This window comes from Streptomyces luomodiensis, from assembly GCF_031679605.1.
Taxonomy (GTDB): domain Bacteria; phylum Actinomycetota; class Actinomycetes; order Streptomycetales; family Streptomycetaceae; genus Streptomyces; species Streptomyces luomodiensis.
In genome coordinates, this window is sequence record NZ_CP117522.1 from 574,114 (window position 1) to 689,456 (window position 115,343).

Below are 115,343 nucleotides of genomic sequence, written 5' to 3' on the forward strand. Positions count from 1 at the left end.
TCCAGGAGTTCAGCTCCGCGTGGTGCGAGTCGACATCGCAGATGAAGACCTTGTCGAGCCCGTAGCGATCGGTGTCGCGGCGGGCGTTGGCCAGGATGTCCGCCGTGTGCGTGCGGGTGGTGATTTCCTGCGTGGGAAGTGGCTTGGGCTGGTGGGTCGTGGTCATGGTCTGCTCCTTTTCCATAGAGCGGCTCAGCGGGAGCGGGAGAACCACAGGGCGAGGTCGAACGGGTTCAGGTCCCGGGCCCGCAGCAGCGCGCACGCCAGCTCGACGGCCTCGGTGGGGTTCACATCGGAGCGGAGCGGCTCATCGACTCGGGCGCCGGTCGCCTCGGCGTGCGCCGTGAAGAGACGGGCGGCGGCGGTGACCAGACTGCGGACGGCGTCGGCCGGCACCTCGGCCGGCTCCTGCGGCGTCCGGCCGTTCAGCAGGGCATCGACCTGGGCTTCCAGTTCGGTTGCCTGACGGGCGAGCTCGGCGCCCTTGGTGAGCTCAGAGAGCGACATGGATGTCGCCCCCTTCCTCACGGACGCCGAAGCCGCGCAGGCGGATGGACGGCACGCCGGCGTGTTCGCCGGTCGTGAGCCGGTATTCGAAGCCGTGCCACGGACAGACGATGTGGGGGTCGTCCTTGTCGAAGGCCAGACCGGCGCTGCGGCCTCCTTCTTCGATGCGCTCCCGCACTCCGTCGACCATGCGCCCCTGACAGGCGGGTCCACTCTGGTGCGGGCAGAGGTTCTCGTATGCGTAGAGCTTTCCTTTGAAGCGGAACAGGCCGATCTGCACGTCGTTGCCGAGCTCGATCACCTGCCGTCCGCCCTCCGCGACATCGTCGCTGCGGGCGACCAGGGTCCACGCTTCCCTGGACTTCTCGGTGTTCACGGTCATGCGCTCTCCTGACGATGAGGGGAAGGGACAGCTCCGGGCCGCGGTGAACGCCCGAGCGCCGATGACGAGCGGCGCACCTCGGGCGGGTCCAGACAGGAACGGGCAGGTAGCGGTGCGACGGGAGCGGCCCGTGCCGTCCGCTTGGCACTCCCGAGAGCCTCCGTGTTATCGCAGAGTGATTTCGGTGCTCTCGCTATGCGATTTCGAACAGTAGGGTGGGACCCGGCCAAAGTCAACGGGTCGAGCAGGCCGAAATACCGTCACCATGAGCACGAAGGACAACAGTCCGCCCACTTCACATCGCTCTGAGATAATGAAATTATCGCTATGCGATCGGGTTACAGTAGGGCGTGACGTGGAAGTCGATGGGGAAGGAAGAGCGCATTGGCAGCCTCCAAGGCGGGCGCGGACAGTGGGCGCAGGGCACTTGAGCTCCTGTTCGCCTTCACGGAACAGCGCCCGGTGGCCTCGGTCCGGCAACTCGCCGAGGACCTGGGGATCCCCGTCCCCACGGCGCACCGCTACGTGGCATTGCTGCGCGACATGGGTCTGATCGAAGAACGCGAACGCGGCCAATACCACCTGACCATGCGCGTGGCCGCGCTCAGCCGGGCCGCTCGCCAGGCCACCCCTCTGGTCCACATCGCCGAGCCGTACATGCGTGAACTGTCCGAGCAGATCGAAGAGACCGTGCTGCTCGTCCGCATGGTCCACGGCCTGCCGGTGTGCATTCACCGGGTGGAGACCCTGCGGCCGTTCCGTCTGTCCTTCGAAACCGGACAGAACATGCCCCCGCTCCGCGGCGCCAGCGTCCGCCTCCTGATCGGCAGCCTCCCGGAGACGGAACGCGAGCGCTACGTCGACCAGGCCCTCGCCACCGGAACCCCACCGCCGGTGCACGGTCGCGAGACGTTCCTCGACGAGATCCGGCGCGCCGTCGAACAGGGCTGGGACGTCAGCCAGGAAGAAATCGACGAGGGCGTATGGGCCGCCTCCGCCCCGATCAAGGAAGGCACGCTCACCAGGGCCGCACTCTCCGCACCGTGCCCGGCCTTCCGCCTCGACGACGCCCGCCGCGCGGCCGTTCTCGACCAGGTCCGTAAAGCAGCCGATCGCATCTCTCAGGCCCTCACCAGCTGATCCGCCGGTGTCCCCACGCCGGGTCAGACCGCGAGAACCGGGTGCGCGTACCCCCGCGGGACGCGCACCCGGCCCTTCTGCGCCCGCACCGGCCGACGCGCACTCCTCGTTGCCGGCCGCCGAAAGGCGACTCGTCCTCGTCGGCGCCGGACGCGGCCTGCTCAGCTCCGGCTCCCCGCCCAGGTGCGCCCGGTCGATGCCCAGGGTCTCCAGCAGTCCGAGCAGGTGCTCCAGGTACGTGGGCAGATGTCACGCGCCTCGGACCCATCCGGGAGTACATCGCGGGCTTCGGCATCATGGCGGCCCATTCGCTCCGGTGAGGACGAGCGGTGGCCAGGCCCGGAGCCCGCGCTGCTCCGGGCCACGTCCGTGCGGCCCGTTCCGGGCGCGGGTCCCGCCTGACGGGACCGCCGGCTGTCAGGCGGTCACCTTGGCGAGGAAGGCGGCGACGTTCGCCGCCGTCCGCTGGATCTTCTCCTCCAGGGTGAGCGACTCCTGGGGGCGGGCGCCGACGCCCGCGTCCTTCTTGCCGCGCACATACAGCGAACAGGCGAGGTCGCTACAGATGTAGGCGCCGACCGAGTTGCCCTGCTGCCGGGCCTTCCCCGCCTTCGGCGCGACCATCAAGGAGACGCCGCCCGTGTGCGCGGTCAGGCACATCGAGCACATGCTGCGCCGTGCCTGCCAGGAGGCGGGACCGGGGCAGCGCAGCGTGAGGGCGACCGGGCGGCCGTCCAGTGCGGTGACGAGGTAGGCGCGGTCGTGGGCCTGAGGGTCCCGCCAGCCGAGGTAGTCCAGGTCGTCCCAGGGCCGGTCGGCCAGGTCACGCGGGACGGACAGGCGCTTCGCCTCACCCTTGGTGCAGTTCACGAACGCGGCACGGATCTCTTGTTCGGTCAGCGGCTTCATAAACGGCAGGCTAATTTGCCTAAAGGTATTAGGCAAATGCATAATGGGCTCCACCGAACGAGAGGAAGGGTATGGCACGGGTGGGACTGACCGCGGAACGCCTGACCCGGGCGGGTGCGGAACTGGCCGACGAGGTCGGCTTCGACCAGGTGACCGTCTCGGCGCTGGCCAGGCGGTTCGACGTCAAGGTCGCGAGCCTCTACTCGCATCTGAAGAACTCCCAGGACCTCAAGACCAGGATCGCCCTGCTCGCCCTGGAGGAGCTCGCCGACCGGGCCGCCGACGCCCTGGCCGGGCGGGCCGGCAAGGACGCTCTGATCGCCTTCGGATGCGTCTACCGGGACTACGCCCGGGAGCATCCCGGCCGCTACGCCGCGGCCCAGTTCAGGCTCGACCCGGAAACGGCGGCGGCCAGTGCCGGTGGCCGGCACTCCCAGATGACGCGGGCGATCCTGCGCGGCTACGACCTGACGGAGCCGGACCAGACGCATGCGGTCCGGCTGCTGGGCAGCGTCTTCCACGGCTACGTCAGCCTGGAGATGGCCGGCGGGTTCAGCCACAGCGCCCCCGACAGCGAGGAAAGCTGGTCGCGGACCCTGGACGCACTCGACGCCCTGCTGCGGAACTGGCCCGCACCCTGACCCTGGCCCACCGGCTCCAGGCCGTCGGCCCCGCGCCGCGTCCGGACCATCCCCGCGTATCCCTCATCTCCCATCTCTCTACAGGCGGGACCATGCACACCACCGAGCACCACTGGATCACCACCCCCATCACCGCCGACATCCTGCGCGGCGCCCTCGACCTGGAGCGCACCGCGCACGGACTGCTGCCGCACCGGCTGCCCGCATGGGCGCGCGCCCAGTGCGCCGACGGCCAGCTCGCCATGGCGGAGGCCCAGCCGTCCGGCGTACGGCTGGTCTTCCGGACCCGGGCCACCGTCGTCGAACTGGACACGCTGCCCACCAAGCGGGTCTACGTGGGCGCCCCGCCCCGCCCGGACGGCGTCTACGACCTGCTGATCGATGGCCGTCTGACCGCCCAGTCCACGGTGACCGGCGGCAACGCCGTGACCATCGACCTGGCCACCGGCAGCGCCGAGCACCACTCCGGCCCGGCCGGCACCCTCCGCTTCGCCGACCTGCCCGAGGGCGTCAAGGACGTCGAGATCTGGCTGCCGCACAACGAGACCACCGAACTCCTCGCCCTGCGCACCGACGCTCCGGTCGAGCCCGTACCGGACCGGGGCCGCAAGGTGTGGCTGCACCACGGCAGTTCGATCAGCCATGGCTCCGACGCCGCGAGCCCCACCGCCATCTGGCCCGCGCTCGCCGCCTCCCTCGGCGGCGTCGAACTGATCAACCTCGGCCTGGGCGGCAGCGCCCTGCTCGACCCGTTCACCGCACGGACGATGCGGGACACCCCCGCCGACCTGATCAGCATCAAGATCGGCATCAATCTGGTCAACGCCGACCTGATGCGGCTGCGCGCCTTCGGCCCGGCGGTACACGGCTTCCTCGACACGATCCGCGAGGGGCATCCCACCACACCGCTGCTGGTCGTCTCCCCCATCCTGTGCCCCATCCATGAGGACACACCCGGCCCCGCGGCCTTCGACGTCAGCGCGCTCGGCGCCGGAAAGCTGCGGTTCCTGGCCACCGGCGCCCCCGCCGAGCGCGCCGCCGGAAAGCTGACGCTGGGCGTCATCCGGGATGAGCTGTCCCGGATCGTCAAGCAGCGGGCGGCGGCCGACCCCCACCTCCACTACCTCGACGGCCGCGACCTCTACGGCGAGGCCGACGCCGCCGAGCTGCCGCTGCCCGACGACATCCACCCGGACGCGGCCACCCACCGCCGTATCGGGGAACGCTTCGCCACGCTGGCCTTCGCCGCCGATGGCCCGTTCGCGGACCACAGCGCCTGACGCGGGCTCCGTCCGGTACAGCCGGGCTCCGTCCGGTACAACGGGAAGGAACGAGGAGGAGCATCGACACCCGTGCGAGGGAGGGCCGCGATGACGCCCGATGTGTGGGTGCGGGTCAACAGCGCGACGTTCGGCGGCCGCATGGTGCGCGCCGACACCATCGAGCAGGTCAGATGGGACAGGAAGACACCCCAGCACCTGATCCTGACCCTCCACAGCGGTGAAGAGGTCCGCCAGGACGTACGGGCCGGCGCGCCGGTCGACGACATGGACGACACCGAGGGCCCCGATCTCGCCGAGCGGCTGGTGAGCGCGATCGCGCGGGCCTCGGACCGGCCCGGTGGCCACATGCTGGAGCTGAGGCCCGATGAGAGCGCCGAAGGCGTGGGGTGGCTCCGGACCCCGCTGGCGGACAAGCCGTGGGCGGGGTGAGCCGGGGTCTTCCCCGGGCGGACCGCCCCCGGCGTCACCGCGCCGTCAGGCCCTACGCTGGTGGCCGTGCACATCTGCTTTGTCTGTAGCGGGAACATCTGCCGGTCGCCGTCCGCCGCCCTGGTCTTCGCCGAGCGTCTGCGCGGGGCGGGGCTCGCCGGTGCGGTACGGGTCAGCAGCGCCGGCATCGGCCCCTGGCACGTCGGCGAACCCATCGACGAACGGGCCGGCGAGCTGCTGGCGCGGCACGGCTACCCCATCGAGCACATCGCGGCCCAGATCGGTGCCGAGCACGGGGACGCCGATCTGTTCCTGGCGATGGACCGCGGCCACGAGAAGGCGCTGCGCCGGCTGGTCGAGGACCCGTCCCGGGTCAGAATGCTGCGGTCCTTCGACCCGGACGCCACCGGCGACCTGGACGTCCCCGACCCGTACTACGGCGGTCCGGAGGGGTTCGACGAGGTGCTGGCCATGATCGAGGCCTCCGTGCCCGGCCTGCTGGCCTGGGTGCGCGAGCGCCTGGGCGCATGACGGCCCGTTCCGTGGCCGGGACCGGTGAGGACCCGGGCGCCGCGGCGGCCCGCCTCACCGGCCGTCGGGTGACCGGCCGGCGTCCACGGTCCGGGCTGCTCACCGAGGTCACGCTGGACGGCGGGCAGACGGTGATGGTCAAGCGCGGTGACGACCCGGACGCGGTGCGGGCCGAAGCGGCGGGCCTGCGCTGGCTGGCCGACGCCGGCACGGTCCGCGTTCCGGCGGTGCACGGCCACGACCGGCACTGGCTGGTCACCGACCAGGTCCCGGCCGGCCGGCCAAACGCCCGGACGGCGGCCCGGTTCGGCCGCGACCTGGCCGCACTGCACGCCGTCGGCGCGCCCGCGTTCGGCGCACCGCCGCCCGACGGCCCCACGGACGCGTACATCGGGCTCGCTCCGATGCGCAATGTCACGGGCACCGACTGGCCGCGCTGGTACGCCGACCACCGGGTGCTGCCCTATCTGCGCCGCGCCGTCGACGACGGCACGGTGCGCCACGGCGAGGCCGAGGTGATCGAGCGTGCGTGCGAGCGGCTGCCCGAGCTGGCCGGTCCCGCCGAGCCGCCCGCCCGGCTGCACGGCGACCTGTGGAACGGCAACGTCCTGTGGGGTGCCGACGGGCAGGCCTGGCTGATCGACCCGGCCGCGCACGGTGGCCACCGGGAGACCGATCTGGCGATGCTCCACCTGTTCGGCTGCCCCCATCTGGAACTGGTGCTGGCCGGCTACCAGGAGGTGGCGCCGCTCGCCGGGGGCTGGGCCGACCGCGTCGGGCTGCATCAGCTCTTCCCCCTGCTGGTGCACACCGTGCTGTTCGGCCGCGGCTACGCCGAGCAGGCGCTCACGGTGGCCCGGGAGGCCCTGGGGAAGTGACCCGGCGCCCGGCTGCGGTCAGGCCGGGGCTTGCGACAGTTCCTCGTACAGCCCCTCCAGGGCGGTGTGGTCGTCGTCCGTGCCGGTGTGCGGGGCGGCGAACCAGCGCGCGTACGCGGCGATCTCGGAGAGACGCCAGTCGAGGGCGAACAACTCGACCATGGCCGGGTCGGGGCGCAGGCGATCGGCCGCGCCGGCCGCGAGCAGGTCGGCGTAGTCCCGCTCAGGTGGCGCGAGGGCCAGCGATTCCCAGTCGACCAGCTTCAGTCCGTACGCGCCCACGACCTGGTTGGCGTGGTGCGGCTCGCCGTGGGTCGGCACCCACAGCTCCCGGCGGGTGCGGGCGAGGTCCGCGAGCCGGAGGTAGCGGTCCGTCCAGCGCGTGATCGCGGCGTCGTGTGCGGCGATCGCGGTCCGCGCCCGCTCCGCCAGCGGGCCCGAGGTCCAGGGCCGGGCGGTGCGGGCCCGCAGCTGCCCGGCGAATCCGGGGCCGACCTGGGGAGTCCAGTGCCGCAGCCCGGGTGGTGGTGTGGCGCGGTGCAGGGCGGCCAGGGCGGCTTCGACCGCGCGCAGGTGCCGGGGCTCGCCCGCCTCCGCCTCGGTGGGGCTCCGTCCCTCCAGCCATGGCGTCACGCTGAGCGCACCGGTCCCGACGCCGACGGTGAACCGGCCGGAGGACCGGGCGGGCAACGGCGCGCACACCGTCTCCATCCCGGCGGCCGCCAGTGCCGCCGCCCCCGCGTAGGCGGCCTCCAGCGTCGCCTCGGTGTGCCGGGGCCGCAGCTGGTCCAGCGTCACGAACAAGGTGGTGCCGCCACCGGTCACCCGCCAGTGGTGCGCGCCGAAGCCCCAGGGCAGGTAGTCGGCCTCGGTGGCGTCCAGCAGCCAATGCGTGGCGACGGCATGCGCGATCGCTTCGTCACCGATGAAAGAGGGTCGGGAGAGCACGGGGCCCGATCGTAGGCAGCACGGGGGCCGCCGTCACCTGGATTTCGCTCCGGTACGGCCGCGCAGGGCGAAGTCCGCGCTGATGACCGCACCGGACCGCAGCAGCCGCTGGTGGACCACCGGCTCCCGGGCGGAGGACGAGGCCACGATGGTGAGGTATCCCTCGGGCAGACCGGTCACGGCGTATTCGCCCCGCTCGTTCGTCGTGGTGCGGACCAGCTGCCGGCCGCCGGTGTCCATGACGGTCACCGCGGCGTGGCGGACGGGCCGCCGCTCGGCGTCGTGGACGGTGCCCCTCAGCATCGGCACGGGCTCGCCGAAGTGGTGGCGGTGGATCGGAAGCGCGGTGGGCGTCGGCACCTCAAGGGAGGGGTCGTCCAACGGGGGCTCCGCCACGTCGTCCGGCTCGACCTCCGCGTCCCCTCGCGCGGCCCGGCGGGACCGCAGCCACGCGTCCAGGCCCAGCAGGGCGACACCTGCCGCGATCCACGCGCACAGCACGAGGACCGGTCCCAGCACCCCCGCCCCGTCGAAGTACAGGATGCCGCGCAGGGCGTCCACCGCGTTGGCGAGGGGCATCACGGCGTGCACCCACTGGAAGGGGGTGGGCAGCAGCGGGGCGGGTGCCACACCGCCGCTGGTGGGGATGGACACCACGATGAACAGGCCCATGCCCAGGGCGGGGAAGAACTGCTTGGCGAACGGCGCCAGACCGGAGGCGAACGTGGCCACCGCGGTGGTGAGCAGGAAGGCGACGCCCAAGGCCCCGGGGGTGAAGGGGAGGTAGCCCAGCCCCACGCCGACGAGGAAGCCGACGACGCTGAGCAGAGCGGCGGCGCCCGCGATCGTCAGCAGCTTCCTGCGCCGGTTGAAGGTCACCGCACGCAGCAGGGTGGTCGCGAGGAGGTAACCGGGGACGCTCCAGGCGATGCCGAAGTAGACCACGGTCGTGCCCATCAGGTCCTTGCCGACCGTGGGGGCCACGTCCTCGACCTCGAGCCGCCGGCCGCCGTCGGCGTCGAGTGCGGTGAACGCCTTGACCAGCGCCTGTTCGAGGGACATGCCGTTGGCCTTGGCCACGTACAGCACGGGGTGCCCGCCGCCACCGGCGAAGCCGGCCACGGCCTCCCGGCCCAGTACCGACCGCCGTGCTTCCTGGCCGTCGGCCACGGCGGTGACGTCGAACCCGCCGGGGTGCTGCCGCCGCAAGGCGGCGTCGACCCGTGCCGCCGACGCCGGGCCGGCCACCACCACCTTCGCGTGGTGCGGCTGGGGCGCGTGCAGAGCCGGGGCGAAACAGAACAGGAAGCCGAGGAAGAGGGCCACGGGGAACCACAGGGTCTCGGCCAGGGTCCGGACCACGGGGGTGCCACGGGGGCGCTCGATCCGTGTCGTCGCGGGTCCACCCGGTACGGCCGTCCGCGTGGCCTGTGCCACCGTTTCTCGCACTGGTCCCCTTCCCTTGGCCACGCTCCGGGCGCATGACAATATCCATGTAATTTACATGCATCTGGATCGCGGCCCGCCACCCCGTTCCACCAGCGCAAAGAGGCGGATGCGAACGGTCACAGGTGCCGGAGCAGGGAGTGCAGCACCGGGTTGTCGTTGTTCTTGCGCCAGACCAGGTGGAGCTCGACCGGGGCCGGGTCGGGCAGCTCCAGCGACCGGAAGGTGATCCCCGGGAAGCGCATCTGGGCGGCCGACTCGGGGACGAAGGCGATGCCCCACCCCGCGTTGACCATGGCCAGCAGGCTGTGGACCTGGCTGAGGTACTGGGTGAAGCGGGGGGTGACCTGGGCGGCCCGGAAGACGCTCACCAGCAGCTCGTGGAAGTAGCGCGCCTCGACCGGTGAGTACATGAGCACTTCCTGCTCGTCGAAGACGTGGACCGGCAGCACCTCGTCCCCCTCCGCCAGCGGATGCTCCCGGGGCACGGCGGCGAGCAGTCCCTCCCTGATGGCGGGGCGCGTCGCGAGGTCGGGCCCGGTGCTCGAAGGACGGATCATCCCCAGATCGAGCGACCCACCCGTGATCGCCTCCAGCTGGTCCCGGGTCACCATCTCACGCAGAACGATCTCGGTGCCGGGCATCGCCGAGCGGGCCACGTCCAGGAGCGGGCCCAGCGAGGAGTGGGCACTGGCCCCGGTGAACCCGATCGCGATCGCACCGGCCTCCCCCGCGGAGACCTGCCGGGCGGACAGTGCGGCCGCTTCCGCCTGGCGGAGGATGGTGCGCGCCTCGTTGAGGAAGGACCGGCCGGCCGGGGTGAGGCGCACCGTGCGGTTGGTGCGGTCCAGCAGCTGCACCCCGAGATCGTGTTCCAGGAGCTGGATCTGCCGGCTCAGTGGTGGCTGCGTCATCCGCAGACGCTCCGCGGCCCGGGTGAAGTGAAGCTCCTCGGCGACGGCGACAAAGCTCACCAGTTGCGTCAATGTGAACATCGATGCTCTCCAGGCATTGAATCATCTAAAAATCGTGTTGGACGTGGATCAATCGCCGACCTTAACGTCAGTCCGAACCAACGGCGAGCAGCCTGCCCCTCAGCGGGGTCCGGCCAGATCGATCACATCCGCCTCACACACCAGGGACACGCAGTAGTGACGATGACGCACACAGCCGCCTCCGCCGCCGGCCAGCACGGCGACGCCACCCTCGACACCATCGCCTGGGTCAAGCTCTCCTCGGTCACCCTGCCGCTGGCCACGCCGATCAGCGATGCCAAGGTCCTGACCGGGCGGCAGAAGCCGATGACCGAAGTGGCCTTCCTGTTCGCGGAGATCGAGACCGAGCAGGGGCACCAGGGCATCGGCTTCAGCTACTCCAAGCGCGCCGGCGGACCCGCCCAGTTCGCGCACGCCAAGGAGATCGTCGACAACCTGATCGGCGCGGACCCCAGCGACATCGGCAAGCTGTGGACCAAGCTGGTCTGGGCCGGGGCGTCGGTGGGGCGCAGCGGTGTGGCCACCCAGGCCATCGCCGCCATCGATGTGGCGCTGTGGGATCTGAAGGCGAAGCGGGCCGGGCTGCCGCTGGCCAAACTGCTGGGCGCGCACCGGGACTCGGTGCGCTGTTACAACACCTCCGGCGGCTTTCTGCACACCCCGACCGAGGAGCTTCTCGACAACGCCACCGCGTCGCTGTCGAACGGCATCGGCGGCATCAAGATCAAGGTGGGCCACCCGGACTCCAAGGAGGACCTGCGCCGGCTGACCGCCGTGCGCGAGCGCATCGGGGACGACGTCCCGCTGATGGTCGACGCCAACCAGCAGTGGGACCGGCCCACCGCACAGCGCATGGGCCGCGCCATGGAGGACTTCGGCCTGGTCTGGATCGAGGAGCCGCTCGACGCCTATGACGCGCAGGGCCACGCGGCCCTCGCCGCCTCCCTGGACACCCCCGTCGCCACCGGCGAGATGCTGGCCAGTGTCGCCGAGCACTACGAGCTGATCCGCCACGGCGCCGCCGACGTCATCCAGCCCGACGCCCCGCGCATCGGCGGCATCACCCAGTTCCTCAAGCTCGCCACGCTCGCCGAGCACAACAACCTCCAGCTGGCCCCGCACTTCGCCATGGAGATCCACGTCCACCTGGCCGCGGCCTACCCCATCGAGCCGTGGGTGGAGCACTTCGACTGGCTGGAGCCGCTGTTCAACGAGCGTCTGACGATCAGCGACGGACGCATGCACCTCTCCGGCCGGCCCGGCCTGGGCATCACCCTGAGCGAGCAGGCGCGCGCCTGGACCCAGGACACCCACGAGGTCGGCAAGCGCCCCTGACCACCCCCTGACCACCGAGGTCCCCCGCATTCCCCTCCCCGCACGGCGGGGAGGGCGCCCGCCTGGCGCGGGCTCCGCCGACGGACGGCGCGGAGCCCGCGCCAGACCCATGTCCGGACCCGCGCCACCCTCATGATGCCAAGTGGGTATTGGAGGATGCCTTTTGAGTGTTGGACACGCATCAGTGGGGGCTCGTAGCGTCTGTCCCGGAACCACGCAGCGCATGCGACGGCGGCCACCGCCGTGTCGCACCACCTCTCAACCGCCTCCCAGGAGCAGAACCACCATGACGTCCTTCACCCCCGCGGAGCTCGGCCGGCGCATCGGAGCGGGCCTGCTCTCCTTCCCGGTCACACACTTCCGCGCGGACGACCTCTCCTTCGACGAGAGCGCCTACCGCGCCAACATCGAGCGCCTCGGCGCGTTCGAGGTCGGCGGTCTGTTCGCCGCGGGCGGCACCGGTGAGTTCTTCTCCCTGACCGCCGCGGAGACCGAAGAGGTGGTCACCGCCGCCGTACAGGCCGCGCCCGAGGGCACCCCGATCCTGGCGCCGTCCGGGTACGGCACCCGCACCGCCATCGAGTACGCCCAGGCCGCCGAGCGGGCCGGCGCCGACGGCATCCTGCTGTTCCCGCCCTACCTCACCGAGGCCGGGCAGGCCGGGCTCGCCCAGCACGTCGAGGCCGTCTGCGCGTCGACGAGCCTCGGTGTCATCGTCTACGGCCGCGCCAACGCCCGCTACAGCGCGGACACCCTCGCCCGCGTCGCCGACTCCTGCCCCAACCTCATCGGATACAAGGACGGCATCGGCGACATCGACGCCATGACCCGCATCCACACCCGGCTCGGCGAGCGCCTCACCTACGTCGGCGGTCTGCCCACCGCCGAGACGTACGCCCTGCCCTACCTCGAACTCGGCGTCACCACCTACTCCTCCGCCATCTTCAACTTCCTGCCCGAGTTCTCCCTCGAGTTCTACGGCGCCGTCCGCGAGCGCCGCCGCGACACCGTCGCCAAGCTGCTGGGCGACTTCGTGCTGCCCTATACCGAGATCCGCAACCGGCAACACGGCTACGCGGTCAGCATCGTCAAGGCCGGGATGACCGCCACCGGGCACAGCGCCGGACCCGTGCGCCCGCCACTGACCGACCTGACCGAGTCCGAGCTCGCCGAACTCACCGCCCTCATCAAGGGCGTGTCCGCGCCGACTGCCTGACCCCTTCCCCTTCCCGCCCGCCGGCCTCCGGCTCGATGCGCAGGACCTGGACGCAGGGCGCCGGCGGGCGGGGAGTGCCACCTCCAGGGCGTCGGCGCGCGGGGTCCACCGCGGGGGGCGCGGACGCCGCCGCTGGTGTCGTACCGCCAGGGCACGGGGGGGGTGTCGCCGAGCTGGTGGCGCTCGACGTGCGGAGGGCCTGAGTCGTACTCCCTTGGGGTGGAAGAACACCTGGGGCACGGCGCCAAGGTGCGGCGCGAACGCAAGGGGCGTTACGGCGTATTGACACTGGCCGCAGCAGCTGGAAGTCTCCATGAGATCCATCTGTGACATCGTTGTCAGCACCCTAGTGTGCGCCTGCGGGGGCCTCATGCCGACACCACCTTCGTCCGCCGAGGCACCGCCCGACGGAACGCCGCGCGAACGGCATCGGGGCGACCCGGATGTGACGGCCCGCCCGCTTTCCCCGTGCTCCGTCCCCTTCCCGAAAGGCAGTACGTTGGTTCGCAGAACTCGCAGTACTCGCAGCACTCGCGGAATACGCACCTTCTCTCTCGCGCTGTCCGCCGCCCTGCTGCTCGGCTTCCCGCCCGCCTCCGTGGCAGCCGGCGCCGCGAGCGCGCCGAAGGCTCCCGCCGCCGTACCCGACTACAGCACGGCCGAGTCCGGCAATCCGATCGTCGACGGCTGGTACGCCGATCCCGACGTCGCGGTCTACGACGGCCGGTACTGGATCTACCCGACCACGTCCCAGGAGTACGACCAGCAGACGTATCTCAACGCGTTCTCCTCGACCGACATGGTGCACTGGACCGAACACCCCAAGGTCCTCGACATCGCCGACATCCCCTGGGCCAAACGCGCCCTCTGGGCGCCCGCACCGGTCGAGCGGAACGGCAAGTACTACCTGTACTTCGCGGCCAACGACATCCAGAACAACTCCGAGCTCGGCGGCATCGGGGTGGCTGTCGCCGACCGTCCCGAAGGCCCTTACCGGGACGCCCTCGGCAAGCCCCTCATCTCGCAGTTCCACAATGGCGCCCAGCCCATCGACCAGGACGTCTTCATCGACGACGACGGCCAGGCATACATGTACTACGGCGGCTGGCACCACGCCAACGTCGTCAAGCTCAACCCGGACATGACCAGCCTCGGCACCTTCGCCGACGGCACCACCTACAAGGAGATCACCCCGGAGAACTACACCGAGGGCTCCTTCATGTTCAAACGGAACGGCAAGTACTACTTGATGTGGTCCGAGGGAGGCTGGACCGGCCCGGACTACTCCGTCTCCTACGCCATGTCCGACTCGCCCACCGGCCCCTTCAAGAAGATCGACAAGGTGCTCGGGCAGGACCCCGCCGTCGCCCGCGGCTCGGGCCACAACTCGGTCGTCAACGTGCCCGGCACCGACATCTGGTACATCCTCTACCACCGCCGCCCGCTCAGCGACACCGAAGGCAACCACCGCCAACTCGCCTACGACCGGATGTACTTCAACGAGGACGGCACCATCCGGCCGGTCACCATGAAGGTCCAGGACGACTTCGGCGACGACAACGCCGTGGGATGGCACACCTACGGCGACGCCCAGTGGTCGGCGACCCGCGGGGCGTACTCCGTCGCCGGAGCCGGCGGGCTGGCGTTGCAGGACACGAACTTCTCGGACCTCGTCTACGAAGCCGACGTCACGCTCACGCACGGCCGCGGCGCGTCCGGACTCGCCTTCCGCGTCACCGGACCCGGCACCGGAGGTGAGGGCTTCCGCGGCTACTACGCCGACCTCACCACCAACGGCCTGGTCCTGGGCAAATCCACGGGCGAGCAGCGAACGGAACTGGCCCGCGCTCGGTTCCGCGTGGCGGTCGGCAGGACCCACCATGTGAAGATCGAGGCCATCGGCTCGTCGATCAAGGTGTACGTCGACGGCACGGCGAAGCCCAGGCTCAGCGTGACGGACGGAAGCTTCGCCTCGGGAGCCAACGGCGTGCGGGCGGGCCTGCGCGGCGCCGGGAACGCGGCGGGCGGCGCGGCAGCCGGCCGGTCCCTCGCCCGCTTCGACAACGTCGCGATCCGGTCGAACGTCTACAGCTTCGAGGCGGCCGGCGCGCCGAACCGCTTCATCCGGCACTACGAGAGCCGCGGCCGGGTCGACCCGAACGTCACGCCCTACGCCGACATGCAGTGGAAGCTGGTTCCGGGTCTGGCGGACCCGGCCGCGGTGTCCCTGGAGTCGGTCAACTACCCCGGCCACTACCTGCGGCGGAAGGGCAACGGCGTGTGGAGCGACGCGCTCACCGACGACGACGCGTTCCGCGCCGACGCGACCTGGCGGCGGGTGCCGGGACTGTCCGACAAGTCTCTGACATCCTTCGAGTCCTACGCCGCCCCGGGGCAGTACCTGAGCCACCGCGCATCGCTCCTGCGCGTCGGGCGCGTCACCGCCGGGAACCGGTCGGACGCCACGTTCCGGGCCTGGTGAACCGCGCCCTGGTCCTGCGCCGAGTCCCCACCACCTGCCGCGCGTGGCGCGGGGCGGTCACCGCCCCGCGCCGTCGCCTTCCGGGGGCGGTCCGCTGGTGCCCCGTACCGTCAAGCAACCGCCGTGGGCAGCGGCCGGCCCTGGTCGCGCTCGGCCAGGAGCAGGCGGCCGGTGTCGACGCCCGACTGCTCGGTGTGATCGCCGCGGATCACCCGCAGTTCCGGCTCCAGGCCATGACGGCGCATGGCGGTCCGGTAGGCCCGCCGCCGCTCCGCGGAGCCCGGTCCGCGACCGCCGTCGATGTGCACGATCCGGCGGTGTCCCAGTTCCACGAGGTGGACCGAGCGGCAGGCCGCCGTCCGCTCCTGGAAGCGGATGATCCAGATCACCGCCGACCTCGAATGTCCGCTGATGAACTCGGAGTTCAACGGCCGCCCCGAGCGGGCCGCGGAGAGCGAGGCCGCCTTCTGGCGCTCGATGGAGGAACTGCTGCCGGTCTTCGAGCGCGAGGGCATCGCCCTCAACCTCGAAGCCCACCCGGACGACTTCTGCGAGGAGAACACCCCCGCCGTCGACCTGGTGCGCGCCATCAACAAGCCCTGGGTGAACTACCTCTACTGCGCCCCGCACACCTTCCACCTGTCCGGCGCCGACCCGACGGCGGACATCGCGGAGATGATGGCTTACGCGGGCGACAAGCTCCAGCATGTGCACATCGCGGACTCCTTCCACCACAAGGGTTCCTCGGGCCTGCGCTACATCCTCAACCCGCCCGGCACCCCCGCCCGCATCCACCAGCACCTCGACATCGGCCAGGGCGAAGTCGACTGGGACACCTTCTTCGGCACCCTCCGGGAGCTGAACTTCGACGGCGTCGCCACGGCGTGCGTCTTCGCCTGGGAAGAACGGGCCCGGGACTCCTCGGCGTTCCTGCTGGACCGGATCGTCAAGGAGCTCGCCGCGTAGGGCCTCGCGGCACATCGGCCACCCGTGCGCCACTGCCCGCCCTCCGCGCGGGCGGGCAGTGGCTCGGGGCCGCGCGCCGTCCGCGCGGCTCAGGGCATCTCGAAGTCCGCGAAGTCGAAGCCGGGGGCCACCACGCAGGTCACCAGCACCGGTTCGGCACCGGCGGGCTCGGCGCTCTGCCAGACGCCGCCGGGGATGACGGACTGCGGCACCTCGCCGCGCTCGATCCCGTTGCCCAGGACGACGACATCGGCACCCGCCTCGTCGGGAGCCGCGCCGCTCCCGCCCAGGCGCAGCCGCAGCGGCCCGCCCCGGTGCCACAGCCACACCTCGTCCGACCGGACACGGTGCCAGCGGGAGACCTCCCCGGGGTGCAGCAGGAAGTAGATACCGGTGGCGAAGGCCCGCTCGCCGTCGTAGCCGCCGGGGACGGCGCCGGCGGACGTCCGCCAGGTCTCGCGGAACCATCCGCCCTCGACATGTGGCTGGAGTCCGAGGTGTGATACGAGGTCAGAGACGTCAGTCATGGCCGTATCCTCCCCCACCCGGCACGGTCGTCGACGCCCTGGGCTTCGACGGGTGGGTCGGCTGTGCGTACACCCCCCGCGCCGGGACGAGCGGAGGTCTCGGCCGGCGCCCCGACCAGCGAGGAGCGAACGCATGAGGATCGTCATCACGGGCGCCTTCGGCTTCCTGGGCCGGCAGGTCACCGACGCCTTGCTCGGCACGCGGACGTTCCGTGGTGCGCCGGTCGACCGGCTGGTGCTCGCCGACCGCGTCGTGCCGTCCGGCGCGGCGGTGGCCGCCGACCCGCTCGTGGACATCGTGCGGGGCGACGTGGCCGACCGGCTCGGCGAGCTGTTCGCCGAGCCGGTGGATGTGCTGATCCACCTCGCCGCCGCGGTATCGGCCGCGTGCGAGGCCGACTTCGACCTCGGGATGAGCGCGAATGTGGACACCACGCGCGCACTGCTGGAGGCCGCGCGAGCCCAGTCGGCGGCGGGCGGGCCGATGCCCCGGGTGGTGTTCTCCAGCAGTGTCGCGGTCTACGGTGCCGACCCCGCGCTGCCGCTGCCGCCGGTCGTCAGCGAGTCGACCCTGCCCACGCCGCGGTCGAGCTACGGGACGCAGAAACTCGTCTGCGAGCAGCTGATCGCGGACTACACCCGCCGCGGTTTCCTCGACGGACGGGTCGCGCGCCTGATGACCGTGTCGGTACGGCCGGGCAAGCCGAACGCGGCCGCCTCCGGCTTCCTGTCCGGCATCATCCGCGAGCCGCTCGCCGGCTCCCCGGCGATCTGCCCGGTCCGCCCCGGCCTGAGGGTGGCCCTGGCCTCGCCGCGCCGCACCGTCGCGGGCATCCTGCGTGTCGCGGAGGTCGAGCGCGGCGCCGGGCCGGGCCGGCTCGACGGCGGGGTGCCGGTCAACCTCCCGGCGCTCACCGTCTCGGTCGCCGACATGCTGACCACACTGCGGCGGGTGGCCGGCGACGCCACCGCCGACCTGGTGACGATCGCCCCCGACCCGGACATCGAGGCCATCGTGGGCTCGTGGCCCGCCGACTTCGACAACGCACGCGCCGCGGCGCTCGGACTGGACCGCGACCCGAGTTTCGAAGCGCTGGTGCGCGACTACCTCGAAGACCACGCCGACGCGGTCGGGGACGGTGCGCGCCCCTAGGGCGTTTCTCAGCCCGCTCTCATCATGTCCTCACCCTCCCATCACGCCCCGCCCTTACCGTCACGCCATGTTTTTCACCTACCTCCGGCGCGAGTTGCGCCGCCGTAGAAAGGCGGCGCTCGTCGTCGCCTCGGGCCTGGCGCTCGGCATCGCACTCGTCATCGTCGTCACCTCCGTCTCCTCGGGCATGGAACGCGCGCAGGGCAAGGTGCTGGAGTCGCTGTACGGGCTGGGCACCGACATGACCGTCACCAAGGCCCGCGAGGCACCCTCCGGTGATGACCAGAACTCCCGTCCCCGCTTCCAGTTCGACGCGCGCGACAACGACGACGACGAGGAACAGAGCAGCGACCGGGTGATGGTGCAGGGCTTCCAGACCCTGTCCGCGTCGACCGTGACCAAGATCGGGCGGCAGGGCGGGGTCGCCGACGCGGTCGGCGGGCTGAGCCTCCAGGTCATGAAGGTCAGCGGCCAGTTCCAGCGGGGTGAGTTCAAGCAGGACCAGAGCGGCGGCGGCGCCCGGCAGGGCGGTCCCGGCGGCGGGGGCGGCCAGAACGGCCAGCCGCAGGGCGAGGTCCAGGGCGGCGGCGCCCAGTTCGACGTCAACTCCTTCTCCGTCTACGGGATCGACGTCACCCACCTCGACCTCGGCCCGCTGACCTCCTCCAAGATCACCAAGGGCAAGACCTTCACCAGCGCGCAGACCAACGCCAAGGTCGCGGTCGTCGACAGCGCGTACGCCAAGGAGAAGGAGCTGGCGGTGGGTGACGACGTCACCGTCTCCGGCACCAAGTTCGAGATCATCGGGATCGCGACGGCCGACAGCGGCTCGGCCGCCGCCAACGTCTACCTCCCGCTCAAGCAGGCGCAGACCCTGTCCGACGCCAAGGACAAGGTCACCACCGTCTACGTCAAGGCGTCGGACTCGCAGCGGATCGACAGCGTCAAGTCGGCCATCCAGAAGAACGTCTCCGGCACCACGGTCACCACCTCCGCCGACCTGGCCGACACCGTCTCCGGCTCCCTGTCCACCGCCTCCGACCTCGCGTCGAACGTCGGCAAGTGGCTGTCCATCGCGGTGCTGGCGGCCGCCTTCCTGGTCGCCGGGCTGCTCACCTCCTCCGCCGTCAGCCGCCGGGTGCGGGAGTTCGGCACGCTCAAGGCGCTGGGCTGGAAGAGCGGCCGGGTGACCCGTCAGGTCGTGGGCGAGGCCCTGGTGAACGGCCTGCTGGGCGGTGCGCTCGGGATCGCGCTCGGGCTCGCCGGCGCCTACGCGGTGACCGCGATCAGCCCCGGCCTCACCGCCCAGCTGGGCTCGTCCGGCGGCGGTCAGGGCATGGGCGGGCCGGGCGGCGGCGGACCCGGCGGGGGCATGGGCGGCGGGATGCGCCAGGCCGCGGCCAAGACCCTGGACGTGGCGCTCACCGCGCCGGTCAGCGCGGCCACCATCGTCCTCGCGGTGGGGCTGGCCGTGGCGGGCGGACTGGTGGCGGGGGGCTTCGGCGGCTGGCGCGCCTCCCGGCTGCGTCCGGCCGACGCGCTGCGCCGCGTCGAGTAGCCGCGGTCCGCACCGCGGCAACACCCCTCCCCCGCCCGACACGAAGTCAAGGAGTCACCCATGTACCAGCTCAGCGGCGTCATCAAGCGCTACCGGCGCGGCAAGGACACCGTCGACGCCCTCGCCGGCGTCGATCTGACCATCGAGGACGGCGGCCGTCTGGTGATCCAGGGCCCCACCGGCGGCGGCAAGTCCACCCTGCTCCAGATGCTCGGCGGCCTGGACCGCCCCACCTCGGGCACGGTCGAGTTCGACGGCGTCGACCTGGCCTCGCTGAGCGAGGCCAGGCTCACCAAGGTCAGATCCGAGAACATCGGTTTCGTCTTCCAGAGCTTCAACCTGATCCCCACGCTCACCGCGCAGGAGAACGTGGAGACCGCGCTCGTCCCGCTCGGCGTCAAGGCCGCCGCGCGGCGCGAACGGGCCGCCGAGGCGCTGACGTCGGTGGGGCTCGGCGAACGGCTGGGGCATCTGCCGGGCGAGATGTCCGGGGGCCAGCAGCAGCGCGTGGCGATCGCCCGCGCGCTGGTCAAGCGCCCCAAGGTCCTGCTCGCGGATGAGCCGACCGGCAACCTGGACGAGTCGATGCGCGACGAGATCATGACGCTGCTGGAGGGGCTGTGGGAGGAGCACGGCCTGACCTTCGTCATGGTCACCCACGACAGCTCCATCGCCCGCCGGGCTCCGCGCCTGGCCACGATCGAGAAGGGCACGGTGCGGGTCACCGAGCGGGCGGCCTGAGCCGCCCGCCCGGCCCGGCACACCGGCCGGCGCCCCGCCCTCCCGGCGGGGCGCCGGCCGGGCAAGTCCGGTCCCGGGCCGTGACCGGTCAGCCGCCGGACACCACCGCCCGTCCGTAGGGCACCAGGCGGACCGGCCCGATCAGGCCGTACCGCTGCCGCTGCGCGGCGCCGAACTCCGCGGGGCGGACGGTCCGCAGCCGGTTCAGCAGCGTGGTGGCCACCTCGACCTCCAGGGTGTTCTCGCCGCGCCGCAGCAGATCCCCCACGTCCACCACGCCCGTCACCTGATCGACGGGGCCCACCGCGGTGCCGTTGACGGTGACCCGGCAGGTGTCGAAGACCTCCCCCAGCTCCAGCCGGGCGCCGGTGCCGGCTCCGGTCCAGCCGCGCCCCAGCCGCACGGTGGCGCGGTAGCGGCCGACGCCGGAGACGTCCTCCAGGCCGGGGATGTCCGGCCACGCCGCGAGGGCGTCGAGGCTCAGCCGGTGATCCACCGTGACATGGCGGTCGGGTGTGCGCCCCGGCCGCCAGTCCGCCACCCGCAGCGACCAGCGGTCCAGGGTGAGCGGCGCGGGCAACGCGCCGATGTGTGTGACGACCGTCCGGCCGTCGCTGAGCACGGTCTCGCGGGCGCCGGGGCGGGCGTCCACCACTTCCAGGACGCCCTGGTCCGTGCGGCGCACGGACTCGGCGCCGGTGCTGACCGCGTGGACCGGCCCGGCGCCGCGCGCGAGCGCGACCAGGGTGGTGGCCCCGGGTGCGAGCGTGATCCGCAGCGTGATCCGGTCCCCCTCGCGGCGGTGGACGGCGATGGGCGCCACCGCACCGGTCCAGGCGTCGAGCGCGTACGGGGTGGCCTTCGCCCACGGCGCGACGATGGCGACCTCGTGGTCCACCGTCTCGGACGCCGAGCCGTTGGCGAAGAAGTGGTAGGCCACGTCCGGCGCCGACCGGTGGGAGTGCAGCAGCGGCGAGCGCGCCGCGTACGCCACCTCGGGCCGGATGTTCAAGGCCGCCAGGGCCGCCGGGATGTCGGGCCGGTCGGCGACGGCGCGCACCCCGGGGACGGCGAGCAGCCGGGTGATCAGCGCGCGCAGCCGCTCGTTGTCGCCGTCGTGCGGCAGTCCGGGCACATGCCCGTCCGACCAGTCCCCCACCACGATCATCGGCAGACCGTCCTCGGCCAGCTCGATCAGCCTGCGGGCCGTCGCCGGCTCCAGGGTGTGCTCACGCCCGATCATGACGTCGCCCTCGAGTACCAGGACCTGGTAGGCGGGCCCGTCGGGCGCCAGCCGTCCGTCCCGCACCACGGCGCCGGGCAGGCCGAGCGAGCGCGGGCCGAGGAAGGTGTGTGTCCAGCCCAGCGGCACTCCGTCGGAGGTGAACCAGGGCGCGCCGAGCCCGGAGCCCGCATAGCCCTTCTGACGCAGCACGGCCACGTCGACGCGGTGGGTGCCGGTCTGGAGCACGCCCTGGATCCGGCCGAGGTACCCGGCCACGTCGGGCACATGGCGCCAGGCCGGGGCGCGCGGCCCCCACGCCTCGCCGTAGCCGGGGCCGCCGTGGTACGGGGAGAAGGCGGCGAAGCCCGGCCAGGCGGCGCCGGGCGCGGTAGCGTAGCCGAAGCCGTGCAGCACCGCCTGGTTGACGCCCGCGCAGTACTGGGTGACCAGCTTGCGCAGCGTGGCGTCCCACGTGGTGGCGTAGGCGCCGCCCGCCGTGGCGCCCGCCTCGTTGGACAGTACGCGTCCGCCGCCGATGTCCCGGCCGCCGGCCAGACAGCGGAAGTCGTCGAGGTTCTTGAAGCCGAGCGACTCCCCTTCGGGGATGTCCAGGAGCGAGGCGCTGTGGATCGCGTCGGTCTCCAGTCCGTACGGCTGGACGCGCAGCACCAGGCCCAGCGAGTGGGCCCACGCGCGCAGCGGCAGCAGGTGGTGTTCCAGGTACAGGTCGGTGACGACCTGCATGTAGTCGCGGCGCACCGCCTTGTCGGTGGCGGCGTCGAAGGTGAAGACGTACTTCTCGTCCTTCTCCACCACCGCCGCCAGATACGGCGGCAGCGCGTGGCCGATCCTGCGCTCGAACTCCCCGTCCAGTCCCGGGGTCCACAAGGTGGCGTCGGTCTCGATCTCCAGGGAGTCCTCGAAGAGCGCGCCCCCGGCCCGGCGCAGCAGTTCGCGGACCCGGCGGGTGAGGATGTGGCGCTCCCAGAAGTCGGTGACCGCGCGGGTGCCGGCGGCGCTGAAGTGGTCGACGACGTAGGCGAGCGGGGAGGTGTGGGCGGGTCCCTCGGGCCGCTGTCCGGAGCCGCGCTCCCAGTACGAGATCAGTGCCCACCGGCCGTCGTCGGGCGCGGTCCACCGGACGTTGCCGTCGCCGGCCCGCGGGGTCAGGTCGGTCACCGAGTCCCGGTCCAGCGGCAGCGGCACCTGGTCCGCCGTGGCGCCCTCCCGGATGCGGGCCGCCTGCACCCACAGCAGCCGACGGGCGGTCACGCCCTCGGCCGCGTCCACCACCGGCGGCGGCACCGGGCCCGCGTAGGAGCCCTGGAAGGTGGCCAGGCCGTGGGCGAGTTCCCGGGCCGCCGCGGCGTCGTCCGGGGTGAGCGTGGGGACGGCGGCGGGCCAGGCCGGGCCGATGGTCACATCGACGGTGAGGCCGCGCCGGTCGGCCTGGCGCAGCGCGCTCTCCAGGCCGGCGACCCAGGCGGCCGTCCCCCAGCCGTAGCGCTCGACGTCGATGGGCCGCGACGAACCGGCCAGGCTGTGGGTGACGGCGGCCACCTCCACCCCGCCGAATCCGGCGTCGGCGATCTGGTCGACCTCCCGGGCGAGCTCGGCCGGGTCCACCCGTCCGTCGGGCCACCACCAGCGGAACTTGGGCCGCACCGCGCGGTCCGGCGAGGCGAACGCGGCGGCGAAGCCGGGACGCGGGGCCGTGCCGGGCGCCGCGGTGGCGGGTGCCGCGGCCGCCGGGAGGAGCGCGGCCGCGCCGGCCGCCGCGCCCAGGCCCAGCAGCGTCCGGCGGCGCGGGCCGTCCGTGCTCATGTGGTGTGCGTCGGTCATGCGTCGCTCCCGGTCCGCGGCTGGTAGTGGGAGGTGAAGGTCCAGGTCCCGGATCCGACCGCGTATACCCGCGCGCCGTCCTCGGTGCGCAGCGGGCGGGCCTCGTCCGGCGCCCGCACCGCGCCGGAGGTGACGGGCACCCGCACCTCGGCGGTGGTCCCGGCGGGCACCGTCACGGTCAGCCGGTACGCGGAGCCGTCGCGCCGCCAGGTGCTGCGGGCGGGGCCGTACGGCGTGGTGTACGAGGCGGCCGCCGAGGTCAGGTCGCCGACGACGGCGGGCGCGAAGAGCAGTTCGCGGTAGCCGATCGAGTCGTCGGTCTGCTGGATCCCGGCGAGGGAGCCGGTGAACCAGGAGTCGATGGCGCCGAGCATGAAGTGGTTCTGGGACTGGCCGGAGCCGCCGTCCCAGCTCTCGCCGAGCGTGGTGTTGCCGTGCTCGACCTGGTAGCCGTAGCTGGGGCTGTCGGTGCGGGTGGCGATCTGGTAGATCACGTCGTCGCGTCCGGCCGCGGACAGCACGCGGAAGGCGGCGGGCAGGGAGATCTCGCCGAGCAGGAGGTGATGACCCGCCTGTTCGACACCGCGTACGAAGTGGTCGAGCAGCCGCTGCCGCTGGCCGTCGGGCACGGCTCCCATGTCCAGCGCGAGCGCCTCGGCCCCGTGTCCGCCGCCGCCGAAGGTGCCGGTCGTGGCGTCGTAGTAGGTGGCGGACAGGGCGGCTACGGAGGCGTCGGCGCGCTCCCGGTACGCGGCGGCGTCCGTGCGCTCGCCGAGCACGCCCGCGATCCGGCTGAGCGTGTCGGTGACCCGCCAGTAGCCGTAGGTGCCCGCGACGGCACGCGGGAAGGTGCGGTCGGGGGTGAACCAGTCGCCCAGGCCGTAGTCGAGGATGCCGTCGGTGACCTGCCGCTGAAGGAAGGCCGCGTACTCCTTCATCTTCGGGTAGTAGGCGCGCAGCGTCTCGGTGTCGCCGTAGGTGGTGTAGAGCTGCCAGGGGACGAGGACGAACGCGCCGCCCCAGTTGGCGTCGTTGCGGTAGGCCCCCGGCAGCTGGGTGTACTCCGGCACGGTGCTGGGGATCAGGCCGTCCGTGGTCTGTGCGTCGGCCATGTCCCGTACGATCTTGCGCAGCTGGGACCGCATGTCGTAGTTGGCGGCCAGGGCGGGGAAGACCAGCTGGTCCTGTTCCAGCCAGCCGAGTTTCTCCCGGCTGGGGCAGTCGGTGAGCACGCTCATCATGTTGCTCTCGATGGCGCGCCGGATGAGCCCGTGGATGCCGTCCAGGAGCTCGTTGGAGCTGGTGAACTCCCCGGCCGGGGCGTTGTCGGTGCGCAAGCCCAGGCCGCGCACCGACACCTCGGCGCCGGCCGGCAGCCCCTTCAGCTCCAGATAGCGGAAGCCGTGGTAGCTGAACCGCGGATGCCAGGTCCGGGCGGAGCCGCCGCCGGTGGTGTAGCTGTCCCACAGCGGCGCGCCGACGTTGCTGATGGACTGGTTGGCGTGGCCGTCCTTGAGGCTTTCCGCGGGGTAGACGCGCACGGTGGTGCCCTGGGGCGCGCGCACGGTGAGCTCGGGCCAGCCGGCGATGTTGCGCCCGAGGTCGAACATCCGGCTGCCCTGCGGGGAGTTCGCGACCTCGGTGCCCTTCAGGGTCTCGGTCACCCGGATGGGCTCGGTCTCACGGGCGCTGATCCGCGCCGGGGCCGCTGGGGTGCCGGGCGCGGCGACGGCGGTGGCGGCCCGCCAGCCGGCGCGGTCCCCGCCGGGCCGGTCCCAGCCCGGGATCTCCCGGCGGGCGTCGTAGTCCTCTCCCCCGTACCAGTTGGAGGAGGTGGTGGGGCCCAGTGTGGTGCGCCAGTCGGGGCCGCTGACGATGCGCCGGACGGTGCCGTCGGCGAGGGTGATCTCCAGCTGGGCGAGCAGCTTGGGGTCGCTGAGGTTGCCGTAGAGCTTGCGGTACCGGTCGGCGGTGCTCACCACGTTGGCCATACCGTTGCCCAGTGCCACGCCGAGGGTGTTGGCGCCGCGCCGCAGCCGCTTCGTCACGTCGTAGGTGGCGTACTGCACGCGGTCGGCGAAGTCGGTGTTGGCGGGCTCCAGTACGGCGTCGCCCACGGGGCGGCCGTTGATCCGGGCGTCGTAGATCCCGAGGCCGGTGAGGTAGAGGCGGGCGGAGCGGATGCCTTGCGGAAGGCTGAAGTCCTTGGCGAACAGGGGGAGTCCGGCCGGGAGGTACGGCTCCGGCGGGGTCTGCCCGGTGGCGCGGGCGGCCTCGGTGAACGGGCCGGTGGCCTCGCCGGAGGTGGAGACGGTGTAGTCGACGGGGAAGCCCGGCACCCGGCCGTCGTCGGTCAGGACGTCGGCGCGCGGATAGAGCAGCACCCGGTCGAAGTGGGCGGTCCGCTTCAGGTCCAGGGTGAGGGTGATCGGCGTGGCGGAGACATCGGCGTCCGGATGCGGCTCGCTCGCGTACCCGGCGGCGGTCTGCGCACCGCTGTTGGTGAGCCCGTCCACGGCGAGGGCCGGCTCCCAGACCTTGCGGACGGTGTCGCTCTCGGAGGCGGTGACCGTCGCCCCCTTGGCGAGGTCGGGGCCGTCGGGGTCGGCGGAGTCGCGCACCTCGATCTCGGCCAGTTGCAGCCGCCGGGTCAGGGCCGGGAAGTCGTCCTCGGCGAGCGGCAGTCCGAGCCGGGTGACGTCCAGCCGCACATAGCGGGCGGTGGTGGGCGGCAGCTCGACGGCCACGGGGGTGACCGTGCGGCCGCTCAGCTTCCAGTCCAGATGGCCGATCCACTGGGCGGACCAGTCCTTCGGCGAGGTCAGCCCGGTCTCGAAGACGGACGGCGCGCTCCAGCCGGAGGCCCGGCCCGCGCCGCCACCGGCCCACACCTTGACCCGCCAGTACACGCGGGTGCGCGGACCGAGCCGGTCGCCCGCATAGGTGGTGCGCGGCGCGGCGGAGCCGACCTTGCCCGAGTCCCACAGGTCGGGGCGGCCCGCGTCCAGCCGGGCCGCACTGGTGGCGGCCTGGACCCGGTAGGCGCGCTGCACGGTGTCCCGGCCGGGGACGGACGGCCGCCAGCTGAGCTCGGGCGTGGTGTCGTCGATGCCGAGGGCCTCTTCGAGGGCCTGGGTGCGCAGCGCGGTGGGGCGGCCGGTGGTGCTCGCCTCGGCGGGGGCCGCCGAGGGCACCGTGGTGGCCAGGGCGGCGAGGGCCGCGAGAGCGGTGGTGGCGCACCGGGCGAGACGTCGGCGGCGCGCGGGTGGCCGCGGGGGTCGGTCCATGGGGGCTCTCCGTGGGTGTCGTGCGGCCGTAAAGGGCCGGGGACGTCAGACGGGCGACAGGCGGTGGGCGCGGGTCAGGTACGGGTCAGACGCACCGTCACCGGGCGCAGCGGACGCAAGTCCACCGGCCCCAGCAGCCCGGACGGCAGTGGCTTGCCGCGCTCGTTGGCGAGGGTGTTGGCGACGCGGACGGCGACGGTGTTGACGCCGGGGCGCAGCGCGTCGGTGACGTCCACGACGTACGGCGCCCACAGCGCGGGCTCCAGCGCGGTGCCGCCCACCGTCACCCCGGCCACTTCGCGCACCTCGCCGAGGTCGAGGTGGAGACGGCGGCCGTCGAGGTCCGCCGGGGTGAGGGTGATGTCCTTGGTGTAGGTGGCGCTGCCGGAGAAGCCCGGGGCCAGGTCGGCCCAGCTGCCCAGTGGCCGTACGACGGGTTCGGCGCCGTCCCGCTCCAGGGTCAGGGTCCAGTCGCCGTCCAGCGGTATCGCCCGCAGGGGGTCGGTGACCCGCACCTCGCCGCGGTAGCCGTGGTGTCCGTCGGTGCCGGTGAACGCGTACCGGCCGGGGGCGTCGGCCACCGCCGCCACCCGCAGCCGGCCGTCCTCGGCGGTCACGGCGGTGACCGGGAGGTCAGCCCAGGTCAGATGGGCACCCGCGCGGGCGTCCGCGCGGAAGACCACGGCCAGCGTCTCGTACGGGCGCAGGCGCAGCGGCAGCCGGGTGGCCTCGGCGCCCGGTGCGCCGCTGTCCGCCGCGCCGTACACGGGGGCGGCGGTGACCGTGCCGGTGGTCGGCTCGCGCAGTTCGGGCACCCCGCCGGCCGGGAAGACGGCCTCGGTGGTCACGGTCTCGGCGCTCTCGTTGTTGAGCAGGAAGGCCGTGTCCCGGCCGGAGGTGGTGCGCAGGGCGAGTACCGAGGCGGCGGGGGGATCGAGCACGACGGCGGCGACGCCCGCGCTGCGGGCCGCCTCGCCCAGGCCGGCGGCGTCCGCGACCCGTTCGGCCCGGCCCCGGCCGATCCGGCGGCTGCCCGGGGCCCGGTCGGGGAACAGGGCCCGCAGGGCGCGGCGCAGCGCGGCGTCGTCGCCGTTCGCCTCCTGGCCGGGCAGGTCGCCGACGGCCAGGACGGTGCCGCCGCCGCGGGCGAAGTCGGCGAGGGCACGGGCGGTGGCGGCGTCCAGGACGGGGGTGTTCGGCAGGACGGCCACCTCGTAGCGGGCGTGGCCGACGGCCAGGGTGCCGCCGTCGGTCCGGGCGTGGTCCCGCAGGGCCCGGTCGCCGGACAGGGCGCCCTCGTGGACGAGGTCGAAGTCGGTCTGGGCGCTCTCCAGCGCACGGGCGGCCGCCGCGAACGCGGTGTCCAGCGCGGTGCCCCGGTCGGTGCCCCGCCACTGCTCGGCGGCGCGCTGCGGCTGGATCAGGGCGGTGCGGGCGCCGGAGGTGCCGCGGGCGCACTCCATCACCCGCCCGGTCCAGTCGGCCAGCGGGCGCATCGCCCACCACCAGGGGGCGCGCGGGCCGAAGGGCGGCGGGAAGAAGACCCGTGTCTCGTCGGTCCACAGCGCGTGCAGCACGGTCAGGTTGACGCCCCGGGCGGCGGCCGCGCCCAGCAGCGCGTGCGCGAAGGCGGGCGCGACCTGCCATCCCATGTTCCCGAACGCCTCCATCAGCACCCGCTCGCGGCCCGCCTGGTGGGCGGCGCTCGCCGGGTTGCGCGGGATCATGGTGGGCTCGCCCGCCACGTACTCGCCGGTGATCATGTCCCCGCCGGGTATCTGCGCCCACTGGTTGATCTTGTGCAGATCGCCGGTGGAGGCGATGCGCTTGGCGGGGGCGGTCTCGTCGTAGAGCGGATTGGTGATCAGGGCGACGCGCCGCTCGGCGTACCAGCGGGCCTGTTTGCGGAAGGAGAGCGCGAACCGGTCGGAGACCGCCTGCCAGAACCGCCCGCGCAGCACCTGGCCCGTCTGGCCGAGGCCGTCGTCGAAGAGCGCGGCGTACGCCCGGCCGGGCTCGGCGCCGACCGCCCGCAGGGCCGCCTCCAGCGTGGGTGACCAGGGCGCCCGCTTGAAGTGCGGTTCCGCGGAGGCGAAGAACGGCTCGTCGTCCCAGAAGCCGGGTACGACGGTGCCGAAGTGGCGGCCGAATCTGCGGTGGTACTCGCCCGGCACCATGTCCAGCATCAGCTCGATGGGTTCCTCGTCGAGCAGGTCCACGTAGGCGCGGCTGTAGCCCTGGCTGTCGTCGGCCAGGACGGTCCCGCCGAACACGTCGATCTGCCACCGCCCCGAGGGCACCTCCCAGCGGTGGGTGGTCCGCAGCCGCTCGGTGAGCTCGACGAGCCGTGCGGCGTCGTCGGCCCCGGCCGGGCGGGCGGCGGCCGCCACCGGTGTGGCGGCCGTGGGGCTTCGGCGGGTGGCGAACTCGCCGGGCGCGGCCGGGTCGGTGAAGTCCTCGCGGTAGAGGACCGTGCCGTCGGCCGCGGTGATGGTGAGGTCCTCCCACAGGGCGCGCTGGGTGCCGGTGGCGTACACGCCGACGCTGCCCGCCGGGTGGGCGTCATCGGTGACCGTGCCCTTGTCCTTGCCGTCCAGGCCGACGGTGAGCGTGGCGCCGCTGACGGTCACCCGCAGGGTGTGGAACTTGGTCCGGTTGAACCCGTCGGTGCGGGTGCTGCGGGCGAGTTCGGACCGCTCGCCGCCGTCCAGCCGGGAGACGGTGACCACCCCGGTCTGGTCGAATGCGACCAGATAGCCGTCGTCGCCGGTGGCGGAGGCGCGCAGCAGCAGACCGGCGGCGGCCGTCTCGGCCTTGACGCTGCCGGTGACCGTGCAGTCGCCCCAGCGGGCCCCGCCCCGGAGCACGGCCGCGCCGTCGAGCACCGCGGCGTCGGCCACCAGCCGGCCGCTCTCGACACCGACGCCCGTCGTCTCCCGCAGGTCGACGGTGGCCGGTCCCTCCACCACGGTGGTGGACCGCCACAGCGCCTTGAGCCGCAGCTCGGGGCGGGCGGGGTAGTGGCGGGTCCCGACCGTGCCGCCGTTCACGATCAGCCCGGCGGCGCGTCCACTGGGGAAGTGGTTGTCGTTGAACACCCACACCCGCATCCCGGTGCGCTCGGCGACGGCCAGGACGTGTCCGACCACGTCGAACCAGTCCTCGCTGAAGAACACCGGGCTCATCTCGGCGTTGTCGTACGGGAAGAGGACGACCTCGTACATCCCCTTGGCGCGCAGCTCGGCCAGCTGGCGGTCGATCAGCTCGTGGGTGACCGGCCCGTTCCAGTACCAGTACACCGTGGGGCGGCTGTCGCGGCGGGGGTCGGTGAACCGGGCGGCCGGAAAGCCCGCCCCGGCCACGGGCTCCGCGTGCGCCGGGGTCGCGCCTGGCAGGCCGGTGCCGAGGGCGGCGGCGACGGCTCCGGAGGCCAGCACGAAGTGGCGCCTGGTCGGCCGGATCGGTCTTTCGGGCTCTGCTGCGCCGGTTTCCGGCATGGGGGCACTCCTGGGGGGGGGAGGGACAGGGTAAGAGGGCGCGGGTCAGCCGTCGGCGCGGTACAGCTCGGCGGCGCTCAGGGCGCGCCCCAGGACCCGGAAGTCGGCGACGGCGCCGTGCAGATACGGATGGGCCGGGTTCTGCGAGCGGCCTAGGTAGTTGCGGCTGGTCGCGCCGAGCAGCAACGGCCCGGAGACCACCGCGTCATCGCGCCCCGCCTCCGCGCCGTCCACGTACAGGACGCCGGTGCCGTCGCCGATGGTGAGCGCCAGATGGATCCACCGGCCCGGTTCCAGGGCGGTGGAGGCGTCGACGTAGTCCTCCGCCTCCATGCCCGCGATCTTCCACGCGGCGCGGGCCTTCCCGGCGCCGGTACGGGGGGTGAGGAAGAGGTAGGTGTTCTTGTGGAAGCCGAGGTCGAAGACGCGGGCGGAGTTGGCCACGCTCTCCAGGAACACCCGTACGGACACGGTGAGTTCGGTGAGGCCGGTGAGCAGCCCGGGGGGCAGCGCCACATGGCCGTCCTTCCCGTCCAGCGCGACCGCCGCGCCGTCCGGCCCCGTCGGCCCTTCCCGCCAGGAGGCGCCGCCCACGAGCCGGGCGTCCGGGAAGCGGCGCAGCGCGTCCGCGCTGGTCGTCCCGTCCCCCTCGGCCAGCGGAAAGCGGGCGATCTCGCGCCGCCGCCGGCCGCTCGGCGGGACGGCGAAGTAGACGTTGTAGCTCTGGTGGTGCACCCGGTGGAAGGGCAGCAGCGGCACCTTCGCGCCCTCGGCGACGGCGGTGAACTCAAGCCCGCCGCGCCCGGCCACCGGCCGCACCGAGGTGGGCTCGATACCCGGGATGGTGCGCGGGCCGCTGTCGCCGTAGGCGCCCGCCAGCACCAGCGGGCCGTAGGAGACCGCCTTGATGTGCGGGTTGTCCGGGGCCGGGCGCCACACCAGCTCGCGCGGGAAGGTCAGCTCGACGGTGTCGCCGGTGCGCCAGTGGCGGTCCAGGGTCAGATAGCGGCCCGGTACCGGCTTGACGGCCACCGGGTGGCCGCCCACCAGCACCCGGGCCCGGGATCCGGCGTCCGCGAGCCAGCCGGGTATCCGCACCTTCAGCGCCAGCCGCCCGCCGCCTTCGGTGACGGTCAGCCGGACGGTGTCGGTGTCGGGGTAGCCGGTGTGCTGCCGCAGCCTCAGCCCGCGCTCCGCCCAGGCCACTTCGGAGGGGATGAAGAGGTTGACGTACAGGGCGCCGGCCTTCTCGTCGCGGAAGTAGATGGTGTCCGCGAACTTGGTGTGGGTCTCCATACCGGTGCCGTGGTCGCAGGAGAAGTTGTCGTAGTCGCCGCTGTAGCTGCCGGGCGCGGAGCCGAGGCCGCCCTTGGGCTGCCGGCGCGATCCGGCCCACAGCCCCGTGTAGTAGGTGACGAAGCCGTGGTCGGAGTCGGGGTCCTGCTCGCCGAGCATCTGGTTGTACAGCGTCCACTCGTAGTGGTCCATGTAGGCCGCGGTGCCCGGGTCGTGGCGGAACAGCCGACGGCCGATCTTGAGCATGTTGTAGCTGTTGCAGTTCTCGCAGGTGTCCTCGGACAGCCGGCTGACGATCTGTCCGGGCGGGCCGAAGAACTCCTGGTTGGAGTTGCCGCCGATGACGTACGAGTGGTCGCGCACGACGATGTGCCAGAAGTTCCGCGCGATCCGCAGATAGCGCGGGTCGCCGGTGGCCCGGTACTCCTCGGCCGCGCCCACGATCTTGGCCAGCTCGGTGTTGGCGTGGCGCCCGTCCAGTTCGTCGCGCCCCTCGGCCAGCGGACCGTAGAGCGACTCGTGGTCGAAGCGGCGCGCGGTGCGCAGATGGACGGGGTCGCCGGTGACCAGGTACAGGCCCGCCAGCACCTCGTTCATGCCGCCGAACTCCACGCCGAGGAGCCGCTGCATGGTGGCCTCGTCGAGCGGGGAGGTGCGGGAGTCGACCCAGGCCGCCATCCGCCGCACCACCGAAAGGGCCTGGTCGTTCCCGCTGAGCCGGTACTGGTCCAGCAGCCCGGCCATGATCTTGTGAAGGGTGTAGTACGGCGCCCACGGCTTGCCGCCCGCCTCGAGCTCGTCGAAGATCCGCTCGGGAAACGCGGACAGGTACCCGGCCCGGTAGCCCGCGCCGGGCGCGGCCGCCTGGCACTCGGCGAGCGCCGCGACGATCCGGCGCGCCTTGTCGGCGTAGGTCTGCTCACCGGTGTTGGCGTGGGCGAAGGCCAGGGCGGAGAGCAGATGGCCGGTGCTGTGACCGCGCAGCAGCACGTCCGGGGCCTCCCAGCCGCCGCACGGCTCGGCGGTGGAGGGCAGGCCGGCATTGAGCCGGAAGGTGTGCAGCAGCCGGTCCGGGTCGACGAAGCGCAGATAGGACAGGGTGCGCCGCATATTGGCGAGGAACGGGCTCTCCAGGAGCCGCACGGCGGAGAGCGGGAAGGCCGCCAGCCGCGCCGGGGCGGCCTCGGCGGAGGCGGCAACCGGAGCGGCCGTGGTGGGGGCTGCCGCGGGAGCGGCCTCGGCGGGGGTGGCGGCCGATGCGGGGGCGGGCGGCCCGGCGGCCCACGCGGCCGCGGCCGCACCACTCGCGGTCAGCACCCGTCTACGGCTCACCGGGGGCCCTGCGACTGATCCGGATTCGGTCATGGCGGTGCGTCTCCTTCGGGGGCAGGGCGGTTCCCGGGGACCGAAGTTGAAACGTTTCGTTGAAACGTTTCGATTGAGTTGCCAGGAAGTTATGGCCGCACTGCCGCGTGCGTCAAGAGTCGCGCCCGTCCTTCTCAATCACCCTGGTGGGGACGGTGCGCCGGGCCTCATGAGGAGGAGCCCCGGCGTGCGAGCTGGCCCCCTCGCACGGTCCGGCGGTCCGGCGCACCGCTGGATGACCCGGCCGTCAGGCGGCGCCGGGGACAGCCTCACGGCACGGCTGGCCGAGCACCCGGCAGTGCCGCCGAGCCATCGGGCCACCGGGCCGCCGGACTCCCCTCACGGGGCGGGGTCCTGCTGGCGCAGGGGCGCCGCCTGCCCGTCGGGCGCGGGGCGCGCGGATGGCACGGAACGGCCGCCGGGGCGGGCGAACCGGCGCATCATCGGCACCTCGACACCGCGCCACAGCAGCAGCGAGACCGCCACGCACAGCACCGACACCGCCACGGCCAGCGCCGTGGCGGTCACCGTGTCGAAGGTCCGCCGGTCCAGCATCGCCCGGATCGCGTACAGCACCGGGAAGTGGACCATGTACAGCGCGAACGACGCCTCGCCCAGCAACACCGGGCCCCGGCGTCCCAGCAGGCTCCCCCGCCCCTGGATGTCGCGGGTGGCGATGGCCGGGATCAGGGCGGCCACCGGCAGACAGGTCGCGGCTCCCCACACGTACTCCTCCGGCAGCTCCTGCCGCGCCGCGAAGACCCCCGTCAGGGCGAGCAGGGGCCAGCGCGGACGCAGCGCCGGCCAGCGCCCCAGCTGGACCGCGCGGGCGAGCACCAGCCCGAGGACGAACTCCAGCAGCCGCACCGGAGGGCAGAAATAGATCAGCCACCAGCGCTCCGTCGACAGCGGCGACCAACTCCCCGGGTCCGCCTCGTCGGTGACCGCCGTCGCCACCGCCGGCATGGCCACCACGAGCCCCGCCACCAGGGCGATCACCGGCCAGATCAGCCGGGCCGGCACGGCGCGCACCGGGCGGATCAGCAGGGGGAAGAGGAAATAGAAGAACGCCTCGCACGAGATGGACCAGGTCACCGGATTGACACTGCTGAAATCGGCCATGTCCGGAATCCAGGCGTGCACCAGCAGCAGATTCCGCACCGCCTCCCCCCATCCCGGATCCGGCACCGGAAGAGATGCGAGGGTGCCCGTCGCCATCAGCAGACCCAGCATCAATGTCCACGTCACCAGATGATTGGGGAAGATCTTCACCACTCGACGGCGCCAGAACCGGATGGCGGTGTCCGCCGGAGACGCGTTCCATGCCAGTACGAACCCGCTGAGCAGGAAGAACGAGGAGACCGCTGCCGCGCTGGCCATGGCCGAGACATCAGCGGCCTCATAAATATCCTGATCCTCATAAAATCTCCCCAGCGTCAGAACATGACCCGCCAATACCACCCCGGCCAGCAGAAAGCGAAAACCGGTCAGCGACGGGAGCCGATCGCCACGCGATAAAACAGCGGCCACGAATAACCCTCCGCATTGGGAAACAGGTACAGCACCCATGAGCCTGCCCTGTGTACCGCCCCCGCCCCAATACCGCCCCCACGGGAACATCCACGCGAACACGCACCGCTTTCCTCACGCCGCGGGCATCGGCGAGAGCCGGTAGGTGTCCTGGTGGGTGATCACATGGCCGGCGGTGGGCGGCGGGAAGTGGGTGCCCAGCAGGAGGGTGCCGGTATCCGCGAGGCCGCCGAGGAGCGCGCGGCGGGTGGCCTCGGACCGCTCGGGGTCGATGTCGACGCATGAGCCGATGGCGGGGTGGGCGAGCTGCACGGGGTGGTGGACGCAGTCGCCGGTGATCAGCGCCCTCGCGTCGCGGCTGTCGAGCTGGACGGCGATGTGGCCGGGGGTGTGCCCGGGGGTGGGGAGCAGACGCAGTCCGGGAGCGACCTCGACGCCCTCGGCCGGGACGTCCACCAGATCGAGCAGTCCCGCCTCCTCGATCGGCGTCACGGAGTCGCGGAACATCTGCGCGCGGGGTTCGTCCATGTCGTAGGCCGCCCAGAACTCCCGCTCGGTGCGGGAGGTGAGGTAGCGCGCATGGGGGAAGGTGGGCACCCATGCGCCGGCCACCTCGCGGGTGTTCCAGCCGACGTGGTCGGTGTGCAGATGGGTGAGGATCACCAGGTCGACGGAGTCCGGGGGGAACCCGGCGGCGGCCAGCCGCGCCAGGTAGTCGGTGCGCAGGTCGTGCCAGGCCGGGTTGGCCCGCGTCTTGCCGTTGCCGATGCCGGTGTCGACCAGGACCCGCGCCCCGCCCGTCTCGAAGGCGAAGCTGTGGCTGTCGATGCGCAGGACGCCCTCCTGGTCGGCGAAGTCCGGGCGCAGCCAGTCCTGTCGTGCGACCACGTCCGCGGTGGCGTCGGGCAGCAGCCACGACCCGGTCCCCGGCGGCAGGGGCACCTCGTCGACGCGGTGGACGGTGATGTCGCCCACGGTCCAGAAGGGGGTGGCGATGTCCTGTGGTGTGTCCATGGTCCGTTCCTTTCCTCGATCTCTGCGGAGAGTAAACGCAACGCGTTTGCGTTTAGCTCACGGTAGGCCCTACAGTCTCCTAACGCAAACGATTAGCTTTTGACCCGTCGAGGGAGACAGACCCCATGTCCGCCGCTGAACTCACTCCTCCGGAGGCGGCCCGCTGGGCCGACCGTGCCGGGCTCCCCCTGCCGGCCGACCGCCACACCGCGGCGGCGGCCACCGCCAACCACATCCACTCGGTCGTCGCCGTCCTGCGCGAACTCGACTTCGGCGACACCCCGCCCGCCGCCGCCTACCGCGCGGGAGAGGAGCGGCACGATGCGGCCGTATGAGCTGTCCCTGACCGCGGCCGCCGACGCGATCCGGACCCGGCGGCTGTCCCCCGTCGAGCTGGTGGACTCCGTCCTGGAGCGCATGGCGCGGGTGGAGCCGCACCTGAACGCCTATGTCACGGTGACGGCGGAGCGGGCCCGCCGGGCGGCGCGCGAGGCCGCGGACGACATCGCGGCCGGCCGCCTCCGCGGCCCTCTGCACGGCGTCCCGATGGGAGTGAAGGACCTGATCGACGTCGCCGGTGTGGCCACCACCGCGAGCTCCCGGGTCCGCGCCGACCACCGCGCCCAGGCGGACAGCACGGTCGCCGCCCGCCTGAGCGCGGCCGGCGCGGTCCTGGTCGGCAAGACCCACACCCATGAGTTCGCCTACGGGCTGACCACCCCGCAGACCCACAACGCCTGGGACACCGGCCGGGTCGCGGGCGGCTCCAGCGGCGGATCCGCCGTCGCCGTCGCCGCGGGCACCGCCACCTTCGCGCTGGGCACCGACACCGGCGGTTCCATCCGCGTGCCCGCCGCGCTCAACGGGGTCGTCGGCCTGAAGCCGACGTACGGCCTCGTCCCCCGCCACGGCGTCACCTCCCTGTCCTGGTCGCTGGACCACGTCGGCCCCGTCACCCGCACCGTCCAGGACCAGGCCCTGGTCCTGGCGGTCCTGGCCGGGCACGACCCCCGCGACCCCGCCTCGTCGGCCGTGCCCGCGCGGGACTACCGGCCCGGCCCGGGTGAGGACCTGTCAGGACTGCGCGTCGGCGTGCCGCGCAACTACTACGTCGACCACGTGGACGCCGAGGTGGCGGCCGCGGTCCGGGGCGCCGTCGACCGGCTCGAGGCCCTCGGCGCACGCCTCGTCGAGGTCGAGATCCCCATGACCCGCTACATCCAGGCGACGCAGTGGGGCCTGATGGTGCCGGAGGCGACCGCCTACCACGAACGCACACTGCGCTCGGCACCCGAGCTGTACCAGGCGGATGTGCGCACCCTGCTGGAAGCGGGTGAGCTGATGCCCGCCGGGGACTATCTGCGCGCCCAGCGCTCCCGGACGCTGATGCGGCGGGAGTGGGCGCGCATGATGGCGGAGGTCGACGTGATCGCCGCACCGACGGTCCCGGCGACCGCGGTGAAGGCCGGCGAGGAGACGATCACCTGGCCGGACGGCACCGTCGAGAGCGTCTCCGACGCCTATGTGCGCCTCTCGGCCCCCGCCAACCTCACCGGGGTGCCGTCGCTGTCCGTCCCGGTGGGCCACGACACGGCGGGCCTGCCGATCGGCATGCAGCTGCTCGGCCGGCCGTTCGGGGAGGACGTGCTGCTGCGGGTCGGCCACGCCTACGAGCGGACCCGGCCCGCCCGCGAGCTCGCGCCGGCGATCTGACGGCGCGAGTGGCACATCGCCCTCTGCGAAGCGGTGGCGCAGCACCCTCTGTGGAGCGGGTGGCGCATCACCCTCTAGAAGCAAGGATTTTGCTTTAAGGTGGGCGCCATGAGCAGGCAGATGGTGCGCCCCGGCGGGCGCAGTGCCCGGGTCCAGGCCGCGGTGCACACCGCCGTGCGCGAACTCGAGTCGGAGGTGGGCCGCGACGCCCTGACGGTGCCGCTGGTCGCCCAGCGCGCGGGCGTCACCCCCTCCACGATCTACCGTCGCTGGGGAGACCTCACGGAGCTGCTGTCGGACGTGGCGGTCGAGCGGCTGCGGCCCGACACCGCGCCCGGGGACCACGGCGGCCTGGCGTCCGACCTGACGGCCTGGGCCGAGCAGTTCCTCGACGAGATGGCCTCGCCCGCCGGGCGGGCCTATATCCGCGACGCCCTGCTCGGCGACCCGGACGGTGGCAACGCGGGCCGGTGCTCGGCCTACGCCGCCGATCAGATCGACGTCATCCTGACCCGCGCGGCCGGCCGCGGGGAGGGCACACCCGATGCCGAGACGGTCATCGACCGCGTCGTCGCGCCCTTGATGTACCGCATCCTCTTCCGCCCCGCCGGGCTCGACACCGCGTATGCCCGCGGTCTCGTGGCGGAGCTCCTGGGCGCGGTGGGCCCGGACGGCCGGTGACCGGGTGACCGCTTCGGCCCGCGCCGGCGTGGTTCAGCCGTGCGCGGCCGGCCCGCCCAGGAAGTCCGCGAGCGCCTCCAGCAACCGGTCCACGTCCTCGGCGCTGTTGTAGGGGGCCAGGCCGATCCGCAGCCCTCCGGTGTCCCCCAGGCCCAGCCTGCGGGACGCCTCCACCGCGTAGAAGGAGCCGGAGGGGGCGTCGACGCCGCGGCCGGCGAGGTGGCGGTAGGCGTCGGTGGTGTCGCGGCCGTCGATGGTCAGCAGCAGGGTCGGGGTGCGGTGCGCCGCCCGGGAGTGGACGGTGATCGGGCCGAGGGCGGCCAGGCCCTCGTCCAAGCGCCGGCGCAGGGTGTTCTCGTGCTGTTCCAGGGCCGCGTACGCCGACGCCAGCCGCTCCCGGCGGCTGCCCTCGGCATCGGGGGCCAGGGTGGCCAGGAAGTCGACGGCGGCACGGGTGCCGGCGAGGAGTTCATAGGGCAGGGTGCCGAGTTCGAAGCGCTCGGGCACGGCGTTCGTCGAGGGCAGCAGCTTGTCCGGGGTCAGGGTCTCCAGGAGCTCGGGCCGGCTCGCCAGGACGCCGAGGTGGGGGCCCAGGAACTTGTACGGGGAGCAGACGAAGAAGTCCGCGCCGAGCCGCCGGATGTCGACGTGGGCGTGGGCGGCGTAATGCACACCGTCGACGTGAAGCAGCGCCCCGGCCGCGTGGACCCGCCGGGAGATCTCCGGGATGGCCGGGCGGGTGCCGATCAGGTTCGAGGCGGCGGTGACCGCGACCAGCCGGGTGCGGTCGCCGAGCTGGGCGCTGATGTCGTCGGGGGTCAGTTCGCCGGTCGCGGGGTCGAAGTCGGCCCAGCGCACGGTGGCGCCGACCGCTTCGGCGGCCTGGATCCAGGGGCGGATGTTGGAGTCGTGGTCCAGCCGGGAGACCACCACCTCGTCGCCCGGCGACCATGTCTTGGCGAGGGTGCGGGCGACATCGTAGGTCAGGGCGGTGGCGCTGCGCCCGAAGACGATCGCGGCCGGGTCGGCACCGAGCAGATCGGCCATGGCCTGCCGGGCCGACCCGACCAGGGCCTCGGCGTTGCGCTCCCCCGCGGTGACGTGGCCGCGGTTGGCCAGGGGGTTGGCCAGTGCGTCGGAGACGGCCTCGATGACGGGGAGGGGGGTCTGGGTGCCACCGGGGCCGTCGAAGTGGGCCGACCCGGCCTTCAGGGCGGGGAACTGCGCGCGGACCGCGGTGATGTCGTATGTCACGAGCGACTCCTTGCCGAGGGGTGACCGCAGCGATCCTATGCGGGCGCCGGTGCCGGACGGCAGGGCCGGGGAAGGCCCGCCGCGCCGGGGAGAGGTGTTCCGGCACCCGGACAACCACCCTGATTGAATCTGACCATATGGGGATGAAGCACCATCCTTTTCCGCCGCGCAGGACCGGGACGCAGAAGGCGGTGGCGCCGACGTGAGCAGCGACTCTCCTCCCCCGCCGGAGCGGCCGAGAGGGCGGGGCGCACGCCCGCGGCGCGGCGTGCCCGGCGGTGTGCCCGGCGGACGGGCGTGGCGCGCGTGGCGGGCCTCGCGGGCGGTGGCGCGGGCCCGCCGCTCCGGCTCCGCGGCCCTGGCGGCGGCGGTGCGCCGGGCGGGGGGCGAGGGCGGGCGGGTCCCACCCGGGCTGCGGCTGGCCGCCGCGTACGCATGGCGGCTGCTGGTCATCGGGGTGGCCGTCTATCTGGCGTTCACGGTGCTGGGCCGGTTCGAGCTGGTCGCGGTCGCGGTGTTCCTGGCGCTGGTGGCCACCGCCTTGCTGCGGCCGCTGGCCGATCTGCTGGCGCGGGTGCTCCCCCGTCCGCCGGCGGTGGCGCTGGCGGTGTTCGGCACGCTGTTCGTGGTGCTGGGGTTACTGGCGCTGGTGGGGACCGCGGCGGCCGCGGAGGCGGGCCGGCTCGTGGGGGAGCTGCGCGGCGGCATCGGCCGGATCGAGCGGTGGCTGGAGGGGCCTCCGTTCCATGTCCGGCACGGTGTGCTGTCGGGGGCCCATGACAAGATCACCTCCTTTGTGACGCGGCATCGCGCGGCGCTGATCAGCAGGGCGCTCAGCAGTGCGGGGCGGGTCGTGGAGGCGCTCACGGCGGCGTTCCTGGCGCTGTTCTGCTCGGTCTTCTTCGTCCACTCCGGCGACCGGATGTGGCACTGGTTCCGGGACCAGCTCCCCGAGGGCGTCCGGCCTCCGCTGGACCGGGCGGCGCGGGCGGCGTGGAGCACCTTCGCCGGGTACACGCGGGGCATCATCGTCGTGGCGGCCTCCAACGCGGCCCTGGTCGGTGTCGCCCTGTTCGTGCTGCGGGTGCCGCTGGCCCTGCCGCTGACGCTGCTGGTCTTCTTCGCCACCTTCGTCCCGCTGATCGGCTCGCCGATCGCGCTGGCGGTGGCGACGGTGGTGGCCCTGGCCGGACGGGGACCGGCCGTCGCGGCCGTGGTGCTGTTGCTGATCGTGGCGGTCGGTCAGTTCGAGGGCCATGTGCTGCATCCGCTGGTGATGAGCTGGGCGGTGCGGCTCCATCCGGTGGTGGTAGCGATTTCGGTCATCGCCGGGAGCATCGTCGCCGGGGTGATCGGGGCGGTGGTGGCCGTGCCCATGGTGTCCGTCGCCTGGGCGGTGACCCGCGCCCTGCGCCACCGGCCGCGCGGCGGGGCCTGACCGCCACCCGAGGCCGGAACGCGTCCACATAAATTGCATCCAGGATTCGCATTAACGTACGCTGCCGCCATGCGGCTGACGAAGTCCACGGACCTGGCGCTCCGCACGATCATGCGGCTGGCGGTCACCGGAACCGAGCCCTGCACCGCCCGGCAGATCGCCGGGGAGGTCCAGGTGCCCTACAGCCACCTGGCCAAGGTGGCGGCCCGGCTCCAGCACCTGGGCCTGATCGAGACCCGGCGCGGACGGGGCGGCGGGCTGACGCTCACCGAGATGGGGCGCACCGCCTCGATCGGCCAGCTGGTCCGGGAGTTCGAGGGGGTCGGCGATGTCGTCGACTGCGAGGGGGACGTGCCGTGTCCGCTGCGGCAGGGCTGCCGGCTGCGCATGGCGCTGCGCCGGGCCCAGGAGGCGTTCCTCGCCTCGCTCGACCCCCTGACGGTGGACGACCTGGTCGCGTCCCCGACCGGCCCGGTACTGCTGGGGCTGGTCGGGCGCGCGCCCGGCCTGTCCCCGTGAGGCCACCGTCCGGGGTGCGGACCTCCGCGCCCCGTCCCGCCGAGCCGCGATGACGCGGAGGTCACCGTGCCCCGTACGCACACGCCTTCGGACGCACCGCCGGACACGCCTTTACGCACGCCTTCAGGCGCGCCGCATAATACGAATCTGAGATACCAGTTAGGTCCGCTTATGCTCTCCCAGAAGTCCGCCGAGACGGTCCGCGCCACGCTGCCCGCCGTCGGTGAGGCCATCGACACCATCACCGACCTCTTCTACCGGAAGCTCTTCACGGCCCACCCCGAGCTGCTGCGGAACATGTTCAACCGGGCCAACCAGAGCGCGGGCACCCAGCGGCAGGCTCTCGCGGGCGCGATCGCCGCGTTCGCCACCGCCCTGGTGGAGCAGCCGGGTGTGCGCCCCGACGCCCTGCTGAGACGGATCGCGCACAAGCACGCCTCGCTCGGGGTGAGCGCCGCCCAGTATCCGGTGGTGCACCGTCATCTGGCCGCCGCCATCGCGGAGGTGCTCGGCGACGCGGCCACCGAGGAGGTGACCGCCGCCTGGGACGAGGTCTACTGGCTGATGGCCAACTCCCTGATCGAGACCGAGCGGCGGCTGTACGCGGAGCAGGGCGTGCTGGCCGGCGGGACCTGGCGGCCGTGGGAGGTGGTCGAGAAGATCCGGGAGACGGCGGATGTGGTCACCTTCCGGATCCGGCCCGCCGACGGCCGCCCCGCCCCGGCGTTCAAGGCTGGCCAGTACGTCTCGGTGCAGGTGGAACTGACCGACGGGGCCCGGCAGAGCCGCCAGTACAGCCTGACCAACGCCCCCGGCGCCACGGTGCGCTCCTTCGCCGTCAAGCGCGTGGCCGGCGGCGCGGACCCGGCCGGTGAGGTCTCCGGGCATCTGCACGACCGGGTCCACGAGGGCGACCGGCTCACCGTCTCCGCGCCCTACGGCGATGTCGTGCTGGAGGCCACGGACGCGCCACTGCTGCTCGCCTCCGCGGGGATCGGCTGCACCCCGATGGTGGCCATGCTGGAGGACCTGGCCGACAGGGGCCACCAGGGCCCGGTCGTCGCCGTCCACGCCGACCGCTCGCCCGCGGACCACGCCCTGCGCGCCGACCAGGAGCGGCTGGTCGCCAAGCTGGCGCGGGGCACCGGCCAGGTGTGGTACGAGCGGCCCGAGGGCGACTGGCCGGCCGAGCGCACCGGCCGCGTGGACCTGTCCGGGATCGAGATCCCGGACGGCGTCCAGGCGTATCTGTGCGGTCCGCTGCCCTTCATGCGATCGGTGCGCACCCAGCTGCTGGAACGGGGCGTGCACCCCTCCGCGATCCACTACGAGGTCTTCGGGCCCGATCTGTGGCTGGCACAAGGCGACGGCGGGGACCGCTGACACCGATCCTCCGGATGTGGCCGGATGAACTCGAATGGCTCAGGGGTCAGTCGCTTTTGTCCGGGTGAACGTGGGACCGTAAACGATACGGGTCCTGTCCGTTCCGTTCCCAACCGTACGGAATGGGCCGTCCGGTACCCCCACATCGACGAGGAACCATGGATCGCGAAAAGATCACTCTCAGCGGCGCTCAGGAGACCTTGCTCGCCACGCTGTACGGCAGGGCGGTGGACAGCCGTTCCGCCCACTCCATCCTGCACGACCACGCGGCCCGGGAGGCCGTGGAGCGCGTGGACTACGACTTCGGCAAAACGGGGATGACGGACACGACGGCGGTCGGCATCGCCCTGAGGGCGAAACAGCTCGACGACTGGACCGTGGAGTTCCTGGCCGACCAGCAGAAGGCGACCGTGCTCCATCTCGCCTGCGGTCTCGACACCCGGGTGCAGCGCCTGGACCCGCCGTCGTCGGTGCGCTGGCTCGACGTCGACTACCCCGAGGTGATCGATCTGCGCCGGCGGCTGCTTCCCGAGCCGTCGGGACACTACGAGATGGTCGGCGCCTCCGTCACCGATGAGGCGTGGCTGCGCGAGGTGCCCGACGACCGGCCCACCGTGGTCGTCGCCGAGGGGCTGACGATGTATCTGCGCAAGGAGGAGGGCAAGCGGCTGATCCAGCGGATCACCGAGCGGTTCCCCAGCGGCCAGCTGCTCTTCGACGTCTACGGGCCCCTGGGCATCCGGCTCCAGAAGATGGTCCCCGCCGTGCGCAACGCGGGCGCCACCCTGCACTGGGGCCTGGACGACCCCCATGAGGTCGAGACCTGGCATCCGGGGCTGACCTGCCTCGATGCGGTGCGCAGCGTGGACATGCCGGGAATGGAGAGGATGCCCGCCGCCGGCCGGATGAGCATGCGGGTGATGGCCCATCTGCCCGGTTTCCGGGACGTCGGCCGGATCCTGCGCTACCGCTTCTAGCGCCCGCCGCGCGATGGCCACGGTCCCGGCGCCGGGCGGTCCCGGCGCCGGGCCGGGGGCTATTTGATGCCCACCAGCATGGAGTAACCGCCGGTCAGCGGTTCGATCTGGCTGCTGCTGAAGCCCGCCTCCGCCAGCCAGGCGTGTCCCTCGGCGGCGGTGTACTCGAAGCCGGACTGGCTCTCGATGAGCATGTTCAGGCTCGCCAGCAGACCGAACGCGTTCTCCCTGCGGTCGTCGTCGATGATGGCGTCGTAGACCAGGACCGCTCCCCCTTCGGGGAGGGCGGCGTAGGCCTTCTTCAGCAGCAGCCGCTTCTCCTCCAGGCCCCAGCCGTGCAGGATCTGACCCAGCACGATGACATCGGCGCCGGGCAGGTCATCGGTGAAGAAGTCGCCTCCGTGGAAGGTGAGCCGGTCCTGAAGGCCGAAGGACGCCACGTACTCCTCGAAGACGGGCCGCACCCGGGGCAGCTCGAAGACACCGCCGCTCATATGGGGGTGGCGCTGCGCCACCGCCACCGGAACGCAGCCCACCGCTCCCCCGACGTCCAGCACCGTCCGGTGGTCGGCCCAGGGGAACCGCTCGGCTATCAGCAGCGCCATGCCCATGCTGAGCCCGGTCATACCCTGCAGGAAGCGTTCGAGGCCCGCCTGGTCCCGGTAGATGGCGTCGAAGACCTCACCGCCGTGCTTCTGCTCGTTCTGTGGTCGCCCGGTTCTCAGTGCCTCGGTGAGCGACCCCCAGAAGGGGTAGAGACGACTGTTGGCCATCTCCAGGAGGCCGCCCGCGTAGGTGGCCTTCCCGCGGTCGAGAAAGGTGTCGGCGGACGGGCTGTTGCGGTACTCGCCCTCGGATCGCTCCAGGAACCCCATGGCGACCAGGGCGTCGAAGAAGTCGGTGGCGCCACGCGGGTGCAGTCCGAGCGCCTCGGCCAGGTCACCGCCCGTGCGGGGGCCGTCCGCGAGCCGGGAGAACAGATCCAGTTCCACCGCGGTGAGCAGTGCCTTCGACGCCATGAAGCCCAACCCGACGCGGAGAATGGACTCGGGGGTGGTCTCGTGCCGCATAAGGATCCCTCACTGTTCTCCCGAAGGTGCGCGCACCGCACCTGACGGTATGTCGGTCTCCTTACGCTACCGCCCCGTTGCTCCCCACAAAGGTGGCCGTCAGGCCGCCGGACCCTCGGACACGGCAAGCGGACCCCGGCCGGGCCGACCGCCCGGGGCGCGGGTCAGATGAGGCCGCGGATCGCCGCCTCGAACCCTTCCACGTGTCCCGCGGCAAGGGCCGCGGCCTTCTCCGCGTCGCCGTCGATGATGGCGCGCAGCAGGGGCCCGTGCTCATGCACGTGGCCCGCCAGGCCCGGCAGCCGGTCGATGAACAGGCACCAGATCCGCGTGGCCAGGTTGTCGTACCTGATCAGGGTGTCTTCCAGATAGGGGTTGCGGGTCGCGGCGTAGATGGCACGGTGCACGGCCATGTCGAGCCGGATCAGGTCCGTGCCGCCGTCGGACGCGTCCGCCAGCCGGGCCAGCAACCGGTCGAGGTCACCGCGGTCGCCCTGGCCGGCGCGCCGGGCCGCGAGGCTCGCGGCGAGCGGCTCGAGCCGCTGACGCACTTCCGAGATGTGTCCGAGATCGGCGATCTGCACCTCGGTGGCGAAGGTTCCACGCCGGGGGTAGGCGACGATGAGGCGCTCGTGCTCCAGCCGCTTGAGGGCCTCCCGGACCGGGGTGCGCCCGAAGCCGAGCTCGGCGGCGATCCGCTCGTCGTTGATGGGCTCTCCGGGGCGGATCCGGAGGGTCACCAGACGGTCCGAGATCGATCGATAGGCCTGATCGGCCAGCGTTCCATCGCCCTGACCAGCGACGGTCGACGCAGTCACCCGAAACCCTCCCTTGACGCGACCCGGTCCGTCCTCTTAGCTTATCGCAACAGCAGGTTGATATATCAGTCGTCCCTCAGTGCGTTCTCAGGGGATTCCAGGGTTCTCAGGGAGACCCCGTCGATCCGTAGCTCGCGGCCCAGGAGGCTGCTCAGTGATGCATCCGCGCGACACCCTTCCCGCCACGCCCGGGAACGTCCTGACCGACCACCCCGACTTCCTGTGGCGCAACCCCGACCCCAAGCCGTGCTACGACGTCGTCATCGTCGGCGGCGGCGGACACGGCCTGGCCACCGCCTACTACCTGGCCAGGAACCACGGCATCACCAATGTCGCCGTGCTGGAGAAGGGCTGGCTCGCGGGCGGCAACATGGCCCGCAACACCACCATCATCCGCTCCAACTACCTCTGGGACGAGAGCTCCGGCATCTACGAGCACTCGCTGAAGCTGTGGGAGACCCTCGAGGAAGACCTCGGCCACCCCATCCTCTTCAGTCAACGCGGCGTCCTCAACCTCGCCCACACCGTGCAGGACATCCGCGACAGCAAACGCCGCGTCTACGCCAACCGGCTCAACGGCATCGACGCCGAGTGGCTGGAGCCGGAGGAGGTCGCCGAGGTCTGTCCCATCGTCAACATCTCACCCGAGGTGCGCTATCCGGTGCTCGGCGCCACCTACCAGCCGCGCGCGGGCATCGCCAAGCACGACTACGTGGCCTGGGGCTTCGCCCGCAGGGCCGACACTTACGGCATCGACCTGATCCAGGACTGCGAGGTCACCGGCCTCGACATCCGGGGCGGCCGCGTGCGCGGCGTACAGACCACGCGTGGCCCCATCGCCGCCGGGAAGGTCGCGCTCGCGGCCGCGGGGCACTCCTCGGTGCTGGCCTCCATGGCCGGCCTGCGGCTGCCGCTCCAAAGCCATCCGCTCCAGGCCCTGGTCTCGGAGCTGCTGGAACCGGTGCACCCGACCGTGGTGATGTCGAACGCCGTGCATGTGTACGTCTCCCAGGCCCACAAGGGCGAGCTCGTCATGGGCGCCGGCATCGACGCTTACAACGGCTACGGGCAGCGCGGCGCGTTCCACATCCTGGAGCGCCAGATGGCCGCCGCGCTGGAGCTCTTCCCCGTCTTCGCGCGCGCCCACATGCTGCGCACCTGGGCCGGGATCGTCGATGTCACTCCGGACGCCTCGCCCATCGTCGGGACGACCCCCGTCGAGGACCTCTACCTCAACTGCGGCTGGGGCACCGGCGGTTTCAAGGCCACACCGGGCGTCGGCTGGGCTTACGCGCACACCATCGCCACCGGCCGACCGCACCCCCGCATCGCGCCCTTCACCCTCTCCCGCTTCACCACCGGTGCCCTGGTCGACGAGCACGGCGCGGCCGCCGTCGCCCACTGACCACCGCCCCGGCCAAGGAGGTCGACATGCAGCTCATAGCCTGCCCCTGGTGCGGTGAGCGCGAGGACATCGAATTCCACTACGGCGGGCAGGCGCATGTCGCCTATCCCGACGACCCCTACGCGCTCGATGACGAGCAGTGGGCCCAGTACGTCTTCTTCCGCGACAACCCCAAGGGCCCGTTCGCCGAGCGGTGGGTGCACACGGCCGGCTGCCGGCGCTGGTTCAACGCCCTGCGCGACACCGTCACCCACGAGTTCCTGGCGGTCTACGACATCCGCGCCACGCACCCCGCCACCACCGGCGCCGCACCCGCCGCGCACCGGCGAAAGGACCAGGAGGCCGGCTGATGAACAACCCGTTCCGTGCCCCCGGCCACGGTCGCATCGACCGCGCCACCACACTCTCCTTCACCTTCGACGGCACCGCCTACACCGGGCACCCCGGCGACACGCTCGCCTCGGCCCTGCTGGCGAACGGTGTGCACCACGTGGCACGCGGCATCACCTACGGACGGCCGCGCGGTGTCCTGGCCGCCGGAGCCGAAGAGCCCAACGCGCTCGTACAGATCGAGGTCCCCTTCCCCGAGCCCATGCTCACCGCCACCACCGTGGAGCTGTACGAGGGCCTCGTCGCCCGGGGCCTGTCCGGCCGGGGCCGGCTGAGCAGCCGGCCGGATCCGGCCCGCTACGACACCATGCACGCCCACTGCGACCTGCTGGTCGTCGGCGCGGGCCCGGCGGGGCTGGCCGCCACGCTGGCGGCTGCCCGGTCCGGAGCCCGCGTAATCCTCGTCGACGAACTCCCGCAGCCCGGCGGGTCGCTGCTCGGCAGCCAGGAGCTGCTCGACGGCGCACCGGCGACCGCATGGGCCGGCGAGGTGGCCGCGGAACTCGACACCCGCGACGACGTGCGGGTCCTGCGGCGCACCACCGCCTTCGGCCACTACGACGACGGGCTCGTCCTGGCCCTGGAGAAGCGCACGGACCACCTCGGTGCCGCGGCGCCCGCCCACATCTCGCGGCAGAGGGTCTGGCGCATCCGTGCCCGGCAGGTCGTGTACGCCACCGGAGCCTACGAGCGTCCGGTCGCCTTCGACGACAACGACCGCCCCGGGATCATGCTGGCCGGCGCGGCGCGCACCTACCTCAACCGCTTCGGTGTACGTCCCGGGCGGCAGGCCGTCGTCTTCACCACGAACGACAGCGCCTATCCGGCAGCGCTCGAACTGGCCGACGCGGGCGTGCGGGTCGCCGCGGTGATCGACGCCCGCGAGGAGGTGCCGGCGCACTGGCGCACCGCCTGCGACGAACGCGGCATCGGCGTCCGCGCCGGGCACGTCGTCACCGGCACCAGCGGCACCGACCACATCTCCCGTGCCCATGTCGCCGCCTTCCGCCGGGGACGCCTCGGCGACCGCCAGGGCATCGAGTGTGATCTGCTGCTGGTCTCCGGCGGCTGGAACCCCGCGGTGGCTCTGTTCAGCCAGGCCCGCGGCACCCTGCGGTACGACGCCGGAACCGGCGCCTTCGTCCCCGCGCACGCGCCGGACAGCGTCCGTACGGCGGGATCGGCCGGCGGTACGTTCACCCTGGCCGGCTGTCTCGCCGACGGCGTGGACGCCGCCCGGCGGGCCCTGTCGGCCATCGGCAGGGCCTGCGGGACGGTCGCCCTGCCGGCCGCCCCTGTGCTGCCGGAGGGGGCGCCCACCCGGGTGCTCTGGCGGGTGCCGAGCCCGCAGGACGGCCAGGACGGCTCGCGGCAGTTCGTCGACCTCCAGCGCGACGCCCTCGTCTCCGACGTGCTGAGGGCGACCGGGGCGGGGTTGCGGTCGGTGGAGCACGTCAAGCGCTACACCACCATCGGCACCGCCCATGACCAGGGCCGCACATCGGGCGTCATGACCTCGGGCATCCTCGCCGAGGCGCTGGGGGTGGACGTCGCCGACCTCGGCACCACCCGTTTCCGGCCGCCTGCCGTGCCGGTCGCCTTCGCCGCCCTCGCGGGCCGCGACCGCGGGGAACTGTTCGACCCGGTCCGGGTGACCGCGCTGCATCCGTGGCATGTCGCGCACGGCGCCCTGTTCGAGGACGTCGGCCAGTGGAAACGTCCCTGGTACTACCCCCAGCCGGGCGAGACCATGGAGGAGGCGGTGCTGCGCGAGTGCCGGGCCGCCCGCACCGGCGTCGCGATGATGGACGGCTCCACGCTCGGCACGATCGATGTGCAGGGCCCGGACGCCGGTGTACTGCTGGACCGGCTCTACACGAACATGATGAGCACCCTCGCGGTGGGCCGGATCCGCTACGGCGTGATGTGCGGCGTCGACGGCATGGTCATCGACGACGGCACCGTGATCCGCGTGGCCGAGCGGGAGTTCCTGCTGACCACGACCACCGGCAACGCGGCCAAGGTCCTGGCCTGGATGGAGGAGTGGCTCCAGACGGAGTGGCCCGGCCTGCGCGTGCACCTCACCTCGGTCACCGAGCACTGGGCGACCATCCCGCTGGTGGGCCCCCGCTCCCGCGACGTCCTGGCCCTGGTGGCGCCCGGCCTGGACGTCGGCAAGGCCGCGTTCCCGTTCATGTCATGGCGCGACGCCACCGTCGCCGGTGTCCCGGCGCGGGTGTGCCGCATCAGCTTCTCCGGTGAACTCGCCTACGAGATCAACGTCCCCGCCTGGGACGGCCTCACGGTGTGGCAGGCCCTCCTCACGGCCGGCGGCCCGTTCGGCATCACCCCGTACGGCACCGAGACCATGCACGTGCTGCGCGCCGAGAAGGCGTACCCGATCATCGGGCAGGACACCGACGGCACCATCACCCCGCAGGACCTGGGCATGTCGTGGGTCGTGTCCAAGAAGAAGCCGGACTTCATCGGCAAGCGGTCCTTCACCCGTGCGGAGAACCAGCGCGAGGACCGCAAGCAGCTGGTGGGCCTGCTGCCGGCCGACGAACGGGTCCTGCTGCCCGAAGGCGCCCAGATCATCGCCACCAGCAGCGTTCCCCAGCCGCCGGTGCCCATGCTGGGCCATGTCACCTCCAGCTACCGCAGCGACGCCCTCCGGCGCACGTTCGCCCTGGCCCTGGTGCGCTCGGGAACCCGGCGCATCGGCGAAACCCTCTACGTCCCGCTGGATGGCCGGACCGTCCCGGTGACCGTGACCGACCCCGTGCTCTTCGACAAGGAGGGAACTCGCCGTGACGGTTGAGACGTCCACGCGTGTCAGTCCCCTGTCCGCGTGGCAGGACCGCCTGGCGCGGCTGCCGGCCGGGCTGCGGGTGCGGGAACTGCCCTTCCTGACCCAGCTCACCCTGCGGGTGGAGCCGGGCGGTGCCGCGGCGAAGGCCGTCGAGGCCGCCCTGGACACCGCCCTGCCGGGCCCGGTGCGCGCCGAGTCGTCGGGCGACGTCACGGTGGTGTGGCTGGGCCCGGACGAATGGCTGCTGGTGGCCCCCGACGGCCGGCGGCACGAGCTGCTCACCCGGCTGCGTACGGCCATCGGGGAGGAGTTCGCCACCGTCACCGACGTCTCGGCGCAGCGCACCACGCTGGCCCTGTCCGGGCCTCTCGTCCGCACGGTGCTGGCCCACGGCTGTGCCATCGATCTGGATCCGCGGGTGACACCCGTCGGCGCCTGTCCGACCACACTGCTGGCGCGGGCCCCGGTCACCCTCGTGGTGCGCGCGGAGGGGGCGTCCGCCGTCTGGCTGCTGGTCCGCTCGTCCTTCGCCTCCTACCTGGCCACCTGGCTGCTCGACGCCTGCACGGAATACCGGGGAGGCGCTGGGTGAGCGGCCCGGTTCAGGTCGCGGTCGCGGCCGCCGCGGCCCGGCCGGCGGCGCGGCCCGAGAACAGGCAGCCGCACGAGGAAGGTGCCCTCCAGGGAGCGGTAGCCGTGCACTCCGCCGCCGCCGAAGCCCGACACCTCGCCGGCCGCGTACAGGCCGGTGACCGGCGGCTGATCCCGGCGGGGGAGGCGGAATTGTCTGTGGGGTTCTCCATGGGCTGCCTTCCGGAAGGGGGGTTCGAAAGGGTGCGGGAGACACGAGGGGGTTGCCGCGGCGGCAACGTGTTACCGACGGTAGCCCAGAGGGTGCGGGGCCGCCAGAGTCCTGTCCCAGGAGCGATGCGGTGTCCCGGAGCGCGGCCGGTCAGCCCCCGCCGCCCGGTGACGTCCCGGGCGAGGCGCGCCGCTGCCGCGGGGTGAAGGTGTACAGGTCGAGGATGTCGGGCAGCGGTGCGACACCGGGGCCGCCCGCCCGGATCCAGGCCGCGATGTCCTCGGTCGCGTCCGGGTCGTTGACCAGGCCGAGCCACACCGGCCTGGCGCCGGCGGCGCGCCCGGCGGCCGACGGCTGCACCACGATCACATTGGCCTGATCGCACACGTCCAGGCACCCGGAGACGCGCACGGGCGCCTCCTGCCCCAGGCGCGCGGTCTGCGCGGTGTGGTCGATCCCGGTCACCTTGGGGCTGCCGCAGCAGCAGTCCCGGCACATGGTCACCCGGCACGGCACCGGGTCGCTCGGCCCGTTGGGCATGGCGCATCGCCCTCCTCCGGGGAAGTCCGCCCCGGTTGCGTCGAGGAGGCGACCGCGTGAGTCTCCTGGCTCTCGGGTCGATGCTCGTCCCGGCCTTCCCACCCGCGTGCGGGCAGTGGCCTGTTCGGGATCCGCTCGCCGATCACAGTGGCGGTACCGCGCCGGATTCACACCGGCTTCCTCGTTCCGCCGTCGCCCATGTCGCCCGGCATCATCCCATCCCGGGCTCCGCCATGCCACGGGACCCCCGCCGCGGCCCCGGGCGAGGGCGATGGGCAGGTCAGTTCCGGCGGACCGGTGCGCCCGCGAGCAGTTCGGCCAGGCCCTGGCGGGTGGCCGCCAGCACCACGCGGTCCTGTGGCCGCAGGACGTAACCGGGGTGCAGGTCCCACACCAGGGCGGGTTCCTGGGCGACGCCGTCGTGCGAGGGTGCCGCGGCGAGGTCGCGCTGCCGGTCCGCGGGTTCCGCCGCGTCCAGTGCGATCACCCGCCAGGCGCCCGGCGCGAACGCCTCGGCGACGGTACGGCCCTCCAGCCGCGGATGTCCGGCCACATGCAGGGCGGCGAAGAGCAGCACCCTGCGCTCGATCGGTATGGCACCGAGGACCTGACGCCCCATCATCGCCCCGGCGAAGGCGGGCGCCGCCAGGGAGGAGACGCTGCGGCTGCGGGTCAGGGCCTGCGGATGGGCCGCGCGCAGGGTGCGGTAGACGGCGGTGGCGAAGCCGTCGTCGTACAGGCGCAGCGCCACCCGCAGACGGGGTTTGACCGAGCGGGCGTACAGCGTCGCCTCCAGGTTGGTGGTGTCCACGCTGGTCAGGGCCAGCAGGGCATGGGCTCGCTGGATCTTGGCGGCCTCCAGGACGCCCTCCTGGGTGACATCGCCGACCACGGTCGGCACCCCCAGCTCGCGGGCCAGCGGGATGCCACGCGCACCGGGGTCCTCTTCCACGCACACCACGGGGATGTCCATCTCCCGGAGTCTGGCCAGCACACGGGTGCCGATTTTGCCGAGTCCGAGCAGGACGACATGGCCGGAGAGGCCGCGTGGCGGGCGGCGCAGCGTGGAGGCGGTGCGGAAGGTGCCCAGCGCCTCGAGCGCGGCGGCCACCAGGACGGGCAGCAGGAGCAGTCCGGCCAGCCCGGACAGCAATTGGACGATCTTGCGTGCGGTCGGCTCGTCGAGCGCCGGATCGTCGATGGCCAGCACGTCCAGCACCGTCAGGTAGGCCGCGCGGAGCAGACCGACCCCGGTGACCTGCCAGGAGACGAGGGTGAGCGCGAGCACGGCGGCCGCCATTCCGGCGACGGACCAGCGCAGCCGGCGGGAGAACAGCGAGGCGAGCGGAAGTCTGCGGCTGCCCAGCCGGCGTGGCGGCAGTGGCGGGCCGATGGCGGAGATGGCCTCGAGCACCACCGTGTCGCGGCCGGTGGCGGCGGCGACCTCCGCGTCGCCGGGCAGCAGCATGGGCCGCTCGTCCCCGCTGCTGTCCGAGCCCTCACTGCCGCCGGGGTCGCTGGTGGTGGACGACAGCAGGGCGAGGGTGCACAGTCCGGGGCGGGCGACCTCGTCCGGGCCGGACGGGCTGCGCTCGGCCGCGCGCAGCAGCAGCCCGTCGGCCTGGAGCACCTTGCTGGTGCCCGCGACGGCGGTGGCCGCCAGGGCGGGGGCCACGGTGTCGGCGTCCGACAGCACGGTGGTGGTGGCGTCCAGCTCCGCGGCGTCGATGCCGGGGTCGGCGACCCGTGCCGCCTCGTCGAGGAGTTCCTCCAGGTGCTGGCCGAGTTTGCGGTTGTAGAGCCGGATGACCAGCCGCAGCCGGGGGTTGAGGCGGCGGGCCCGCAGCGCCGCGTGGATGTTGGTCTCGTCGTCCTCGTGGACCAGGGCGAGCGCCGTCGCCTGTGCCGCGCCCGCCTCGGTCAGCACCTCGTCGTCCAGGTCGGGGGCCTCCATGACCCGCACTCCCCCGTCCGAGGCGGTGTGGTCGGTGGTCTGCCGGGGCACCGGGACCCGGCCGACCGCCGCGGTGAACCGGCCGAAGAACGCGGAGGTGCGGCCGCCGGACCGCCATCCCACCGTCCCCCGCCCGGTGGGGTCGGCCAGGGGGACACCGCCCGGGATGACGACCGTCACCCGCGCCCGGTAGACGTCGTGGAGCTCGGCGGCCAGGCGGTGGGCGAGCGCGTCGTCACCGCAGACGACCATGTGTGCCGCCCCCGAGGGGGACGGCGGGGTGGAGGTGGAGAACACGACGGCGAAGCCCCCCGTTGGTCCATGGTGTTCGTTGATCAGCTCCGGGCGGGGTACGACGGCCACAGGCGTCCGGCGGCCGGCGCGTCCGTCCCGGCGGTCATGATCAGACCGTACCTGGTGGACGGTTGCGGGGAGTTGGCCACGGGCGCGGGACGGTCCGGGCACCCCGGCCCCTCACTCCCTGGCGGCTCCGCAACGCGCGCAGCGGTCGAAGGGGGCGGTGTCCTGGATCGCGCCACATGCGGCGCAGACCTTGTCCAGCCAGCAGGCGGACTCCCCGCCCTCGGGCTCCGCGGGCGCCGGGCGTGCCGCCTCCGGGTCCGGGCCGTCGGGCCGAGCCGTACCGCTCATCGTGTGCGCCTCCCCTGCGGACCGTGTGTGCGGCAGATCCTACCGACGCCCCCGCGCGGTGGCTCGTCGCGGACCTCAGCTCGTGCGGCTCGGCCGGCGCGGGGGCCGCCGGGTACGGGTCCACTCCACCAGCTGCCGGGCCGTCCAGGTGGTGATGACGCGCTCCTTCGGCACCCCGCAGGCGGTGGCCCGGTCGCATCCGTAGGGCTGCCAGTCGAGCTGGCCGGGCGCGTGCGCGTCGGTGTCGATGGAGAAATACGTCCCCGCCCGCACGGCCTCCCGGAGCAGCCGGCGCGGTGGATCCAGCCGCTCCGGACGGCAGTTGATCTCCACGGCGGTGCCCTTCGCCGCGCAGGCGCCGAAGACCTCCTCGTGGTCGAAGGCCGACTCCGGGCGTTTCCCGCCGACCAGCCGTCCGGTGCAGTGGCCCAGCACATCGACCAGCGGATCGCTGACGGCGGTGACCATCCGGCGGGTCATCTGGCGGGCCTCCATCCGCAGCTTGGAGTGGACCGAGGCCACCACCACATCCAGCCGGTCCAGCAACTCCGGCTCCTGGTCCAGGGAGCCGTCGGGCAGGATGTCCACCTCGATCCCGGTGAGCAGCCGGAAGGGGGCGAGCTTGTCGCGCAGCTCCGCCACCACCTCCAGCTGAGCGCGCAGCCGGTCCGCCGAGAGGCCGCGGGCCACCGTCAGCCGCGGGGAGTGGTCGGTGAGCACCGCCCACTGGTGGCCCAGCCGCGCCGCCGTACGGGCCATCAGCTCGATCGGGGAACCGCCGTCGGACCAGTCCGAGTGCATATGGCAGTCGCCGCGCAGCGCGGCGCGCAGCCGCGCCGCGTCCCGGTCGAGCTCACACCCGGTCCCGGCGGCCTCGGCCTCCAGCTTCGCCAGGTAGCCGGGCACCTCTCCGGTCAGCGCCTCCTGGACCACCTGGGAGGTCTTCGGGCCGAGCCCCTTCAGCGACCGGAGGGTGCCGTTCGCGGCACGCCGCTCCACCTCCTGGGGGTCCAGTGCGGCGAGCACCTCCTGGGCCGTGCGGAAGGCGCGCACCCGGTAGGTCGGCGACTGGGCGCGCTCCAGCAGGAACCCGATGCGGTCCAGGGCCTCCAGCGGGTCCATCGCGCACTCCTCGCTCGGTGGGCGTCCGCGTCTCAGGCGCGGCGGTTCGGGCGTCGGCCGGGTGGCTGACGGGGTTCGGGGCGGGCCGTCAGCTCGGGGATGTCGCGGGTCTGGGGGTTCTTGTCGGAGACGGTGAGGCGCTCACCGTAGTGCCGGATCTCCAGGGGGGCGCCCTCGGTCAGGGAGTAGGTGACCCTGCGGTCGGTGATCTCCACGCGCAGCCGCCGGCGCAGCACCTGCATGGTGAAAGCGAGCCGGGCCAGCTTCTCGGGCAGCTTGGGCGAGAACTCCAGCCAGCCGTCGCGGTGCCGCATCCCGCCGAATCCGGCGACCAGGGCGATCCAGGTGCCGGCGAGCGAGGCGATGTGCAGACCGTCGCGGGTGTTGTGCTCCAGGTCCCGCAGGTCCATCAGGGCCGCCTCGCCCAGGTAGTCGTAGGCGAGCCGCAGATGGCCGACCTCGGCGGCCATGACGGCCTGGGAGGACGCGGACAGGGAGGAGTCCCGGACCGTCAGCCGCTCGTAGTAGTCGAAGTTGCGGGCCTTCTGCTCCTCGGTGAAGCACTCGCCGCGCAGATACATCGCCAGCACCAGGTCGGCCTGTTTGACCACCTGCTTGCGGTACAGGTCGAAGTAGGGGAAGTGGAGCATCAGCGGGTACTGGTCGGGGCGGGTGCCCTGGAAGTCCCACTCCTGGTGGCCGGTGAAGTCCGCGGACTGCTCGTGGACCCCCATGGACTTGTTGTACGGGACCGACATGGACTCGGCGGCGTCCCGCCACGCGGCTGCCTCCTCGTCGTCGACGCCCAGTTCGGCGCCCTTGTCCGGGTGGCGTTCGACGATGTCCGCGGCGGCCCGCAGGTTCGACTGGGCCATCAGGTTGGTGTAGACGTTGTCGTCGGCGATGGCGCTGTACTCGTCCGGGCCGGTCACCCCGTCGATGTGGAAGCGGCCGTGGTGGTCGTGGTGGCCCAGCGAACGCCACAGCCGGGCAGTCTCCACCAGCAGCTCCACGGCGGAATCGCGCTCGAACTCGTCGTCCCCGCTGGCCGCCACATAGCGCACCACCGCGTCCGCCACATCGGCGTTGACGTGGAAGGCCGCGGTGCCGGCCGGCCAGTAGCCGGAGCATTCGGAGCCGTCGATGGTGCGCCAGGGGAAGGCGGCGCCCTCGTGGTTCAGCTGCCGGGCCCGCTCCCGGGCGGCGGGCAGGATGGACTGGCGCCAGCGCAGCGCCTCGGCCACGGACTCGGGGAAGGTGTAGGTGAGCAGGGGCAGCACGAAGGTGTCGGTGTCCCAGAAGGAGTGGCCGTCGTAGCCGGAGCCGGTGAGGCCCTTGGCGGGGATGGCCCGTTCCTCGGCACGGGCACCGGCCTGAAGGACGTGGAAGAGGGCGAAGCGCACGGCCTGCTGGATCTCGGCGTCGCCGTCGACCTCCACATCGGACCGGGACCAGAAGTCCTCCAGCCAATCGCGCTGCTGGTCCACCAGGCCCCGCCAGCCGGTGCTGGCGGCCCCGGCCAGCGCGGCCTCGACCTGGTCCCGTACGGCCGGCAGCGAGCGGGCGCCGGACCAGCCGTAGGCGACCAGTTTCTCCAGCCGCAGGACCTGGCCCGGCTCCAGTACCGAGGTGACGGTCAGACGGGCGACGTCGTCGGTGCTCTCGCTGGCGTGGCGGGTCGGCGGCGGCCCCGTGATCAGGTGGTCCGCGGCGGCCGCGACCCGCAGACAGCTGGCCTCGGTGCAGTGGATCAGCCGCAGCCGCTTGTCGTCGGCGGCGTTCTCCTCGGGGTTCAGCGGGGACTCCAGGGCCTCGGCCACCCGGGGGTCGCCCCCGCGCTCGGGCAGCTGCTCGTTGGCGACCAGTTCGGACTGGACGACGACGCGGACGCGGGCGTCCAGGGCCTCGACCTCGTAGGCGATGGCGCCGATGGCCCGCTGGGTGAGGGAGACCAGCCGGGTGGAGCGGACCCGGACGCTGGTGCCGGACGGCGAGGTCCACTCGCAGGTGCGGTGCAGCACTCCCCCGCGCAGATCGAGCACGCGTTCATGGGAGCGCAGCCGTCCGTAGCGCAGATCGAAGGGCTCGTCGTCCACCAGCAGCCGGATGATCTTGCCGTTGGTGACGTTGATCATCGTCTGGCCGGCCTCGGGATAGCCGTACCCGGCCTCGGCGTAGGGCAGGGGACGCCGTTCGTACACCCCGTTGAGGTACGAGCCGGGGAGGCCGTGGGGCTCTCCCTCGTCGAGATTGGCGCGCCAGCCGATATGGCCGTTGGAGAGCGCGAAGACCGATTCGCTCTGGGGCAGCAGATCCAGCCGGAGATCGGTCTCCCGCAGCAGCCAGGGGTCGACGGCGTACGAGGAATCGGTGATCACGAGTCGCCCTCCGCGTTCTGTGCGTTCCCCAGCAGCTCGGCGAGGTCCTGGACCACGGTGTCGGCGCCGTGTGCGCGCAGCGCGTCGGCCTGGCCGACCCGGTCCACGCCGATGACCTGGCCGAAGTGCCCGGCGCGCCCGGCCTCCATGCCCGCCAGGGCGTCCTCGAAGACGGCGGCCGCCCCGGGGGCGACCTCCAGCTCCCGGGCGGCCTCCAGGAAGGTGTCGGGGCGCGGTTTGCCGGGCAGCTTGCGCTCGGCGGCGACCACACCGTCGATCCGCACCTCGAAGAGGGGCTCGATACCGGCGGCGATCAGCACATCGCGGCAGTTGGCGCTGGAGGAGACGACCGCGGTGCGCAGCCCCGCGGCGCGCGTGGCCCGCACGAAGCGCACCGAGCCGGGATACGCCTCCACCCCCTCCTGCCGGATCTTCTCCAGGACCAGGATGTTCTTGCGGTTGCCCAGGCCGTGCACGGTGTCCTTGTCCGGCGGATCGTCCGGGTCTCCCTCGGGGAGGTCGATGCCCCGGGAGGCCAGGAAGGTGCGCACCCCGTCGGCGCGTGGCCTGCCGTCCACGTATTCGTCGTAGTCGCGGGTCGAGTCGAAGGGGCGGAAGGAGGGGCCGTCGCGCCGCCGCAGATACTCGTCGAACGTCTGCTTCCACGCCGCCGCGTGCACCACCGCCGTCCGGGTCAGCACGCCGTCGAGATCGAACAGGCAGGCCCGGATGGAATCGGGCAGGCAGAGGTCGGTCATGGCCCCCGATTCCCCCGGAACGGCCGGAGTATGCCCGGGAACCGGCCGACCGGGCGGGGAACCGGCCGGACCGGACCGGGTACCGACCAGACCGGGAACCGGCCGGACCGGGAGCCGGCTGCGGCTCAGCGCGGTACGGCGGTGCGTCCCTCGCGGCGGGAGCGGTCGGCGGCCTCCAGGACGGCGACGACCTCACGGCCGAACCGTACGTCACAGGGGTCGGCCGCCCCGCCGTCGCGCGCGCCGCTCAGCAGCCGGTCGACGGCCGTGGTGAAGGCCGCCACCGCGGTGGTGTCCGCGTCGGGGATCGTGACGGTCCCCCGCTCACCGTAGAAGTCGCCGGAGAATCCCTGGGCGGCGGGCCGGGCGTCCAGGGTGAGCGCGAGCGTGCCGATCGCGCCGCGGTGGTGGCGCAGCAGCACATGCGCGGCCCCGCGCGGCCCGCCGAGTGCGGTGACCTCGGCCACCGGGCCGAGGACCGGCAGCAGGACGGACAGGGCGTGCGGGCCGACGTCCCACAGCCCGCCCCGCTCCCGCCGCCAGTGGGAGTCGCGGTAGCGGCCGTCGGGCTGGAATATCGAGGCGAAGTGGGTGACACGGCCGCCGTCCCAGCCGCCGGCCGCCGCGGCCTCCTGGAGGAAGGTCTCGACGGGTGCCGCGAAGCGCTTGGTGAAGAACACGACCGAGGCCAGTGAGCGCTCGTCCACGGCGCGCACGATCCGGTCGGCCGCCTCGGTGGTGAAGGCCAGCGGCTTGTCCAGGAGCAGATGGCGCCCGGCCAGCGCGGCCCGCTCGGCGAGGTCGCTCTGGATGTCCGGCGGCAGCGCGATGGCGACGGCGTCCACATCGGCGATCAGCGCGTCGGCGTGCGGGTAGGCACGGGTGCCCCAGCGGTCCGCCAGCGCCTGTGCCTTCGCCGGATCGCGCCCCCAGATCCCGGCGAGTTCGGCCACGGGGTGCGCGGTGAGCGCCGCCGCGTGGGTCTCGGCCGCCCAGTGTCCGGTGCCCAGCAGTCCGAACCGCACTGTCCGTCCCCCTCCGTACGAAGCCCCACCGGTGCCTCCGGCGTCGGCCGCGATCCTACGGGGGCCGGGGAGCGTCCTCCCAGGGGGTGTCCCCGCGTCCATCACGCGCCGCCGGCTTCGGGGTGGAGCCGCGCACCGCACCCCGGAACCGCGCCGGAGAGGCGTCTCCCGGCGGCCGGCCGCACGTCCGGGACCAGTGGTTGGCCCCCGCCCCGGCGGACCGGGGACCGGCACACCGGGAAGCGGGTGCGTACCACCAGCCCTGACACCACGGGACGGAGGGCCGGCGGCCGCACCGCCCAGCCCGCGCGTCGGCCAGGCAACCTCGGGCGAGGCGATGCGAGGCGAGGCTCCCGGCGGGGCCCGCTCGGAGGTACCCCGGCGACGCGGCCGGGCCCCGGGCCGGGGGTCGCGGGCTCACGGCGGCCCGGGCCGGACGTGCCCCGGCCGCTTCGGCCGGGGGCGGGACGTCCCTCCCCCGCTCGGCCGCGGGCGGATGCCGGTGGGCGGGGGCGGTGCCAGGGTGAGGCCATGGCCGGCCGCGGTGCGGGTGACGGCCGAAGCCCACCCTCACCGCCGGAGGCACCCGTGGTCCGTGGCTCGTCCCGCTCCCTCTCCCCCGCGTACCGGCACCGCGCCACGGTCCGGGCCGCGGTGGCCCTGCTGCTGTGCGGGGCCGCGGTCCCCTCCTGTGCCTCCGGCGAGCACAAGCCCGACCGGGCGAGGTCGGCGTCGGCACGGGCGAGCGCGGCGGCGGCGTCCGCGGCCGCGTCGGCGGCGGCGAAGAGGAGAGCCGCGCGCGCCCGGCTGCTGCCGGGGATGCCACCGCCGCTGGACCCCCAGGACCTGTACGCGGCCGACCGGCCGGGGAAGCTGTCCCGGGTGGTGGAGGACTTTCCGTCGCGGGTGTACGTGCCCAATACGCTCTCGGACACGGTGAGCGTCATCGATCCGGAGAAGTTCAAGGTCATCCGCACAATTCCGGTGGGCCGTCAGCCGCAGCACGTGGTGCCGTCGTGGGATCTGAAGACGCTGTGGGTCAACAACGACCTGGGCAACACCCTCACCCCCATCAATCCCGCCAACGGCCGGGCCGGCCGCCCGGTGGACGTCCATGACCCGTACAACCTCTACTTCACCCCGGACGGCAAGTACGCCGTGGTGATGGCCTCCAAGGACCGGGCCCTGGTCTTCCGGGACGCGCACAGCATGAAGGTGGTGAAGTCGGTGCCGGTGGACTGCTACGGCGTCAACCACGCCGACTTCTCCCCCGACGGGCGCTACTTCATCGTCTCGTGCGAGTTCTCCGGTGAGCTGCTGAAGGTGGACACGGCGAAGCGGAAGGTGATCGCCAAGCAGCGGCTGCCGATCGCCGGGGCCATGCCGCAGGACGTCAAGATCTCACCGAACGGCAAGACCTGGTATATCGCCGACATGGTGGCGAACGGCCTGTGGGTGCTCAACGGCGACACCTTCGGCACGCCACGGCTGCTGCCCACCGGGAAGGGCACCCACGGCCTCTACGTCAGCCGCGACTCCCGCTCCATGTACATCTCCAACCGCGGCGAGGGCACCATCTCGGTGCTGTCCTTCAAGACCGGCAAGCTCGTCCAGCGCTGGCGGCTCCCCGGCGGCGGCAGCCCCGACATGGGCGGGGTGTCCAGCGACGGCAAGGTGCTGTGGCTGTCGGGGCGGTACAACGGCGAGGTGTACGCGATCGACACCCGCAACGGCCGGCTGCGCGCCCGGATCCCGGTCGGCGGCGGCCCGCACGGGCTCGCGGTCTACCCCCAGCCCGGCCGCTACTCCCTCGGCCACACCGGGATCTTCCGCTGAGAAGGCACTTGCATAGCCTGCCTATATAGAGGCGTGATATAAAATCTGGATGTGGAGTACACACAGCAGTCCGGTCCCCGGGAAACCGACGCCCCCGTGACCCGTGAGGAGGTCGCGGAGGCGCTGGAGCAGCTGGCGTTCCTCGCGGTGCGCCATCTGACCAACCGGGACATCAGTTTCACCGCCGCCTCGACCCTTGGCCGGCTCAGCCGGGAGGGCCCGTCCCGGCTGACGGCCCTCGCCTCCGACGAGGGTGTCACCCAGCCCTCGATGACCCAGCTGATCCAGCGACTGGAGCGGCAGGGCCTGGTGACCCGGGTCGACGATCCCCACGACGGCCGGGTGGTGCTGGTGGCGATCTCCGACGCCGGCCGGGAGCTGCTCGCCGAGCGGCGCCGCGACCGTACGGAACGTCTCGCCGAACTGCTGGCCACTCTCTCCCCCGAGGACCAACAGGCACTCGCCACCGCCGTCCGCGCCGCCACCCCCGCCTTCCAGCGGCTGGTCGAGAGCGCGGCACGGACACGGAAGGCCCCGGGGGGCACCGCTTCCTGATCACTCGGCACCCTGCCGCGCCACGGCTTGCCATGTCGTCACGGCTCGGGCCCTGACCGACGGAGCCCTTCTTGTCCGCTCATCCCGCTCATCCCCGCACCACCAACCCCTTCAAGCAGCCGAAGGCCGTATGGGCGGTCGCCTTCGCCTGCGTGATCTCCTTCATGGGCATCGGCCTGGTGGATCCGATCCTGCCCTCCCTCTCCGCTCAGCTGCACGCCACGCCGAGCCAGGTGTCGCTGCTGTTCACCAGCTATCTGGTGGTCACCGCCGTCGCCATGCTGATCACCGGTTTCGTCTCCAGCCGGATCGGCGCCAAGCGCACTCTGGTGGCCGGTCTGGTGCTCATCGTGGTCTTCGCCGCGGCGGCCGGGGCGTCCGGCAGCATCGACGGCATCGTCGGCTTCCGCGCCGGCTGGGGCCTGGGCAACGCGCTGTTCATCGCCACCTCGCTCGCCGTCATCGTCGGCTCGGCCAGCGGTGGCTTCGCCGGCGCGATCATCCTCTACGAGACCGCCCTGGGCATCGGCATCGCGGTCGGGCCGCTGCTCGGCGGTGAGCTCGGCGGGATCAGCTGGCGCGGGCCGTTCTTCGGCGTGGCGGTCCTGATGGCCATCGCGTTGATCGCGACCATCGTGCTGGTCCAGCCCACCCCGACCCCGGCACGCCGGGCCTCGGTCGCCGATCCGATCAAGGCGCTGCGCCACCGCGGACTGCTCACCATGGGGCTGACCGCGCTCTGCTACAACTGGGGCTTCTTCACGGTGCTGGGCTATGCGCCGTTCCCGATGGACCTGGGCACCCATGAGCTCGGCTATGTCTTCACCGGCTGGGGTCTGCTCGTCGCCTTCTTCTCGGTCTTCGGCGCCCCCTGGCTCCAGGCGCGGCTCGGCATAGCCCGTTCGCTGTATCTGAATCTGGCGCTGTTCGCGCTCGACATCCTCGTCATCGGCCTCTTCACCGACTCCAAGACGACGCTGATCGTGGCGGTGATCGTGGCCGGTGCCTTCATCGGGATCAACAACACGATCACCACCCAGGCGGTGATGACCGTCGCCCCGGTCGAACGGCCCGTGGCCTCCGCCTCCTACGGTTTCGTCCGCTTCATCGGCGGCGGTCTGGCCCCGTACGCCGCGGGCAAGATCGCCGAGCACAACGGTGTGCATCTGCCGTTCTACATCGGTGCCGCCGCGGTCGCGCTGGGCATCGGCGTCCTGGCCACCGGGCACTCGCTGCTCGCCGAGGCCGAGCGGGTCCAGGCGGCGGAGGCGGCCGGTCACACCCCGGCCGAGGAGCGGCGGGAGACGCTGGAGCAGCAGGCGCTGGCCGAGGAGCTCGGCTCGGCCGGCTGACGGCGAGGGGCGGGCCCGGCGCGCTCACGGTCCGCCCCGCACGGCGCCGGACCACTGCTCCGAGGTACCCGCGGCCGCCCTCACGGCCGCGGGTCTCCGCGTACGGAGGGTTCCCTCAGATCCGCCAGGAGCGGATGCGGACCGCCGCGTCGAAACAGTCGACCTTGCCCGAGAGGATGTCGCGGACCAGGTCGATCAGCGCCCCGTACGGCGGGTCGATGCCCTCGCCCGAGGCGTGCATATAGGCGACCGCGGTCGCGCTGGCGAACAGCGCGTTGCTCGCCGGGAGCGGCCTGAGCAGGGCGAGGGTGTGCAGCAGGGCCGCGGCCCGCCACGCGGGGTCGGGATCGACACCCAGGCGCGGCGGGTCGACACGGTGCCGGGCCACCGCGGCGACCAGCCCTGAGAAGTCCGAGATGGCCGGCTGTTCCGGCATGACCTCCTCATGGCGCTGGAGCAGCCAGGGGACGTCGATGTGCAGCAGCGGGGCCGTGGTCACGCGGCCTGCCCGGGGTTGCGGTGCTCATCGTCGGGGAACGCGTCCGCGAAGGCGTCGGCGTTGTCCGCGAAGAACCGCCGGAAGACCTCGGCACCCTCCTGAAGAGCGCGGTGCCGCGCGATGTCGGCCACGGTCGCCTCACGGACGAGGGCCTTCATCGTCGTACCGCGTTCCTTCGCGATCTGGCGGAGGTCCTCAAGTTCCCGATCGCTGAATTCCACGTTGAGTGCTGACATGCGGGACACCCTACTCAGCAGGTACCCGGGCAGCAATCGCCCCAGCTCAGATCAGGTTTTTGTAGGTACTGGACAATCATTTCGCGGGTGGTGAGTGGTCGCGAGCGGTTACGGACGGCTGCGGCCGGGGACCGGAGCGCCGTCGGGCCCCACCCGGACGAAGGGTCCGCGCACCGTGCGGCCGGTCAGGCTGCGGTAGGCGGCGGGGCGGCGGAAGGCGTCCCCCCAGGTCTCCCGGCGCCGGTAGTCGCGCAGCGCGTCGAGGTCGAAGACCGCCGGATAGATCCCCTCGGCCTCGCCCGCCTCGATCACCAGGGTGTTCCGCGACCGGCCGTCGGCGAAGGCGACGCCGTCGTGGGCGACGGAGTGGCCCCAGCCGGGACCGGCGTAGTTGGCCAGGGCCATCCCGGTCATGTTCTCCGTGGCGCGGGAGCGGAACTGGGAGAGCCGGTTGCTCTCCAGCTCGCAGGCGTTCGGGGTGAGGACGATCTCCGCTCCGGCGAGCATCAGGGCGCGGGCGCTCTCCGGGAACTCACGGTCGTAGCAGATCATCACCCCGGTCAGCACCTCGCCCACCGCCGTGTCCAGGGCGCATACCTCGAACCCCGTCCCCGGGGTCAGGGCGGCCTCGGGCAGGTCGAAGGCGCAGGTGTGCACCTTGGCGTAGGTCAGGACCAGCCGGCCGTGCCGGTCGATGAGGGAGCAGGTGTTGCGCGGCGGCCCGTCCCAGCGCTCCAGATAGGTGAGCGCGATCGCCATCCCGAGTTCGGCGGCCAGCTCGCGGAAGCGGGTGACGAAGGGCGAGTCGCGGGTGATCGGCTCGCCGAGCCAGACGGGTTCGGGCCGCGGTGCGGCCGAGGGGCGGGCGCCGTCCCACAGCGACGGATGACGGTAGAGATCGCCGTCGGCGGAGCCGTCCGGGACGGCGGAGCGGTAGCCGTTGCTCCACATCTCGGGGAAGAGCGCGATGTCCGCGCCGAGGGCCCTGGCCCGGCGGCAGGCCGCCTCGCCGAGGGCGAGGTTCGTGCGCGGGTCGTGGCCGGGCGGGGCGAGCTGGAGCAGGGCGACGGTGAGGGTGGTCATGGCGGATGCCTCCTTCGGTCTTCGATGGCGTGCGGACGGTGCGAAGGAGGTTTCCGGCGGACCCCGGGGGCGGGGCGGGCGTCACAGCATGCCGCCACGCTACCTGCGGGCGGGGTGAGTTGACGAGGGGCCGGGGGCCGGGGGCCGGGCGTACGGAGAGTGCGGGGCTCAGAAGCCGGCGTCCGCGGCCCACCGGGTGAGTTCGCTCTGGGCGGCCGCGCGCAGCTCGGCCGAGGGACCGGCGGTGCCGTCGGCGATCAGCGCGTAATGCACGGTGCCCGCGTCGGCCGGGGCGGAGAGCACCAGCCGGTGCCCGTCGGCGTCGCCGGGCTCCGCGGCGGTGGCGATGGGGTGGTCGGCGGTGTGGCCGTGTGCGGTGTAGGCGGGCGGTCCGGTGACGGTGCCCAGATCGGAGACGACGGTGGTCCGGGCGGGGTCGAAGTCGCGTGGCAGGCGCAGTTCGGTGGGCGCGTCGGTGCCGCCGTCGGAGCGCCACACCAGCATGCCGTAGCGGCCGGAGCCGGTGAGCTTCGCGACGTTCGGCAGGCTGCTGGGGATGCGGTCCCAGCTGAGCGTGGTGGAACCGTCCCGGGAGCGGTCCTCGAAGGTGAAGGCGAGGGTGGTGCCCGCGACGGCGCGCGGGTAGAGCCGGTCGAGCAGCCGGGTGTCCTGGCGCAGCGCGGCGTCGCCGGAGTCGTCGAGGCGGACGGCCGAGAGGTCCTCGCCGTTCCAGGCGTCGCCCTCGGTGAGGATCTCCCCGGTGTCGCCGTTCATGGCCTCGTGGTGGCGGCCGCTGTAGATGTCCCACTGCCACTGGGTGGAGGAGAGCACGGCGCCGGAGCCGGCCGGCCGGGTCCACCAGGTGGCGCCGGGGAGGCGGGAGTCGAGCGCCTGGTACATGCCCTTGACGACGGTGGGGGCCTTGTCGGAGGTGAAGCCGGTCAGCGGATGGCCGAACTCGCTCATGACGGCGGGGAGGTCCAGGGCGGCGGAGCGGTCGCGCAGGGCGCCGAAGTCGGCCGCGTACTGGCCGTCGGCCGCCTTGCCGGGCATGAAGACGCCGGAGATGGCCTTCTGGTCGTAGTAGTGGGTGTTGAGGACGTAGTCGGGGCCCGGCTTCGCGGTGTCGAGGAAGCCGCCTTCCTGGCGCTGGAAGTCCAGGTTGGAGTTCCAGAACATGTTGGGCTCCACGAAGGCGGGTTTGTCCTGCCAGCCCGCGGCGTCCATCCGGGCGCGGAACTTCTCGTAGAAGGGCCACAGCACGCTCTTCTCCCAGGTGCGGCTGTTCTGGCCGGCGTCGTAGACGCCCGCGTAGGGCTCGTTGAGCGGGTCGAAGCCGACGACGCGGGTGAACTCGTCGTCGGTGAGGTGCCGCGACAGGTGGCTCATGGTCTTCTCGGCCGTGTCCAGGAAGGCGTCCTGGACCCCGATGGTGCCCGCGTCGGTGGTCAGGGCGCGGTTGTGCCAGAAGTCGCGAGTGGCGGTCATGACGGCCTGGTTCTGGGTGATGTTCTGGCCCCAGTGGAAGCAGATGCCGCAGGACTCCTTCGGGTATCCGCCCGCGTCGACGACCCATTCCGGTGCGCCGTCGCCGCTGTACCAGCTGTCCTCGTCGAAGAGGTGGCGGGAGTACAGGTCCTGGTGGAAGTCGGGGAAGACCCGGATTCCGGCGTCGAGGAACGCCTTCATCTGTGCGGTGGCCCGCTCCAGGTAGCCGGTGTCCACCTGGCCGGGCCGGGGCTCGGCGCGGGCCCAGGAGAGCAGGAAGCGCACCGCGTTGGCGCCGGTCAGGTCGCGCATGGCGGCGGCGGATGTCCTGGCGTCGGCGGTGGTGGCGAAGGGCAGTCCGCCGTTCTCCTCCAGTTTGGTCTCGCCGGAGACGTTGAACCCGCGCAGCACGACCTCGCGGCCGTGGCCGTCGGCGAACCGGGTGCCGTCCACGGTCACCCGGTCCGCCGCCCGCCCGTCGAACCAGGGCGCCTCGGCCGCGGCCGCCGGGGTGCCCGGGGCCGCGGCGGCCGCCGCCAGCAGCGCCACGGCCGCCCCGAGCAACCGGGTGCGACCCGGTCGGGGGCGGCCGGTCCGTGTCCCTCGCGTCTCATGAGTCGGCATGGACCTACCGTCCAGTAAAGCTGAGGGGCCGTCAACTCCTCGCACATGGACGGTTGTTCAGCGCGACGGCGACGCGGTTACCGCTGGAATCCGGCACCCAGGGTCGCACTGGCCTCCGGCGCGCCGAGGGCGTTGGGCCCGAAGGAGACGACGCCGTCGGTGGTGAGCCCGCCGGCCTGGCCGCGCAGCACCCATGCCGCGCCGCTGCCGGTCTGGGCGCCGTCCTCGTCGGGGGCGCCCACGACCAGGTCGTCCTTGCCGTCGCCGTCGGTGTCGGCGAGCCCGACCGCCATGCCGAAGTGGTCGCCCGCCTCGGCGGCGCCGGGGACCCCGGCGGTGGCCTGGGTGAACGCCTGGGCTCCGGTGCCGGACAGCCCGTTCGGGCCGCCGTAGAGCTGGACGACGCTGCCCGCCTCGTCCTGGCCGGCCTCCAGGTCCTCGTACGGGATGCCGACGGCGATGTCCGCGTAGCCGTCGCCGTTGACGTCGCCGGAGCTGAGCGCGTAGCCGAACTGGTCGCCGTCCTCGTTGACGCCCGGGACGCCCGCGGTGTTCTGGTCGATGGTCGTGGTGCGGGTGGCGCTCGGCCCCGACGCGGTGCCGTAGAGGACCTTGAGGGTGCCGTGGTCGTACGGCAGCTCCTCGACCACGCCACCGGGCACGGTGCGCAGGATCAGATCGCCGTAGCCGTCCTTGTCGACGTCGCCGATGGCCGCGGAGGCGGCGTCGGTGATGTCGGTGTGCTCCGGCGACAGGCCCTGCTCGTCGCCCTTGAAGAACAGGCTGGTCTGGGACATCTCCTCGAAGGCGTGGGTGGAGACCAGGTCGTCCTTGCCGTCGCCGGTGATGTCGCCCGCGGTCAGGCTGGTCGGTCCGTCGAACCGGCCGGTGTCGGAGAAGGAGCTGCCCGCCTCCTTGCCGTCGCGGGTGAAGGGGCCGAGGCGGACGCGCACTCCGGTCCGCTCGTCCTCCGAGCCCTCGTTGACGGTGACCACGTCGACGAGGTCGGCCTGGCCGTCGCCGTTGAAGTCACCCCCCACGATGTCGCTGTCGCCCCAGTGGTCGCCATTGCCGGCGGGCAGCTCGGTGCCGCCGGTCAGCCCGTTCGCCGAACCCCACAGGACCGTGATGGCCGGGGTGTCGCCGCTCTGGACCGCCAGGTCGGTGTAGCCGTCGCCGTCCAGGTCGCGGGCGACGGTGTGGGCCCCGAAGCGCGCCGACGCGGTGGGGTCGCCGGGTACGCCCTCGGTCGCCTGGCTGATGACCTGGCGGTGGGCGGTGTCCGCGCCGGAGGCGGAGCCGTAGACCACGGCGACGTAGCCCGCCTTGGCCTTGCCGTCCACCGTGCCGCCCGGGGCGGAGACGGCGAGGTCGGCGTGTCCGTCGTGGTTGAAGTCGGTCTTCGGGGCCGCGGCCGCGGTGGTGCGGACCTCAGCGGCGCTCGCGGAGGGCACGGCGAGCACAACGGGGGTGGTCACGAGTGCGACCACCGTCGCGCAGCGCGCGACGGTGGTAAGGGAACGGGGGCGCACACATCCTCCAGCTCGTTGATGAGCGTTTACCTGATGTACACCCACGAGGACTGGTGGCGCCGCCGCGAGGTTGTACCGCTCGTCCTGGGATTTTCCCTAGTCCGCCGCGTCCACGTAGCGCAACACGCCCATCATGTGCGTTTCGTCGATCTCCTCCGTGGCGGTCACCGCACATTCCGCCAGCCGCTTGGTGAGGGCGTCGGCGTCGATCCCGGTGCCGATCAGCACCAGCTGGGTGACCCGGGGCTCGCCGGGCTCCCAGGGCGAGGGCTGGAAGCGGAGGTACGACCCGACCGCGTGCAGTCCGAACTTCCGCTCCGAGCCCGCGCCCGCGAAGTGGAGGAAGCCCTTGACGCGGTAGAGGCCCACCGGGCGGCTGTCGAGGAATGCCATCAGCCGCTGCGGATGGAGCGGCTCGGCCGAGGTGAACTCCACGCTGTCGTACGCGGCGTGGAGGTGGTGGCCGTGCTCGTGGCCGTCGGCGCAGACATCGGCGAACGACAGTTGCCGGAAGCGCTCCTCGGAGGCCTCGCGGGGCTGGTGGTCGAACAGCAGAGCGGGGTCGACGCGTCCGTGCGCGGCGGTCAGCACCGGCGCGCCGGGGGCGATCTCCTGGAGGGTCTCCAGGAGATCGTCCCGCTCGTCCTCGGTGACGCGGTCGGTCTTGTTGAGCACCACGAGGTCGGCGGCGCGGACATGGCGATCGAGCTCGGGATGGCGGGCGCGGGTGTCCCCGAACTCCGCCGCGTCCACGACCTCCACCAGCCCGCCGTAGACGATCCGCTCATTGGTGCTGGACAGCAGCGCACGGATCATGCTCTGCGGCTCGGCCAGACCGCTGGCCTCGATCACCACGACATCGATGCGCAGCTCCGGCTCGGTGAGCCGGGCGAGCATCTCGTCCATCTCGGAGGCGTCCGCCGCGCAGCACAGACAGCCGTTCTCGATCGGGATCATCGAGTCGACCTGTCCGGCGACGGCCAGGGCGTCGATGTTGATGGACCCGAAGTCGTTGACGATGACCCCGATCCGGGTGTCCGCGCTGTCCCGCATCAGATGGTTGAGCATCGTGGTCTTCCCGGAGCCCAGAAAACCCGTGACGAGGATGACCGGAATCCGTTGTGTGGCCAAGGCGCGTCTCTCCGTGCGGGGTGTCGGTGTTCGCGGACGGACCGCTCATGCTATCCGGCCACCGGCCGGCCGGCCGTCAGGGGATGTCCACCCCCGCCTCCGCCGAGAGACGGTCGATCTCGGCCAGCTCGGCGTCGCTGAAGCCGGGCGAGTCCAGGACCGCGATGTTCTGCTCCAGCTGGGCGACGCCGCTCGCGCCGATCAGCACCGAGACCACCCGCGGATCGCGCAGCACCCATGCGAGCGCCAGCTGGGCGAGGGTCTGGCCGCGCCCCTCGGCGAGCTTGTTCAGGGCGTGCAGCAGGGTCAGCCGCTCCTCGGTGAGCGTCTCGCGCTTGAGGAAGTGGCCGAGCGCCATGCGCGAATCGGCGGGCACCCCGTGCAGATAGCGGTCGGTGAGCTGTCCCTGCGCGAGCGGCGAGTAGGCGATGACCCCGACGCCCGCCTCGGCCGACGCCTGGAGCACCCCGCCCTCGACGTCGCGCTGGAGGATCGAGTACGGATGCTGGTTGATCAGGTACGGGGTGCGCAGGTCCGTCAGGATCGCGGCGGCCTCGGCGATCGCCTCCGGCGGGTAGTTGGACAGGCCGACGTAGAGCGCCTTGCCCTGCCGCACCGCGGTGTCGAGGGCCCCCATGGTCTCCTCGAGCGGGGTCTCGGGGTCGAAGCGGTGCGAGTAGAAGACGTCGACGTAGTCCAGGCCCATCCGGGACAGCGACTGGTCGAGGCTGGCGAGGACGTACTTGCGCGAACCCCATTCGCCGTACGGCCCCGGCCACATGAGGTATCCGGCCTTGCTGGCGATGAAGAGCTCATCGCGATAGGGGCGGAAGTCCTGGGCGAAGAGCGCGCCGAAGTTGGTCTCGGCGCTGCCGGGCGGCGGACCGTAGTTGTTGGCCAGGTCGATGTGGGTGACGCCGAGGTCGAAGGCGCGGCGCAGCACCGCGCGCTGGGTCTCCAGGGGGTGGGTGTCGCCGAAGTTGTGCCACAGCCCGAGCGAGACCTTCGGCAGCAGCACACCGCTGCGTCCGCAGCGCTGGTACTGCATGGAGTCGTAGCGGTTCTCGGCGGCGAGGTGGACCATGCGCGTCGTCCTTGTCCGTGCGGTGCGGTCGGGGGCGGGCGGGCCGTGGGCACGGCCCGCCCGCCCGAGCTTGTCAGCTTTGGGCCAAGGTGGCGACCTCCTGCGCGCTCAGTGTTCTGCCGTAGATCCGGAAGTCGTCGAACGCGGCCTTGAGATACGGGTCCGGGTACTGCGATTTGCCGAGGTAGCCGGCGCGGATGTGGTTGCCGAAGTGGACGGGCTCGACGGTGATGGCGGTGTTGCGTCCCACCTCGCGCCCGTCGGTGTAGAGGACGGCCGTGCCGTCGCCGTAGGTGAGGGCGACATGGACCCACTGGCCGGTGGGCAGCGGGTCGGCCTCGATGCGCTGTTCGGCTCCGCCGCCGCCCGCGGTGATGGCGAAGCGCAGCTTTCCGGAGTCGGCGACGGGGGTGAGGAACATATTGGCGGTGACCCCGGTGCCGATGTCGAAGATCCGGGTCCAGGTGGCGGGTGTGCCGTCCAGCCGGACCCAGGTGGCCAGGGAGTACGCGCCGGCGCCGGCGAGGACGTCGTCGGCCAGGGCGACATGGCCGTCCGTGCCGTTCAGGGCGACCGCACCGCCGGTCCGGCCCGTCGTCCAGGTGGCGCCGCCGGTGAGCCGGGCGGTCATGCCGTGGCCGGTTGCGTCGGCGGCGGTGGTGCCGGAGGTCTCGTCGAAGCGGTGCCAGGCGGCGAAGGCGGGCGGCGGGCTGGGCGGCTCGCCGGTCAGCCAGTAGACGTTGTAGTACTGGTGGTGGACGCGGGCGACCGGCAGCAGGGTCACGCTCTCCCCGTCGGCCGTGGCGCCGAACCGCAGGGGGTTGGTGGCCTTCTGGGTGACCGAGCCGGTATCCAGGCGCGGCATGGTCATCCCGGCGCCGCTGCCGTACGCCCCGGCGAGCACGACGGGTCCGTAGAGCACGGCCTGGACATCGGGGTCGTCGGGGGTCGGCTCGAACGCCGGCGTCATCGGCAGGGTCACCTCGACCCGGTCGCCGGTCTTCCACCGGCGGTCGATGATCAGCCAGCTGCCGGGCTCCGGCCGGTCGGCGAGGGTGGTGCCGTTGAGCTTGGCGCGGGCCCCCGCCGCCCAGGAGGGGACGCGGACGCGCAGTTCGAGCGAGGCGCCGCCGGAGGCGACGGTGAGGGTGGTGGCCTGCTGGTCGGGGAAGCCGGTGGTCTGGCGCCAGGTAATGCCCTTCTCCCGCCAGCGCAGCTCGGAGGGGATGAAGAGGTTCACCAGCAGGGTGCGGTCGGCGTGGGTGTAGATGGTGTCGGCGAACTTGGCCTGGGTCTCCATGCCGCTGCCGTGGTCGCAGGAGAAGTTGTCGTAGTCGGTGGAGTACTGGTTCGGATCGGTGCCCATGAAGGACGGCTGCTGTTTGAAGGAGCCGGGGGCGAGGCCGGTGTAGTAGATGTTGAAGCCGTGGGCCGAGTCCGGGTCCTGCTCCCCCAGCATCTGGTTGAACAGGGTGCGCTCGTAGTAGTCGAGCAGTTCGGTGCGGTCCGGCGCGTGGAAGTGGATCAGCCGGGTGAGCTTGAGCATGTTGTAGCTGTTGCAGTTCTCGCAGCAGGTGTTGGACAGCTGGGCGGCGATGGCGTCCGGCTCGTGGAACGCCTCCCCGTTGCTGTTCCCGCCGATGACATAGGTGTGATGATCGGTGACGATCTTCCAGAAGTTCTCCCCGATGGTGCGGTAGCGGCTGTCGAGTCCCTCCTCCCACAGCCGCATGGCGCCGACCATCTTGGGGATCTGGGTGTTGGCGTGCAGCCCGGCGAGCTGGTCCTCGTTCCGGGCGAGGGGGTCGAAGACGCGGGCGTGGGTGAAGCGTTCGGCGACCTCCAGCCAGCGGCTGTCACCGGTGATCGCGTGCAGATCGGCGAGGACGTCGTTCATACCGCCGAACTCGGTCTGGAGCACGCGCTGCATCTGGTCGTAGCCGAGCTTCCCGGTACGGGTGTCGACCCAGGCGGCCTGGCGTTTCACGGTCTCCAGGGCCTCGGCGTTGCCGGTGAGCCGGTACTGGTCGACGAGTCCGGCCATGATCTTGTGGATGGTGTAGTACGGGGCCCACACCCCGGTGCCGGCCTCCAGCCGGTCGAAGAAGCTCTCGGGGAAGGCCGAGAGATAGCCCTCGCCGTAGCCCGCGGCCGGGGACTTCGCCTGGCAGGCGGCGAGCGCCGAGACCAGGGTGCGGCTCTTGTCGAGCAGTGCGGTGTCGCCGGTGTTGGCGTAGGTCAGGGCCAGTCCGGACAGCAGGTGGCCGGTGCTGTGGCCGCGCAGTTCGGTGCTGGGGCTCTCCCAGCCGCCGCAGGGCTGGGCGCTGCTGGGGAGGCCGACGTTGAGCCGGAAGGTGTGCAGCAGCCGGTCGATGTCGACGAAGCGCAGATAGGCGGTGTTGCGGGCCTGGTTGTCCTGGAAGGCGCCGGGGAGCAGGGTCACGGCGGTGAGCGGGAAGGGCCGGACGCCGGTCAGCGCCTTGGGTTTGCGGGAGGCCGCGGCGGGGGCCGGGGCGGCCGCCTCGGCGGTGCCCGCTCCGGCGGCGGTGAGTGCCACGGCCGCGGTGCCTGCGGCGGCGGTGGTGATGAAGTGCCGTCGGTTGACTGGTTCGCTCATGACTTCCCTCACTGAGGTTCGTGAACGCTGGGTCGGTCGGCGGGGTCGGTCAGCCGCGCTGCCACTGCTGGTTGGCGCCGCCGGTGCAGCTCCACTGGATGAGCGCGGCCTTGTCGGCCGTGGACTCGTCCGCGACGTCCAGGCACTTGCCGCTGGAGCGGGCGGTGAACCGGACGTAGCCGTCACCGGTGTCGGTGGCCCGCCACTGCTGGTTCGTCCCCGTGCCGCAGGCCGCCTGGACCACGGTGGCGCCGTCGCCGGTGGAGCCGCCGGCCACCGTCAGGCACTGGGAGCTGTGCCGGGCGATCAGCTGGACGTATCCGCCGCCCGCGTCCTTGGCCCAGAACAGCTGATTGCCGCCGCCGTTGCAGGTGTACTGCACAGCCGCCGTGCCCTCGGTCTGCGAGGCGGCGGTGATGTCGGCGCATTTGCCGCTGTGCCGGGCCTTGAGGGTGGTGTACGGGCCGCCGGAGCCGGTCACGGTGCCCGCCGCGGTGTCGATGGTGAGCTGCGGATACCAGTCCATGGTCAGGGTGGTGGCGGTGGGGAAGGCCAGCGGCAGCCAGACGTAGCGCGAGTCGTTGACCGTGCCGCCGAAGGAGTTGCCCCAGCGGTCGCCCAGGTAGAGGTAGGAGGTGGTACCGCTGCCCTGCACCGGCAGGACGTAGGCGGTCTGCGAGCCGTAGGCGGTGGCGTCGCCGACGTCGCGCATCCCGCTCCAGGGGCCGGCCAGGCTGGTGGCGGTGGCGTACTGCTGCTGGTTGGGGTTCCAGCCGGTGGCGCCGGAGGTCAGCATGAAGTACACGTTGCCGCGTTTGAAGAGCGCCGGTGCCTCGCGGTGGCCGCCGGGCCAGGGGTTGGCCACCAGGCTCGCCACCCCGGTGTAGTCGTCGGTCAGCCGGTAGATCTGCAGGTCGTAGTTCTCCCGGGCGGCCGAGACCATGTAACCGGTGCCGTCGCTGTCCTGGAACAGGGTGATGTCACGGGACATGTGCGTATCCAGCGGGCGGAAGCTGCCCTGCCAGGTGTAGTCGCCGTCGACGGTGGCGGAGGTGGCGACGGCCGCGCGCGCCTCGCTGTAGTCACTGCCGTTCTCCTTGTGCATCCACATCACGAACCGCTGGGTCCGCTGGTTGTAGAGCACCTTGGGCCGCTCGATATTGGCGGTGGCCAGTTCGGGGTCGGTGGCCTGGGTGAGGACGTGGCGGCGGAACTCCCAGGTCTTCAGGTCCGTGGAGCGGTAGGCGGACACATAGCGGAAGGTGTTGTCGGCGTTGCGGTTCTCACCGAACCAGTAGTAGTAGGCGCCGACCTTGATGACTCCCCCGCCGTGGGCGTGCACCGCCTCGCCCGTGGTGGTGGTGAACTGGGTGGCGTTGGCGACGGTGACGGGGGCGGCCTGTGCCGCGCCGGCTCCCGTCAGCGGGGCCAGCAGCCCGAGGAGCGCGGCCACGAGGAAGGACCATGGACGGGTCCGGGGACGCCCGCGCATCACACGGTCTCCTTCAGGACGGTGAAGTGGCGGGCGAATCCGGTGAGTCCGGGCAGTTCCCGGACCGGGGTCCAGGTCCGGAAGCCGTCCAGGCTGTCGCTGTAGTAGTACTTCTGCTCGGTATAGCCGTCGAAGTAGATCCGCCAGCCGCCGTTGTCCAGGCGCACCAGCGCCGGCCCCTCACGCCAGCTGCCCCAGCCGGCCCAGTCCCCCGTGCCGCGGAAGGTGTACGGCCCGCCGAGGCTGGTGGCGGTGGCGTGCTCGATGTACCTGGTCGTCTCCTGCTTGGTGAAGGCGTGGTACTGCCCGGCGTGGCGGACGACGAAGGTGTCGATGTAGTTGGAGGTGTCCAGGCCCGTCAGCGGTCGGGGCGTCGTCCAGGCGGACAGCGACGCGTTGGTGGCGGTGAGCAGATGCGGCCGGAAGATGTAATCGGCTGTGGCGGTGGTGTCGAGCGAGACGACGATGTGGACGCTGCCGTCGTCGTCCACGAAGAACTCGGGCGCCCAGGTCCGCTCCAGCCCGGACACCGGCAGGGTGTGGTTGCGGACGAAGGTCCAGTTGACGCGGTCGCGGCTGCGCGCGAAACCGATGGTGTTCCCGGTCCAGTCGGTCGTGTAGACGATGTAGTAGTAGCCGTCGGTGTGCTTGATGACGCTGGGGTCGCGGATGAGCCCGGACGGCGGGGTGTAGGCGGGGCCCTTGAGCAGCGTGTACGTGGTCGCGTCGGACGACTGGTAGACGTACATGTTCGACTCGCTGCTGTTGGTGAACGCCGTCATGGTGTAGCGGGTGGCGGCCGTGGTGTCCCGGGTGGGCGCGTCGGCCACCGGCACGCCGAAGTCCGGGGTGCCGTCGGTCTTCCAGCCGAGGGCCTGGACGCGGGTGTGCCGGTTGGGGTCGTTCAGCGGGTCGCCGGTGATGTCCTTGTACTGGCGGGCGTGGTAGACGAGGAGGTCGGTGCGGCCGTCCTCGGCGACGGTGAAGGAGTTGTGGCCGGGGCCGTACTGCTGGGTGGTGTCATTGCTCGAGAACACCGGCTGTGGGCTCTTCTGCCAGGACGCGGCGGCCAGCGGGTCGCTGTCGGCGGAGGCGGTCAGCAGTCCCATGCAGTAGTGGGCGTCGGTGGCGCTGGCGGAGTAGGTGAGGAAGAGCCTGCCGTGTCTGCGCAGGACCGAGGGGCCCTCGTTGACCTTGTAGCCGATGGTCTCCCAGTCGTACGTCGGCCGGGAGATCTCCACCTGGGGCCCGGTGACGGTCCACGGGTTGGCCATCCGGGCGATGTAGATGCTCGAGTTGTTGCCGACGTCCGGGTTGCTCTGGGCCCAGACGAGGTAGCGGGTGCCGCCCAGGGCGAAGGTGGAGGCGTCGAGGGAGAAGGAGTCGATGGGCGTGACGATGCGGCCCTTCTCGGTCCAGGTCCCGGTGAGGGGGTTGGCGCTGGCGTTCTCCAGCACCCACATCCGGATCTTCCAGACGTCCTCGGCGGGCGCCGCGGCGAAGTAGACGTACCACTTTCCGTCGATGAAGTGGAGTTCCGGGGCCCAGATGTGGGCGCCCATGTCGCCGCTGGTGTGCTTCTTCCAGATCACCGACTCGGCGGCGGTGGCCAGACCGGCGATGGTCCGGGAGCGGCGCAGGACGATGCGGTCGTACTCGGGGACGGTGGCCGTGAAGTAGTAGTAGCCGTCGGTGTGCTTGACGATGTGCGGATCGGCGCGCTGCCGCACCAGCGGATTGGCGTAGGAGGCGGCCTTGGCGGCCGCCCGCGGCGCGGTGGGAGCGGCGGGGGTGGCGGCGGTGGCGGCCTGCGCGACACCGGTGGTTCCCGCGGCCGCGCCCAGGGCGAGGGCGCCCATCAGCACGTATCTGCGGCTGGGCGGGGGTGCTTTGCTGCGGCTCATATGGTCTCTCCTGCTCTGGCTTGTAGTGCGCGGCTAGGCGGGCCCGATGCGGACGGGCTGGATACCGGCCTGCGTCGGGCGGATCTTCCGGATGGTGCCGTCGGGGTCGAACCGCATCCGGTCGATGGCGACCTCGCGGTGGGTGCCGTCGCCGCCGGGGCGGGCGAAGCGGTGGTAGACGATGTACCACTCGTCACGGCCCGGGACCTGGATGACGGAGTTGTGACCGGTGCCGAGGATCTGGTCAGCGGTGTCCTTGCTGAGGACCGGGTTGCCCTCCGCCTTGGTGAAGGGGCCCAGCGGTGAGTCGGAGACTCCGTAGGCCACGCGGTAGTCGGGGCTGCGGGTGTCGTTCTCCGACCACATCGCGTAGTAGCGGCCCGCGCGTGTGAAGACGGTCGGTGCCTCGTTGTAGCCGGGCGGAGTGATCCGCACCGGCTGGGTGGCGAAGGAGACCATGTCCTCGTTCAGCCTGGCCGCCTCCAACGCGCCCTGCCCGAAGTAGAGGTAGGGGGTTCCGTCGTCGTCGATGAAGGCGTCCGGGTCGATCGACTGGTGGCCGAACTGTCCCTTGGTGATAAGCGGTCTGCCGAGGGCGTCGGTGAACGGCCCCTGGGGACTGGTGGACTTGGCCACGCCGATGGACTGGCAGGCGCTGAAGTACATCCAGTAGGTGTCGCCCTTGCGGACCACCGAGGGGGCCCAGGCGTTCTCGTGGCACCAGGAGACATCGGCGAGATCCAGGGCGGTACCGTGGTGGGTCCAGTGGACCAGGTCGGGTGAGGAGAAGCTGCTGAAGCGGGTGCCGCTCCAGCCGGGATGGCCGTCCTCGGTGGGATGGATCCAGTACCGGCCCTCGGCGTACATCACATCGGGGTCGGCGTGGTAGCCGGGCAGGGCGGGGTTGGAGTCGCCGGGCCGTACGGTGGCGGTCTCCCGGATGACGGTGCCGTGGCGCACGACACCGGACAGGCCGGGCAGCTCCCGCTTGGGCGTCCAGTGTTCCAGGTCGGCGCTGTCGCTGTAGTAGTACTTCCGGACGGTGTAGCCGTCCATGAACATGCGGTAGCCCCCGCCGGGGAGGGCGACGACGGTCTGGCCCTCCAGCAGGCCGCCCCAGCCCGCCCAGTCGCCCTTGCCGGTGAAGTGGTACGGGCCGGTGATGCGGTCGGCCACGGCGTGCTCGATGAGTTCGCCCGTGGCGTTCTTGGTGAACGCGTGGTAGGTGGTGCCCTTGCGGACCACGAACGTGTCGATGTAGCCGTTGTCGTCGCTCTCGCTCGGGGAGATGCCCTCCAGCGGCCGCGGCTCGCTCCATCGGGTGAGCGTGTCGTCCAGGGCGGTGAGGACGTAGGGCTGGAAGTGCCGGTAGGCGGTGGGCCCGGTGGACATCGAGACGACGATGCGGACCTTGCCGTCCGGCGCGTCGGTGAAGAACTCCGGTGCCCAGGTGTTGTTGGCGGCCACGCCGTGGTCGACGTCGGTGAGGTGGGTCCAGGTGCGGCGGTCGTCACTGACGGCGAGGCCGAAGGTGGTGCCGGTCCATCCGGTGGTGTAGGCGACGTAGTAGCGGCCGCCGCGGTGGATGACGCTGGGGTCGCGGACCAGACCGGACGGCGGGGTGTACGCCTTGTCCTGGACCGACCAGAACGCGCGCGCGTCGTCGGAACCGTAGACGTACATATTGCTCTCGCTGCTGTTCGTGAAGGCGGTGAACAGATAGCGGGAGACGGTGGTGGGCTGCCGCACGGCGCGTCCGCTCCCCTCGCTCCGGTCGTGCTCCGCGGCGTGCGCACGGCTCGCGGAGAGGGGCACCGCCAGCGCGAGGGCGGCCAGCAGCGCGAGCAGCACTGCCGACGCTCTCCAGGGTCGGGTGGCATGCGGGGGCATCAGAGGCTCCTGCGATTCGAAGTGATCGAATTTGTTCGGAGATTAAGGGTTCTGATGACTTCCGACATCCCCTGGTAAGGGTGCGAAAGTTTCGAAAACCATGGAGCCCTGGCGGACGCGCCATGGGGCGGTGCGGGACGGGCGGGTCGGACGAAGGTGCGGGCCGTTGACCTTCTCCAAGGGGGAAGCCCCAGCATCGTGGTGACCGGGCGAGGCGCCCGGCGACGAGGAGGACGGGCATGGGGCTGCTGACGATCGGCGCGTTCGCGAGGGCATCGCGGCTGTCCCCCAAGGCACTTCGCCTCTACGACGAACTCGGGCTGCTGCCGCCCGCCCACGTCGATCCGCACTCCGGCTACCGCCGCTACGATCCGGCACAGCTGGAGCGGGCCCGCCTGGTGGCGTGGCTGAGGCGGCTCGGCATGCCGCTGGCGGACATCCGCGCGGTGTGCGAGCTGACACCGCGGGCGGCGGCGCGCGAGGTGCGCGCGTACTGGGCGCGGGTCGAGGCCGACACCGCGGCCAGGCGGGACCTGGCCGCCTTCCTCGTCGACCATCTGTCCGGAAGGGACTCCACGATGTCTGACACCGCGACCTCCGCCGCCCACGGCACACTGGGCATCCGCTACGCCGTGCTCTCCGACACCGGCTCGGTCCGGGAGCGCAACGACGACGCCGGCTATGCCGGTCCGCGGCTGCTCGCCGTGGCCGACGGCTTCGGCGGACGGCACGCCAGCGAGGCGGCGATCGAGGCGCTCAAACCGCTGGACGCGGGTGTGCCGGGCGGGGAACTGCTGAGCGCCCTGGAGGACGCGGCGCACCGGGCCCGGGAGTCGGTGTCCGCGCTGGCCGCGTCCGACCCCGCGCTGCGGGACGTCGGGACGACGCTCACCGCGATGGTGTGGTCGGGCTCCCGGCTGGGGCTGGTCCATATCGGCGACTCGCGGGCCTATGTGCTGCGCGACGGCGGACTCTTCCAGATCACCCATGACCACACCGTGGTCCAGTCGCTGATCGACGAGGGGCGCATCACCGAGGAGGAGGCCGCCTCGCACCCCCAGCGGGCGCTGCTGCTGCGCGCCGTGGGCGGCGATGCGGCGTTCGAGCCGGACCTCGCCCTGCGGGACGCCCGCGCCGGGGACCGCTATCTGCTGTGCTCGGACGGGCTGACGAAAGTCGTGCCCGCCGAGGAGATCCAGCACGTCCTCGCCTCGGAGGCCGATCCGGGCGGGGCCGTACGGGAGCTGGTCGCCCTCGCGATCCGCGCGGGCGGGCCCGACAACGTCACCTGCGCGGTGGCCCATGTGCTCGAGCAGCGGCGCTGACGCCGCATCAGCCGCCGTGAAAGCCTCCGTATGAGCCGCCGCCCTGCCCGTCCGGCCCGCACACTGTGACCGATTGTTGAACGTTGTTGAATGGTGTGTGCAAACTCTTGTCGACCGGACGAATGCCTCCATATGCTCACGGCGGAAACCGATTTCCACTCCTGATGACCGGGTGACAGGCACGCCCGGCGGCGCGCGGCGAAGGGGTAGGCGGATGTCCGCAGGTCCGATCCGGCTCTCACCAGGAGCGCACACCGCCCTCCGCCCGGCCACCGCGGCGCGGATCACCGGGGGTTTCTGGGCCGCCAGACGGCGCGTCAACGCCGAGGTGAGCCTCCCGCAGGGGCCGGACCGGCTGGAGCGGGCGGGCAACCTGGCCAATCTGCGGGCCGCCGCGGGAGCGGCGCCGGCCCAGTCCGGTTTCCGGGGCGACTTCCCGTTCCAGGACTCCGATGTGCACAAGTGGCTGGAGGCGGCGTCCTGGCAGCTGGCGGACGGTGGCGGGGGGCCCGCCGAGGAGGAGTTGTCCCGGCAGGTGGAACGACTGGCCGGGATGGTCGCGGCCGCCCAGGCCGAGGACGGCTATCTCCAGACGTACTACCAGTTGGGACCGGATGCCCGGCGGTGGGCGGAACCGCACTGGGGGCACGAGCTGTACTGCGCCGGGCATCTCCTCCAGGCCGCGGTCGCACACCGCCGGGCCACCGGCGGGGACGGACTGCTCGATGTGGCGGTGCGGTGCGCCGATCTCATCGGCACCAGGTTCGGCCCCGGCAAGGACGAGACGGTGTGCGGCCATCCGGAGATCGAGACGGCGCTGGTCGAGCTGTACCGGGAAACCGGTGACCGGCGCCATCTCGATCTGGCGGCGTACTTCGTGGAGCGGCGCGGGCAGGGCAGTCTCGGCGACGGCCCGGCGGACGGCGCGGCCGGCCCCCGGCCCGGGGCGCCCTACTGGCAGGACCACGTCCGGGTGCGCGACGCGACGGCGGTCGCCGGGCACGCGGTGCGCCAGCTGTATCTCCTGGCCGGGGCCGCGGACGTGGCGGCGGAGACCGGTGACGCGGGACTGCGGGACGCCCTGGTGCGGCTGTGGGAGGACATGGCCGCGACGAAGACCTATCTGACGGGCGGGGTGGGCTCCCGGCACGACCTGGAGTCCTTCGGGGACGCGTACGAGCTGCCGCCGGACCGGGCGTACGCGGAGACCTGCGCGGCCGTCGCCGCCATCCACTTCGGATGGCGGATGGCGCTGCTGACGGGGGACGCCCGCTACAGCGACCTGGTGGAGCGGACCCTGTTCAACGGCTTCGCCTCGGGCATGTCGCTGGACGGCGAGCGCTGGCTCTATGTCAATCCGCTTCAGGTACGCCAGGACGAGGAGGGCCGTAAGGCCACCGCCGGTGACCGAAGTCCCCACCGGACGCCGTGGTTCCGCTGTGCCTGCTGCCCGCCCAACGTGATGCGGCTGCTGGCCTCGCTGCCGCACTACATGGCCAGCGGTGACGCCGAGGGGCTCCAGCTGCACCAGTACGCCTCCGGCTCGTACGAGGCGGGCGGCGGAGCGGTGCGGGTGGGGACCGGCTACCCCTGGGAGGGGCGCATCGCGGTGGTCGTGGACCAGGTCCCGAAGGACACCGACTGGACGCTGTCGCTGCGCATCCCGCACTGGGCTCGGACGTACGAGGTGACGGTCGGCGGGGAGCCGGTGGCCGAACAGGCGGAACACGGCTGGCTGCGGCTGCGGCGGCGCTGGCGGCCCGGTGAGACCGTCGTCCTGAGCCTGCCGCTGGACGCCCGGCTCACCCGGCCCGATCCGCGGGTCGACGCGGTGCGCGGCTGCGCCGCGATCGAGCGCGGCCCGCTGGTGTACTGCCTGGAACAGCCCGACCAGCCCGCCGGGCTGCGGCTGGACGAGATCGCCCTCGTCGCGGGCGCCGCGCTGCACCACGAGCACCGGCCGGAGCTGCTCGGCGGGGTGACCGTGATCACCACGCCGGCCCTGCGCCGTACCGCCTGGCGCGACGGCTGGTGGCCGTACCGGAACGGCGGGGGCTCCGGCGGGGACACGGGCGGCACGCAGACCTCCGCGCCGGTCCGGGTGACCGCGATCCCGTACTACGCCTGGGCGAACCGCGAGCCCGGCGCGATGCGGGTGTGGATTCCGGTATAGCCCGCGCGGCACCTCCGGTGGGAGGATGCGGCCGACTCATTGATCATGTGGTTCACGGTCGTTCGCCGACCCTGCCCCGGAGGTGCCGTGTTCGCTCGCTCCGCGTTGCCCGTCATAGCCGTCGCCGCCGTATCCGCCCTGCTGGCCGGGTGCACGAGTACCAAGTCGTCGGGGTCCGGCGGTTCGGACATCAGCCTGGTGAAGCCCGGGAAGCTCACGACCTGTACCCATCTGCCCTATCCGCCCTTCCAGTCCACACAGGGCAAGAAGATCGTCGGTTTCGATGTGGACATCGTCGATCTCGTCGCCTCGGCGCTCGATGTGCGGCAGGAGATCGTGGACACGCCCTTCGAGGGCATCCAGTCCGGTGAGGACCTCAACACCAACCAGTGCGACGTGGCCGCCGCCGGGATGACCATCACCGAGGTGCGCGAGAAGAACCTGGACTTCTCCGCCCCGTATTTCGAGGCCACCCAGGCCCTGCTCACCGCCAAGGGCAAGCCCTACAAGACCCTCGCCGACCTCAAGGGCAAGAAGCTCGCGGTCCAGCAGGGGACCACCGGCGAGAGTTACGCCCAGAAGCACGCCAAGGGCGCCGAACTGGTCCAGTTCGAGGACCTCGCGCTGCTGCTGACCGCCGTCAAGACCGGACAGACCGACGCGGGCATCAACGACAACGGGGTGCTCTACGACTACGTCAAGGACAACCCCGACACCGCCGTGACGGCCGAGTTCGACACCGGCGAGCAGTACGGCATCGCCGTGCGGACCGGCAATGACGCACTGCGCAAGAAGATCAACGCGGTGCTGGAGGACGCCCGTGCGGATGGCTCCTACGACCGCGTCTACAAGAAGTGGTTCGGCACCGCGCCCAAGAAATGACGCCCCCGACGGCCGGCCCGGACGGCCAACGGAACGTCGGAACCGAGGAGTCCCGCACTTATGGCAATGACCCGCCGACAGCGGACGCGGGCGATACGGGCGGTGCAGTACGCCGTGCTCATCGCCCTGCTGCTCGCCATCGTCCTGGCCGCGGACTGGGGTGAGCTGCGGCGCGCGTTCTTCGACGCCGAGGTGGCCCGGTCGCTGTTCCCCGACATCATCACCACCGCCCTGGTCAACACCGTCGTCTACACCCTGCTCGGCTTCGGGTTCGGGCTCGTGCTCGGGGTGGTGCTGGCGCTGATGCGGCTCTCGCGGGTGCCGCCGTACCGCTGGCTGGCGGTCGCCTACATCGAGTTCTTCCGCGGGGTGCCCGCGCTGCTGGTGTTCATCGCGCTGGGCTTCGGGGTACCGCTCGCCTTCCAGGTGGCGCTGGACCGGTATGTCACGGTCATGCTGGCGCTGGGGCTCGTCGGCGCCGCCTATATCGCCGAGACGATGCGGGCCGGCATCCAGGCGGTGCCCAAGGGGCAGATGGAGGCGGCGCGTTCGCTGGGCATGTCCCACAGCCGGGCGATGGCCTCGATCATCATCCCGCAGGCGTTCCGGATCGTCCTGCCGCCGCTGACCAATGAACTGGTGCTGCTGACCAAGGACTCGTCCCTGGTCTATCTGCTGGGGCTCTCCCTGGACCAGTACGAACTGGCCAAGTTCGGCCGGGACGCGCTGAATCAGCATCGCAGCCTCACCCCGATCCTGGTCGCCGGGGTGTGCTACCTGATCATCACCGTTCCGCTCGGCCATCTGGTGCGCCGGCTCGAGGCCCGTGCGGCGAAGGCGAGGTGACCGGAGTGAAGAGGACGACGGAGGTACCCGAGACCGGCGAGGCGGACGGCATCGCCATCCGGGTGGAGGGGCTGCACAAGTCCTTCGGCGCGCTGGAGGTGCTCAAGGGCATCGATCTCACCGTCCGGCGGGGCGAGGTGGTCTGTGTCATCGGCCCGTCCGGGTCCGGCAAGTCGACGCTGCTGCGCTGTGTCAACCTGCTGGAGGAGCCGACCTCGGGTTCGGTCACCGTGGCGGGGACCGAGGTCACCGACCCGGATGTGGACATCGACCGGGTGCGGCGGCGGATCGGCATGGTGTTCCAGGCGTTCAATCTCTTTCCCCATCTGACCGCCCTGGAGAACCTCACGATCGCCCAGCGACGGGTGTTGCGCCGCGACAAGGCGGAGGCGGTGCGCATCGGGCGGGAGACACTGCGCCGGGTCGGCCTGGGCGACAAGGAGTCGGCCTATCCGGCGCAGCTGTCGGGCGGCCAGCAGCAGCGGGTGGCCATCGCCCGCGCGCTGTCGATGGGCCCGGAGCTGATGCTCTTCGACGAGCCGACCTCGGCGCTCGATCCGGAACTGGTCGGGGATGTGCTCGCGGTGATGCGCGCCCTGGCCGACGAGGGGATGACGATGCTGGTCGTCACCCATGAGATGAGCTTCGCCAGGGAGGTCGCCGACCGGGTCGTCTTCATGGACGACGGGGTGATCGTGGAGGAGGGCGGTCCGGAGCGGGTCATCGCCGACCCGGTCCACCCCCGCACCCGGGCCTTTCTCACCCGGGTGCTCAACCCGGCCGCGGCACGGGTGGAGGAGGCGCCGGACACCGGCCCGCACGGAGCGCGGATCGACACGTGAGCATCGCCGCGACTCGCCCAGCCGACGACGGCGGGCAGGCCCGCGCATCCCGCCTCGATCCCTGGGTCTTCCCGGTGACATGAGGCGGCCTTAGGGTATAGAAACCGGTTGCTGCCCGGTCTGGATTCCGCGTGGGCGACGAGAGAAGGGGAGTCTCGATGGCTCGTTCCTCGGGATCGACGGGGCCCACCCTGGCGGTCGTCGCCCGTGAGGCGGGTGTGTCGGTGCCGACCGCTTCGAAGGTGGTCAACGGCCGGGAGGACGTGGCCCCCGACACCCGGCGCCGGGTCACCGAGGTCCTGGACCGCCTGGGGTACATCCGCAGGCCGCGCTGCGAGGCGCCCAAGCCGACCGCGATGGTCGACCTGGTGGTGCACTCACTCGACAGCGCCTGGTCGGGGGCGGTGCTGCACGGCGCCGCGGAGGCCGCGCACGAGGCGGGGCTGGAGGTGGTGGTCTCCGCCGCGGCCACCCGCACCCGCGGCGGCCGGCTCGACCCCGGCCGGCTGGACAAGCTGTACGCGCGGGGCAGTTCGGGGGTGCTGTTCCATCTCACGTCGCTCGCGCCCGCCCAGTACCTCTGGCTCGACGAGCGGCGGATCCCGTTCGTGCTGATCGACCCCGCGGACGACCCGCCGCCCGGGGTGCCGTCCGTGGCGGCCGCCAACTGGCAGGGCGGGATGGCCGCCACCGAGCACCTCATCGAGCTGGGACACCGCCGGATCGCGGTGATCGGCGGCCACGGGCGGACGGTGCGCGACGGTGGCCGGGTCGCCGGATACCGTTCGGCGATGGCGGCGGCCGGGTTGCCGGTGCCGTCCGCGTATGTGCGCTACTGCGACATCAGCGAGGCGGCGGCGCGCCACCGGATGGGTGAGCTGCTGGATCTGGCCGAGCCGCCCACGGCCGTCTTCGTCTGCTCCGACCAGATGGCGCTGGGTGTGTACCAGGCGGTCAGGGAGTGGGGTCTGAGGGTGCCGCGGGACATCAGTGTCGTGGGCTTCGACGATCTGCCGCAGGCCCGCTGGATCACGCCCGCGCTCACGACGGTCCGGCAGCCGCTGGCGGAGATGGCGGCCGCGGCGCTGCGCACGCTGGTGCGGCTGATGACCGGCGAGGTGCCGGAGGCCACCCGCACCGAGCTGTCCACCCGGCTCATGGTCCGGTCCAGTACCGCGCCCCCACTCCGGGCTCCGTCATGACCGAGGACTCGAACACTGCACGGAGATCCGAACGCACCGGCGCCCTCGGCGCACCGCCCACCCCCGTCTCCCGTCCCCGTCCCCGAACCGTGTCTCCGCCCCGTCCTGGCCCCCGCTCATCGCCGCACCGATCGCTACGGAGGTCCACCCACCGTGTTCATCGACCTGCCCCTGGAGCAGCTGCGCAGCTATCAGCCCCCGCTGCCCGAGCCGGACGGCTTCGACACCTTCTGGAAGCGGACCCTCGCCGAGGCCCGCGCCGCGGAGCTGGACGCGGTGTTCACCGGGACCGACGCCGGGCTGACCCGTCTGCACACCTATGACGTGGAGTTCTCCGGCTTCGGCGGGCACCGGATACGCGGCTGGCTGCTGGCCCCTCGGGACGTGCCGGGCCCGCTGCCGTGCGTGGTGCAGTACCTCGGCTACAGCGGCGGCCGGGGGCTGCCGCACAACTGGCTGCTGTGGCCGTCGGTCGGCTATGCGGTCTTCGTGATGGACAGCCGGGGCCAGGGGTGGGTCCAGCACTCCCCCGGCGACACCCCCGATCCGGTCGGCGGCACCGGGCCCGAGACGCCGGGCAAGATGACCCAGGGTGTCCTGTCCCCGGACGACTACTACTACCGCCGGCTCTACACGGACGCGGTGCGGGCGGTGGAGGCCGCCCGGGTCCATCCGCTGGTGGACAGCGAGCGGATCGTGGTCAGCGGGGGCAGTCAGGGCGGTGCGCTGGCCCTGGCGGCGGCCGGGCTGGTGCCGGATCTGGCGGCGGCGCTGGTGGATGTGCCGTTCATGACGCACATCCGGCGCGCGGTCGAGATCACCGACGCCGATCCCTATGGCGAACTGGCCCGGTTCTGCGCCGGCCGGCGTGATCTGACCGAGCGGGTGTTCGCCACGCTCGACCACTTCGACGGCCTCAACTTCGCGGCCCGCGCGAACGCGCCGGCGCTGTTCTCGACCGCCCTGCGCGATGAGATCACCCCGACCTCCTGCGGCTTCGCCGCCTATCACCACTACGCCGGTGAGAAGGACATCAGGGTGTGGCCCTTCAACGGCCACGAGGGCGGGTCCACACATCAGCAGGCCGAACAGATCGCCTTCCTGCGGGCGCTGCTGGGCTGAGCGAGCGCGGCGGGCGGCGTTTCGATCGCCACCCGCCGGTCCGGACGCCCGGGTCAGGCCGGTGTCTCCGTACCCCGTCCGGCGCCTGTCGGCGTCGGAGAACGCGCACGTCCCCAGGCACAGACGCGCACATCCCCAGGTACCGAAGAGGAGAACCGCTCATGAAAGCGCACCGCCGCGCCAGATGGCTCATGCTGCCCGCCGCACTCCTGCTCGCCCTGCTCCCCACCAGCGCCTCCGCCTACCCCAACCCCGGCCTGGTCACGGGCGACATCGTCGTCCACGACCCGACGATGATCCGCGCCACCGACGGCACCTATCTGCTCTACTCCACCCACGGCGGTCTGGAGGCCCGCACCTCCACCGACCGGATCGCCTTCACCCGCTCGGGCAACGCCTTCACCACCGCGCCCTCCTGGTGGAAGACGTACTCCGCCGACAACGACCCCTGGGCGCCCGACATCTCGTACCAGGGCGGCAAGTACCTGATGTACTACGCCGTCTCGTCGTTCGGCTCCAGCAACTCCGCCATCGGTGTCGCCGGCTCCGCCAGCGGCAAGGCCGGCACCTGGACCGACTACGGCATCGTCCACGCCACCACCAGCAGCAGCGACTACAACGCCATCGACCCCAACCTCTTCGTCGACAGCGACGGCAAGTGGTGGCTGTCGTTCGGCTCGTGGTGGTCGGGGCTGAAGATGATCCGCCTGGACCCGTCCACCGGTAAGCAGTACGCGGGCGACAAGACCGTCTACAGCATCGCCTCCCGGCCCACCGGCACCAAGGCGGTCGAGGGCCCCGCGGTCGTCAAGCGCAACGGCTACTACTACCTGTTCGCGTCGTACGACACCTGCTGCGCGGGCACCGCCTCCACGTACAAGATCAAGGTCGGCCGCGCCACCAGCCCCACCGGGCCGTACTACGACAAGAACGGGGTGAACATGCTGAACAACGGCGGTTCCCCGGTGCTGGAGTCCCACGGCCGCTACATCGGTCCCGGCGGCCAGTCCGTGATGAGCGACAGCGACGGCGATCTGCTCGTCTACCACTACTACGACGGCCAGGACAACGGCACCCCCAAGCTGGGCGTCAACCTGCTGAGCTGGTCCGGCGGCTGGCCGACCGCCTACTGAACCGTCTTCGCCGTCGTCCGCGCGCGCCCCACGGCTCCCTCCCCGCGGCGCGGGGAGGGAGCCACCGCCGATGTCATCGACTGGCTTCCGGTACCGGCGGCGTGGCGTCGAGACGGTGGAACGCGCGGTTGAAGTAGACCAGGCTCGGCCCGCCGGAGCGGGTGCGGATCTGCTCGATGTCGACGAAGAGCACGCTGTGGGAGCCCATGGGGACGGCGTGCGTGACCGTGCCGATGGCGCTCACCAGGGCGTCCTTGAGCACCGGCAGATCGTGCGCGCGGTCCCAGACGTCCCAGGTGAAGCGTTCGGCCATCGGCACCCTGGTGGCCCCGGCGAAGTGCAGGGCCAGGTCCTGCTGGGCGCCGCCGAGCACATTGACGCAGACCCTTCCGTTGGCCCGGAACACATCGTGCATGGCGCTGCCGCGGTTGACGCAGACCAGCACGGTCGGCGGATCGTCGGTCACGGAGCAGACCGCGCTGACAGTGATGCCACAGCGTCCCATCGGGCCGTTCGTGGTCAAGATGTTGACGGCCGCCGGGAGATGCGCCATCGCCTCCCGGAACTGGGCCTGGTCGGGGGTCACGGCGGGGCCCCTCCTCTCCTGCTTCGGTTCGGTTTCGCTCATGTGGCCGTGTCGTTGTCGTCCGGAGGGGACGTCAGCGCATGAACAGGCCGCCGTTGGCGTCCCAGCACGCGCCCGTGACCACATCCGCGTGTTCGGCGGCGAGCAGCACGGCCATGTCGGCGATGAACTCCGGCCGTCCCAACCGCCCTACCGGGACGGCCTGTTCCAGGGCCGCGAGTCTGTCCGGCGGGACGATGTCGCGGACCGCCGGCAGGTCCTGGGGGCCCGGGGAGATGGCGTTCACCGTCACCCCGTGCGGGGCGAGGTCACGGGCGAACACCTTCGTCAGGGTGGTCACTCCCCCCTTGGCCGCCGCGTAGTGCGCACCGGTCGCCGTGCCGCCGTTCTGTCCGGCGAGGGAGGCGATGTTGACGATGCGCCCGTGGCCCCGCCCGGCGAAGTAGGCGCCGAAGACCTGGCAGCCGAAGAAGGCGCCGTCCAGGTTGGTCGACACCACCTGGTGGAAGCTGTCGGGGCTGATCTCCATCAGCGCTTCGGCCTTGGCCAGTCCGGCGTTGTTGACCAGCACGTGGACCGCGCCCCAGCGGTCGGCGAGCTGGTCGCGGACGCGGGCGAAGGCGTCCTTGTCGCGCACGTCCAGGGCGAGTCCGACGGTGGCGCGGCCTTCCGGGTCGAGGGCCGCCGCGGCCTCGGCCGCGGCCTCCTGGTCCAGGTCGGTGAGCGCGACGCGGTAGCCCCGGTCGTACAGCCGGCCCGCGATGCACGCGCCCAGGCCGCGGGCGGCTCCGGTGACGAGCGCGACCCGCGCGGTCTCCGCGGTCACCGGGCCGCCTCCGGTTCGGGCAGCGGGCGGCCGATGCGCGCCTCGATCTTCATATAGCGCCACAGGCCGTGCTCGCCGACCTGGACGGTGCGGAAGAGGTCGCAGGCCGCGGCGACCGTCGGCTGGTCGACGACGTCGGCGAGGACGTAACAGGTCCAGGGCCAGGAGTCGGAGGGGCCGACCATGTGCCGGTCGTCGTCGACGGTGCCGAGGACGGTCACCCCGGGCATGTCGTACAGCTGGGTGAGCATGGACGTGAAGCCGTCCCAGACGGTTGTGCCCTGGCCCGTGGGCAGGTCGAAGAAGTTCTGGTTGACGCCGACGCAGAACAGCACGCGCAGGGGTGCGCCAGTGGAATCGGGCATGGTGGGTTCCTGTCGTTCAGAGGTAGCCGGGGAAGGGCTGGACGCCCATGAGGACGGCGCCGGCGCCGTCGTACATGCCCTCCTGGAGGAAGGCGTGTTGCGGGACCACCGAGGCGTCGCGCAGATAGCGCTGCATGGGGCCGGCGTCGGCGATGGCGGCGATGCCACCGAGCTGGTAGGCGGCGCGTACGACCTCGAAGGAGGTCTTCGCGAGGTGGGCGGAGGCGAGCCGCAGCGCACTGGTCTGTCCGGCACTCGCGGGGTCGCCCGCGACCACGGTGGCCCACACCTCCTCGGTGGCCTCGTAGAAGAAGGCGCGTGCGGACCGGAGCCGGGCCTCGGCCCGCCCGACCGCGATCCGGTAGGTGGCGCGCTCGGCGGGTTTCGGGGCGCCCGTGTAGCCGGCCCGGCCGCCCTGGGCGATGACGTGGTCGAGCGCGGCCCGCGCCACCCCGAGGCCGACGACGGCCAGCACCTGCGCGGCGTAGGGGACGGCCGGGTAGCGGTAGAGCGGTTCGTCGACGGTGGGTTCGCCGCCGCGGACGAACGTCCACTCCTCGGGGACCACGGCCCCCTCGACCACCAGGTCGTGGCTTCCGGTGCCGCGCATGCCGATGACGTCCCAGTTCTCGGCGATCTCCACCTGACCGGGCCGCAGCAGGGCGGTGCGCGGCCGGCCGCCGCCGTCCGCACCGTCCTTGATGCCCACGCCGAGGATGTCCGCGCCCTTGCAGCCGCTGGCGAACTTCCAGCGGCCGCTGACCCGGTGGCCACCGGTGACACGTTCGGCGGGCTGTACCGGGAACAGTCCGGCGGCGAAGACCACATCGGGCCCGTCGGCGTACAGCTCGGCCTGGGTCTCAAGCGGCAGCGCGGCCAGATAGATCAGCGACGAGCCGAAGCTCGCGACCCAGCCGGCCGATCCGTCCACGGCCGAAATCCGTTCGATGAGCCGGAGGAACGCGGCGGGCGGAAGGGCGTCCCCGCCGAATTGTTTGGGTGCGCTCGCCCGGTAGATTCCCGCGCTTTTGAATTCATCGATCACATCCCGCGGCACATGCCGCTTCTCCTCGAATTCGGCACGCCGCCGGGCGACTACGGCCAGCGCCCGGTCGAACGCCGATCCGGAGGGCGACTGCCCCGCGGCCGCCGTTTCGGCGGCATCCAGCGTCTGCGTCATGAGCGATTCTCCTCGCACTGCGAGCGGAACTCCCGCCCGCCTTGCGATCACGCTATGCGCGGCGCCCGACCCGCTGCTATTGGGTGTTGGCTGCATCGCGTAGGGGATTTCCCCTACCCGCGTTCTCGCTTCCGGCCTTTCCGGTTACGGGCCGGGAGGGGCCAGCGGCAGCGCGAAGCGGAAGACCGCGCCGCGCGGCTGGTTGGCCTCGACGTCGATCCGGCCGCCGTGGCGGGTGATGATGCGGTGGCTGAGGGCGAGGCCGATGCCACTGCCGTTCTCCTTGGAGGTGAAGACACCGTCGAAGAGGCTGTCCTCGCGGGGCGGCCCGTTCCCCCGGTCCCGGACGGCGAGTACGGCGGTCCCCTCCGCGCCGCGCCGGGTGGTGACCCGCACCGTGCGCTCCTCCTGCGGACGGCCGGCCATCTCGTCCACCGCGTTGAAGGCGAGGTTCATCACGACCTGCCCGATGAGCACGTTCTCGCAGCGCACCGGCAGCGGTTCGGCGGTGAGGTCGAACTCGACGGCCACCGCGTGTTCCTGGGCGCGCAGCTCGATGAAGTACGCACAGTCGCGCACGATCGCGTTGAGGTCGGTCAGCTGCTCGGACTGCTCCAGGCGGCCGACGTAGCCGCGCAGGCTGGCCAGGATCCGCCGGGCCCGCTCGATCTGCCGGGCCGCGTTGTCCAGCCCCCAGGCCACCGCCTGGTCACCGCTGCCGAGCCGGCCGCGGGCTCCTTCGACGAAGTTGTACGCGGCGGCGAGCGGCTGGCTCACCTCGTGGGCGATCGCCATCGCCATGTCGCCCATGGCGTTGTTGCGGGCCAGGTGGTTCAGGCGCTGGGTGTCGCGGCGGTGCTCCTCCTCGGTGCGCACCCGGTCGGTGATGTCGTAGAAGAGCAGCATCCGGCCCTGTAGATCGCTCTCGATCTCGATGTACTGGCAGGTCGCGGCGTACCAGCGGGGCTCGCCGCCGGGTGCGGCGAACCGGTAGCGGCCCTCGCGGTCGGGGACCGGCCCGCCGCAGCAGTAGCCGGTGAAGTCCGCCCCGTGGATGCCGCCGCCGAGCAGCCTGGCCGCGGACTCGCTGGCGAAGACCACACGGTTCGCGTCGTCGAGGACGACGATCCCCTCGGCCAGACCGCTCAGAAAGGCGCGCAGCCTGCTCTCGGTGCGGAACAGATCGCGTCGCACCGCCTTCTCCTCGGCGATGTCCCGGAACTGGACCAGCACCACCGCTCGCGTGGGCAGGGCGACGCGGATCGCGATGGCCTCGGTGAGGATCTCCTCACCGCTCTTGGACCGATAGCACCACTCGGTGGCGCTGATGCCGTGCTCCACCGCGTGGCCGAGCCAGCGGTGTCCGAGTTCGCGGCTGTACTGGAGGGCGTTCTTGCTCATGTCCGGCGCCTTGAGGGGCCGGAGCTCGTCGACCGTCCAGCCGAGCAGTTCGCAGGCCGCCCGGTTGGCCCAGAGGATGTCGTAGGTGCGGGCGTCGTGCAGCAGGACGCAGTACTTCAGACCCTGCATCAGGGTGCGGAAGTCGGACGGTGCGAGCCGGCTCGCGGTGGTGTCCCTCATCGGTCCGCCGAGGGCCGCAGCCCCAGTCGGAGGATGTCGTGCACCAGCGTGGCGATGCTCTCGGCACCGGTCTTCTCCCGGATGCGCGCGCGATGCACATCGACGGTCTTGGCGCTGATGCCGAGCCGGGTCGCGATGCGTTTGTTCGGCGCGCCGTCGACGGACAGCGCGAGCACTTCCCGTTCACGGGCGGTCAGGCGGTTCAGGCTGGTGCGCAACGCGCGCTGTCCCGCGGCCCGCTCGAAGCGTTCCCGGGCGGTGCGCCGCGCGGCCTGTACGACGTCGAGCATGTGCTGGGGGTCGTACGGCTTCTCCAGGAAGTCGACGGCGCCGTTCTTGAGGGCGCGTACCGACATCCGGATGTCACCGTGGGCCGAGACGAAGACGACGGGCAGGGGCGCGCCGGTCTCGTTCAGCAGCTGCTGTACGTCGAATCCGCTGAGCTCGGGCATGCGGACGTCGAGGACCAGACAGGCGGGCTGGTCACGGTCGTAAGCGCGCAGGAAGTCGCGGGCGTCCCGGAAGCGCTCCGAGCGGATGCCGACCGACTCCAGCAGCCAGGCGAGGGATTCGCTCAGCTCCTCGTCGTCGTCCAGGATGTAGACGAGGCTCATCTCAGCCGCCCCGCCGGCGCGTCCGGTCCGGTCCCGGGGTACGGAAGGTCATGCGGCGGTCTCCTTCAGCCGTTCGGCCCGGCGCCACGCCCGGCGGCCGGGGTCCGGAACCGGCGCCGTGGGCGGCGGCCGCCGCCCGCGGGCGTGTTCCGGACCCTCGGTGACCTGGGCGGCGGCGCCCGTCTCCACGATGTCGTCACGGTACAACACGGCCACGGGGCGGCCGAGGTGCCCGCGATCCGGCCGGTGGTCTCATAGGCCGCGCCCGGCCGCACCGAGGTGGGCGGTCAGGGCCGCCCCGACGGCATCGGGTTCCTCCACCGCGAGATGGCCGGTGGCGACCGTCTTCAGGGTGGCTCCGGGAATTCCCTCGGCGAGTTCCCGCGCGTGGTCGAGGGGGGTGGCGAGGTCGTGGACGCCGCCGAGCACCAGCGTGGGAGCGCCGATCCGCGCCAGCTCGCCGCGCAGGTCGTAGCGTGCCAGGGCATCGCAGCACGCCGCGTAGCCGGCCGGGTCGGTGGTGGCGAGGTCGCGCAGCAGCTCCTTCCCCACGGGGGTCTCGGCCGTCGCGGGGTCGGCGAACCAGCGGCCCGGCATGGCCGTGAGCAACGCGCCGGTCCCCGCGCGCCGCACCAGGGCCGCGCGCTCGTACCAGGGGCCTGGCGCCCCGAAGTGGGCGGAGGAGCAGACCAGCGTCAGCGAGGCGACCCGTTCCGGGTGGCGGACGGCGAGCTGGGCCCCGATGGCACCGCCCAGTGAGATGCCCGCGTAGTGGAACCGGTCCCGGCCGTGGTGGTCGACGAGATCGAGCACCGAGGACGCCAGGTCCTCGACCGTGGTACGGCCGGGGCCCGGTGTGCCCGGCGCCGGTCCGCCGGACGGATGGCCCGGCGGACCGCCGTGACCGGGCAGGTCGTAGCGCAGCACCCGGTAGTGGCCGGCGAGGGCGGTGGCATGCGGTTCCCACACCGCCGTCCGTGTGCCCAGGGACGGCCCCAGGACGAGCAACGGCGCCTCGGCCGGGCCGTCGATCCGGTGGTGGAGCGGAGGGCGGGGCGTCACGCGGCCTCGCCGGCCGCCAGGTCGGACGGGTGCTGCGCCAGCGGGGTGACGTCGATCTTCATATACGGGAAGAGCGGCAGACTCCACAGAACGCGGTGCAGCGCCTCGTTGTCGGCCACGTCGAAGACGCTGATGTTGGCGTACTGCCCGACGCACCGCCAGATGTGCACCCACTCCCCCGACCTTTGCAGTTCCTGGCAGTAGGCCTTCTCACGGGCCACCAGGTCCGCGCGGACCTCGGGGTCGAGATCGCGCGGGATGTCAACGTCCATGCGTACCGCGAACAACACCGGGCATCACGCCTTGTCGAGGATGAAGTCGTGACGGACCTGGTGGCCGTTGCCGTCCGCCGCCGGGCCCGGGTCGAGGATGAGCTCGGGCTTCACGGCCTGGGCGATGTCGTCCTCGACGTGCCGGCCGCCCCGGAAGTACAGCTGGGTCGTGATGAGCTGGTGTCCGGGCGCCGACACCTTCAGATGGAGGTGTGCGGGACGCCAGGCGTGCCAGCCCGCGGCCTCGATGAGCGAGCCGCAGGCGCCGTCCGTGGGGATCTGGTAGGGCGCGGGCTCAATGGTGTGGATCGCGAAGTTGCCCTGGTCGTCGGCGACGACCGCGCCGCGCAGGTTCCACTCGGGCAGGCCCGGCGCGAACTGCGAGTAGTAGCCGTCGTCGTCGGCGTGCCACATCTCGATCAGGGCGCCCGCCAGCGGGGTGCCGTCCACGGAGCTGACCTGGCCGTGGAAGAGCAGCGGGGTGCCCGCTTCGTTCTCCCGCATGGGCAGGGTCGCCTCGGCGGGCAGGCGGGGCGCGCCGGGGATGTAGTACGGGCCCTCGATGGTGCCCTTGCTGCCCTCGCGGTTCTCGTTCGCCACTTCCTCCACGACGTGCTCGACCCACACATCGAGGAAGAGCGGCCACTCGCCGTCCTCGCCGACCCGGATCAGCCATGCCTTGAGCGCGTCGTACTCGGCGTAGGTCAGCTTGTGGCGCCGGATGATGTCATGCGTGGCGGCGAGCAGCTCGGACACCAGGGTGTCCACCCGCCGGGTGTCGACGTCGGCGGTGCCGGTCCGCTGCTTGCTGCGGAACTGCTCGGTGGCGGCGGCTCCGGACGCGGCCGCGGTGGCCTGCTCGGCGGGCCGGTCCGGGATGGTCTCGGTCATGGTCTCGTCCCTTGTGTCGTGGTGCGTGCGTGGTGCACTTCTGGTGCGCGGATCAGCGGTCCTGGCGGTAGCGGGCCAGCTTGTCGGGGTCGATGTCGATACCGAGCCCGGCGCCCTCGCGGATGCGCAGGGTGCCGGACTCGATGGTCAGCGGCTCGGTGAGGAGGTCGTCGGTCATGTCGAGGAAGTTCGACAGCTCTCCGGCGTACCGGGCGGACGTCCGGTGGGCGGCGCCGAAGGTCACGGTGCACAGCGTGCCGATCTGGCCGTCGATCTGGTTGCCCATCACCACCTCGACACCCAGTCCTTCGCATGCGTGCAGCACGCGCTGGGAGGCGGTGAAGCCGGTGCGGGCGGTCTTGATGCTGATGGCGGTGGCGGAGCCGCCGAGGAGTTCGCGGGTCACCTCGGCGGCGCGGGTGGCGCTCTCGTCGGCGATGAAGGGGACCGTGGACTGGGCCACCAGCCAGCGGCGTCCCAGTACGTCGTCGGCGGGGCAGAGTTCCTCGGCGAAGGTCAGGCCGAGGTCGCTCATCTCGCGCAGGGCGCGGGCGGACTCGGACGCCGTCCAGCCGCGGTTGCCGTCGATGTACAGCTCGACGTCCGGACCCAGCGCCTGGCGCAGTGCGCGACAGGCCGCGACGTCGTCGCCGTACGGCCGCCGTCCGACCTTCACCTTGAAGGTGGTGATGCCGTAGGTGTCCCGGATCCGCTCCGCCTCGGCCACCATCTGGTCGGCGGGCGCGAACCCGACCATGTGGCTCACCCGCATCCGGTCGGTGTAGCCGCCGAGCAGCCCGGACACCGGCATCTGGGCGGCCTTGCCGAGAATGTCCCACAGGGCCATGTCGATCGCCGCCTTGGCGGTCGGATTGCCGATGGTGCGATCGAGCCTGGCGTGCACGGCCTCGCGCTCGAGCGGTGTCATCCCCAGGATCTGCGGCGCGAAGATCTTGCCGATCACCGCGACGATGGACTCCTGGGTCTCACCGTAGGTGTACGGGCGGGGTGGCGCCTCGGCGGTGCCGATCAGACCCTCGTCGGTGTGCACCCGCACCAGGACATGGTCGGCGGTGTGCACCTCGCCGCTGGCGAATTTCAGGGGTTTGGCGTAGGGAATGGCAAAGGGTATTGCCTCCACTTTGACGATCTTCATGCCACTCCTTCAGACCGATGGCGCGTCCTCGGGAATACCGAAAGCGCCTGAATTCCCTCGGGCTTTTCTTTTCCTGTCCCGGGGCCCTCGAATGGGCATCAGCGTAGGGAGCGCACCCCATACACCACAAATACCAGGTTGGGGCGTATTCAGACGCCACCGATATCAATGCCGACTTTCAATGCCGCCGTTGTCCGTGCCCTCGTTGTCCGTACCGGCGCGGGCGGCCTTTTCGATGGCGTGGCCGAGCGCGAACAGCCGGTCGAGCCGCTCCGGGTGTCCGATGAGCTGTAGGCCCAGGGGCAGGCCCGCGCCGTTCCGGTGACCCGGTACGGTCAGCGCCGGCAGTCCCAGGAGCTGCCACGGCCGGCTGAGGACGGGGGATCCGGTGGCGGCCAGTCCGCTCGGGGCGGGCCCGAGAGCGGCCGGGCCGAGCACGGCGTCCACGTCGCCGAGCAGGGCCAGCATCGCGGCACGCTCCCGTTCGGCGACGGACAGCGCCCGGCGGTAGTCGGTGGCCGCGATGGAGCGGCCCCGCGCCAGCAGCTCGTTCAGCGGTGTGCTCAGCCGGTCCGGGTGCGCGGCCTCCGCGGCCAGCGACCGGGCGGCCTCGTACGCCATGACGGTGATGTGCGCGTCCACCAGCCGGGGTGTCCGCTCGGTCCAGTCGAGCTCCACGAGTCTCGCGCCACCGGCCACGGCGTCCTCGACGGTCCGGGCCAGAGCCGCTCGCATGTCCGCCGCCACCTCGCCCAGTTCGGTGCCCGGCCACACGGCCAGCGTGGGGCGCGCGGGCGGTGCGACGGGGCCGGGCAGCCGGTCCGCGCCGGTCAGTGCCGCATGGGCCAGCCGCAGGTCGGCGACGGTCGGGGTGAGCAGCCCCGCGGCGTCCAGGGTGGCGGACAAGCCGGTGAACCCGGTGGTCTCAAGGGGTCCTCCGACGGGTGCCACGAACCCCGCGACCCCGCAGTAGGCGGCGGGCCGGGTCAGCGATCCGGCGGTCTGGCTGCCGAGGGCGAGGGGCACCACGCCCGCCGCCACCGCCGCGGCGGAGCCGCTGGAGGAACCGCCGGGGGTGTGCCCGAGGTGGTGCGGATTCCTGGTGGGGCCGGGGGCGAAGTAGGCGAACTCGGTGGTGACCGTCTTGCCCAGGGGCACGGCGCCGAGCCGCCGGAGCCGGTCGACCAGTACGGCGTCCGATCCGGCCACGCGTCCCCGGCGCAGGGGCGATCCGCATTCGGTCGGCAGGCCGCGGACGTCGATGATGTCCTTGACCCCGAACGGAATACCCCGCAGCGGGCCGGCCGCCGGTGCGGTGTCCAGCCGCCGGGCGGCACCCTGTGCCCCGTCCCGGTCGACCCGTACCCAGGCCCGGATACCGGGTTCCGCGGCGTCGAGGCGTTCCAGCGCGCCACCGATCACCTCGCTGGGGCTCAGTTCGCCCGCGGCCACCCGCGCCACCAGGGCGGACAGGGTGGTCTCGGGCCGTGCTGACGGCATGAGGGTTTCTCTCCTTCCGGTCCGGGCGGGGGCCGGTCCGTCGGACTCCGCCACTCGCGACTCCCCAGGGCGGGGCTACAGCTCCAGCACCAGGCGGGGCGTCCTGGCGCGGGACACACACGTGGCGATCTGGTCGCCCGCTGCCTTCTCCTTGCGGGTCAGGCAGTTGTCCCGGTGTTCGGGGACGCCGTCGAGCACCGGGAGCACACAGGTGCCGCAGATGCCCTCGCGGCATGAGGTGTCGACCTCGATACCGCCCTCCGCCAGCACCTCGACGATGCTGCGGCCGGGCGGGACGCGGAACACCTCACCGGTGTCCAGCTCCACTTCGAACTCCTCGCCGGCGTCGGCCGTCGGCTCCAGCGGCTGGAAGTGTTCGACGTGGACGTGGTCCTCCGGCAGCGCGCGGGTCGCCACGTCGACGACACGGTGCATGAACTCCTTGGGACCGCAGGTGTAGACGTGCGTCCCGGTGTCCGCGTCCGCCAGCGCCGCGGCCAGCACCTCGGGCTGCTCACTCCTGCCGACCCCGAAGTGGAAGGTGACGTCGGCGGCGAAGTCGGCGTTCTCCAGCAGCGGTACGAACGCCGCCTGCTGCCGGTCGGTGGCGAAGTAGTGCAACCGGAACGGGCTGCCGGTGTGGTGCAGTGCGTACGCCATGCTGAGCAGCGGGGTGATCCCGATGCCCGCGGCGACCAGCACATGCCGGGCCGCCGCCGGATCGAGGGCGAAGAGGTTGCGCGGTTCGCCGATGGTGAGTTGGTGCCCCACCCGGACCTGGTCGTGCAACGCGGCGGAGCCGCCCCGGGAGCACTCCTCCCGCTTGACCGCTATCACATAGGAGCCGGTTTCACCGGGCGGGCCGCACAGCGAGTACTGCCGGGTGATCCCGCTCGGGCCCAGCACATCGACATGGGCCCCCGCCTCGTACGGTGCGAACGGGCGGCCGTCGCTGCGGCACAGCCGGAAGCACTTCACCGCGGCGGTTTCGGCCGTGATCTCACTGACCGTGACTGTGATCATCGCGCGCCCCGGCTACAGCAGGAAACCGGACGCGTTGACGGCGCCGTCGGAGTTGATCAGCCGGATGACCTTCTCCTCGATCAGCGGTCCGGCACCGTCCAGCCGGATCCGGTGTGTCACATCCGCGCCGAGGACGAAGGTCTCCTCCCGCCGGTGGCCCACCAGCACCTGTGCCGAGCCCAGCTCGACGACCGCATCGTCGCGATGCCGGACCACGAACCGGGACAGGGTGCGCACGGTACGCGCCGCCGCGACGGCCGAGATCGAGTAACCGGAGGTCAGCCGCTCGATGCGCATCCGGCGCATCCGGTCGTCGTCGTAGACCATGTTCAGCGTGGCGGCGAAGTCCTTGGTCTGCGGATCGATGGGGATCACATACCGGCCGCCGGGAGCCCACAGCCGGTCCCACTCCTGGTACTCCTTGCGGTCCAGCAAGTCGGCCTCGTGCCAGACCAGTTCGATCGCCGAGGCGATCCTAGGGTCCGCCAGGAGTGCGGTGTCAGCGGCCATCGGTCATCATCGCCTTCCACATCGCGTATGCCTCGCGCATTCCGGTCTCGTCGGTGGCGTGCGAGACGCGTCCGTCGCCTTCGTGCCGTTCCCGGGGCAGCCCGCGGTTCACCATGATCGGAAGTCCGGGGCCGGCCGTGGCCCCGCGCTGCACCCGGTCCCATGCCTCGGAGTCGTCGGGGCTGCCGAACCCGAACGGGCCCTGGAAGTGTTCATGGATCCGCAGCCGCTCCCGGTTCACGATCTCGGGTCCGCCGTCCAGGCCCAGCGCCATGTGCCGGATCTCGGTCTCGGTCACCGAGACCGGGCGCAGCACGCGGAAGAACGACATGGACATCGCCACGTTCGGGAACAGGTTCAGATTGAATCCCGCGCCATGCAGGGACCGCACGATGCGCCGTACCTTCTCCGGTGCGAACTCCCGCGACAGCTCCTCGACGATATGGCCGAAGCGCTCCTGCAACTGCTCGGTGCCGTCGTCCTGGTCGAGGTCGACGTGCTCGGGCACCATCACCATGACGCTGTGCCCGTTGCCGAGCGCGTGCGTGACCGCCTTCTCGTCGGTCATGAACGACAGCATCTCCGCGGTCTCCGCGTCCACCGAGGACATCCAGGACCGGTGCACGATCGGGAAGTGGTAGCCGTCGGTGGTGTTCTCCAGCTGGATCTTCCAGTTGCCCTTGAACCGGAAGGTGTGCTCGCCCTGCACCTTGATCGGATAGCCGGCGCCCTGCTTCATGAACAGGTCCATCCAGTGCCTGGCCGGCCCGAGGAAGTCGGCCAGCGGCTGCACCTCGTGGTCGAAGCTCGCGAAGACCATTCCCGCGTAGCTGTCGACCTTCAGCCGGTGCAGCGGGAAGTCCTTCTTCTCCAGGTCGTCCCCGTAACCGTCCGGGTAGGGGATGCCGCGCAGCTTCCCGTCCAGCGCGTAGGACCACGCGTGGTAGGGGCAGGTGAACCCGTTCGCATGGCCCCGGGGGGCCTCGCAGACGCTGGCGCCGCGGTGGCGGCAGCGGTTCAGCAGGACGTTGATCCCGCCACGGCGATCGCGTGTCACGATCACCGGCTGCCGGCCGACCATGGCCGTCTTGAAGTCCCCGGCGTTCGGGACCTCGCTCTCATGGGCCACCCACACCCAGGTGCGGTTGAAGATGCGGTCCATCTCCAGCTCGAACAGGTGCGGGTCGGTGTAGAGGGACACGTCCACCCGGTCGTCCTGGACCAGGGTGGCGATGTCGGTACCGGTGGGACCGGTGGGGGTGGGTGCGTTCATTCCGGCATGTCCCATGCTTTCTCGGGGTCGTTCCCTTGGCTTTTTTGGAGTCGTTCCATTGGCTTCATCGGGTTCGTTCCATCGCGTTCAGCCGTCCCATTCGGCGGCGGCCGTCCAGTAGTCGCTGCCGTCGGCCCGGATGCCGTGTCGCCACTCGGTGGTTCTGCGCAGGTCGGGCTCGACGGCCGCACAGGCGGCGTCCGCGCCGTCCGGGCCCTCCTCGGCGGCCGGCCAGTGCACCCAGTTGACTTCCCTGCCGTCGCGGTCGTGCAGGAACAGATCCACGTGGTGCCAGCCGTAGTCGCGGATGTCCCGGTAGCAGGTGAGCAGCATCGTCCGGCCGTCGGGTGCGGTCATCGCGGCGCCTCCTGGAGCAGGTCCGACGCGGACGGGCCCAGGCCGGCGTCGAAGAGCCGCTCGGTGCGGAAGTGGCGGATCCGGGCACCGTCCGCCGCGACGCGGAAGGTCACATCCAGCCTCGCCACGATGAGTTCGGCCGCGCCGGACTCGTACCGGGACACCTGCTGCATCAGCCATCTCCCCCGGACCTCGTCGCCCTCGACATGGGTGGTGCCGGGGTGGAGCAGATGGGCGTTCGCCCGGAAGTGCGGGTTGGGGCGCAGATAGGCGGCGAGCATCGCCGCGATGGCCGCCGGCCCGGTGGTCCGGCCGAACTTCTCGGTGTAGAGCGGCCCGACACCTTCCCATACGGCATCCGGGGTGAACAGGTCCGCCAGTGTGCCGGAGGCGTCCGGCGACCGGGGGACGTCGCACAGCTCCAGGTAGCGGGTCAGCGCCTGGTGCGCCAGGTGCTCGGGCGATGCGGCACTGGTCGAGGGCATGCGTGATCGGTCCTCCTTGCTACGGGTGCGGGGGGTGCCTTGCCACGGGGTGCGGGGGCTGCCTTGCTACGCGGTCAGCTCCGCAGGCTTCCGGCCACGGCCTCGGCTTCGTCTCGTGTCTCGCGGTCGTCGATCGCCTTGGCGCGGGTCTCCGGAGCGGCGGCCACCGCGATGACGGTGACCACGCCCATGCCGACCAGGAACAGGGCGATCGGCCAGGACGCCCCGGCCCAGGCGAGCAGCGCGGTGGCGATGATGGGGGAGAAACCGCCCGCGACCATCGAGGCCAGCTCGTGCCCGAGGGCGACCCCGCTGTAGCGCACCCGGCTGTCGAAGAGCTCGGTGAAGAACGCGGGCTGGGTGCCGATCATCGCTCCGTGACAGCACACGACCGCCACGAGCACCGCGACGAAGATCAGTACCGGGTCGCGTGAGTCGAACATCGCGAAGAACGGATACGCCCACACGATCATCCCGATGGCGCCGCCCAGGTAGACCGGGCGGCGTCCGACCCGGTCGGAGAGCGCCCCGAACATCGGCATGGCGAACGACTCGACCAGCATCCCCACCACGACCGCGCTGAGCACGAGATCGCCGTCCAGCCCGATCTTCGCGGCGTAGGAGAGGCTGAAGGTGAGGAAGACGTACATCGCGCCGTTCTCGGCGATGCGCGCGCCGAAGGTGATCAGCACCGGCTTGGGGTGGGTGCGGATGACCTCGAGCACCGGCAGCTTGGTCTGCTCCGGGGCGGGTTTCTTCGAGGCCGTCCGCCGGTACGCGGGGGTTTCCATGACCCGCAGCCGGATCAGCAGTCCCACCACGGTGAGCAGGATGCCGACGACGAACGGGATCCGCCATCCCCACGCCAGGAAGGAGTCGTCGGTGGTCACCGCCTTGACCAGCGAATAGACCGACGCGGAGAGCACGAATCCCAGGCCCACTCCGGTCTGGCTCCAGGCCGAGTAGAAGCCGCGGCGACGGTCCGGCGCGTGTTCGCTCACGATCAGCACACCGCCGCCCCACTCGCCGCCGACGGCGATGCCCTGCACCACGCGCAGGGTCACCAGCAGCGCCGGCGCCCACAAGCCGATGGCCTGGTACGTGGGCAGTACGCCGATGAGGAAGGTGGCGACGCCCATGATCATCAGGGTGATCACAAGGATCGACTTGCGGCCGATCCGGTCACCGAAGTGTCCGAAGATCACGCCGCCCAGTGGCCTGGCGAGGAAGCCCGCCGCGTTGGTGCCGAAGGCGGCGATGGTGCCCACCAGCGGGTCGAAGGTGGGGAAGAACAGGGTGTTGAACACGAGCGCGGCCGCCGTGCCGTAGAGAAAGAAGTCGTACCACTCCAGGGCACTGCCGACCAGACTTGCGATCGCCGCCTTACGCACCTCGCGCGGGGCACGATTCGTTGCTGCCATATTGGCCCTCCATCGGCCGCTCTGCATGAGATCGCGGACTGCGGCTCAGCTGTTCACGCATTGTTCGCGGCGGCTTCGGCGGAGGGAATGCCGTTGGTCCGGTCACCGGACCACACGATGTGCCGTGCTCAGGTGTTCACCCCCTCGACATCGCGGGTCAGCGCCCGGCCGGCCGCTGTCACCATGGGCGCCACCCGGCGCACGTCCATGCGATCGACGGGTCCCACCACGGTCAGCGTCGCCACCGCGACGCCCTGGGCGAACACGGGCGCGGCGACCGCTCCGTAGCCGACGACCAGCTCCTGGCGGTCGATGGCATAGCCCTGCCGGCGCACCTCCTCGATCTCGGCCCGCAGCCGGGACGGGTCGGTGATGGTCCACGGGGTACGGCGGCGCAGCGGTGCGCGCATGATGCTCTCGCGCGTCGACTCGTCGCCGAAGGCCAGCAGTGCCTTGCCGGACGCTCCGCAGTGGAACGGCACCCGGCCTTCCACGTGGGTGACCGCCACGCCTCCCCCGCGCTGGCTGAAATACTTCTCGACGAAGAGGACGTGATGGTCTCCGGGGAAGGCGAGCACCACGGTCTCCCGGGTGCTGATGGCCAGGTCTTCCAGGTACCGGGCGGCGATCAGCCGCAACCCCCTGGTCCGGGGCACGCGCTGGCCCAGCTGGAAGAGGAGCGCGCCCAGCTCGTAGCGGCGGTCCCGCCGGTTCAGCAGCCCCACGCCGACCATGTCGGTGGCCACGCGGTGCACCGTGGTCTTCGCCAGCGCGGTGCGCCGGGCCAATTCCGACAGACCGAGCACCGGTGCCCCGGTGTCGAAGGCGTCCAGAATGAGCCGCACCTTGCGCAGCAGGGAGTCGCCCTCCGGTTCGACAGCCACCATCGTCGCCCTCCTCGCGCTCGCTCCGGACGGGATCCGAGCAGGTCAGGTCCTGTGATCGAGCATGAGCATCGCCGAATCTTGCGGTCGGCTCAAGGTGTCCCATACAGCTGACCCCCGGCCACTGGCGGGCCGGGGGTCGGGACCGGCAGGCGGTCCGGGCCGTCGCGTCCGATCAGGCCACCGGGGCCGGGTAGGTCGGGTACTCCACCCCGGAGACGTGCTGGACGACGCGGATGACCTGGCAGGAGTAGCCGAACTCGTTGTCGTACCAGAGGTAGAGGATCGCGTTGTCGCCCTCGACCTTGGTGGCGCCGGCGTCGACGATCGAGGCGTGGCGCGAGCCGATGAAGTCGTTCGAGACCGCGTCGGGGGCGCTGGTGAAGTCGATCTGGCGCTTGAGCGGCGAGGTCAGGGACACCTCGCGCAGGTGGTCCAGGACCTCCTCGCGGGTGGTCGCGCGGGCGAGCTGGAGGTTGAGGATCGCGATCGACACATCCGGCACCGGGACCCGGATCGAACTGCCGGTGATCTTCGCCTTGAGGTCGGGCAGGGCCTTGGCGACGGCGGAGGCGGCACCGGTCTCGGTGATGACCATGTTGAGCGGCGCCGAGCGGCCACGGCGGTCGGACTTGTGGTAGTTGTCCAGCAGGTTCTGGTCGTTGGTGAACGAGTGGACGGTTTCCACATGGCCGCGCAGGACGCCGTACTCGTCCGCCATCGCCTTCAGCGGCGGGACGATCGCGTTGGTGGTGCAGGACGCGCAGGACAGGATCCGCTCGTCCGGCTTGATCGTGTCGTGGTTGACGCCGTGGACGATGTTGGGGACATCGCCCTTGCCCGGCGCGGTCAGGACCACCTTGTCGATGCCGGGGCGCAGATGCTTCGACAGCCCTTCGCGGTCGCGCCACTTGCCGGTGTTGTCGATGAGGATGGCGTCCTTGATGCCGTACGCCGTGTAGTCCACCGACGTCGGGTCGTCGGCGTAGATCACCGTGATCTCGTTGCCATTGGCGACGATCTTGCTGTTCGCCTCGTCGACGGTGATCGTGCCCTGGAACTGGCCGTGGATGGAGTCGCGGCGCAGCAGCGAGGCCCGCTTGACGAGGTCTTCGGCGGCCCGGCCGCCGCCCCCGCGGACGACGATGGCCCGCAGCCGCAGGCCGTTGCCGGAACCGGCCTTCTCGATGAGCAGACGGGCGACCAGCCGGCCGATCCGGCCGAATCCGTAGAGGACGACGTCGCGCCCCTCGCGGCACTCGATCTTGTTGGCGCCCGTGGCACCGGCGACGGCCTCGGCGGTGAACTCCTCCACCGACAGACCGCGGTCGTCGGCCTCGTAGGTCTCGGCGAGCATGCCGATGTCGATCTGGGAGGGGCCGAGGTCGAGCGCGGTGAGCGCCCGCAGGAAGGGCAGGGTGTCGGTGACCGAGAGTTCCGCACCGGCGATCTGGCGGGCGAACCGGTGGGTCTTGAGGATGCTGACGACCGACTTGTTCACCAAGGAGCGGCTGTGCAGCAGGACCGTGACGTCCCGCTCCCGGTGCAGCTTCCCGATGATGGGGATCATCGACTCCGCGATCTCCTCGCGGTGCTTCCAATTGGTGAACGAGTCCTCGTTGAGAGTCACAGGTTTCTCTTTCGAGCTAGGTGGCGCTCATATGCTAACCCGCACGTCAGCGCGGCCCTTCAGGTGGTCCACGGATCGGCTGAAGCCGCCCGCGCCGCCCCGGCCGCCTTCCGCGGCGCGCCGCCGTCCGGGAGGATCGGCCTGCCGCCACCCGGGCGGCCCTCGTGAGCGGCGGAAGAACGCCCTGCCGAAGGGACAGACGTGAGCGTGCCGACGCCGCCCGGCCTCCCCCGTCCGGACCTGTGGTTCACCGCCCCGGCATCGGCCTGGGAGGAGGCGCTGCCCGTGGGCAACGGCAGGCTGGGGGCGATGGTCCACGGCGGGGTTCCGGCCGAACGGATCAGCCTCAACGAGGACACCTTCTGGTCCGGTCCGGGCGACACCGCCCCGCCCGAGGTGCCCGCGGGACTGCTGGAGGAGGTGCGCAAACTGGTCCGCGCCGGACGGTCGGTGGCCGCGGGACGGCTGCTGCGGGCGACGCAGGGGGCCGACGCCGAGGCGTATCAGCCGGTCGGGGATCTGGAGATCAGCCATCTGGACGGGGACGGCGGCGTGGCCGCGTCCTACCGGCGGTCGCTGGATCTGCGCGACGGGGTGGCCCGGGTGGAGCGTACCGGCGCCGACGGCTTCGCCCGGTGGCAGGAGGTGCTCGCCGGTGTGGCGCACCAGGTCGTGGCGGTGCGGCTGGCCACCGACGGCCCCCGGGGCCTGGATGTGGACCTGCGCTGGACCACCCCGCAGCGGCGGGCGCGGGTCCGGGCGCACGGCGCCGACGCGCTCGCCCTGTCGCTGGCCGCGCCGCGCCATGTCGTGCCGTGGCCCCGCCCGGAGGGGGTGGTGGCCGACGACGACGAGCGCCCGTCCCTGCGGGCGGCCGCGCTGTTCGCGGTCACGGCCGAGGGCGAGCGGGCCCGCGTCGCCGTCGAGGACCGGGCGGACGGACCGGTGGTGGCCGTGCGCGGCGCGGCCGGTGTGACGGTCTGCGTCGCGATCCGCACCGGGTTCCAGGACTGGCGGACCCCTCCGGCCGGGAACGCGGAGGGGTGTCTTGCGCGGTGTGCCGAGGACGTGGCCAGGGCTCGGGCGGCCGGGTGGGGGACGATCCGCGCGGCACATGTCACCGAGCACCGGGCCCTGATGGACCGGGTGACGCTGGTCCTGGACGCTCCGGCGCCCGCCGGGCCCGGGGCGGGGTCCCGGTCCGCCGACCGGGATCCGGGTCTGCCGACCGATATACGGCTGGCCCGTCGCGCGGAGGGGCATTCCGATGAACACCTCTGCGTGCTCGCCTTCGCTTTCGGCCGCTATCTGCTCGCCGCCTCGTCCCGGCCGGGAACTCAGGCCGCGCATTTGCAAGGGGTGTGGAACCACCAGGTGACCCCTCCCTGGAATTGCCAATACACGGTCAATATCAACACCGAGATGAACTACTGGCCCGCGGAGACCACCGCCCTGGCCGAATGCCATGAGCCGCTCCTGGGCCTGATCGCGGACCTGGCCCGGTCGGGGCGGGCGACCGCGCGGGCGGTCTACGGTGCCCGCGGCTGGACCTGCCACCACAACACCGATCTGTGGCGCATCACCGTCCCCGTGGGGATGGGACACGGCGATCCCATGTGGGCGCAGTGGCCGATGGGCGGCGCATGGCTGTCGGCACATCTGGCCGAGCGCTGGCGCTTCGGCCGGGACCTGCGTTTCCTCGCCCGGGTGGCGCTGCCGATCGCGCTCGACGCGGCCCGTTTCGTCCTGGATCTGCTCGTCGAGGACGCCGACGGCCACCTGGTGACATCGCCGTCGACCAGCCCGGAGAACCAGTTCCGGACCGAGGACGGCCCGGCGAGCGTGGACACCGGCAGCGCGATGGACCTGACCCTGGCCCGGGAGCTGTTCGCGTTCGTCCTGGAGGCACGGACCGCGCTGGACGCCGCCGGATACGCCCTCGCGCCCCGGGACACCGCGGCACTGGAGGAGGTCCGGGCCGCGCTCCCCCGCCTCGCACCGGTGCGCACCGGCTCACGCGGCCAGGTCCTGGAGTGGTCGGCCGAATACCCCGAGGTGGACCCGCACCATCGGCACCTCTCCCACCTCGTCGGCCTGTATCCCGGCCATACGATCGCCGCCGACCGGCGGCTCCGGGACGCGGCGCGCCGTTCGCTCGGGGAGCGCGGAGACGCCGGCACCGGCTGGTCGATCGCCTGGAAGATCGGCCTATGGGCCCGGCTGGGCGACGGACCCGCCGCACACCGGCTGCTCGGCCGGTACCTCGCCCCGGCCTGGCCGGCCGGGGACGGCGCGGCGCCCGCGCAGGGCGGTGTCTACCGGTCGCTGCTGTGCGCCCACCCGCCGTTCCAGATCGACGGCAACTTCGGTGTCACCGCCGCGATCGCCGAGATGCTGCTGCAGAGCCACCTCGTACGGGACGGGGCTCCGCTGATCGACCTGCTGCCCGCGCTGCCTCCGCAGTGGCCGAGCGGCGCGGTGAGCGGTCTGCGCGCCCGTGGCGGGGTCACGGTCGAGGAACTGGTCTGGGCGGACGGGAACGTGGTGGCGGCGAAGCTGGCCGCGACCGCCGACACCACCGTCGAGGTCCGGTGGCGGGACGGCGGCGGCACGCGCCGCACACGACGGCTCACCCTCACCACCGGGCAGCGCGTCGCGGTCGTCTGACCGCCACCCGGATTTCGTATACGACCGGCGTTTCGGCCGCATCATGACGACACCGAATATCAGCCGTAAAATTGCACCTTAGTGAGCGTTCATTTTCGGACAACGATCACGCCGAAACTCACTATTAACAGGAATTTACCAGTGAGAAATACCACCCGCCGAGAGGACAGCGGACGGTAGCGATCCCCCTCCGGAGAGGTAGATGGTTCTCACAGGCAACCATCTCCCGTTGAGAGAAAGGGATGATGCACTGTGTGCGGCATCACCGGCTGGGTCTCCTACCGCCGCGACCTGACCTTTCACCGCCAGCTCGTCGACACCATGACGGAGACGATGGCCTGCCGGGGCCCGGACGCGGCCGGAGCGTGGGTGACCGGCCGGGCGGCGCTCGGCCACCGCCGGCTGGCCGTCATCGACCTGCCCGGCGGAGCCCAGCCCATGACCGTCGACACGGCCGACGGGCCGGTCGGCATGGTCTACTCCGGTGAGGCGTACAACTTCACCGAGCTGCGCGATGAGCTGCGCCGCAGGGGCCACGGCTTCACCACCGACTCCGACACCGAGGTCGTCCTGCGCGGCTACCTCGAGTGGGGTGAGTCCCTCACCGAGAAGCTGAACGGCATGTACGCCTTCGCCATCTGGGACTCCCGCACCGAGAAGCTGGTGATGGTCCGGGACCGGATGGGCATCAAGCCGTTCTACTACTACGAGACCGACGACGGTGTCCTGTTCGGCTCCGAGCCCAAGGCCATCCTCGCCAACCCGCTCGCCGCCCCCGTGGTCGGCCTCGACGGGCTGCGGGAGATCTTCTCCTTCGCCAAGACCCCGGGCCATGCGGTCTGGCGGGGCATGAAGGAACTGCGCCCCGGCCACATCGCCGTCGTCGACCGCAACGGCCTGCGCGAACAGGCGTACTGGCGCCTGGAGGTCTCCGAGCACACCGACAGCCAGGAAGCGACCGTCGCCCATGTGCGGGAGCTGCTGGAGGACATCATCGCCCGTCAGCTGGTGGCCGATGTGCCCCGCTGCACCCTGCTCTCCGGCGGGCTGGACTCCTCGGCGATGACCTCGCTGGCCGCCCGCCGGCTGGGCGAGCAGGGCGAGACCGTGCGCAGCTTCGCCGTGGACTTCCCCAACCAGGTGGAGAATTTCCGCGCGATCGACGTGGCGCCCAGCGTCGACACGCCCTATGTGCACGCCGTGGCCGAGCATGTGAAGTGCGACCACCGGGACATCGTGCTCGACGGCTCCGCGCTGTCCGACCCGGCCGTCAGGCGGGCCGCCATCGCGGCGAGGGACCTGCCGCTCGGGCTCGGCGACCGGGACAACTCGCTCTACCTGCTGTTCAAGGCCGTGCGCGAACAGTCGACCGTGGCCCTGTCGGGCGAGTCGGCCGATGAGGTGTTCGGCGGTTATCCGTGGTTCCACGACGAGCGGCGCGAGGCCGACACCTTCCCGTGGCTCGCCGGAGGAGCCACGCTCGGCGAGACCAAGAGCCTGCTGTCCGACGACCTCAAGGAAAAGCTCGACCTGGACACCTACCTCCATGACCACTACCTCACCGCGGTGAACGAAGCCCCGGTCAAGGACGGTGAGACCGGTCTGGAGAAGCGCATGCGGCAGGTCTGCTATCTGCACCTCACCCGCATGGTCAACACGTTGCTGGACCGCAAGGACCGGATGAGCATGGCCGTGGGTCTGGAAGTCAGGGTGCCGTTCTGCGACCACCGCCTCGTCTCCTACGTCTTCAACACCCCCTGGTCGCTGAAGACGTTCGACGGGCGGGAGAAGAGCATCCTGCGCGAGGCCACCCGCGATGTGCTGCCCGAATCCGTCGCCAACCGCAAGAAGAGCGGTTACCCCGGCAGCTTCGACCCCGACTATCTCGCCGCCATCAAGCAGCAGGCGGGCGACCTCCTCACCTCGGGGCACCAGGCCCTCGAGCTGTGCCGCGCCGAAACGCTGAAGGAGGCGATCGAGGCGCCCGCGGAGGCCATCTCCACCCGGCAGCGCGCCGTCATCGAACGCGCCCTCGACCTGGCGACGTGGATCGACCTGCGCAAGCCCACCATCACGCTGGACTGACCCCCGCGGCCCGGCCGCACCACAGGTGGTGGACACCGGACCTGACCCACCAGGTCCGGTGTCCACCACCTGTGCGTTCTACCGCGTCGTGGGCGACCGCTCCCCCGGCGTCTCCGCCACGACGGGCGGGCCGGCCGGCGCGCCGGTGAGGTAGCGGATGACCATCGCGACCAGTTCGTTCTCGAGCCGGGCGGGATCGACGGTGTCGGGGGCGGCGATGAGCACGTGGACGACGCGTTCGATCGTGGTCACGATGAGCCGGGCGGCGACTTCGGTGTCCTCGACCACGGCCTCGGGATGGCTTTCGAGCAACTCCCGTATGTAGGCGATCCGTTCCCGCTCCCGCCGGGCCATCTTCTCGATCAACCCGGGCACCTGGCGCCCGTGTTCGACCATGACGCGGAGCAACCGCGGGTCGTCGAGGTGGTTCTCGATCGCGGTGCGCACCAAACCGCGCATGATCTCTTCGAGAGAGTCGGGCAACTCCTCCTGCTGGCGACGCCTGACGGCGGCCTCCCCGGCATCAAGGTGGCGGGTCAGCAGCTCGACCAGGATCGCATCCTTGTTCGGGTAGTACTGGTACAGCGAGCCGATGGAGACCCGCGCGCGTTCGGCGATGCGGTTGGTGGTCCCGGCGGCGTAGCCGTATTCGGCGAAAACGTGAGCAGCCGCGGTGAGGATGCGCTGCCGGGTGAGTTCCGCTCGGGCCTGGCGTGGCTGTTTACGTGGCTGAAGTCCGTGCCGGCCTGACGTCATGACACCTCCTGGACGGCGCCTGGGAAAGCGAGTGGCGCAGGACCTGAGTAATTGCTCACAATGGTGCCACGAACTGCGGCGGAGCGGTCAACGACCGCGGTCGGCAGCGCGGCGGGAGCGGGCGTCCGGCTCCGGCCCGTGCGCCCGCCGCCTCCCCCTCCACCCGTTCACCCGTTCCCCTCCTCGAAGGAGTCTTCGTGACGCAGACCAGCACGCGCCCTCGACGGGTGTCACCGGCCGAGGTCCGCGCTCGGCTCGGTGCGCCCGACGCCATGGTCAAGGAGAAGATCCTCGACCACATCGACGACGAGTTCCGCCGCTTCATCGCGCATTCGCCGTTCCTGGTCATGGCCACCGCGGACGCCGCGGGGCGCGCCGACTCCTCACCCCGTGGCGACTACCCGGGGTTCGTGAAGGTCCTCGACGAGCACACGCTCGCCATCCCCGACCGGCCCGGCAACCGGATCGCCGACTCGTTCCGCAACCTCGCCGAGAACGACGGGATCGGGCTGGTGTTCCTCGTCCCGGGCGTGCGGGAGACGCTGCGGGTCAACGGCCGCGCGTATCCGACCGACGAACCCGATGTGCTCGCCCGGATGCAGACCGAGGCCAAAACACCGGAGTTGGCCATCATCGTCGAGGTGGCGGAGGCCTATGGGCACTGCGGCCGCGCGATCGTCCGGTCCCGGCTGTGGGATCCGGCGAGCCGGGCCCTCGCCGACGAACTGCCGTCGGCCGGCGAGATGTTCGTCACCCAGCTGGGGCTCGACATCGCGCCGGAGGTCCTGGACCAGACCCTCGAAGACAGTTACCGCACCCTCTACTGACCTCGCCACAAGGTGGATCACCCATGCAACAGACCATCGTCGACCGCATCGAGCCGGTCGCCGAAGACGTCGTCTCCCTCGTCCTGCGCGGCGCCACCGGCCCGCTGGCGCCCTGGGAGCCGGGAGCCCACGTCGACCTGGCCCTGCCGAACTGGCTGACCCGGCAGTACTCGCTGTGCGGAGACCCTACGGACCGGGAGTCCTACCGCGTCGCGATACGGTACGAGCGGCTCAGCCGGGGCGGTTCGGAGTACATCCACCGGTTCCTGCGCCAGGGCCGCACCCTCGAGGTGTCGCTGCCCCGGAACCACTTCCCGCTCCACCCCGCACCGGAGTACCTCTTCCTGGCCGGCGGGATCGGCATCACCCCCATCCTGCCGATGCTGCGGGCGGCCACCGCCGCGGGCGTTCCGTCGTCGCTGGTGTACCTGGGGCAGTCGGTGGAGACCATGCCCTTCGTCGACGAACTGCGCGCCCGCCACGGCGATCGGGTACGGATCGTCGCCACGCGGCAGCAGGGCAGGCCGGACCTGGCCGCCCTGGCGTCCGCGCTGAACCCCGGTGCGCTGGTCTACGCCTGCGGCCCCACCTCGATGCTCACCGCGGCGGAGGCCGCCTTCCCCGCCGGACGGCTGCACGCCGAGCGGTTCCGCCCGGTGCCCAGGTCATTCGCCCCCGACACGGAATTCGAGGCGGTGTGTGCCCGGTCGGGGCGGACGGTCCAGGTGGCGCCCGGCGAGTCGCTGCTGGACGCACTGAACCACGCCGGAACGCCCGTGGCCTCCGGATGCCGCGAAGGTGTCTGCGGCAGCTGCGAAATCGGCGTCCTCGACGGCGAGCCCGAGCACCGGGACGACATCGGCGCCCCCGCGGGCCGGATGTACGCCTGTGTCTCCCGCGCACTGTCCCCCCGGCTCGTCCTGGACCTGTGACCGCGGCGGCGAGCGGACCCGAAACGGAAGGCGAAGGAAGACATGTTGCCCAAGGTGCGCACCCCCGAATCACGGCGGATGATCACGCTGGAGGTGCGCGGGAACACGAAGCTGACACCCGGTTTCTCGACCATCACGCTCGGCGGCCCGGAACTGGAACACCTGACGCCCATGGGCTTCGACCAGACCGTGCGGCTGTTCTTTCCGCGCGAGGGGCAGGACAGCCTGAGAATGCCCAAGCTCTCCAGCGAGGCGTGGATGGCGGAGATACTCCTGCTGCCGAAATCACGCAGACCCTGGGTGCGCAACTACACCATCCGGCGAGTCCGGCCGGAACGCGGCGAAGTGGACATCGAGTTCGCCCTGCACGGCGACTCCCCGGCCTCCGCCTGGGCCCGGCGCGCCCGGCCCGGGGACCCGGCGGGCATCTTCGACATGGGCCTGACCTATCTGCCGCCGGCGCATGCCACCTGGCAGCTGCTCGCCGGGGACGAGAGTGCCGTGCCCGCGATCCTCGCCATCCTCGAGCACGCCCCCGCGTCGCTGGCCGCGGAGGTCTTCCTGGAGGTGTCCGAGACCGCCGACATACGCCCGGACATCATCGCCCCCGAAGGCGTTCGGGTGCGGTGGCTGGCCCGGAACGGCGCGGGCACCCTGCCCGGCAGACAGGCGCTCGAAGCGATCAAGGCGTCGTCGCTGCCACCGGGCCGGTTCTACACCTGGGTCGCCGGGGAGGCCGGACTGGCCACCGGGCTCCGCCGTCATCTGGTGCACGACCGCGCCGTGCCGAAGCCGGACATCGCGTTCTTCGGATACTGGCGGCACGGCCGCTCCAGCCCCGGCTGATCGCCGGGGGCTCACACCGGTGGCTGGGGGTCGTACTGGATGCCACGCCGCACCTGACGCGCGCGCTCCGGCGACACCAGCCTGGCCACCAAGTGGAGAGCCATGTCGATACCGGCCGAGATCCCCGCGGAGGTGATTACGTCACCGTCGTCGACGAACCGCTCCCCGGGCCGCACCTCGATCGTCGCGTCAAGCTCCGCGAGCCGGTCCAGCGACGCCCAGTGCGTGGTCGCGGGCCGCCCGGTCAGCAACCCGGCCGCGGCGTAGACCAGCGAGCCCGTGCACACACTCGTCATCAGGGGGACCGCTCGCCGCTGGGAGCGGACCCACTGAAGGTGCCGGTCGTCCGTCAGCTGCGGCCGGGTCCCCCGGCCGCCGGGGTGCAGCAGCACATCCAGTGCGGGCAGGTCGGCCATCGCGTGATGCGCCGCGACGGTGAGTCCCTTCGCGCAGGTGACGGGGTTGCCGTCGGCGGAGAAGCAGAACACCTGCCACCCGTCCGCGGCGAAGTTGCGCGTCCAGTACGACAGCACCTCCCACGGACCGATGGCGTCCAGCTCTTCCACCTCCGGGAACAGCAGGATCCCGATCTTCCGCGTGTCGTCGTGGGCCATGCCGCGATCCAACCAGACCCGCGTCCGCCCGGCCACGGGTTTCCCTCGCGGCCGGGCGCGGCGGATGCCCCCTCAGGGCCAGGCCGCGGGCGGACTACCCCCGGAGCACCGACGACAGCCGCGCGGCCGGTGGTTCGCCGTCGAGGAAGTCCAGCAGCTCGCCGCGGGTCGGCCCGGTGGCGGGGCCGTGCCGGGTGACCGCGAAGGCGGCCGCGGCGTTGGCACCGCGCACGGCGGTGTCCGGGTCCAGTCCGTGGCCGAGAAGGGCCAGGAACGCTCCGGTGTGGGCGTCGCCCGCGCCGTTGCTGTCGACCGCGGTCACCCGGCGGCCGGGGATGTGCAGGGCCTCCCCGCCGGGCGGGACCAGCCAGCAGCCGGCCGCGTCGGCCCGCAGCAGCACTCCGGTGCGGGGGCCCAGCCGGGCGGCGAGCGCGGCCGCGGCCTCCCGCGGGTCGTCCCGGCCGGTCAGCAGCCGCCCCTCACGCTGGTTGCAGCTGATCCAGTCGCAGCGCGCCAGGACGGGTTCCAGCACCTCCTCGGGGATCTGGTCGACCAGGGGGCCCGGATCGAGGAAGACCCGGATGTGCTCCGGCAGCCGCGCGACGAGTGAGGCCAGGACGGGCCCGTTGACCGGGTAGGCGAGCCCGTACCCGGAGATCTGCACCAGGTCGCCGCGGCGCAGCGCGGCGAGTACGGCCGCCGCGTCGGTCTCGGTCAGCCGGGCCTCGGCCCCGAGGCTGGTGGCGAAGGTGCGCTCACCGCCGCCGTCCACGAAGGCCACGCAGAATCCGGTGTCCGCCTCCGCGAGCGCGGGCAGCACCACCTCGATGCCCTCCCGGGCGAGGTCGGCCCGCACCCGGTCGCCGAACGGCCCGGTGCCGTGGGCCCCCGCGTACACGGCCGCCAGGCCCAGGCGGCGGGCGGCGGCCATGACGTTGAACCCGCCGCCCGTGGTGAAGGTGGTGTCCCCGGAGACGACGTCGCCGCCGCGTTCGGGCAGCGCGGGCACCCGCATCACCAGGTCGACGATGGTGTTGCCGACCAGGACCAGCCGGCCGCCGGTGGCATCGCCGAGGGCGCCGGGGACGCCGTCGCGGCCGCTCATGAGGTCTCCCGCGCGGCCGGAGCGGGCATGCCCTGCCGCTGCTCCTGAGTCTCCTGTCCGGCTGCCTCCGCGCGGACGGTGCCGTCCAGTTTGCGCAGCAGCGCGTAGCCGGCGGCCGCGAGCGCCAGGGTCACCACCCACCCCAGTCCGTTGGACCCGATCCAGCTGTGTGCGAACGGCCCGGAGAACCACACGTCGGTCGCGCTGGTGCTGGCCTCGGTGAACAGCAGGCCC

General features: G+C 71.9%; 96 protein-coding genes, 4 pseudogenes and 1 riboswitch (2 of these 101 only partly in view). Of the genes and pseudogenes, 39 read left to right on the forward strand and 61 right to left on the reverse strand.

The window, feature by feature from the left end:
- The 3 genes in view from PS467_RS02520 to PS467_RS02530 are tightly spaced (at most 26 nt apart) and all read right to left on the reverse strand, a layout consistent with a single transcriptional unit that may run on beyond the window.
- A protein-coding gene (locus PS467_RS02520; RefSeq protein ID WP_311033762.1) for an amidohydrolase family protein crosses the window boundary here: on the reverse strand, positions 1–166 show its 5' end (the start). Its footprint begins 1,037 nt before the window's first position; the window shows 166 of its 1,203 coding nt (coding positions 1–166); its start codon is at positions 164–166; its stop codon lies beyond the left edge, outside the window.
- 26 nt (positions 167–192) lie between these two features.
- A complete protein-coding gene (locus PS467_RS02525; protein ID WP_268969763.1) occupies positions 193–507 on the reverse strand; it encodes a hypothetical protein in 315 nt (104 codons plus the stop codon).
- A complete protein-coding gene (locus tag PS467_RS02530; RefSeq protein WP_311033763.1) occupies positions 494–889 on the reverse strand; it encodes a Rieske (2Fe-2S) protein in 396 nt (131 codons plus the stop codon). Before PS467_RS02530 ends, PS467_RS02525 begins: the two co-directional genes overlap by 14 nt.
- Positions 890–1,273: 384 nt before the next feature.
- On the opposite strand from PS467_RS02530, the gene PS467_RS02535 reads away from it, so the two are divergent.
- Positions 1,274–2,029, forward strand: a complete 756-nt coding sequence (locus PS467_RS02535; protein WP_268969765.1) for an IclR family transcriptional regulator — start codon at positions 1,274–1,276, stop codon at positions 2,027–2,029.
- A 417-nt stretch (positions 2,030–2,446) separates the two neighbouring features.
- On the opposite strand, the gene PS467_RS02540 is transcribed toward PS467_RS02535, so the two are convergent.
- Entirely contained in the window at positions 2,447–2,938 is a 492-nt protein-coding gene (locus PS467_RS02540; RefSeq protein ID WP_268969766.1) for an FBP domain-containing protein, read from the reverse strand.
- Between the two features lie 71 nt (positions 2,939–3,009).
- Here PS467_RS02540 and PS467_RS02545 point away from each other — a divergent pair, with 71 nt between their 5' ends.
- From PS467_RS02545 to PS467_RS02565, 5 genes are all read left to right on the forward strand, one after another.
- Positions 3,010–3,579: a TetR/AcrR family transcriptional regulator gene (locus PS467_RS02545; protein WP_311033764.1), complete on the forward strand. Its 570-nt coding sequence runs from the start codon at positions 3,010–3,012 to the stop codon at positions 3,577–3,579.
- A gap of 92 nt (positions 3,580–3,671) precedes the next feature.
- Complete coding sequence (locus tag PS467_RS02550) at positions 3,672–4,859, forward strand: GDSL-type esterase/lipase family protein (protein ID WP_311033765.1); 1,188 nt, start codon at positions 3,672–3,674, stop codon at positions 4,857–4,859.
- A gap of 90 nt (positions 4,860–4,949) precedes the next feature.
- The gene (locus tag PS467_RS02555) at positions 4,950–5,291 is read left to right on the forward strand and encodes a hypothetical protein (RefSeq protein ID WP_311033766.1); all 342 of its coding nucleotides are present in this window, start codon (positions 4,950–4,952) and stop codon (positions 5,289–5,291) included.
- 66 nt (positions 5,292–5,357) lie between these two features.
- A complete protein-coding gene (locus PS467_RS02560; protein WP_311033767.1) occupies positions 5,358–5,822 on the forward strand; it encodes a low molecular weight protein-tyrosine-phosphatase in 465 nt (154 codons plus the stop codon).
- Positions 5,819–6,700 (forward strand): fructosamine kinase family protein, encoded by an 882-nt coding sequence (locus PS467_RS02565; RefSeq protein ID WP_311033768.1) that lies wholly within the window; start codon positions 5,819–5,821, stop codon positions 6,698–6,700. The genes PS467_RS02560 and PS467_RS02565 overlap by 4 nt, the downstream gene beginning before the upstream one ends.
- A gap of 18 nt (positions 6,701–6,718) precedes the next feature.
- Here the strand turns inward: PS467_RS02565 and PS467_RS02570 are convergent, their stop codons facing one another.
- The 3 genes from PS467_RS02570 to PS467_RS02580 all read right to left on the reverse strand — a co-directional run bounded on the left by PS467_RS02570 (position 6,719) and on the right by PS467_RS02580 (position 10,089).
- On the reverse strand, positions 6,719–7,648 hold the full coding sequence (locus tag PS467_RS02570) for an aminoglycoside phosphotransferase (protein ID WP_311033769.1): 930 nt from the start codon (positions 7,646–7,648) through the stop codon (positions 6,719–6,721).
- A gap of 33 nt (positions 7,649–7,681) precedes the next feature.
- Positions 7,682–9,097 carry a carboxypeptidase regulatory-like domain-containing protein gene (locus PS467_RS02575; RefSeq protein ID WP_311033770.1) on the reverse strand — a complete coding sequence of 472 codons (1,416 nt, stop codon included), beginning with the start codon at positions 9,095–9,097 and terminating at the stop codon, positions 7,682–7,684.
- A gap of 116 nt (positions 9,098–9,213) precedes the next feature.
- The gene (locus tag PS467_RS02580) at positions 9,214–10,089 is read right to left on the reverse strand and encodes a LysR family transcriptional regulator (protein ID WP_311033771.1); all 876 of its coding nucleotides are present in this window, start codon (positions 10,087–10,089) and stop codon (positions 9,214–9,216) included.
- Between the two features lie 162 nt (positions 10,090–10,251).
- Here PS467_RS02580 and PS467_RS02585 point away from each other — a divergent pair, with 162 nt between their 5' ends.
- The 3 genes from PS467_RS02585 to PS467_RS02595 all read left to right on the forward strand — a co-directional run bounded on the left by PS467_RS02585 (position 10,252) and on the right by PS467_RS02595 (position 15,122).
- Positions 10,252–11,424 (forward strand): L-talarate/galactarate dehydratase, encoded by a 1,173-nt coding sequence (locus PS467_RS02585; RefSeq protein ID WP_268969775.1) that lies wholly within the window; start codon positions 10,252–10,254, stop codon positions 11,422–11,424.
- A 286-nt stretch (positions 11,425–11,710) separates the two neighbouring features.
- On the forward strand, positions 11,711–12,640 hold the full coding sequence (gene kdgD / locus PS467_RS02590) for a 5-dehydro-4-deoxyglucarate dehydratase (protein ID WP_311033772.1): 930 nt from the start codon (positions 11,711–11,713) through the stop codon (positions 12,638–12,640).
- Between the two features lie 499 nt (positions 12,641–13,139).
- Entirely contained in the window at positions 13,140–15,122 is a 1,983-nt protein-coding gene (locus PS467_RS02595; protein WP_311033773.1) for a family 43 glycosylhydrolase, read from the forward strand.
- A gap of 116 nt (positions 15,123–15,238) precedes the next feature.
- Here PS467_RS02595 and PS467_RS02600 read toward each other — a convergent pair.
- A pseudogene (locus PS467_RS02600) lies at positions 15,239–15,460 on the reverse strand (substrate-binding domain-containing protein); the annotation flags it as partial.
- Between PS467_RS02600 and PS467_RS02605 the strand changes: the two are divergent.
- Positions 15,447–16,088, forward strand: a pseudogene (locus PS467_RS02605) (sugar phosphate isomerase/epimerase family protein); the annotation flags it as partial. The pseudogenes PS467_RS02600 and PS467_RS02605 sit on opposite strands and share 14 nt — an antisense overlap.
- Positions 16,089–16,177: 89 nt before the next feature.
- Here the strand turns inward: PS467_RS02605 and PS467_RS02610 are convergent.
- The gene (locus PS467_RS02610; RefSeq protein ID WP_311033774.1) at positions 16,178–16,615 is read right to left on the reverse strand and encodes a cupin domain-containing protein; all 438 of its coding nucleotides are present in this window, start codon (positions 16,613–16,615) and stop codon (positions 16,178–16,180) included.
- 133 nt (positions 16,616–16,748) lie between these two features.
- Between PS467_RS02610 and denD the strand changes: the two genes are divergently transcribed.
- The 3 genes from denD (at position 16,749) to PS467_RS02625 (ending at position 20,067) form a co-directional block, all read left to right on the forward strand.
- Positions 16,749–17,768, forward strand: coding sequence for a D-erythronate dehydrogenase (gene denD, locus PS467_RS02615; protein ID WP_311033775.1), 1,020 nt, complete (start codon positions 16,749–16,751; stop codon positions 17,766–17,768).
- A 67-nt stretch (positions 17,769–17,835) separates the two neighbouring features.
- Positions 17,836–19,326 (forward strand): ABC transporter permease, encoded by a 1,491-nt coding sequence (locus tag PS467_RS02620; RefSeq protein WP_311033776.1) that lies wholly within the window; start codon positions 17,836–17,838, stop codon positions 19,324–19,326.
- Between the two features lie 60 nt (positions 19,327–19,386).
- Positions 19,387–20,067 (forward strand): ABC transporter ATP-binding protein, encoded by a 681-nt coding sequence (locus PS467_RS02625; protein WP_311033777.1) that lies wholly within the window; start codon positions 19,387–19,389, stop codon positions 20,065–20,067.
- Between the two features lie 88 nt (positions 20,068–20,155).
- Here PS467_RS02625 and PS467_RS02630 read toward each other — a convergent pair whose 3' ends face one another.
- From PS467_RS02630 to PS467_RS02655, 6 genes are all read right to left on the reverse strand, one after another.
- A complete protein-coding gene (locus PS467_RS02630; protein WP_311033778.1) occupies positions 20,156–23,134 on the reverse strand; it encodes a glycosyl hydrolase in 2,979 nt (992 codons plus the stop codon).
- A complete protein-coding gene (locus PS467_RS02635) occupies positions 23,131–26,421 on the reverse strand; it encodes a family 78 glycoside hydrolase catalytic domain (RefSeq protein ID WP_311033779.1) in 3,291 nt (1,096 codons plus the stop codon). Before PS467_RS02635 ends, PS467_RS02630 begins: the two co-directional genes overlap by 4 nt.
- A gap of 74 nt (positions 26,422–26,495) precedes the next feature.
- Positions 26,496–29,918: a glycosyl hydrolase gene (locus tag PS467_RS02640; protein ID WP_311033780.1), complete on the reverse strand. Its 3,423-nt coding sequence runs from the start codon at positions 29,916–29,918 to the stop codon at positions 26,496–26,498.
- Positions 29,919–29,963: 45 nt separating this feature from the next.
- Positions 29,964–32,579, reverse strand: coding sequence for a glycoside hydrolase family 127 protein (locus PS467_RS02645; protein WP_311033781.1), 2,616 nt, complete (start codon positions 32,577–32,579; stop codon positions 29,964–29,966).
- Positions 32,580–32,918: 339 nt separating this feature from the next.
- Positions 32,919–34,199, reverse strand: a complete 1,281-nt coding sequence (locus tag PS467_RS02650) for an acyltransferase family protein (RefSeq protein WP_311039747.1) — start codon at positions 34,197–34,199, stop codon at positions 32,919–32,921.
- A 24-nt stretch (positions 34,200–34,223) separates the two neighbouring features.
- Positions 34,224–35,123, reverse strand: a complete 900-nt coding sequence (locus tag PS467_RS02655) for an MBL fold metallo-hydrolase (protein WP_311033782.1) — start codon at positions 35,121–35,123, stop codon at positions 34,224–34,226.
- A 125-nt stretch (positions 35,124–35,248) separates the two neighbouring features.
- On the opposite strand from PS467_RS02655, the gene PS467_RS02660 reads away from it, so the two are divergent.
- The 3 genes from PS467_RS02660 (at position 35,249) to PS467_RS02670 (ending at position 37,517) form a co-directional block, all read left to right on the forward strand.
- Entirely contained in the window at positions 35,249–35,458 is a 210-nt protein-coding gene (locus PS467_RS02660) for a hypothetical protein (protein WP_311033783.1), read from the forward strand.
- The gene (locus tag PS467_RS02665; protein WP_311033784.1) at positions 35,445–36,836 is read left to right on the forward strand and encodes an amidase; all 1,392 of its coding nucleotides are present in this window, start codon (positions 35,445–35,447) and stop codon (positions 36,834–36,836) included. Before PS467_RS02660 ends, PS467_RS02665 begins: the two co-directional genes overlap by 14 nt.
- A 108-nt stretch (positions 36,837–36,944) precedes the next feature.
- Positions 36,945–37,517, forward strand: coding sequence for a TetR/AcrR family transcriptional regulator (locus PS467_RS02670; protein WP_311033785.1), 573 nt, complete (start codon positions 36,945–36,947; stop codon positions 37,515–37,517).
- Positions 37,518–37,550: 33 nt separating this feature from the next.
- Here the strand turns inward: PS467_RS02670 and PS467_RS02675 are convergent, their stop codons facing one another.
- Complete coding sequence (locus tag PS467_RS02675; protein ID WP_311033786.1) at positions 37,551–38,771, reverse strand: cysteine desulfurase-like protein; 1,221 nt, start codon at positions 38,769–38,771, stop codon at positions 37,551–37,553.
- A 202-nt stretch (positions 38,772–38,973) separates the two neighbouring features.
- Between PS467_RS02675 and PS467_RS02680 the strand changes: the two genes are divergently transcribed.
- From PS467_RS02680 to PS467_RS02695, 4 genes are all read left to right on the forward strand, one after another.
- Positions 38,974–40,209 (forward strand): AI-2E family transporter, encoded by a 1,236-nt coding sequence (locus PS467_RS02680; RefSeq protein ID WP_432280528.1) that lies wholly within the window; start codon positions 38,974–38,976, stop codon positions 40,207–40,209.
- Positions 40,210–40,278: 69 nt separating this feature from the next.
- A complete protein-coding gene (locus PS467_RS02685) occupies positions 40,279–40,728 on the forward strand; it encodes an RrF2 family transcriptional regulator (RefSeq protein WP_268969790.1) in 450 nt (149 codons plus the stop codon).
- A 147-nt stretch (positions 40,729–40,875) separates the two neighbouring features.
- Complete coding sequence (locus PS467_RS02690) at positions 40,876–42,111, forward strand: globin domain-containing protein (protein WP_349256480.1); 1,236 nt, start codon at positions 40,876–40,878, stop codon at positions 42,109–42,111.
- 158 nt (positions 42,112–42,269) lie between these two features.
- A complete protein-coding gene (locus PS467_RS02695; RefSeq protein WP_311033788.1) occupies positions 42,270–43,088 on the forward strand; it encodes a class I SAM-dependent methyltransferase in 819 nt (272 codons plus the stop codon).
- Positions 43,089–43,147: 59 nt separating this feature from the next.
- Here PS467_RS02695 and PS467_RS02700 read toward each other — a convergent pair whose 3' ends face one another.
- Together PS467_RS02700 and PS467_RS02705 are read right to left on the reverse strand one after the other, a co-directional pair.
- Complete coding sequence (locus tag PS467_RS02700) at positions 43,148–44,158, reverse strand: methyltransferase (protein WP_311033789.1); 1,011 nt, start codon at positions 44,156–44,158, stop codon at positions 43,148–43,150.
- A 164-nt stretch (positions 44,159–44,322) separates the two neighbouring features.
- Positions 44,323–44,976 carry a GntR family transcriptional regulator gene (locus PS467_RS02705; protein ID WP_311033790.1) on the reverse strand — a complete coding sequence of 218 codons (654 nt, stop codon included), beginning with the start codon at positions 44,974–44,976 and terminating at the stop codon, positions 44,323–44,325.
- Between the two features lie 157 nt (positions 44,977–45,133).
- Between PS467_RS02705 and PS467_RS02710 the strand changes: the two genes are divergently transcribed.
- From PS467_RS02710 to PS467_RS02720, 3 genes and pseudogenes are all read left to right on the forward strand, one after another.
- Positions 45,134–46,381, forward strand: coding sequence for a sarcosine oxidase subunit beta family protein (locus PS467_RS02710; RefSeq protein ID WP_311033791.1), 1,248 nt, complete (start codon positions 45,134–45,136; stop codon positions 46,379–46,381).
- Between the two features lie 26 nt (positions 46,382–46,407).
- Positions 46,408–49,592, forward strand: a pseudogene (locus tag PS467_RS02715) (sarcosine oxidase subunit delta family protein).
- On the forward strand, positions 49,582–50,175 hold the full coding sequence (locus tag PS467_RS02720; protein WP_311033792.1) for a sarcosine oxidase subunit gamma: 594 nt from the start codon (positions 49,582–49,584) through the stop codon (positions 50,173–50,175). The pseudogene PS467_RS02715 and the gene PS467_RS02720 overlap by 11 nt, the downstream one beginning before the upstream one ends.
- A gap of 10 nt (positions 50,176–50,185) precedes the next feature.
- Here the strand turns inward: PS467_RS02720 and PS467_RS02725 are convergent.
- The 8 genes and pseudogenes from PS467_RS02725 to PS467_RS02760 form a co-directional block, all read right to left on the reverse strand.
- A pseudogene (locus tag PS467_RS02725) lies at positions 50,186–50,339 on the reverse strand (FAD-binding protein); the annotation flags it as partial.
- A 196-nt stretch (positions 50,340–50,535) separates the two neighbouring features.
- A complete protein-coding gene (locus PS467_RS02730; RefSeq protein WP_311033793.1) occupies positions 50,536–50,925 on the reverse strand; it encodes a (2Fe-2S) ferredoxin domain-containing protein in 390 nt (129 codons plus the stop codon).
- A gap of 43 nt (positions 50,926–50,968) precedes the next feature.
- Positions 50,969–51,144, reverse strand: a riboswitch (cobalamin riboswitch).
- A 61-nt stretch (positions 51,145–51,205) separates the two neighbouring features.
- Positions 51,206–53,131, reverse strand: a complete 1,926-nt coding sequence (locus PS467_RS02735) for a potassium channel family protein (RefSeq protein WP_311039750.1) — start codon at positions 53,129–53,131, stop codon at positions 51,206–51,208.
- A 222-nt stretch (positions 53,132–53,353) separates the two neighbouring features.
- Positions 53,354–53,530 (reverse strand): hypothetical protein, encoded by a 177-nt coding sequence (locus PS467_RS02740; protein ID WP_311033794.1) that lies wholly within the window; start codon positions 53,528–53,530, stop codon positions 53,354–53,356.
- A gap of 75 nt (positions 53,531–53,605) precedes the next feature.
- On the reverse strand, positions 53,606–54,652 hold the full coding sequence (locus PS467_RS02745; RefSeq protein WP_311033795.1) for a PHP domain-containing protein: 1,047 nt from the start codon (positions 54,650–54,652) through the stop codon (positions 53,606–53,608).
- A gap of 32 nt (positions 54,653–54,684) precedes the next feature.
- Entirely contained in the window at positions 54,685–57,030 is a 2,346-nt protein-coding gene (locus PS467_RS02750) for a glycoside hydrolase family 65 protein (RefSeq protein WP_311033796.1), read from the reverse strand.
- Entirely contained in the window at positions 57,027–57,788 is a 762-nt protein-coding gene (locus PS467_RS02755) for an HAD family hydrolase (RefSeq protein WP_311033797.1), read from the reverse strand. The genes PS467_RS02750 and PS467_RS02755 overlap by 4 nt, the downstream gene beginning before the upstream one ends.
- A 125-nt stretch (positions 57,789–57,913) precedes the next feature.
- Complete coding sequence (locus PS467_RS02760; RefSeq protein ID WP_268969802.1) at positions 57,914–58,813, reverse strand: Gfo/Idh/MocA family protein; 900 nt, start codon at positions 58,811–58,813, stop codon at positions 57,914–57,916.
- A 588-nt stretch (positions 58,814–59,401) separates the two neighbouring features.
- Between PS467_RS02760 and PS467_RS02765 the strand changes: the two genes are divergently transcribed.
- The 3 genes from PS467_RS02765 (at position 59,402) to PS467_RS02775 (ending at position 62,556) form a co-directional block, all read left to right on the forward strand.
- Positions 59,402–60,649, forward strand: coding sequence for a YVTN family beta-propeller repeat protein (locus tag PS467_RS02765; protein ID WP_311033798.1), 1,248 nt, complete (start codon positions 59,402–59,404; stop codon positions 60,647–60,649).
- A 51-nt stretch (positions 60,650–60,700) separates the two neighbouring features.
- Entirely contained in the window at positions 60,701–61,204 is a 504-nt protein-coding gene (locus tag PS467_RS02770) for a MarR family winged helix-turn-helix transcriptional regulator (RefSeq protein WP_268969804.1), read from the forward strand.
- Between the two features lie 71 nt (positions 61,205–61,275).
- Positions 61,276–62,556: an MFS transporter gene (locus PS467_RS02775; RefSeq protein ID WP_311033799.1), complete on the forward strand. Its 1,281-nt coding sequence runs from the start codon at positions 61,276–61,278 to the stop codon at positions 62,554–62,556.
- Between the two features lie 115 nt (positions 62,557–62,671).
- On the opposite strand, the gene PS467_RS02780 is transcribed toward PS467_RS02775, so the two are convergent.
- The 11 genes from PS467_RS02780 to PS467_RS02830 form a co-directional block, all read right to left on the reverse strand.
- Positions 62,672–62,992 carry a toxin Doc gene (locus PS467_RS02780; protein ID WP_311039751.1) on the reverse strand — a complete coding sequence of 107 codons (321 nt, stop codon included), beginning with the start codon at positions 62,990–62,992 and terminating at the stop codon, positions 62,672–62,674.
- Between the two features lie 59 nt (positions 62,993–63,051).
- Positions 63,052–63,291: a hypothetical protein gene (locus PS467_RS02785; RefSeq protein WP_311033800.1), complete on the reverse strand. Its 240-nt coding sequence runs from the start codon at positions 63,289–63,291 to the stop codon at positions 63,052–63,054.
- 108 nt (positions 63,292–63,399) lie between these two features.
- Positions 63,400–64,374, reverse strand: coding sequence for a carbon-nitrogen hydrolase family protein (locus tag PS467_RS02790; RefSeq protein WP_311033801.1), 975 nt, complete (start codon positions 64,372–64,374; stop codon positions 63,400–63,402).
- A 168-nt stretch (positions 64,375–64,542) separates the two neighbouring features.
- A complete protein-coding gene (locus PS467_RS02795; RefSeq protein WP_311033802.1) occupies positions 64,543–66,486 on the reverse strand; it encodes a cellulase family glycosylhydrolase in 1,944 nt (647 codons plus the stop codon).
- Positions 66,487–66,563: 77 nt separating this feature from the next.
- Positions 66,564–68,018 carry an FG-GAP-like repeat-containing protein gene (locus tag PS467_RS02800; protein WP_432280529.1) on the reverse strand — a complete coding sequence of 485 codons (1,455 nt, stop codon included), beginning with the start codon at positions 68,016–68,018 and terminating at the stop codon, positions 66,564–66,566.
- Between the two features lie 96 nt (positions 68,019–68,114).
- Positions 68,115–69,149: a CobW family GTP-binding protein gene (locus PS467_RS02805; protein ID WP_311033804.1), complete on the reverse strand. Its 1,035-nt coding sequence runs from the start codon at positions 69,147–69,149 to the stop codon at positions 68,115–68,117.
- 76 nt (positions 69,150–69,225) lie between these two features.
- Entirely contained in the window at positions 69,226–70,233 is a 1,008-nt protein-coding gene (locus tag PS467_RS02810) for an aldo/keto reductase (protein ID WP_311033805.1), read from the reverse strand.
- 73 nt (positions 70,234–70,306) lie between these two features.
- Positions 70,307–72,850 carry a beta-L-arabinofuranosidase domain-containing protein gene (locus PS467_RS02815; RefSeq protein ID WP_311033806.1) on the reverse strand — a complete coding sequence of 848 codons (2,544 nt, stop codon included), beginning with the start codon at positions 72,848–72,850 and terminating at the stop codon, positions 70,307–70,309.
- 49 nt (positions 72,851–72,899) lie between these two features.
- Entirely contained in the window at positions 72,900–74,342 is a 1,443-nt protein-coding gene (locus PS467_RS02820) for an RICIN domain-containing protein (RefSeq protein WP_311033807.1), read from the reverse strand.
- A complete protein-coding gene (locus PS467_RS02825) occupies positions 74,342–76,246 on the reverse strand; it encodes a family 43 glycosylhydrolase (protein ID WP_311033808.1) in 1,905 nt (634 codons plus the stop codon). The genes PS467_RS02820 and PS467_RS02825 overlap by 1 nt, the downstream gene beginning before the upstream one ends.
- A 33-nt stretch (positions 76,247–76,279) precedes the next feature.
- Positions 76,280–78,136, reverse strand: a complete 1,857-nt coding sequence (locus PS467_RS02830) for a glycoside hydrolase family 43 protein (protein ID WP_311033809.1) — start codon at positions 78,134–78,136, stop codon at positions 76,280–76,282.
- 239 nt (positions 78,137–78,375) lie between these two features.
- On the opposite strand from PS467_RS02830, the gene PS467_RS02835 reads away from it, so the two are divergent.
- From PS467_RS02835 to PS467_RS02870, 8 genes are all read left to right on the forward strand, one after another.
- Positions 78,376–79,461: a MerR family transcriptional regulator gene (locus PS467_RS02835; protein ID WP_311033810.1), complete on the forward strand. Its 1,086-nt coding sequence runs from the start codon at positions 78,376–78,378 to the stop codon at positions 79,459–79,461.
- Positions 79,462–79,675: 214 nt separating this feature from the next.
- The gene (locus tag PS467_RS02840; RefSeq protein ID WP_311033811.1) at positions 79,676–81,634 is read left to right on the forward strand and encodes a glycoside hydrolase family 127 protein; all 1,959 of its coding nucleotides are present in this window, start codon (positions 79,676–79,678) and stop codon (positions 81,632–81,634) included.
- A gap of 87 nt (positions 81,635–81,721) precedes the next feature.
- Entirely contained in the window at positions 81,722–82,516 is a 795-nt protein-coding gene (locus PS467_RS02845) for a basic amino acid ABC transporter substrate-binding protein (RefSeq protein ID WP_311033812.1), read from the forward strand.
- A gap of 60 nt (positions 82,517–82,576) precedes the next feature.
- On the forward strand, positions 82,577–83,362 hold the full coding sequence (locus tag PS467_RS02850; protein ID WP_268969819.1) for an amino acid ABC transporter permease: 786 nt from the start codon (positions 82,577–82,579) through the stop codon (positions 83,360–83,362).
- A 5-nt stretch (positions 83,363–83,367) separates the two neighbouring features.
- The gene (locus tag PS467_RS02855; RefSeq protein WP_311033813.1) at positions 83,368–84,204 is read left to right on the forward strand and encodes an amino acid ABC transporter ATP-binding protein; all 837 of its coding nucleotides are present in this window, start codon (positions 83,368–83,370) and stop codon (positions 84,202–84,204) included.
- A gap of 158 nt (positions 84,205–84,362) precedes the next feature.
- Complete coding sequence (locus PS467_RS02860; RefSeq protein WP_311033814.1) at positions 84,363–85,406, forward strand: LacI family DNA-binding transcriptional regulator; 1,044 nt, start codon at positions 84,363–84,365, stop codon at positions 85,404–85,406.
- A 153-nt stretch (positions 85,407–85,559) separates the two neighbouring features.
- The gene (locus tag PS467_RS02865) at positions 85,560–86,528 is read left to right on the forward strand and encodes an acetylxylan esterase (RefSeq protein ID WP_311033815.1); all 969 of its coding nucleotides are present in this window, start codon (positions 85,560–85,562) and stop codon (positions 86,526–86,528) included.
- Between the two features lie 161 nt (positions 86,529–86,689).
- The gene (locus PS467_RS02870; RefSeq protein ID WP_311033816.1) at positions 86,690–87,661 is read left to right on the forward strand and encodes an arabinan endo-1,5-alpha-L-arabinosidase; all 972 of its coding nucleotides are present in this window, start codon (positions 86,690–86,692) and stop codon (positions 87,659–87,661) included.
- Between the two features lie 73 nt (positions 87,662–87,734).
- Here the strand turns inward: PS467_RS02870 and PS467_RS02875 are convergent, their stop codons facing one another.
- From PS467_RS02875 to PS467_RS02970, 20 genes are all read right to left on the reverse strand, one after another.
- A complete protein-coding gene (locus tag PS467_RS02875; protein ID WP_311033817.1) occupies positions 87,735–88,247 on the reverse strand; it encodes a flavin reductase in 513 nt (170 codons plus the stop codon).
- 73 nt (positions 88,248–88,320) lie between these two features.
- Entirely contained in the window at positions 88,321–89,073 is a 753-nt protein-coding gene (locus PS467_RS02880; RefSeq protein WP_311033818.1) for an SDR family NAD(P)-dependent oxidoreductase, read from the reverse strand.
- Complete coding sequence (locus PS467_RS02885; RefSeq protein ID WP_311033819.1) at positions 89,070–89,438, reverse strand: hypothetical protein; 369 nt, start codon at positions 89,436–89,438, stop codon at positions 89,070–89,072. Before PS467_RS02885 ends, PS467_RS02880 begins: the two co-directional genes overlap by 4 nt.
- A gap of 16 nt (positions 89,439–89,454) precedes the next feature.
- Positions 89,455–90,618 carry an acyl-CoA dehydrogenase family protein gene (locus PS467_RS02890; protein ID WP_311033820.1) on the reverse strand — a complete coding sequence of 388 codons (1,164 nt, stop codon included), beginning with the start codon at positions 90,616–90,618 and terminating at the stop codon, positions 89,455–89,457.
- A 144-nt stretch (positions 90,619–90,762) separates the two neighbouring features.
- Positions 90,763–92,199 carry an ATP-binding protein gene (locus PS467_RS02895; RefSeq protein ID WP_311033821.1) on the reverse strand — a complete coding sequence of 479 codons (1,437 nt, stop codon included), beginning with the start codon at positions 92,197–92,199 and terminating at the stop codon, positions 90,763–90,765.
- Entirely contained in the window at positions 92,196–92,813 is a 618-nt protein-coding gene (locus PS467_RS02900) for a response regulator transcription factor (protein ID WP_268969828.1), read from the reverse strand. Before PS467_RS02900 ends, PS467_RS02895 begins: the two co-directional genes overlap by 4 nt.
- Positions 92,814–92,861: 48 nt before the next feature.
- Positions 92,862–93,023 (reverse strand): hypothetical protein, encoded by a 162-nt coding sequence (locus PS467_RS02905; protein ID WP_268969829.1) that lies wholly within the window; start codon positions 93,021–93,023, stop codon positions 92,862–92,864.
- 42 nt (positions 93,024–93,065) lie between these two features.
- Positions 93,066–93,875, reverse strand: coding sequence for an alpha/beta fold hydrolase (locus PS467_RS02910; RefSeq protein ID WP_311033822.1), 810 nt, complete (start codon positions 93,873–93,875; stop codon positions 93,066–93,068).
- Positions 93,872–94,147, reverse strand: a complete 276-nt coding sequence (catC, locus tag PS467_RS02915) for a muconolactone Delta-isomerase (protein ID WP_432280530.1) — start codon at positions 94,145–94,147, stop codon at positions 93,872–93,874. Before catC ends, PS467_RS02910 begins: the two co-directional genes overlap by 4 nt.
- Before the next feature lie 24 nt (positions 94,148–94,171).
- Positions 94,172–95,038 carry a catechol 1,2-dioxygenase gene (gene catA, locus PS467_RS02920; protein WP_311033824.1) on the reverse strand — a complete coding sequence of 289 codons (867 nt, stop codon included), beginning with the start codon at positions 95,036–95,038 and terminating at the stop codon, positions 94,172–94,174.
- Positions 95,039–95,090: 52 nt separating this feature from the next.
- Positions 95,091–96,194: a mandelate racemase/muconate lactonizing enzyme family protein gene (locus PS467_RS02925; RefSeq protein WP_311033825.1), complete on the reverse strand. Its 1,104-nt coding sequence runs from the start codon at positions 96,192–96,194 to the stop codon at positions 95,091–95,093.
- A gap of 165 nt (positions 96,195–96,359) precedes the next feature.
- Entirely contained in the window at positions 96,360–97,694 is a 1,335-nt protein-coding gene (locus PS467_RS02930) for an amidase (protein WP_311033826.1), read from the reverse strand.
- Positions 97,695–97,769: 75 nt separating this feature from the next.
- A complete protein-coding gene (locus tag PS467_RS02935; protein ID WP_311033827.1) occupies positions 97,770–98,717 on the reverse strand; it encodes a PDR/VanB family oxidoreductase in 948 nt (315 codons plus the stop codon).
- Between the two features lie 12 nt (positions 98,718–98,729).
- Positions 98,730–99,227 carry an aromatic-ring-hydroxylating dioxygenase subunit beta gene (locus tag PS467_RS02940; protein WP_311033828.1) on the reverse strand — a complete coding sequence of 166 codons (498 nt, stop codon included), beginning with the start codon at positions 99,225–99,227 and terminating at the stop codon, positions 98,730–98,732.
- A complete protein-coding gene (locus PS467_RS02945) occupies positions 99,217–100,500 on the reverse strand; it encodes an aromatic ring-hydroxylating oxygenase subunit alpha (RefSeq protein WP_311033829.1) in 1,284 nt (427 codons plus the stop codon). Before PS467_RS02945 ends, PS467_RS02940 begins: the two co-directional genes overlap by 11 nt.
- An 87-nt stretch (positions 100,501–100,587) precedes the next feature.
- Positions 100,588–100,857 carry a hypothetical protein gene (locus PS467_RS02950; protein ID WP_268969837.1) on the reverse strand — a complete coding sequence of 90 codons (270 nt, stop codon included), beginning with the start codon at positions 100,855–100,857 and terminating at the stop codon, positions 100,588–100,590.
- Entirely contained in the window at positions 100,854–101,342 is a 489-nt protein-coding gene (locus tag PS467_RS02955; RefSeq protein WP_311033830.1) for a nuclear transport factor 2 family protein, read from the reverse strand. Before PS467_RS02955 ends, PS467_RS02950 begins: the two co-directional genes overlap by 4 nt.
- 74 nt (positions 101,343–101,416) lie before the next feature.
- On the reverse strand, positions 101,417–102,763 hold the full coding sequence (locus PS467_RS02960; RefSeq protein ID WP_311033831.1) for an MFS transporter: 1,347 nt from the start codon (positions 102,761–102,763) through the stop codon (positions 101,417–101,419).
- 128 nt (positions 102,764–102,891) lie between these two features.
- The gene (locus PS467_RS02965; RefSeq protein WP_311033832.1) at positions 102,892–103,650 is read right to left on the reverse strand and encodes an IclR family transcriptional regulator; all 759 of its coding nucleotides are present in this window, start codon (positions 103,648–103,650) and stop codon (positions 102,892–102,894) included.
- Between the two features lie 172 nt (positions 103,651–103,822).
- Entirely contained in the window at positions 103,823–105,277 is a 1,455-nt protein-coding gene (locus PS467_RS02970) for a glyceraldehyde-3-phosphate dehydrogenase (protein ID WP_268969841.1), read from the reverse strand.
- A gap of 201 nt (positions 105,278–105,478) precedes the next feature.
- Between PS467_RS02970 and PS467_RS02975 the strand changes: the two genes are divergently transcribed.
- Both PS467_RS02975 and asnB read left to right on the forward strand, forming a co-directional pair.
- On the forward strand, positions 105,479–107,944 hold the full coding sequence (locus PS467_RS02975) for a glycoside hydrolase family 95 protein (RefSeq protein ID WP_311033833.1): 2,466 nt from the start codon (positions 105,479–105,481) through the stop codon (positions 107,942–107,944).
- 252 nt (positions 107,945–108,196) lie between these two features.
- A complete protein-coding gene (gene asnB / locus PS467_RS02980; protein ID WP_311033834.1) occupies positions 108,197–110,029 on the forward strand; it encodes an asparagine synthase (glutamine-hydrolyzing) in 1,833 nt (610 codons plus the stop codon).
- Between the two features lie 78 nt (positions 110,030–110,107).
- Here asnB and PS467_RS02985 read toward each other — a convergent pair whose 3' ends face one another.
- Positions 110,108–110,785: a TetR/AcrR family transcriptional regulator gene (locus PS467_RS02985; protein WP_311033835.1), complete on the reverse strand. Its 678-nt coding sequence runs from the start codon at positions 110,783–110,785 to the stop codon at positions 110,108–110,110.
- A gap of 197 nt (positions 110,786–110,982) precedes the next feature.
- Here PS467_RS02985 and PS467_RS02990 point away from each other — a divergent pair, with 197 nt between their 5' ends.
- From PS467_RS02990 to PS467_RS03000, 3 genes are read left to right on the forward strand one after another with little or no spacing between them, the layout of a single operon-like run.
- Positions 110,983–111,612 (forward strand): MSMEG_1061 family FMN-dependent PPOX-type flavoprotein, encoded by a 630-nt coding sequence (locus PS467_RS02990; RefSeq protein ID WP_311033836.1) that lies wholly within the window; start codon positions 110,983–110,985, stop codon positions 111,610–111,612.
- Positions 111,613–111,635: 23 nt separating this feature from the next.
- Positions 111,636–112,544, forward strand: a complete 909-nt coding sequence (locus tag PS467_RS02995) for a PDR/VanB family oxidoreductase (RefSeq protein ID WP_311033837.1) — start codon at positions 111,636–111,638, stop codon at positions 112,542–112,544.
- 42 nt (positions 112,545–112,586) lie between these two features.
- Positions 112,587–113,390, forward strand: coding sequence for a siderophore-interacting protein (locus PS467_RS03000; RefSeq protein WP_311033838.1), 804 nt, complete (start codon positions 112,587–112,589; stop codon positions 113,388–113,390).
- Positions 113,391–113,401: 11 nt separating this feature from the next.
- Here PS467_RS03000 and PS467_RS03005 read toward each other — a convergent pair whose 3' ends face one another.
- From PS467_RS03005 to PS467_RS03015, 3 genes are all read right to left on the reverse strand, one after another.
- Complete coding sequence (locus tag PS467_RS03005) at positions 113,402–114,004, reverse strand: DJ-1/PfpI family protein (protein ID WP_311033839.1); 603 nt, start codon at positions 114,002–114,004, stop codon at positions 113,402–113,404.
- A gap of 94 nt (positions 114,005–114,098) precedes the next feature.
- Complete coding sequence (locus PS467_RS03010) at positions 114,099–115,109, reverse strand: PfkB family carbohydrate kinase (RefSeq protein ID WP_311033840.1); 1,011 nt, start codon at positions 115,107–115,109, stop codon at positions 114,099–114,101.
- Positions 115,106–115,343, reverse strand: partial view of a purine-cytosine permease family protein gene (locus tag PS467_RS03015; RefSeq protein WP_311033841.1) — the 3' portion only. It continues 1,262 nt past the right edge of the window; the window shows 238 of its 1,500 coding nt (coding positions 1,263–1,500); its start codon lies off the right edge, out of view; its stop codon occupies positions 115,106–115,108. Before PS467_RS03015 ends, PS467_RS03010 begins: the two co-directional genes overlap by 4 nt.

Bases quoted from the DNA above. Each gene is read 5' to 3' on its own strand.
- PS467_RS03000 (WP_311033838.1), top strand. From the start codon at position 112,587: ATGTTGCCCAAGGTGCGCACCCCCGAATCACGGCGGATGATCACGCTG.
- PS467_RS02945 (WP_311033829.1), bottom strand. From the start codon at position 100,500: ATGAACGCACCCACCCCCACCGGTCCCACCGGTACCGACATCGCCACC.
- PS467_RS03010 (WP_311033840.1), bottom strand. From the start codon at position 115,109: ATGAGCGGCCGCGACGGCGTCCCCGGCGCCCTCGGCGATGCCACCGGC.
- PS467_RS02700 (WP_311033789.1), bottom strand. From the start codon at position 44,158: ATGCGGCACGAGACCACCCCCGAGTCCATTCTCCGCGTCGGGTTGGGC.
- PS467_RS02820 (WP_311033807.1), bottom strand. From the start codon at position 74,342: ATGCGCGGGCGTCCCCGGACCCGTCCATGGTCCTTCCTCGTGGCCGCG.
- PS467_RS02580 (WP_311033771.1), bottom strand. From the start codon at position 10,089: ATGTTCACATTGACGCAACTGGTGAGCTTTGTCGCCGTCGCCGAGGAG.
- PS467_RS02740 (WP_311033794.1), bottom strand. From the start codon at position 53,530: ATGAGCGGTACGGCTCGGCCCGACGGCCCGGACCCGGAGGCGGCACGC.
- PS467_RS02950 (WP_268969837.1), bottom strand. From the start codon at position 100,857: ATGACCGCACCCGACGGCCGGACGATGCTGCTCACCTGCTACCGGGAC.
- PS467_RS02695 (WP_311033788.1), top strand. From the start codon at position 42,270: ATGGATCGCGAAAAGATCACTCTCAGCGGCGCTCAGGAGACCTTGCTC.
- PS467_RS02890 (WP_311033820.1), bottom strand. From the start codon at position 90,618: ATGACGCAGACGCTGGATGCCGCCGAAACGGCGGCCGCGGGGCAGTCG.
- PS467_RS02645 (WP_311033781.1), bottom strand. From the start codon at position 32,579: ATGACCGAATCCGGATCAGTCGCAGGGCCCCCGGTGAGCCGTAGACGG.
- PS467_RS02685 (WP_268969790.1), top strand. From the start codon at position 40,279: ATGCGGCTGACGAAGTCCACGGACCTGGCGCTCCGCACGATCATGCGG.
- PS467_RS02735 (WP_311039750.1), bottom strand. From the start codon at position 53,131: ATGGTCGTCTGCGGTGACGACGCGCTCGCCCACCGCCTGGCCGCCGAG.
- PS467_RS02550 (WP_311033765.1), top strand. From the start codon at position 3,672: ATGCACACCACCGAGCACCACTGGATCACCACCCCCATCACCGCCGAC.
- PS467_RS02670 (WP_311033785.1), top strand. From the start codon at position 36,945: ATGAGCAGGCAGATGGTGCGCCCCGGCGGGCGCAGTGCCCGGGTCCAG.
- PS467_RS02785 (WP_311033800.1), bottom strand. From the start codon at position 63,291: ATGTCAGCACTCAACGTGGAATTCAGCGATCGGGAACTTGAGGACCTC.
- PS467_RS02830 (WP_311033809.1), bottom strand. From the start codon at position 78,136: ATGCCCCCGCATGCCACCCGACCCTGGAGAGCGTCGGCAGTGCTGCTC.
- PS467_RS02780 (WP_311039751.1), bottom strand. From the start codon at position 62,992: ATGCCGGAACAGCCGGCCATCTCGGACTTCTCAGGGCTGGTCGCCGCG.
- PS467_RS02565 (WP_311033768.1), top strand. From the start codon at position 5,819: ATGACGGCCCGTTCCGTGGCCGGGACCGGTGAGGACCCGGGCGCCGCG.
- PS467_RS02610 (WP_311033774.1), bottom strand. From the start codon at position 16,615: ATGACTGACGTCTCTGACCTCGTATCACACCTCGGACTCCAGCCACAT.
- PS467_RS02650 (WP_311039747.1), bottom strand. From the start codon at position 34,199: ATGTTCCCGTGGGGGCGGTATTGGGGCGGGGGCGGTACACAGGGCAGG.
- PS467_RS02665 (WP_311033784.1), top strand. From the start codon at position 35,445: ATGCGGCCGTATGAGCTGTCCCTGACCGCGGCCGCCGACGCGATCCGG.
- PS467_RS02660 (WP_311033783.1), top strand. From the start codon at position 35,249: ATGTCCGCCGCTGAACTCACTCCTCCGGAGGCGGCCCGCTGGGCCGAC.
- PS467_RS02825 (WP_311033808.1), bottom strand. From the start codon at position 76,246: ATGAGCCGCAGCAAAGCACCCCCGCCCAGCCGCAGATACGTGCTGATG.
- PS467_RS02640 (WP_311033780.1), bottom strand. From the start codon at position 29,918: ATGCCGGAAACCGGCGCAGCAGAGCCCGAAAGACCGATCCGGCCGACC.
- PS467_RS02925 (WP_311033825.1), bottom strand. From the start codon at position 96,194: ATGAAGATCGTCAAAGTGGAGGCAATACCCTTTGCCATTCCCTACGCC.
- PS467_RS02745 (WP_311033795.1), bottom strand. From the start codon at position 54,652: ATGGACCCGCTGGAGGCCCTGGACCGCATCGGGTTCCTGCTGGAGCGC.
- PS467_RS02525 (WP_268969763.1), bottom strand. From the start codon at position 507: ATGTCGCTCTCTGAGCTCACCAAGGGCGCCGAGCTCGCCCGTCAGGCA.
- PS467_RS02960 (WP_311033831.1), bottom strand. From the start codon at position 102,763: ATGGCAGCAACGAATCGTGCCCCGCGCGAGGTGCGTAAGGCGGCGATC.
- PS467_RS02885 (WP_311033819.1), bottom strand. From the start codon at position 89,438: ATGCCCGATTCCACTGGCGCACCCCTGCGCGTGCTGTTCTGCGTCGGC.
- catC (WP_432280530.1), bottom strand. From the start codon at position 94,147: ATGGACGTTGACATCCCGCGCGATCTCGACCCCGAGGTCCGCGCGGAC.
- PS467_RS02795 (WP_311033802.1), bottom strand. From the start codon at position 66,486: ATGCCGACTCATGAGACGCGAGGGACACGGACCGGCCGCCCCCGACCG.
- PS467_RS02955 (WP_311033830.1), bottom strand. From the start codon at position 101,342: ATGCCCTCGACCAGTGCCGCATCGCCCGAGCACCTGGCGCACCAGGCG.
- PS467_RS02585 (WP_268969775.1), top strand. From the start codon at position 10,252: ATGACGCACACAGCCGCCTCCGCCGCCGGCCAGCACGGCGACGCCACC.
- PS467_RS02995 (WP_311033837.1), top strand. From the start codon at position 111,636: ATGCAACAGACCATCGTCGACCGCATCGAGCCGGTCGCCGAAGACGTC.
- PS467_RS02965 (WP_311033832.1), bottom strand. From the start codon at position 103,650: ATGGTGGCTGTCGAACCGGAGGGCGACTCCCTGCTGCGCAAGGTGCGG.
- PS467_RS03005 (WP_311033839.1), bottom strand. From the start codon at position 114,004: ATGGCCCACGACGACACGCGGAAGATCGGGATCCTGCTGTTCCCGGAG.
- PS467_RS02555 (WP_311033766.1), top strand. From the start codon at position 4,950: ATGACGCCCGATGTGTGGGTGCGGGTCAACAGCGCGACGTTCGGCGGC.
- PS467_RS02545 (WP_311033764.1), top strand. From the start codon at position 3,010: ATGGCACGGGTGGGACTGACCGCGGAACGCCTGACCCGGGCGGGTGCG.
- PS467_RS02630 (WP_311033778.1), bottom strand. From the start codon at position 23,134: ATGACCGACGCACACCACATGAGCACGGACGGCCCGCGCCGCCGGACG.
- PS467_RS02620 (WP_311033776.1), top strand. From the start codon at position 17,836: ATGTTTTTCACCTACCTCCGGCGCGAGTTGCGCCGCCGTAGAAAGGCG.
- PS467_RS02755 (WP_311033797.1), bottom strand. From the start codon at position 57,788: ATGACCGACCTCTGCCTGCCCGATTCCATCCGGGCCTGCCTGTTCGAT.
- PS467_RS02985 (WP_311033835.1), bottom strand. From the start codon at position 110,785: ATGACGTCAGGCCGGCACGGACTTCAGCCACGTAAACAGCCACGCCAG.
- PS467_RS02940 (WP_311033828.1), bottom strand. From the start codon at position 99,227: ATGGCCGCTGACACCGCACTCCTGGCGGACCCTAGGATCGCCTCGGCG.
- PS467_RS02935 (WP_311033827.1), bottom strand. From the start codon at position 98,717: ATGATCACAGTCACGGTCAGTGAGATCACGGCCGAAACCGCCGCGGTG.
- PS467_RS02840 (WP_311033811.1), top strand. From the start codon at position 79,676: ATGTCCGCAGGTCCGATCCGGCTCTCACCAGGAGCGCACACCGCCCTC.
- PS467_RS02835 (WP_311033810.1), top strand. From the start codon at position 78,376: ATGGGGCTGCTGACGATCGGCGCGTTCGCGAGGGCATCGCGGCTGTCC.
- denD (WP_311033775.1), top strand. From the start codon at position 16,749: ATGAGGATCGTCATCACGGGCGCCTTCGGCTTCCTGGGCCGGCAGGTC.
- PS467_RS02900 (WP_268969828.1), bottom strand. From the start codon at position 92,813: ATGAGCCTCGTCTACATCCTGGACGACGACGAGGAGCTGAGCGAATCC.
- PS467_RS02655 (WP_311033782.1), bottom strand. From the start codon at position 35,123: ATGGACACACCACAGGACATCGCCACCCCCTTCTGGACCGTGGGCGAC.
- PS467_RS02895 (WP_311033821.1), bottom strand. From the start codon at position 92,199: ATGAGGGACACCACCGCGAGCCGGCTCGCACCGTCCGACTTCCGCACC.
- PS467_RS02870 (WP_311033816.1), top strand. From the start codon at position 86,690: ATGAAAGCGCACCGCCGCGCCAGATGGCTCATGCTGCCCGCCGCACTC.
- PS467_RS02850 (WP_268969819.1), top strand. From the start codon at position 82,577: ATGGCAATGACCCGCCGACAGCGGACGCGGGCGATACGGGCGGTGCAG.
- kdgD (WP_311033772.1), top strand. From the start codon at position 11,711: ATGACGTCCTTCACCCCCGCGGAGCTCGGCCGGCGCATCGGAGCGGGC.
- PS467_RS02730 (WP_311033793.1), bottom strand. From the start codon at position 50,925: ATGCCCAACGGGCCGAGCGACCCGGTGCCGTGCCGGGTGACCATGTGC.
- PS467_RS02635 (WP_311033779.1), bottom strand. From the start codon at position 26,421: ATGGACCGACCCCCGCGGCCACCCGCGCGCCGCCGACGTCTCGCCCGG.
- PS467_RS02530 (WP_311033763.1), bottom strand. From the start codon at position 889: ATGACCGTGAACACCGAGAAGTCCAGGGAAGCGTGGACCCTGGTCGCC.
- PS467_RS02790 (WP_311033801.1), bottom strand. From the start codon at position 64,374: ATGACCACCCTCACCGTCGCCCTGCTCCAGCTCGCCCCGCCCGGCCAC.
- PS467_RS02540 (WP_268969766.1), bottom strand. From the start codon at position 2,938: ATGAAGCCGCTGACCGAACAAGAGATCCGTGCCGCGTTCGTGAACTGC.
- PS467_RS02710 (WP_311033791.1), top strand. From the start codon at position 45,134: ATGCATCCGCGCGACACCCTTCCCGCCACGCCCGGGAACGTCCTGACC.
- PS467_RS02810 (WP_311033805.1), bottom strand. From the start codon at position 70,233: ATGGTCCACCTCGCCGCCGAGAACCGCTACGACTCCATGCAGTACCAG.
- PS467_RS02930 (WP_311033826.1), bottom strand. From the start codon at position 97,694: ATGCCGTCAGCACGGCCCGAGACCACCCTGTCCGCCCTGGTGGCGCGG.
- PS467_RS02860 (WP_311033814.1), top strand. From the start codon at position 84,363: ATGGCTCGTTCCTCGGGATCGACGGGGCCCACCCTGGCGGTCGTCGCC.
- PS467_RS02625 (WP_311033777.1), top strand. From the start codon at position 19,387: ATGTACCAGCTCAGCGGCGTCATCAAGCGCTACCGGCGCGGCAAGGAC.
- PS467_RS02815 (WP_311033806.1), bottom strand. From the start codon at position 72,850: ATGAGCGAACCAGTCAACCGACGGCACTTCATCACCACCGCCGCCGCA.
- catA (WP_311033824.1), bottom strand. From the start codon at position 95,038: ATGACCGAGACCATCCCGGACCGGCCCGCCGAGCAGGCCACCGCGGCC.